Origin of the sequence: Synechococcus sp. UW140 (assembly GCF_900474295.1) — a bacterium.
In the GTDB taxonomy this organism is placed as follows: Bacteria; Cyanobacteriota; Cyanobacteriia; order PCC-6307; family Cyanobiaceae; genus Synechococcus_C.
Window position 1 is genome coordinate 1 of sequence record NZ_UCOB01000012.1, and the last position, 114,730, is coordinate 114,730.

98 protein-coding genes, 1 tRNA gene, 1 other RNA gene, 2 pseudogenes and 1 riboswitch (1 of these 103 cut by a window edge) are annotated in these 114,730 nt (G+C 58.8%); of the genes and pseudogenes, 58 read left to right on the forward strand and 44 right to left on the reverse strand.

All coding sequences use genetic code 11. The features are described from left to right. Positions 1-217: sigma factor-like helix-turn-helix DNA-binding protein (locus tag DXY10_RS04200; RefSeq protein ID WP_305791061.1), on the forward strand; the 217-nt coding region annotated here is incomplete at its 5' end. A 49-nt stretch (positions 218-266) separates the two neighbouring features. Here the strand turns inward: DXY10_RS04200 and DXY10_RS04205 are convergent. The 4 genes from DXY10_RS04205 to bioA all read right to left on the reverse strand — a co-directional run bounded on the left by DXY10_RS04205 (position 267) and on the right by bioA (position 6,971). Next, on the reverse strand, positions 267-1,214 hold the full coding sequence (locus DXY10_RS04205; RefSeq protein ID WP_115016538.1) for an alpha/beta fold hydrolase: 948 nt from the start codon (positions 1,212-1,214) through the stop codon (positions 267-269). Continuing rightward, the gene (locus DXY10_RS04210) at positions 1,204-4,482 is read right to left on the reverse strand and encodes an efflux RND transporter permease subunit (protein ID WP_115016539.1); all 3,279 of its coding nucleotides are present in this window, start codon (positions 4,480-4,482) and stop codon (positions 1,204-1,206) included. Before DXY10_RS04210 ends, DXY10_RS04205 begins: the two co-directional genes overlap by 11 nt. A 6-nt stretch (positions 4,483-4,488) precedes the next feature. After that, a complete protein-coding gene (locus DXY10_RS04215; protein WP_115016698.1) occupies positions 4,489-5,619 on the reverse strand; it encodes an efflux RND transporter periplasmic adaptor subunit in 1,131 nt (376 codons plus the stop codon). 74 nt (positions 5,620-5,693) lie between these two features. Beyond that, complete coding sequence (gene bioA / locus DXY10_RS04220; RefSeq protein ID WP_115016541.1) at positions 5,694-6,971, reverse strand: adenosylmethionine--8-amino-7-oxononanoate transaminase; 1,278 nt, start codon at positions 6,969-6,971, stop codon at positions 5,694-5,696. Between the two features lie 501 nt (positions 6,972-7,472). Here bioA and DXY10_RS04225 point away from each other — a divergent pair. The 5 genes and pseudogenes from DXY10_RS04225 to DXY10_RS04245 form a co-directional block, all read left to right on the forward strand. Then, on the forward strand, positions 7,473-9,014 hold the full coding sequence (locus tag DXY10_RS04225) for a TolC family protein (RefSeq protein ID WP_136989044.1): 1,542 nt from the start codon (positions 7,473-7,475) through the stop codon (positions 9,012-9,014). A gap of 3 nt (positions 9,015-9,017) precedes the next feature. Continuing rightward, positions 9,018-10,382: a hypothetical protein gene (locus DXY10_RS04230; protein ID WP_136989046.1), complete on the forward strand. Its 1,365-nt coding sequence runs from the start codon at positions 9,018-9,020 to the stop codon at positions 10,380-10,382. A 5-nt stretch (positions 10,383-10,387) separates the two neighbouring features. Further along, positions 10,388-12,484, forward strand: coding sequence for an ATP-binding cassette domain-containing protein (locus DXY10_RS04235; protein WP_206749690.1), 2,097 nt, complete (start codon positions 10,388-10,390; stop codon positions 12,482-12,484). Beyond that, entirely contained in the window at positions 12,481-14,619 is a 2,139-nt protein-coding gene (locus tag DXY10_RS04240) for an ATP-binding cassette domain-containing protein (protein WP_115016549.1), read from the forward strand. The genes DXY10_RS04235 and DXY10_RS04240 overlap by 4 nt, the downstream gene beginning before the upstream one ends. Before the next feature lie 458 nt (positions 14,620-15,077). Continuing rightward, positions 15,078-15,307: pseudogene (locus DXY10_RS04245) on the forward strand (lipoyl synthase); the annotation flags it as partial. On the opposite strand, the gene DXY10_RS04250 reads toward DXY10_RS04245, so the two are convergent. The 3 genes from DXY10_RS04250 to DXY10_RS15070 are packed head-to-tail and all read right to left on the reverse strand — an operon-like array spanning position 15,308 to position 17,869. Beyond that, on the reverse strand, positions 15,308-16,417 hold the full coding sequence (locus DXY10_RS04250; RefSeq protein ID WP_115016551.1) for an FUSC family protein: 1,110 nt from the start codon (positions 16,415-16,417) through the stop codon (positions 15,308-15,310). Further along, positions 16,407-16,610: a hypothetical protein gene (locus DXY10_RS04255; RefSeq protein ID WP_115016553.1), complete on the reverse strand. Its 204-nt coding sequence runs from the start codon at positions 16,608-16,610 to the stop codon at positions 16,407-16,409. Before DXY10_RS04255 ends, DXY10_RS04250 begins: the two co-directional genes overlap by 11 nt. 23 nt (positions 16,611-16,633) lie before the next feature. Next, complete coding sequence (locus DXY10_RS15070; protein WP_115016555.1) at positions 16,634-17,869, reverse strand: hypothetical protein; 1,236 nt, start codon at positions 17,867-17,869, stop codon at positions 16,634-16,636. 75 nt (positions 17,870-17,944) lie between these two features. On the opposite strand from DXY10_RS15070, the gene DXY10_RS04265 reads away from it, so the two are divergent. From DXY10_RS04265 to DXY10_RS04280, 3 genes are all read left to right on the forward strand, one after another. Continuing rightward, positions 17,945-19,363, forward strand: a complete 1,419-nt coding sequence (locus DXY10_RS04265) for a TolC family protein (protein WP_115016700.1) — start codon at positions 17,945-17,947, stop codon at positions 19,361-19,363. A gap of 172 nt (positions 19,364-19,535) precedes the next feature. Further along, entirely contained in the window at positions 19,536-20,744 is a 1,209-nt protein-coding gene (mutT, locus tag DXY10_RS04275) for an 8-oxo-dGTP diphosphatase MutT (protein WP_115016557.1), read from the forward strand. Positions 20,745-20,808: 64 nt separating this feature from the next. Then, on the forward strand, positions 20,809-21,870 hold the full coding sequence (locus tag DXY10_RS04280; RefSeq protein ID WP_115016702.1) for a carbohydrate kinase: 1,062 nt from the start codon (positions 20,809-20,811) through the stop codon (positions 21,868-21,870). An 18-nt stretch (positions 21,871-21,888) separates the two neighbouring features. Here DXY10_RS04280 and tsaE read toward each other — a convergent pair whose 3' ends face one another. Beyond that, entirely contained in the window at positions 21,889-22,407 is a 519-nt protein-coding gene (gene tsaE / locus DXY10_RS04285; protein ID WP_115016559.1) for a tRNA (adenosine(37)-N6)-threonylcarbamoyltransferase complex ATPase subunit type 1 TsaE, read from the reverse strand. On the opposite strand from tsaE, the gene ahcY reads away from it, so the two are divergent. Both ahcY and DXY10_RS04300 read left to right on the forward strand, forming a co-directional pair. Further along, positions 22,406-23,836 carry an adenosylhomocysteinase gene (gene ahcY / locus DXY10_RS04290; protein ID WP_115016561.1) on the forward strand — a complete coding sequence of 477 codons (1,431 nt, stop codon included), beginning with the start codon at positions 22,406-22,408 and terminating at the stop codon, positions 23,834-23,836. The genes tsaE and ahcY overlap by 2 nt on opposite strands. A 280-nt stretch (positions 23,837-24,116) precedes the next feature. Beyond that, positions 24,117-24,776 (forward strand): DedA family protein, encoded by a 660-nt coding sequence (locus DXY10_RS04300; RefSeq protein WP_115016565.1) that lies wholly within the window; start codon positions 24,117-24,119, stop codon positions 24,774-24,776. A gap of 62 nt (positions 24,777-24,838) precedes the next feature. Here the strand turns inward: DXY10_RS04300 and DXY10_RS04305 are convergent, their stop codons facing one another. After that, a complete protein-coding gene (locus DXY10_RS04305; protein ID WP_115016567.1) occupies positions 24,839-25,231 on the reverse strand; it encodes a single-stranded DNA-binding protein in 393 nt (130 codons plus the stop codon). Positions 25,232-25,377: 146 nt separating this feature from the next. Here DXY10_RS04305 and DXY10_RS04310 point away from each other — a divergent pair, with 146 nt between their 5' ends. From DXY10_RS04310 to DXY10_RS04340, 7 genes are all read left to right on the forward strand, one after another. Next, positions 25,378-26,430 carry a rod shape-determining protein gene (locus DXY10_RS04310; protein ID WP_115016569.1) on the forward strand — a complete coding sequence of 351 codons (1,053 nt, stop codon included), beginning with the start codon at positions 25,378-25,380 and terminating at the stop codon, positions 26,428-26,430. Between the two features lie 4 nt (positions 26,431-26,434). Continuing rightward, on the forward strand, positions 26,435-27,178 hold the full coding sequence (gene mreC / locus DXY10_RS04315) for a rod shape-determining protein MreC (protein ID WP_115016571.1): 744 nt from the start codon (positions 26,435-26,437) through the stop codon (positions 27,176-27,178). Further along, a complete protein-coding gene (locus DXY10_RS04320; protein ID WP_115016573.1) occupies positions 27,178-27,684 on the forward strand; it encodes a rod shape-determining protein MreD in 507 nt (168 codons plus the stop codon). Before mreC ends, DXY10_RS04320 begins: the two co-directional genes overlap by 1 nt. Before the next feature lie 59 nt (positions 27,685-27,743). Next, positions 27,744-29,033: an ABC transporter substrate-binding protein gene (locus DXY10_RS04325; RefSeq protein ID WP_371411118.1), complete on the forward strand. Its 1,290-nt coding sequence runs from the start codon at positions 27,744-27,746 to the stop codon at positions 29,031-29,033. Positions 29,034-29,124: 91 nt separating this feature from the next. Beyond that, positions 29,125-29,937, forward strand: a complete 813-nt coding sequence (rpaB, locus tag DXY10_RS04330; RefSeq protein ID WP_170955696.1) for a response regulator transcription factor RpaB — start codon at positions 29,125-29,127, stop codon at positions 29,935-29,937. A gap of 59 nt (positions 29,938-29,996) precedes the next feature. Then, on the forward strand, positions 29,997-31,496 hold the full coding sequence (lysS, locus tag DXY10_RS04335; protein WP_115016575.1) for a lysine--tRNA ligase: 1,500 nt from the start codon (positions 29,997-29,999) through the stop codon (positions 31,494-31,496). Between the two features lie 29 nt (positions 31,497-31,525). Beyond that, positions 31,526-31,789: a hypothetical protein gene (locus DXY10_RS04340; protein WP_006042532.1), complete on the forward strand. Its 264-nt coding sequence runs from the start codon at positions 31,526-31,528 to the stop codon at positions 31,787-31,789. Positions 31,790-31,795: 6 nt separating this feature from the next. Here the strand turns inward: DXY10_RS04340 and DXY10_RS04345 are convergent, their stop codons facing one another. The 4 genes from DXY10_RS04345 to egtB form a co-directional block, all read right to left on the reverse strand. Beyond that, positions 31,796-32,281, reverse strand: a complete 486-nt coding sequence (locus DXY10_RS04345) for a hercynine metabolism protein (RefSeq protein ID WP_115016577.1) — start codon at positions 32,279-32,281, stop codon at positions 31,796-31,798. Continuing rightward, positions 32,281-32,526, reverse strand: a complete 246-nt coding sequence (locus tag DXY10_RS04350; RefSeq protein ID WP_115016579.1) for a hercynine metabolism small protein — start codon at positions 32,524-32,526, stop codon at positions 32,281-32,283. The genes DXY10_RS04345 and DXY10_RS04350 overlap by 1 nt, the downstream gene beginning before the upstream one ends. A 4-nt stretch (positions 32,527-32,530) precedes the next feature. Then, a complete protein-coding gene (egtD, locus tag DXY10_RS04355) occupies positions 32,531-33,442 on the reverse strand; it encodes an L-histidine N(alpha)-methyltransferase (protein WP_115016708.1) in 912 nt (303 codons plus the stop codon). 98 nt (positions 33,443-33,540) lie between these two features. Then, the gene (egtB, locus tag DXY10_RS04360) at positions 33,541-34,743 is read right to left on the reverse strand and encodes an ergothioneine biosynthesis protein EgtB (protein ID WP_170955697.1); all 1,203 of its coding nucleotides are present in this window, start codon (positions 34,741-34,743) and stop codon (positions 33,541-33,543) included. Positions 34,744-34,858: 115 nt separating this feature from the next. Between egtB and DXY10_RS04365 the strand changes: the two genes are divergently transcribed. Then, positions 34,859-36,925 (forward strand): protein kinase, encoded by a 2,067-nt coding sequence (locus DXY10_RS04365; RefSeq protein WP_115016581.1) that lies wholly within the window; start codon positions 34,859-34,861, stop codon positions 36,923-36,925. 43 nt (positions 36,926-36,968) lie between these two features. Here the strand turns inward: DXY10_RS04365 and smpB are convergent, their stop codons facing one another. After that, the gene (smpB, locus tag DXY10_RS04370; protein WP_115016583.1) at positions 36,969-37,469 is read right to left on the reverse strand and encodes an SsrA-binding protein SmpB; all 501 of its coding nucleotides are present in this window, start codon (positions 37,467-37,469) and stop codon (positions 36,969-36,971) included. Positions 37,470-37,553: 84 nt separating this feature from the next. On the opposite strand from smpB, the gene ruvB reads away from it, so the two are divergent. The 6 genes from ruvB to thiC all read left to right on the forward strand — a co-directional run bounded on the left by ruvB (position 37,554) and on the right by thiC (position 43,125). Then, positions 37,554-38,705: a Holliday junction branch migration DNA helicase RuvB gene (ruvB, locus tag DXY10_RS04375; protein WP_244281926.1), complete on the forward strand. Its 1,152-nt coding sequence runs from the start codon at positions 37,554-37,556 to the stop codon at positions 38,703-38,705. Next, on the forward strand, positions 38,702-39,496 hold the full coding sequence (locus DXY10_RS04380) for a tetratricopeptide repeat protein (protein WP_115016585.1): 795 nt from the start codon (positions 38,702-38,704) through the stop codon (positions 39,494-39,496). The genes ruvB and DXY10_RS04380 overlap by 4 nt, the downstream gene beginning before the upstream one ends. Beyond that, positions 39,493-40,686 carry an amidohydrolase gene (locus tag DXY10_RS04385; RefSeq protein WP_115016587.1) on the forward strand — a complete coding sequence of 398 codons (1,194 nt, stop codon included), beginning with the start codon at positions 39,493-39,495 and terminating at the stop codon, positions 40,684-40,686. The genes DXY10_RS04380 and DXY10_RS04385 overlap by 4 nt, the downstream gene beginning before the upstream one ends. Then, positions 40,683-40,931, forward strand: a complete 249-nt coding sequence (locus DXY10_RS04390; protein ID WP_115016589.1) for a DUF3188 domain-containing protein — start codon at positions 40,683-40,685, stop codon at positions 40,929-40,931. Before DXY10_RS04385 ends, DXY10_RS04390 begins: the two co-directional genes overlap by 4 nt. Then, positions 40,928-41,554, forward strand: a complete 627-nt coding sequence (locus tag DXY10_RS04395) for a HEAT repeat domain-containing protein (protein ID WP_115016591.1) — start codon at positions 40,928-40,930, stop codon at positions 41,552-41,554. Before DXY10_RS04390 ends, DXY10_RS04395 begins: the two co-directional genes overlap by 4 nt. A gap of 23 nt (positions 41,555-41,577) precedes the next feature. After that, a riboswitch (TPP riboswitch) is annotated at positions 41,578-41,686 on the forward strand. Continuing rightward, complete coding sequence (thiC, locus tag DXY10_RS04400; RefSeq protein ID WP_170955698.1) at positions 41,671-43,125, forward strand: phosphomethylpyrimidine synthase ThiC; 1,455 nt, start codon at positions 41,671-41,673, stop codon at positions 43,123-43,125. (Overlaps the previous riboswitch by 16 nt.) A 241-nt stretch (positions 43,126-43,366) precedes the next feature. Here the strand turns inward: thiC and tkt are convergent, their stop codons facing one another. The 3 genes from tkt to acpP form a co-directional block, all read right to left on the reverse strand. Then, positions 43,367-45,376 carry a transketolase gene (gene tkt / locus DXY10_RS04405; RefSeq protein ID WP_115016593.1) on the reverse strand — a complete coding sequence of 670 codons (2,010 nt, stop codon included), beginning with the start codon at positions 45,374-45,376 and terminating at the stop codon, positions 43,367-43,369. 86 nt (positions 45,377-45,462) lie between these two features. After that, positions 45,463-46,710 (reverse strand): beta-ketoacyl-ACP synthase II, encoded by a 1,248-nt coding sequence (gene fabF, locus DXY10_RS04410; protein WP_115016595.1) that lies wholly within the window; start codon positions 46,708-46,710, stop codon positions 45,463-45,465. 8 nt (positions 46,711-46,718) lie between these two features. Beyond that, a complete protein-coding gene (gene acpP, locus DXY10_RS04415; protein WP_007099572.1) occupies positions 46,719-46,961 on the reverse strand; it encodes an acyl carrier protein in 243 nt (80 codons plus the stop codon). Positions 46,962-47,135: 174 nt separating this feature from the next. Between acpP and psaC the strand changes: the two genes are divergently transcribed. Continuing rightward, the gene (gene psaC, locus DXY10_RS04420; protein ID WP_007099573.1) at positions 47,136-47,381 is read left to right on the forward strand and encodes a photosystem I iron-sulfur center protein PsaC; all 246 of its coding nucleotides are present in this window, start codon (positions 47,136-47,138) and stop codon (positions 47,379-47,381) included. A 53-nt stretch (positions 47,382-47,434) separates the two neighbouring features. Then, a complete protein-coding gene (gene glmS, locus DXY10_RS04425) occupies positions 47,435-49,321 on the forward strand; it encodes a glutamine--fructose-6-phosphate transaminase (isomerizing) (protein WP_115016596.1) in 1,887 nt (628 codons plus the stop codon). 12 nt (positions 49,322-49,333) lie between these two features. Here the strand turns inward: glmS and DXY10_RS04430 are convergent, their stop codons facing one another. Together DXY10_RS04430 and rimM are read right to left on the reverse strand one after the other, a co-directional pair. Continuing rightward, on the reverse strand, positions 49,334-50,800 hold the full coding sequence (locus DXY10_RS04430) for a mannose-1-phosphate guanylyltransferase/mannose-6-phosphate isomerase (RefSeq protein ID WP_115016715.1): 1,467 nt from the start codon (positions 50,798-50,800) through the stop codon (positions 49,334-49,336). A 63-nt stretch (positions 50,801-50,863) separates the two neighbouring features. Then, positions 50,864-51,418: a ribosome maturation factor RimM gene (rimM, locus tag DXY10_RS04435; protein ID WP_115016598.1), complete on the reverse strand. Its 555-nt coding sequence runs from the start codon at positions 51,416-51,418 to the stop codon at positions 50,864-50,866. A 68-nt stretch (positions 51,419-51,486) separates the two neighbouring features. Here rimM and DXY10_RS04440 point away from each other — a divergent pair, with 68 nt between their 5' ends. Further along, positions 51,487-51,669, forward strand: a complete 183-nt coding sequence (locus tag DXY10_RS04440; protein WP_115016600.1) for an NAD(P)H dehydrogenase subunit NdhS — start codon at positions 51,487-51,489, stop codon at positions 51,667-51,669. After that, positions 51,669-52,541: an ion transporter gene (locus DXY10_RS04445; protein ID WP_115016602.1), complete on the forward strand. Its 873-nt coding sequence runs from the start codon at positions 51,669-51,671 to the stop codon at positions 52,539-52,541. Before DXY10_RS04440 ends, DXY10_RS04445 begins: the two co-directional genes overlap by 1 nt. On the opposite strand, the gene rnc is transcribed toward DXY10_RS04445, so the two are convergent. The 4 genes from rnc to rnpB all read right to left on the reverse strand — a co-directional run bounded on the left by rnc (position 52,508) and on the right by rnpB (position 55,702). Beyond that, positions 52,508-53,260: a ribonuclease III gene (rnc, locus tag DXY10_RS04450; RefSeq protein WP_244281927.1), complete on the reverse strand. Its 753-nt coding sequence runs from the start codon at positions 53,258-53,260 to the stop codon at positions 52,508-52,510. The genes DXY10_RS04445 and rnc overlap by 34 nt on opposite strands. Before the next feature lie 39 nt (positions 53,261-53,299). After that, positions 53,300-53,953: a hypothetical protein gene (locus DXY10_RS04455; RefSeq protein WP_115016603.1), complete on the reverse strand. Its 654-nt coding sequence runs from the start codon at positions 53,951-53,953 to the stop codon at positions 53,300-53,302. 175 nt (positions 53,954-54,128) lie between these two features. Continuing rightward, entirely contained in the window at positions 54,129-55,181 is a 1,053-nt protein-coding gene (locus DXY10_RS14215) for a hypothetical protein (protein WP_136989048.1), read from the reverse strand. A gap of 127 nt (positions 55,182-55,308) precedes the next feature. Further along, positions 55,309-55,702: RNase P RNA component class A (gene rnpB, locus DXY10_RS04465), an RNA gene on the reverse strand. Positions 55,703-55,724: 22 nt separating this feature from the next. Between rnpB and DXY10_RS04470 the strand changes: the two genes are divergently transcribed. The 3 genes from DXY10_RS04470 to DXY10_RS04480 all read left to right on the forward strand — a co-directional run bounded on the left by DXY10_RS04470 (position 55,725) and on the right by DXY10_RS04480 (position 56,753). Then, positions 55,725-55,798 (forward strand) — tRNA-Arg (locus tag DXY10_RS04470). A gap of 95 nt (positions 55,799-55,893) precedes the next feature. Then, on the forward strand, positions 55,894-56,259 hold the full coding sequence (locus DXY10_RS04475; protein WP_115016608.1) for a hypothetical protein: 366 nt from the start codon (positions 55,894-55,896) through the stop codon (positions 56,257-56,259). Positions 56,260-56,297: 38 nt separating this feature from the next. Then, complete coding sequence (locus DXY10_RS04480) at positions 56,298-56,753, forward strand: hypothetical protein (protein ID WP_115016610.1); 456 nt, start codon at positions 56,298-56,300, stop codon at positions 56,751-56,753. Positions 56,754-56,938: 185 nt separating this feature from the next. Here DXY10_RS04480 and DXY10_RS04485 read toward each other — a convergent pair whose 3' ends face one another. Beyond that, entirely contained in the window at positions 56,939-59,461 is a 2,523-nt protein-coding gene (locus tag DXY10_RS04485) for a glycogen/starch/alpha-glucan phosphorylase (protein ID WP_115016612.1), read from the reverse strand. A gap of 228 nt (positions 59,462-59,689) precedes the next feature. Here DXY10_RS04485 and DXY10_RS04490 point away from each other — a divergent pair, with 228 nt between their 5' ends. Further along, positions 59,690-61,084, forward strand: coding sequence for a cation:proton antiporter (locus tag DXY10_RS04490; protein ID WP_115016614.1), 1,395 nt, complete (start codon positions 59,690-59,692; stop codon positions 61,082-61,084). A 3-nt stretch (positions 61,085-61,087) separates the two neighbouring features. Here DXY10_RS04490 and DXY10_RS04495 read toward each other — a convergent pair whose 3' ends face one another. Next, positions 61,088-61,417 carry a hypothetical protein gene (locus DXY10_RS04495; protein WP_115016616.1) on the reverse strand — a complete coding sequence of 110 codons (330 nt, stop codon included), beginning with the start codon at positions 61,415-61,417 and terminating at the stop codon, positions 61,088-61,090. 41 nt (positions 61,418-61,458) lie between these two features. On the opposite strand from DXY10_RS04495, the gene DXY10_RS04500 reads away from it, so the two are divergent. Both DXY10_RS04500 and DXY10_RS04505 read left to right on the forward strand, forming a co-directional pair. Then, entirely contained in the window at positions 61,459-62,490 is a 1,032-nt protein-coding gene (locus DXY10_RS04500; RefSeq protein ID WP_244281928.1) for an alpha/beta fold hydrolase, read from the forward strand. Further along, positions 62,490-63,398 carry a galactose mutarotase gene (locus DXY10_RS04505; RefSeq protein ID WP_115016618.1) on the forward strand — a complete coding sequence of 303 codons (909 nt, stop codon included), beginning with the start codon at positions 62,490-62,492 and terminating at the stop codon, positions 63,396-63,398. Before DXY10_RS04500 ends, DXY10_RS04505 begins: the two co-directional genes overlap by 1 nt. On the opposite strand, the gene DXY10_RS04510 is transcribed toward DXY10_RS04505, so the two are convergent. Further along, entirely contained in the window at positions 63,363-64,571 is a 1,209-nt protein-coding gene (locus tag DXY10_RS04510; protein ID WP_256359470.1) for an FAD-binding oxidoreductase, read from the reverse strand. The two genes, DXY10_RS04505 and DXY10_RS04510, sit on opposite strands and share 36 nt — an antisense overlap. A 68-nt stretch (positions 64,572-64,639) precedes the next feature. On the opposite strand from DXY10_RS04510, the gene DXY10_RS04515 reads away from it, so the two are divergent. Beyond that, entirely contained in the window at positions 64,640-66,112 is a 1,473-nt protein-coding gene (locus DXY10_RS04515) for a four-carbon acid sugar kinase family protein (RefSeq protein ID WP_244281929.1), read from the forward strand. Positions 66,113-66,148: 36 nt separating this feature from the next. On the opposite strand, the gene DXY10_RS04520 is transcribed toward DXY10_RS04515, so the two are convergent. From DXY10_RS04520 to DXY10_RS04540, 5 genes are read right to left on the reverse strand one after another with little or no spacing between them, the layout of a single operon-like run. Beyond that, a complete protein-coding gene (locus tag DXY10_RS04520; protein ID WP_115016619.1) occupies positions 66,149-67,459 on the reverse strand; it encodes a (Fe-S)-binding protein in 1,311 nt (436 codons plus the stop codon). After that, a complete protein-coding gene (locus DXY10_RS04525; protein WP_115016620.1) occupies positions 67,452-68,213 on the reverse strand; it encodes a phytanoyl-CoA dioxygenase family protein in 762 nt (253 codons plus the stop codon). Before DXY10_RS04525 ends, DXY10_RS04520 begins: the two co-directional genes overlap by 8 nt. Beyond that, a complete protein-coding gene (locus DXY10_RS04530) occupies positions 68,200-69,015 on the reverse strand; it encodes a hypothetical protein (protein WP_136989051.1) in 816 nt (271 codons plus the stop codon). Before DXY10_RS04530 ends, DXY10_RS04525 begins: the two co-directional genes overlap by 14 nt. After that, on the reverse strand, positions 69,003-69,704 hold the full coding sequence (locus tag DXY10_RS04535; RefSeq protein WP_244281930.1) for a 2OG-Fe(II) oxygenase: 702 nt from the start codon (positions 69,702-69,704) through the stop codon (positions 69,003-69,005). Before DXY10_RS04535 ends, DXY10_RS04530 begins: the two co-directional genes overlap by 13 nt. Before the next feature lie 28 nt (positions 69,705-69,732). Next, positions 69,733-71,157, reverse strand: coding sequence for an NADP-dependent isocitrate dehydrogenase (locus tag DXY10_RS04540; protein ID WP_115016622.1), 1,425 nt, complete (start codon positions 71,155-71,157; stop codon positions 69,733-69,735). 94 nt (positions 71,158-71,251) lie between these two features. Here DXY10_RS04540 and DXY10_RS04545 point away from each other — a divergent pair, with 94 nt between their 5' ends. Next, positions 71,252-72,205 (forward strand): glycosyltransferase family 2 protein, encoded by a 954-nt coding sequence (locus DXY10_RS04545; protein ID WP_115016624.1) that lies wholly within the window; start codon positions 71,252-71,254, stop codon positions 72,203-72,205. A gap of 18 nt (positions 72,206-72,223) precedes the next feature. Here DXY10_RS04545 and DXY10_RS04550 read toward each other — a convergent pair whose 3' ends face one another. Continuing rightward, positions 72,224-73,612: a ChbG/HpnK family deacetylase gene (locus tag DXY10_RS04550; RefSeq protein WP_371411116.1), complete on the reverse strand. Its 1,389-nt coding sequence runs from the start codon at positions 73,610-73,612 to the stop codon at positions 72,224-72,226. A 32-nt stretch (positions 73,613-73,644) separates the two neighbouring features. On the opposite strand from DXY10_RS04550, the gene DXY10_RS04555 reads away from it, so the two are divergent. The 7 genes from DXY10_RS04555 (at position 73,645) to DXY10_RS04585 (ending at position 82,305) form a co-directional block, all read left to right on the forward strand. Then, a complete protein-coding gene (locus tag DXY10_RS04555) occupies positions 73,645-74,070 on the forward strand; it encodes a hypothetical protein (protein ID WP_115016626.1) in 426 nt (141 codons plus the stop codon). A 75-nt stretch (positions 74,071-74,145) separates the two neighbouring features. Beyond that, a complete protein-coding gene (locus tag DXY10_RS04560; protein ID WP_115016729.1) occupies positions 74,146-74,859 on the forward strand; it encodes a heme oxygenase (biliverdin-producing) in 714 nt (237 codons plus the stop codon). 95 nt (positions 74,860-74,954) lie between these two features. Continuing rightward, positions 74,955-75,983 carry a glycosyltransferase gene (locus DXY10_RS04565; protein WP_115016731.1) on the forward strand — a complete coding sequence of 343 codons (1,029 nt, stop codon included), beginning with the start codon at positions 74,955-74,957 and terminating at the stop codon, positions 75,981-75,983. 78 nt (positions 75,984-76,061) lie between these two features. Then, the gene (locus DXY10_RS04570) at positions 76,062-77,879 is read left to right on the forward strand and encodes an ABC transporter ATP-binding protein (RefSeq protein ID WP_115016628.1); all 1,818 of its coding nucleotides are present in this window, start codon (positions 76,062-76,064) and stop codon (positions 77,877-77,879) included. Between the two features lie 7 nt (positions 77,880-77,886). Continuing rightward, on the forward strand, positions 77,887-80,307 hold the full coding sequence (locus tag DXY10_RS15115) for a glycosyltransferase (RefSeq protein WP_371411117.1): 2,421 nt from the start codon (positions 77,887-77,889) through the stop codon (positions 80,305-80,307). Then, complete coding sequence (locus DXY10_RS04580) at positions 80,300-81,439, forward strand: glycosyltransferase (RefSeq protein ID WP_115016630.1); 1,140 nt, start codon at positions 80,300-80,302, stop codon at positions 81,437-81,439. The genes DXY10_RS15115 and DXY10_RS04580 overlap by 8 nt, the downstream gene beginning before the upstream one ends. Next, positions 81,436-82,305: a sulfotransferase gene (locus DXY10_RS04585; RefSeq protein WP_115016632.1), complete on the forward strand. Its 870-nt coding sequence runs from the start codon at positions 81,436-81,438 to the stop codon at positions 82,303-82,305. Before DXY10_RS04580 ends, DXY10_RS04585 begins: the two co-directional genes overlap by 4 nt. On the opposite strand, the gene DXY10_RS04590 is transcribed toward DXY10_RS04585, so the two are convergent. From DXY10_RS04590 to kdsA, 3 genes are read right to left on the reverse strand one after another with little or no spacing between them, the layout of a single operon-like run. Beyond that, positions 82,296-84,125, reverse strand: a complete 1,830-nt coding sequence (locus DXY10_RS04590) for a hypothetical protein (RefSeq protein ID WP_115016634.1) — start codon at positions 84,123-84,125, stop codon at positions 82,296-82,298. The genes DXY10_RS04585 and DXY10_RS04590 overlap by 10 nt on opposite strands. Before the next feature lie 4 nt (positions 84,126-84,129). After that, a complete protein-coding gene (locus DXY10_RS04595; protein WP_115016636.1) occupies positions 84,130-85,980 on the reverse strand; it encodes a hypothetical protein in 1,851 nt (616 codons plus the stop codon). Positions 85,981-85,990: 10 nt separating this feature from the next. Next, positions 85,991-86,842, reverse strand: a complete 852-nt coding sequence (gene kdsA / locus DXY10_RS04600) for a 3-deoxy-8-phosphooctulonate synthase (protein WP_115016638.1) — start codon at positions 86,840-86,842, stop codon at positions 85,991-85,993. A gap of 80 nt (positions 86,843-86,922) precedes the next feature. Here kdsA and DXY10_RS04605 point away from each other — a divergent pair, with 80 nt between their 5' ends. From DXY10_RS04605 to DXY10_RS14835, 4 genes and pseudogenes are all read left to right on the forward strand, one after another. After that, positions 86,923-87,627 (forward strand): hypothetical protein, encoded by a 705-nt coding sequence (locus DXY10_RS04605; protein ID WP_115016640.1) that lies wholly within the window; start codon positions 86,923-86,925, stop codon positions 87,625-87,627. Continuing rightward, positions 87,627-88,433 carry a manno-octulosonate cytidylyltransferase gene (locus DXY10_RS04610; RefSeq protein ID WP_115016642.1) on the forward strand — a complete coding sequence of 269 codons (807 nt, stop codon included), beginning with the start codon at positions 87,627-87,629 and terminating at the stop codon, positions 88,431-88,433. The genes DXY10_RS04605 and DXY10_RS04610 overlap by 1 nt, the downstream gene beginning before the upstream one ends. Positions 88,434-88,505: 72 nt before the next feature. Further along, complete coding sequence (gene katG / locus DXY10_RS04615) at positions 88,506-90,695, forward strand: catalase/peroxidase HPI (RefSeq protein ID WP_115016644.1); 2,190 nt, start codon at positions 88,506-88,508, stop codon at positions 90,693-90,695. A 58-nt stretch (positions 90,696-90,753) separates the two neighbouring features. Beyond that, positions 90,754-90,855: pseudogene (locus tag DXY10_RS14835) on the forward strand (3-deoxy-manno-octulosonate cytidylyltransferase); the annotation flags it as partial. On the opposite strand, the gene DXY10_RS04625 reads toward DXY10_RS14835, so the two are convergent. From DXY10_RS04625 to DXY10_RS04635, 3 genes are read right to left on the reverse strand one after another with little or no spacing between them, the layout of a single operon-like run. Continuing rightward, a complete protein-coding gene (locus DXY10_RS04625; protein WP_115016646.1) occupies positions 90,852-91,736 on the reverse strand; it encodes a sulfotransferase in 885 nt (294 codons plus the stop codon). The pseudogene DXY10_RS14835 and the gene DXY10_RS04625 overlap by 4 nt on opposite strands. Further along, positions 91,729-92,292 (reverse strand): HAD family hydrolase, encoded by a 564-nt coding sequence (locus DXY10_RS04630; RefSeq protein ID WP_115016647.1) that lies wholly within the window; start codon positions 92,290-92,292, stop codon positions 91,729-91,731. The genes DXY10_RS04625 and DXY10_RS04630 overlap by 8 nt, the downstream gene beginning before the upstream one ends. Next, a complete protein-coding gene (locus DXY10_RS04635; protein WP_115016735.1) occupies positions 92,292-93,278 on the reverse strand; it encodes an SIS domain-containing protein in 987 nt (328 codons plus the stop codon). The genes DXY10_RS04630 and DXY10_RS04635 overlap by 1 nt, the downstream gene beginning before the upstream one ends. Positions 93,279-93,427: 149 nt before the next feature. Here DXY10_RS04635 and DXY10_RS04640 point away from each other — a divergent pair, with 149 nt between their 5' ends. From DXY10_RS04640 to DXY10_RS04680, 10 genes are all read left to right on the forward strand, one after another. Further along, positions 93,428-94,384 (forward strand): ATP-grasp fold amidoligase family protein, encoded by a 957-nt coding sequence (locus tag DXY10_RS04640; RefSeq protein WP_170955699.1) that lies wholly within the window; start codon positions 93,428-93,430, stop codon positions 94,382-94,384. Between the two features lie 11 nt (positions 94,385-94,395). Beyond that, positions 94,396-95,442: a hypothetical protein gene (locus DXY10_RS04645; protein ID WP_136989053.1), complete on the forward strand. Its 1,047-nt coding sequence runs from the start codon at positions 94,396-94,398 to the stop codon at positions 95,440-95,442. After that, positions 95,442-96,710, forward strand: coding sequence for a glycosyltransferase (locus DXY10_RS04650; RefSeq protein ID WP_115016737.1), 1,269 nt, complete (start codon positions 95,442-95,444; stop codon positions 96,708-96,710). The genes DXY10_RS04645 and DXY10_RS04650 overlap by 1 nt, the downstream gene beginning before the upstream one ends. A gap of 66 nt (positions 96,711-96,776) precedes the next feature. Further along, on the forward strand, positions 96,777-98,054 hold the full coding sequence (locus DXY10_RS04655) for a hypothetical protein (protein ID WP_136989055.1): 1,278 nt from the start codon (positions 96,777-96,779) through the stop codon (positions 98,052-98,054). A 243-nt stretch (positions 98,055-98,297) separates the two neighbouring features. After that, a complete protein-coding gene (locus DXY10_RS14220) occupies positions 98,298-99,350 on the forward strand; it encodes a glycosyltransferase family 4 protein (RefSeq protein WP_136989057.1) in 1,053 nt (350 codons plus the stop codon). Positions 99,351-99,519: 169 nt separating this feature from the next. Continuing rightward, positions 99,520-100,752 (forward strand): CCA tRNA nucleotidyltransferase, encoded by a 1,233-nt coding sequence (locus tag DXY10_RS04660; protein ID WP_244281931.1) that lies wholly within the window; start codon positions 99,520-99,522, stop codon positions 100,750-100,752. Next, complete coding sequence (locus DXY10_RS04665; protein WP_115016654.1) at positions 100,749-102,203, forward strand: hypothetical protein; 1,455 nt, start codon at positions 100,749-100,751, stop codon at positions 102,201-102,203. Before DXY10_RS04660 ends, DXY10_RS04665 begins: the two co-directional genes overlap by 4 nt. Further along, positions 102,200-103,090, forward strand: a complete 891-nt coding sequence (locus DXY10_RS04670; RefSeq protein ID WP_115016656.1) for a sulfotransferase — start codon at positions 102,200-102,202, stop codon at positions 103,088-103,090. Before DXY10_RS04665 ends, DXY10_RS04670 begins: the two co-directional genes overlap by 4 nt. Beyond that, a complete protein-coding gene (locus DXY10_RS04675; RefSeq protein WP_115016658.1) occupies positions 103,087-105,474 on the forward strand; it encodes a UvrD-helicase domain-containing protein in 2,388 nt (795 codons plus the stop codon). Before DXY10_RS04670 ends, DXY10_RS04675 begins: the two co-directional genes overlap by 4 nt. Before the next feature lies 1 nt (position 105,475). Next, the gene (locus tag DXY10_RS04680; RefSeq protein ID WP_136989059.1) at positions 105,476-106,606 is read left to right on the forward strand and encodes a hypothetical protein; all 1,131 of its coding nucleotides are present in this window, start codon (positions 105,476-105,478) and stop codon (positions 106,604-106,606) included. On the opposite strand, the gene DXY10_RS04685 is transcribed toward DXY10_RS04680, so the two are convergent. The 6 genes in view from DXY10_RS04685 to DXY10_RS04710 are tightly spaced (at most 10 nt apart) and all read right to left on the reverse strand, a layout consistent with a single transcriptional unit that may run on beyond the window. Further along, complete coding sequence (locus DXY10_RS04685; RefSeq protein WP_115016662.1) at positions 106,607-107,473, reverse strand: sulfotransferase; 867 nt, start codon at positions 107,471-107,473, stop codon at positions 106,607-106,609. It abuts the gene before it with no gap. Beyond that, positions 107,470-109,608 (reverse strand): selenide, water dikinase SelD, encoded by a 2,139-nt coding sequence (selD, locus tag DXY10_RS04690; protein ID WP_115016664.1) that lies wholly within the window; start codon positions 109,606-109,608, stop codon positions 107,470-107,472. Before selD ends, DXY10_RS04685 begins: the two co-directional genes overlap by 4 nt. Beyond that, a complete protein-coding gene (locus DXY10_RS04695; RefSeq protein ID WP_115016666.1) occupies positions 109,589-110,980 on the reverse strand; it encodes a hypothetical protein in 1,392 nt (463 codons plus the stop codon). The genes selD and DXY10_RS04695 overlap by 20 nt, the downstream gene beginning before the upstream one ends. Beyond that, a complete protein-coding gene (gene galE / locus DXY10_RS04700; protein WP_115016668.1) occupies positions 110,977-112,017 on the reverse strand; it encodes a UDP-glucose 4-epimerase GalE in 1,041 nt (346 codons plus the stop codon). Before galE ends, DXY10_RS04695 begins: the two co-directional genes overlap by 4 nt. 10 nt (positions 112,018-112,027) lie before the next feature. Then, positions 112,028-113,800, reverse strand: coding sequence for a Wzz/FepE/Etk N-terminal domain-containing protein (locus DXY10_RS04705; RefSeq protein ID WP_244281932.1), 1,773 nt, complete (start codon positions 113,798-113,800; stop codon positions 112,028-112,030). Continuing rightward, positions 113,800-114,730: the 3' portion of a polysaccharide biosynthesis/export family protein gene (locus tag DXY10_RS04710; protein WP_244281933.1), read on the reverse strand. It continues 299 nt past the right edge of the window; 931 of the gene's 1,230 nt are visible here — the last part of the coding sequence; the start codon falls outside the window, past its right edge — the gene reads right to left on this strand; its stop codon occupies positions 113,800-113,802. The genes DXY10_RS04705 and DXY10_RS04710 overlap by 1 nt, the downstream gene beginning before the upstream one ends.

Consider the following 114,730-nt stretch of genomic DNA (forward strand, 5'->3'; position numbering starts at 1 on the left):
GAAGGGAGATCTGCGCGATCTGTTGGAGCAACTGCCGGAACTGCAGCGGAAGGTGCTGCGGATGCGCTATGGGATGACGGGTGAGGATCCGATGAGCCTCACCGGCATCGGCCGCATCATCGGCATTAGCCGAGACAGGGTTCGCAATCTTGAACGCGATGGTTTGGCCTGTCTACGTCGGCTCAGCCACCAAGTAGAGGCCTACGTGGCTTGTTGAAGCAGGGTTGTTTGCTGATTGTTGGCTGATCAGTGCGGTTCTGCGCTGATCAGTCTGAAGACTTGTGGAGGCACTCCAGTAGCAGAGTATTGACTTGATCAGGGCACTCGTCATGGGGGCAATGTCCTGCTGTGGCGATCACATGCAGGCTGCGTACCACCGAGAATCGCTCTGCCCAGCTCTGGGCTTCACTGAGGGGCTCCCAGGGATCATGTTCTCCCCAGATCAGATCCACCGGTACGGTCAGTGTCTTGAGCAAATCGGGAGCCAGGTGATCGTCGAAGAGGTTGATGAAACCTCGGAAGGCTTCGGCAGCACCTGGTCGTTGCGTTGGTCTGTAGAGCAGTTCCACAAGGGCGTCGTCCCGATTGCCGCCGCTTGGGTACGCCTGACGAAGCACCCGTTGAATCACTCCAGGACGGGCGGCATTGCGGAACAGGGCTGAGCTCAACCATCGCTGCGCCACGAGGGTTTTCAGCAGCGGTCTGATCCACGCCATCCAGGCCGGCTGGGTGGCGAGTTGTTTGTCATCCATCAGCCGTTGAGCACAGTCGATGAGCACCACGCTCCGGCAGGGACTATTGCCGGGGGTCGCCTTCAGCAGTTGGCTGGCACGAAGTGCCACCACGCCCCCGATCGAATTGCCCACGAGTACCACTGGTTGCTGCACCACCTCACGGCAGAAGTCTGCGACTTGTTCGCCCCAGAGATCGAAGCAGTAGCGCAAAGCTCCGTCTTGATGGACCTCCTGATCATCGTTCTGGAGCAGGGCTCGCGGCTGGCTACTGCTGCCGAATCCAATCAGGTCGAGGGCGTAGATGGTGGCATGGCGGCTGAGAGCCGGGATGGTGTGACGCCAGTGGTTGGTATTGGCCCCGAAGCCATGGATCAGAACCAAGGCCGGACGACTTTGCTGACCGGACTCCTGGCAGCACCAACCCACTTCAAGCAGTTGGTGCTGGGCTCCTTGCCAGTGCCAGATCTGATCAGCTTGCATCGTGCATGCTGTTGCTCGGTTTGTGGCCGAACCAGCGAGCTTCCAGGTCCTTGACCGTCACATAGAAAGGTGGCACCACCCCAAGAGAGAGGACCGTCGCCACCACGAGGCCGCCGAAGATCACTGTGCCCAGCGACTGCTGGCTGTTCGCACCTGCACCGTTGGCCACCACCAGGGGTAGGAAGCCTGCCAGTGCAGCGATGGCGGTCATCAGGATTGGTCGCAACCTGGATTCGGCTGATTCAACGGCGGCTTCGGTAATGCTTTTGCCCTGTGCCAGCTTCTGCTCGGCTACCTCCACGATCAGGATGCCGTTCTTGGCGGCCAGACCGATCAGGGTCACGAGACCGACCTGGGCGTAGATGTTCAGATCAATGGAACGAACAGCAAGGAAAGCAAGTGCCCCGAGCATGGCCAAAGGCACGGTGGCCAGGATGATTACCGGTGTGATGTAGCTCTCGTACTGGGCGGAAAGAACGAGGTAGACGATGAGCACACCGAGCCCGAACACCAGCACACTTGCATTACCGGCAGAGAGTTGAAGTGCGGCAAGGCCTGTGAAGGCCGAACCGATGTTCGTGTAGTTCTGAGCCTTGAACAATTGTTGGATCTTGCTGAGAGCCTGACCGCTGCTCTTGCCAATAGCCTGTACACCCTGGATTAGAACAGTGCGGTTCAGGTTGTAATGACTGATCACCGGTGGGGCGCTGCTCAGGTTTGCTTCGGCGAATTGGGAGACCTGTACCAGTTCGCCAACGCGATTCCGCACATAGAAGCTGAGAATGTCTTCGATGTTTTGGCGCTGGTCCGGAGTGCCTTGGAGATAGATGTTGCGAACCTGACCGCTCTCATATGTCAAGCCGGAGTAATTGCTTCCTGCCAGTGCCGCAATATTGTTCATCGCCTCTTGGTAGTCGATGTTGAGAGCTCCCATCACGTCCCGATTTACCTTGAGGCCGATGGCCGGTGAACTGGGGTTGAACTGGCTGTAGATGCTGGAGAAATCGCCGCTTGCAGTTGCTTCTTTAATCAGTTGGCCTGCTAGATCAGACAGATCGTTGAAGCTGTAAGTACCATTGCTGAGATCATTAAATTGGAAATAGAAGCCACCCTGGGAGGAGAAACCTGGAACTGCAGGAGGTCCTGATGCGGCAGCAAGTCCATCGCTGAGCTCGATCAATTTTGCATTGAGCCGAGTCACAATTGCCTTTGAACTATGCGCGGCTCCTTTACGTTCCTCCAAAGGCTTGAGGCCGAAGAAGAAGATGCCTTGATCGGGGCTGGAGCCATTGAAGCCGGAACCGTTGATGATTGAGGCGTTGTCTACGTCCTCCTCTTCGCTTAGGACCTTGGCGATCTGAGCGCCGAGCTTCTTGGTTTCAACCAAGGAGGCACCATTTTGCAGTTGGAAGATGCCGAGTCCATAGCCTTGGTCTTCATCAGGAATGAAGGCTTTTGGTAGAGCGGCAAACGAGAAGCAGGTGAGAACGATGCCTGCTGCCAGACCAATGAGGATGAATCTGCGCAGGGCAATTAGCTTGTTCAGCAAGCTTCCATAGGCTTGTTGCAGCCAGTCGAAGCCTTGATTGAAGGTACGGAAGATCTGAGGCAGATTGGCACCAGCGATAGCGCCCACAGCGACACCGGCGAGATAGGTCCAACTGCCAAAAGCGGCGGCACTGAATTGTCCAAAGGCGAGGCCCACAATCACTCCAACCACGATCCAGTTGCGACCTCTGGGTTCGGGTGGTTTCTGTTTTTCGAGAATCAGGCCTGAGAGCATTGGCGAGAAGGTGAGGGCATTGAACGCTGAGATCGCAATCGAGAAGGCAATCGTGAGCGCAAACTGCTTGTAGATAATTCCGATGCCGCCGGGATAGAAGGCCACTGGCACGAAAACTGCCATTAGGACAAGGGCTGTGGCCACCAGGGCGCCGAACAATTCACCCATGCAGGCCAAGGCTGCCTCGCGAGGTTTCATGCCTTTCTCGATATTGCTTGATACGGCTTCAATCACCACGATCGCGTCATCAACCACAAGGCCTGTGGCCAGCACCAGGCCTAGGAGCGTGAGTTGGTTGATTGAAAATCCGAAGACCTTCAGGAATGCAAAGCTTCCCACTAAAGAGATCGGGATCGCCAGACTGGGAACGACAGTGGCGCGCCAATTTTGGAGGAAGAGAAACAGAATCACTAGCACCAAAACGATCGCCAGACCGAGGGCGTCGATCACCCCATCAACGGAGGCTTCGATGAATTGACCGATGTCATAAATCTGATCGACACTCACCCCGGGAGGGACAATGGCATTGAACTGGTTGAGTTGTTCCACCACCGCATTGGAGACATCAAGGGCATTGCTGGATGGTGTTTGATAAACCGCGAGGGTTAGTGCTTCGTGGCCGTTTTTGTCAATTCCTTGAACTGAGAACGAGTTGGTCCCGTAGCGCACCTCGCCTACGTCCTGGAGTTTGAGCAGATTCCCTGAAGGAGAGCGATTGACGATCAGATTATTGAAGTCTTCGATTGAGATGAGATTGCCATTATTTTCAACTAAAATTGGGTAGGTATATGCCTGATTGCCTGATGCTGGCGGACCGCCAACAAGCCCTCCAATGGCGACGCTATTTTGGGATTGGACTGCGTTGATGACATCCTCGGCAGTGAGCTGGTTGGCTGCAAGCTTTTCGGGATCGACAAAGAGCCAGTACGCAGGATTGGCTCCCCCGAAAACGGTGACCGTGGCGACCCCCTCAATCCGTGAGAGGGGGTAGTAAAGCTGTTCATACACCAGTCCGTTTAAGTAAGCAGAATCAAATTGCCCCTCAGTTGAGCTGATCTCATAGGCAAGCAAAATGGAAGGGTTGCTCTGTTTGACCGAAACTCCGGTGGCTGCAACCTGCCTAGGTAGCTGTGGCTGGGCCAGGGAAACCCTGTTCTGCACATTCACCTGGTCAATGTCGATATCAGTTGTCTGGTCGAAATAGACATTGATCGTGCTGCTGCCGGTCATGTCGCTGTTCGACGAGATGTAATTGATTCCAGGAACGCCGTTGATCTGCTGCTCTAGAGGATTGGTGACGGCTTGTTCGGTAACCTCGGCATTCGCTCCGCCATACACCGCAGTGACTTGGATTAGCGGATTGGCGATATTCGGCAGGTTGGCGATTGGCAGGGTGGGAATCGCGATCACGCCGAGCAGCACAATCAAAATGCTGCAAACCGTTGTCAGGACGGGGCGCTTGATGAAGTTGTCAGAGAAGGACATTTGTACTCAGTTCGTTCTCTTGTTGACCTTCACCGGCATGCCATTGCGAAGTCGGCTGGTGTTGCTAACTGCCACTTGATCCCCGGACTGAAGACCCGACTTCACGGGGTAGTGGTTGTTTTGTAGACCCCCTAGTTCAACCTTGGTCTGGATCACGATTGGTGTGTCTCCAGGTAGCTGCTCCAGCATTGTTAGTGCTTGCTTGGAGGCATGCGCTGACGCTTTGATCGCCGGCAACGCTTGCTTGACTGGAACCAGTCGATACACAAAAGGCTGCTGGGCCTGCATCATCACGGCCTGCACCGGCACCGCCAGTTGTTCCTGTTCGCCAGTAATGATTTCGCTCTTGACGTACTGGCCTGTTTTCAGCTGTCCGGTGAGGTTGGGAAAGGTGGCTTTCACCATCACCGTGTTAGGTGCGTTCTTGCTGCCGGGAAGACCGAAGTAGGGGGAGATGAAGGTGACCTCACCCCTACCTGTCACGGGGGGATCGGTTTGGGACGCCACTTTTACGGTCTGGCCAGCTTTGACAGCATCGGCCTGTGATGCTGGAATTTGCATCAGCGTCCAGAGCGTGGTGTTTTCGACGATTCCTGTGATGGACTGGCCAGTTTTGACGTAATCCCCAAGCTTCACGGTGTCGAGATCGCCGACGATTCCATCGATGGGTGATCGCACATATTTGTATCCAAGTGTGGCCGCATCGGCGAGGGCCTTATCCCGCGAGGCGATTGCCTGGGTGACATAGCGATCCCGTTGTTTTGCGGAGGCGGCTCCTTGTTGGTAGAGGAACTCGTAGCGCTCTGCATTTAGCCGGTCAGTGCGGGCTTGAGCCTTGGAGGCGTTGAGGGATGCACTTTGCTGCACGTTATCGAGCACCAAGATCGTTTCGCCCGCTTTGACGCGCTGGCCTTCGCGGGCCATGATCTTCACTACGCGGCCTTCGCTTTCCGGTTTAAGTACCACGTTGCTAGTGGATTCCAGCAGGCTGATGGCCTGAAGTCTTGGTTGGAAGTTGGCCGTTTTGATCCGGGCGGTATTGACAGACAGGAACGTTGATTCGTGCTGGTGATGACTGCAGCTCGCAAGCAGGATCACGGATGGCAGCAGGGCCAAGACCGGGATTTGGCGATGCATCATCACTTGTTTTTTCTGACCCTAGCTGGGGTTTGGGCTTCCAGTCTTTTTGGTTAAGGTCACCTTACCCAGCCTCACCGGTCTGAGTAGAGCTTGGTAATGCCATTGTCGATGGCGGAATAGCACTTCTGCAGCTGCATGTCGCTGATGCAGAGCGGTGGCAGAAGGTACACCACGTTGCCAAGGGGCCGGATGTAGACGCCATCCGCAAGGCAGAGACTCTGCAGTTGGCGCCCTACTGGGTTGAGATAGCTCGTGCTGCCGCAGTCGAGCTCGAATGCGGCCATGGTGCCGAGGCAGCGGACTTGTTTCACCATGCTTTGGGCCGCGAGTGCTTGTAGGTGAGGTCTGTGTCGGCTTTCAAAGTCGCTGAAGCGCTCGGGGTGTTGTTCCAGCAGATCGAGGCTGGCGAGCGCAGCCGCACAGCCCAGCGGGTTGGCGGTGAAGCTGTGGCCATGGAAAAAGGTTTTTAGGGGTTCTTCGCTGATAAACCCGGCAAAGACCCGTTCGCTCGCCAGGGTGCCTCCCATGGGTAGGAAGCCGCCGGTGAGTCCTTTGGAGAGGGCCATCAGATCCGGCTGAATTCCCGCGAGTTGGGATGCGAACAGGTCGCCTGTACGGCCGAAGCCCGTCATCACTTCATCAGCGATTAGCAGAGTGCCTCGGTCGCGCACGCGAGCTTCCACTGCCCTTAAAAATTCAGGCCGAACCATTCGCATCCCTGAGGCGCCTTGGATCAGCGGCTCAAGAATCACGCCGGCAGTGGGAACGGCCAGGGCTTCCTCTAGCTCGTTGAGAGCTTGTGCCTCACGCGTTTCAATATCGGTGTCTCCCCAGTGGGTATGGGGCCAGCTAATGCGGGCCACATCAAACAGCAGTTCGTCGTATGCCTTGGTGAAGACGGAGCGCTCCCCTACGGCCATAGCTCCGAAGGTGTCACCGTGATAAGCCCCTTCGAAGGCCACCAGACGACGTCGGTCACTGCCTTGATTTCGCCACCATTGCCAGGCCATTTTCAGCGCCACTTCCACTGCAGTGGATCCGTTGTCTGAAAAGAAGAGACGGTCCAGGCCGCTGAGGGCTGCCAATCGGGTGGCGAGTTGCTCGGCAGGTTCGTGGCTGAAGTTGGCGAAGATCACTTGCTCCATCATCTGGGCCTGACGCCCGATGGCCGATGCGATCGATGGCTCGCTGTGGCCGTGCAAGGTCACCCACCAGCTGCTGATCGCGTCAATCAGTTTGCGTCCATCATCGAGTTGCAGCTCACAGCCGGCGGCGCCATTCACCCGAAGCGGCTCCGGATGCAGGGCGACTTGGGTCGTGGGGTGCCAGAGGTGCGGGTGCCAGGGCATCCAGGTTAATTAGATTGTAGATATATAGAATCTATGGTGGCATGTTGCTTAGAGCATGCGTTTGCATGGCTGCAATTAATTCAGATAGCCTTTGCCGTCATTGCAAGTTGATATCGATGAAAACCAATAATATTTAGAATGAGTTGATTTGCCTTCAAGGGCCGCTAGTCTACCTGGCCGCCATCAATTGGTTTGCTGCCAAATATCAATTTTTTTGGAGTTCCTAATTGGTTGTCTGGTAGGTCAATGTTGTGGGATGATATAAAGTTTGATGAGGATTAATCAAGCGACGTTTGTAGGCATCTATGGACTGGTGCTTTGCGCGCGTCTGGCTCATCCACATAATACGCGCTTGAGCGTATGCTTGCTCATTTTGCCAATTCTGGCGTCCAGGCTAATTATATTGTTCAAGACCTACTCTCGAGCGATAGTTGCACTCTGCTGTCTGGGCTTGGTTTGTTGGCTGCTTGATTCATGGCTTAAAGCTTATTCGCTGACGCCTTGTCGGATCTTCTTCTTCTATTAGGATGTTTATCGTATATGGGAATTTGCTTGTCTCCGGTTAGCGGCACTTCTGTAGTTAGACTTCTGGTCTGCATCTCCACTGCTTTGGCCAGCTTTGGTGGAGTTGTTCATGCCTTTTCTAGTGACCAATCGCTGCTGCCGGATCAGCTGCAGGAGGCCCGTGACCTTCTTGAGTTGTCTCAGCGTGCCGATTTGGATGGAGTGATTGAGGCCGCCCTTCTTCGCAATCCGAGGCTCCTCTCTGCATCCCAAAGGATCGAAGCACGACGTTCTCAGCTTTCCTCTTCTGAGCGTCGATGGCTCCCTAAGGCTCTATTTAATACTTCTGGCGATCAACCTTTGCTTGGCCAATATTTTGAGACTGATATTGCAAGGGATCCAAAAAATGATCTCGCATCCTCTCACACATTTGATAACTATGGTATTGGCTCACTGAATTTGCAAGTCTCCTGGAATTTCTGGGAGCCTAGTCGTCAGCCTGCTATTAACGTTTCTTCTTTTCAGCTTGATGCAGAGAAGTTGACCTTTGATGTGATCGCACGCAGTATCGTTCTTGATGCTCAATTGGCCTACTATGAGCTGCAGGAGAACCAGCATCTAATAGATATTTATGAGGGTATTTACCATCGCAATCGCCAGCTTTTGGAGATTGTCGAGTCCCAGTTCAAAGGTGGTCTAGTTCATATCGGTGATGTGAGTCAGCAGAAGACTCTTTTGCTAAGTCAATTGATCACCCTGGATGGGTTGTATAGAGTGCAGCTTCAGGTTGCTTCAGACTTGGCTCGCATTATGGGGCTACCGTCAGGGTCTGCTGTGCTTCCTATTGGATTAGGGACTGACCGCCTGACGACTTGGGACCTGGATTTGAATCAATCCATACAAGATGGTCTCGCTTTGCGTGAAGAAATTCGTATTGCTTTGGCTGATGCAAATGCTCAAGATTGGGAGGCTCAGCGCTTGGTAAACCTTTATTTGCCAGTCATGGGCCTGAGCGCTAATGGCTACAAGAGTTATTCTCGGGGAGTTTTTGATGGAGACATCAATGGCAATAATAATTCTTACCGAGCAACTAATTCTTATGCCGAATTGACTTTAGGACTCGGTTTTAATTGGAATTTTTATGATGGTGGCGTTCGCGCTGCCCAGGCTGCTGCAAGCCGTAATCTTGCTGCTGCTCAGCGACACGATGCAGATGGAGAGCGGAATAGGGTGGGTAATCAGATTCGTAGTAGTTATGCCGCTTACCTGACAGCAAAACATGCTTTGCCTGATTCGGAAGAAGCCATCCGAACCGCAAAATTAGCAGTGGATGTGGCCTCGCAACGTTATGGCGCTGGCATTGGTGATATCACAACTGTTGTTCAAGCGACACAGCTACTCGGCGAAGCATCTAGGCAACGTAAGGCTGTAAGGCTGACTTATCGAAATGCAGTTGCAGAGCTTTATCGCTACTCTGGACTATGGCCGAAACCCTACCGAAGCCAAATTCGTACGTTGCTTAAACTAGACAATCCTTGACTAATGAATCATTCTAAACATCAAATAAATTCGTCGGTTCGCTTGATTTCTTCCCCGCTTAGGGCCGCTATCGCTATTACGATTTTCATTAGTGTAGGTGGCCTTCTTTGGGCATGCTTTGCAAAGATACCTATTTATGTTGATGGCTTTGCAATATTATTACGTAGTGGAAATAATCGCCGCTTGCATAGTCATGCAGAGGGTGAGTTGAATCATAATTTTAATGCTGATGGTGTTACCCCTAGTCAGCTCGATAAGGATCTGTATGCGATTAGCCATCTTGGTCAAAAGATGGATTCCAGTAAGAGTGCTCGCCTTGCCGAACAAGTCTTAGTCATGACTTCACAGCGGGAGCGATCGCAAGCTGGAACGGATACGGACAAGTTGCTACCCCGTGGAACATTGCTGAGCTGGATCGACTCTCCTTCTGAACGAGCAAATTTAAGTGACAGTCTTAATTACTATAGGCTGACAGAAAAGGCAAGAATCTCGACAGCTAAAGAGTTAAGTACAATTGATCTTAGGCTTCAGCAAAAAATTACTTTGCTTGGTCGAGAACTACAAACTCAGACGGATTTTCTTGAGACAATTAAGACACTTGGTTCTCGTGGTTATGCGAGCAAGGTCAAGGTTCTAGATCAGCAAACTAAAGTCGACGCTATTCTTAGTGAGATCCTCTCCCATCAAGAGAGACTTGCTGCAAACAAAGCACAGCTTCTGCAAGCTGAGATTGCGGCCGAGACGGCCAGTACTGACCTTGTTAAGGAGCTTAGAACGTATGCAGGTCATAATTTAATATTTGCGGAGCATGATCTTTATATATCAGGTATTTTGGCTCCCAACCTTACTCAGGTGAGGTCAAAGGACCCTGTTCTTCGTGTTTCTCGTGAGTCTGCTCTACGTCTTCCTGAGGTTATTCCTGGTTTTCTTACTCAGCAGGCGGCTCAACAGGTGCGTCCTGGCATGAAGGTGCTTGCTACTCCAATAGGTATGAGCCGTGCTCAATATGGTGGCATGCTTGCAGAAGTGGTCCATGTGAAAAGGCTACCTTCATCGATCACTCAAATTCGTGAGAATGTGGGCAGTGAAGGAGTTGCTAATGAATTGACAACATTGATTCCTCAGCCCACTCATATAGTTATTGAGTTAGAGGCTGATTCTTCTACTCAAGATTCTACGAAGGAAGGAATTAAGTGGTCTTCCTCTGGCCAAATTCCTTACCCTATCCGTCAAGGTGATTTGTTGAGTATTCAGATTACAACACAAAGAGTTCGCCCTATTAGCTTATTGATACCTTGGCTTAGGAAGTTCTCTGGCACTAGTGCTCCAATGCTCACTCCAGAGAGTAGTGGTGCTGTAAGTAGATGAGCCAGATGTCATTTCAGCCAGAAACAAAACTACCTCAGCTTCTACAAAGTGTGCAGGCTGAGTCTGGTGCTGTAGCTTTGGGTATTGTTTTAGCGTTATATGGGAAGTCATGTTGTTTGAGTGAATTATGTATTGCTAGTGGCGTCACACGAGATGGCACTAATCCTAAGAAATTGTTGCATGCGGCCGAGCACTTTGGCCTGACTGGCGATTGGAAGATATCCAACAACAGGTTGGACATCAAGAATATGATTGAAGATCAATGTATGCCATTAATCTGTGTCGATGAATCTAATTGCTATTTTGTAGTCCTTAATATTAAGGCCACTACGGTTGAAATCTATGACACACGTCTTGGTCGCCTTCAGAAAAGTCTCGATCAGATAGTCGCCAACCAGATATTGGTACTGAGTCCTTCAAGGGACTTTCATACATCTGATGCACTGCCTTATTGGCGGAGTTGTTTGCAATTAGCTTTGCCTCTGAAGTGGGAGTTTATTGCTTTAGTGCTATTGGCCACAGTATCTGTTATACCAATTTTGATGATTGCAGCATGTTCGTCGCAGTTCATAGATCAGTTTCTCGAGCAGAGACGCCTATCCTTCGGAGTACCTATTGTTTGGCTAGCACTCATCGCTCTTTCTCTGAAAGTAGCGATGAGCTTAACCAGTGATGTTCTACTTAGGCGCATGAGCTATGTCCTGGAGAGACGGATGGCAGATGATGTTTTCGAAACATTATTTACACGCTCATCTTCTTTTTTGGAAAGGCGAGATTCTGGAGATATGGCATCTCGTTTAATGTATCCATATCTTGTACCTGGGAGTGCAATCTTTGCATTTCTTTCTCCCGCTCTTGGTCTGTGGACAAGCACTCTAATTGTCATATTTTCAGCCTTCATTTCGATCCCACTATTTCTGTTTGTTTTGACAGGCTTTATTGCAATCTTGATCGCTTCTTACCGGGTAACAGTCAGCACAAGTGATAATTTAACAATTCTCCAAAAAAGCAATAGCTCTCGTTTTTCAATCGCTTTTCAGATGATTAATAACCTGGAATCCCTCAAGTCAGACGGAATAGAGTTTAATATTCTGAACAAGTGGCACTCTTTTTTCGCTGAGGGTGTTCAACAGAATCTATCTATTGGAAAGCAAAAAGTAATTCGCAATGTGAGCATTGATGGGTCTATATTTGTTACCCAAGCCCTTCTTTTGGGTGTTGGGGGGATACTGATTATCCAAGGCAGTGTATCGCTAGGAAGTTTGTTGGCTTTTTTATTCATTCAGGATCAGATTGCAGAGTCCCTTTTTTCTATTCCTGCTATTAGTAATGGATGGCAGTCTCTGCAGGGAAAATTGTTGTTGCATGATGACCTCAAGCAAGCTGAGGTTGATGTTTGGCATAAGCCCTTTGAGCGTACTCGCTCTGACGAATCTGATGAATATTCGGATTCATTTGAGATTGAGCTTGTTGATGTTGCTTACCGCTTTAGTCACCTAGATCAACCTGTTCTTTCTGACATTAACTGCACGATAAAAAATGGAATGCATGTTTTACTTCGTGGTGAGAGTGGATCAGGTAAAACACTTTTCATGCAGTTGCTTTCCGGACTACGCCATCCTTCTGAAGGCACGCAAATGTTGAATGGCACGTCAATTAGCGAAATCGATAGTAATTATTGGCATCGAAATGTTGTTTACTTGGGAGAAGATATACCTTTGTTTGATGGCACTATACTAGAAAATATTACTTGTTGGCGCAGCAATTGTAGCACTGTAGATGTAATCAAGGTGTCTTCTGTTGTTGGCCTAACACATTGGATCCGTCGTTTTGAACGTGGTTTTGAGCATCATCTAGTCAATCCTAATCAGATATTATGTAATAGTCAAAAAATTCAGTTGGGTATTGCTCGGATCTTGTGTGGTAAACCTCGGATTGCGCTGATAGATGTTAATACAGCCGAGCTTCGAAGTGAGGATGAGAAGCGAATTTACAACTTTTGTCGCGATGAGGGCATCTCGCTCGTCAGTCTTTCTGAACGAAGTGCTCATCATGCTCTATATGATCAAATATTATTTCTTCAGAGAGGCAAGCTGTTGTGAATAGCCGAGACGCTGAATATCTCTCTAGTCTGGATAAAGATATTTACTCTCTTAGGCCAGGTCGCAGTGAGATTGGCCCTGCTGATCCATCATTATTGTTAATTAGTACGGCTCTGAGGCTTCTAGATATTAAAAGTAAACGTCTTGATCCTGTTGGTGCCAAGGGTGATATCTTTTCCAATCTCGAGTTCAATCATATCTATCATCGGCGTGTTTCACTTCCTTGTGATCTTGAGAATGGAGAATATCCTCTTCTATTGCTTTTGAATGCGTCCAACGCAACTCCCTATTTGCTTAAACGCAATGGCCGACTGAATCAGCTCTTGGCGATTCGTAATGGTCAAGTTTGCATCTTGCCGAAGAGTCAATGGCCTGACTTTGCTGATAATGCTTACGAGCTGCATGCTTGCTTTCGTGACAGCATTGCTGGGATCGGTGAGCTGTTGCGGCTTGCCTATAAGCCAGAGCTCAGGGCGATCGGCTTGCTGCTGTTGATATCTGCTCTTGTCCTTGCAGTTAGTCTTTGTATACCTATTCTCACGAATACGCTGGTCACAACTGTTCTCCCAGAGACCAATTTGAGATTTCTTGCTGAGTGCCTGTTTGTTGTTGCACTCATTGTGGTTGCTTCTATCACCAGTCAGTACTTACAACAGATAATGATTCTGCGATTGGAAACGATTGGCAACCAACGTTTGCAGCTTGGCATGTGGCAGCATTTTCTTAAATTGCCGATTTCTTTCGTCGCCAATAGAAATAGTGGTGATATATATGCTGGTGTTAGTGCAATATCAAAGATACGAAGCTACGTGGGTGCTGGTGCACTTACCTCTGGGCTTTCGGCTTTGTTTTCATTTGCTTTTCTCGCTTTGATGATTAAATATAGCCCAAGCCTTGCCATTTGGATGATAATGGTTGTTGCCCTTGTTTTATTAGTTGTTTTCTTGATTGCACGCAGGGCCATCTCCCTGAATGAACAGGCGTTTAATATAAAAAGTCGTCTTAATGGCATCAGTGATGAACTGAGTTCAAGTGTTCTCCCTATTCGTGCTCTGGGTGCAGAGATCCCTTTTCTGCGTCGTTGGATGCATGATTACACAAACATGGCCAAGATCTCGATGCAACTTGATTTGCATGAGCAGTGCATTGATGTAATTCTCAGCTCCCTTAGTCCACTCGGGTCGGTACTGCTATTTGCTGTTGCTGTTTGGCAAGTCCTTGATGAGCCAGAAACTATCGGTGATCCTCGGCTTGTTGGCAGCTTTATTGCTTTCTACTCGGCTTTCATAGCATTTAGTTCATCAATTGCTGATGCCGCTGCCAATCTTACAGACGTTTTCGCCAATGTATCTGTTCTCTGGCGTAAGGCAAAAGTCATTCTAGAGGCTCGTATTGAGCCTGGCTGGAAGGCTACTGTTGCTAATCATTTTTTTCTTGGCCACATCACTTTAAATGAGGTTGTTATTCGGCCAGATGGCCTAAGAGAGCCGCTGCTTCAAGACATTTCTATTGATATTTCTCCTGGCAGTATTGTCGCAATCCTTGGAAAGAAGGCTTCGGGAAAGTCTCTGCTGCTCAAGACTGTTCTGGGTTTGGTTGTTCCTGAGAGTGGGGATGCTTTGGTAGATGGTATCCCAGTGGCCAAAGTGTCTTCTCGTGGCCTACGTGGACAAGTTGGATATGTTCAACAGCGAGTAGTTCTTGAAGAGGTTTCAATTCGTACTTTATTGTCTGGTCAATATCAGTACCCAGATTCTCTTATTTGGCACACTCTTGAGTTGCTTGGCTTGGAGGAGCGTGTTCGTTCCATTCCGAAGCAATTAGATGCAGAGCTGGTCGATGGTGGTGTTCCATTCTCTCGAGGGGAGAGGAAGCTTCTAGCGCTTGCCCGCGCCCTACTTAGGAAGCCTGCAGCTCTTTTGCTTGACGAAGTATTGGTTGGATTGCCACACAGGGATCACGCTCGGTTGATTGATATTATTCGCTCTCAGGATTCCACCATTTTAATGATTCCGAGTCATTGGTCAGAGCTTGAAATAGTTGACCATGTTGTTGTGCTTGATGAAGGGCGGATCTGTTTCTCTGGTCGAATTGGTGACTCTAGTTTTGACCAGTCCTTGATTGATCTTGCCTGAGGACTCTGGTGTTCTTGCAATTCTAATTTGGAGTACACTCTTTCCCCGTAAATGTGGATTGTTCATGTGCTTTCTTTCGCTGCATTAATTAGATATTTGTTGTGTGTCCAGTTGGAGGTGTTCTCGTTGGTATGTTTGTTCTTTCGGCTTGATTTGTATTGTGAAGTCTGGTCTTACAGCGCTATTGAATTGATTGCTTCGTATTCTTTCTCGATTTTGCCCGTCGTGTCGAATCAGGATTTGAATAGTTTGCAGCTCTGCGCAATGCCAACGAAGTATTCACGCTTCAGCGGTCGCGAACTGTTGGAGAACGTGTCGGCAGGTGCTGGACTGCGTTGACCGCAGCTCTAGCTACCAACTTGCGAAGCTGTCACAGCACTTCAGATTTGTGAGTGTCCATTTGGGATGGCCCAGGGCTGTAAGGCCTTAGAGGGCGAGAAGCTGAAGGGTTGGAGACCCTGGCCGACCTGCGCCGCTACTGGGTCGACATCTTCACGATCGGCCAGTCACTGTCTCCTGGCCCCAACCACCTGGCGGCTGTTCTTTTCGTGCCACCCAGTCAGTTCGACACCTACAGCCGCATCGGCGAGGAGGAGCTCCGCTTTTTGCAGGTGGTGAGCACTCCCCTCACCCGCAGCAGCTACCCCGCTGGCGAGTGCAGCGACTAATGGCGATCCATCCGCGCTGATCAGGGCGGAGTAGGCAACCGCTGGCCCAGCCAGGAGGCCTCCTCCCTGGCCGCGGGATAGAGCCTGGCGAGTTCCTCGCGGGCACTGGGATCCGAGCGCTCCAAGAGCTGCCGATAGCGACTTAGGGCGGAATCTGGAAACAGCAACAGTCCCGATAGCAGCGCCAGCGCACAGCCGAGCAGGTAATCAATCCAGCGGTTGGGGATGTACCAGGACACCAGCGGTCCATAACCGGCAAAGGCGACACCGCTTGAGATCAGGGCGGTGCGCAGATAAGGACCGAGATTGAGGGCGGCCACAAAGGCGGCGGTGCCACCCATGGCCAGGGCGACAGCGACACTATTGAGACCGATGGTGTTGAACACGAGCAGGGGCATCAGCACCCCCAGGCTCATGCCCACCATCCGATCCCGCACCCGGGCGAGGGTGGCTCCGATGCTGTCGTTGAGCAACAGCACCACGCCGAAATAGAGGTATTTGGGTGTCTGGGTTCCCAGCCCCACCCCGATCGTCAAAGCGAAGGCCGTCAACACCAGCTTGCGCCAGAAACTCCAGCTGCTCAGCGCAAGCCGGTAGCGCTGCGGCATGGGCAGATCGTCACCCTCCGGCCCACTCGGTGGTGCTGGCGCGCCATAGCCAGATGGCGTGAGGCCCCATTGCAGGGCGGTGCCGATGGCGAGGCCGATGGCCACGGCCTCCAGCTGATGCCCCCAATCCGTCCAGGTGGCGGCGGGATCGAGCAGGGGCAGCACCCCGGCTGCCGCCACCACATTGGTCAGCAGGGCCAACTTCGCTGGCAAGGCCACCGCCAGCAGCTGCATCAACACGCCCACCACCCCAAACCACCACACCTCGGGACCGGCGGGGAACATCAGGCGCACGCTGAGGCCGATGACCATCGACAGACCGGCGATCACCATCAACACCGGATAGATCAACACTGGCCAGCGGCAGAAATCGGGTCGCACCACGAGCACTCCCACCACAACGCCATAGGCGGCGGGAATGTCACCCAGTCCCAGGGTGAGGCAGACCTGATGGGTGAGGCTGGCAGCCAGACCGATCGCCAGGGCTGCTCGCAATCCCAGCCACTGCTGTTCAGTCGCCATGGGGCTTAGACGGCTCCTGCTTGAGGGCTTGGACCAAGCCCACCAGCAGCACGATCAGCAGAAGCGCAAACCAGAACCAGAGCCTTGGTGCCGTGCTCGACACGGTGATCGCCAGCAGCACTAGGGCAATCCAGGGGGCTGGCTGGCGAAGGGCAGCCAACCAGCTGGAAGAAGCGAGGCGATGGCGCGGCATGAGGTCAGAGCGGTACAGGAGGGTCAGCGGGTGATTCCGGCGATCCAGCGCAGGAACGGCAGGGCATAGCTGAGCAGCGAGCGCCGTTCCACCACTGCCTTGGCTTCGGCGGGCTGGCCGGACTCAAAGCGAAGGCTTGGTCCGCGGCCAGCGCTCCAACGCAGACCGGAGGGAGTCTCGGCGGATTCCAGTGTCACGCGCACCAGCATGACCGGCGCCGTCGCCTTGGCGGGGAGGATCGCGAGGGGGTCGCCGCCCTCTCCAAAAGCCTCCTGACGGGCACGGGCCACGAGCGACGCGGCAAGATCCACCTCACCTACTGCGCTCGCAAGGGAGGCTGCATCCAGCGAGGTGGGGGAAATGGCAGCGATCGTGCCCTCCACACCGCCGTAACGCTGGGCCGTGCCGCCGTATTGGTTTCGGCTCTGAAGAATCGGTTCGATCTCGATCGCAGATCCCACCCTCAAGCGCGTGGAATCCGCCTCCGTGAACAGCGCCATCGCCTGACGCGACGACGTTTTAGGCCGCTCCAGCGCCAGGGTGCCCAGCCGTGCTCCCGGGAGAACGGGCTGACCGGCCTCCACAGCCCAACTCACCAGGCGGCCCGGCTCCGGAGCCCGCACCTCCAGGGAACGGGTCTGGGCCTCCAGTTCCGCCCGAGTGGCCCGCAGCTGGGCCTGCTCGGCCTGCAATAGGCCCCGGTTGGCCTGCAGCTGGGCGATCTTCGCCTCCAGGGAGCGGATGGCGGCCTTGTTGCCGAGATACAGATTCTGGGCCGCGACCCAAAGGGGGCTGTAGGTGGGAATTACCTTCTCCTGGCGCAGTTGCTCCAGGGCCGTGAGCTGCTGGCCAACAGGCTGGTTGCTGACCTCCAGGGTGCTGATCTGCTGGCGTAGAGCGCCAACCTCGGCACTGTTGGCCTGCAGTTGCTCCGCCAGTCCCCGCTGCTTGGCGGCATTCGCCTCCAATTGACGGGCGAGCGCCTGGGGCTGGCCAGCGGGAGCGCTGCCACCGGCGGCCGCCTGATCGATGCGGTCGAGGCTGGCCACCACCTGATCACGGCTGACCCGCGCTCCCACGGGAATGCTGAGATCCAGAACCTGGCCGGCGGAGCGGCTGTAAAGCCCGCGTCGATCGCCCGGCGCCAGCAGAACAGCCGCGCCAAACACCTCAACCTCGATCAAGGGGAGCACGGACCAGACGGCCGTGGCTCCTGTGACCAGAGCGATTGGCCAACACCTCTTCAGCAGGGCGCTCATCACACTCAGGAACCGCGCGTAGGGTAACGCCGTTTTTGGGTGGCTCCGCCCCATCTCCCTGACAGCTGCAACGGCATGCTCCGACGACGGTTTCTGGTTTCCCTGCTACTAGCTGCAGTCGCCGCGCTGCCGGCCCGGGCGGAACCACTCGCCCTCAGCCTGGAGCAAGCGCTCGAGCGCGGCATGGAAGCCTCCCTGGCTCTGAAGCAGACAGATGCCCACAAAGCCGGCACCGCTGCAGACGTGGGGATCAGCCGCAGCCTCTTTCTGCCCAAGCTCGATGTGGTGGGGCTGGGCAGCTGGGCCCAGGTGGGCAGCTCGATCGGGTTCATCTCCAACCTGCCCACCATTGGTGATCTCAACGTCAATCTCCGCGGCGACGGCTATGCCGTGATCCAGAACAGCTTCGGCAACATCGGCCTGGCCCTTAGCTATCCGCTGATTAATTTCGAGCGTGGACCTCTGTTGGCGGCCGCCCAGGCCCTGGATCAGGCCGCGGACGTGCGGGTGCAGGAACAGCGGCGACAAAGCCGTTTCGCAATCACAAACGCCTATCTCAATCTGCAGCTCACAGAAGCGCTGATCCCCGTGTGGCAGCGCTCGATCGCCCTGTCGACAACCCTGCTCAAGGATGCAGAGGCCCTGCTTGACGGCGGTCTTGGCGCGCGCATCGATGTGTTCAGGGCCCAGGCGCTGCTCGCCTCGGATCAGAGCGGCCTGAGCGCTGCCCGCTCGGAGCAGGCGATCGCCGCCAGTGCCCTGGCCAGGCTGCTGGATCTTCCCGCCGAACAGACGCTGGAAGCCAGCGCTCCCCTGCTGGCCGCAGCCCCCTGGCCGCTCGACCTGCAGGCCTCGGTGGAGGCTGCCACCAGCAACCGCCCCGCCCTGGATGTGATCCGCCAGGAGAGGGCGGCTGCGGAAGCGAAGGTGCGCGCCGCTCGCGGCACCATGCTGCCGCGCGTTGGGCTGCTCGTTGGTGGAGGCATCAATGGCGACAACCTCAGCCTGCCGGTACTTAACGGCAGCAACAGCATCGGCAACGTGCCCGTGGCCGGTGAGGTGTCGCTGCCTGGGGTGAGCAGCAGCGGCAGTGCTAGCGGCAGCTTTTACGACTACGGCGTGCTGCTCACCCTGCGCCAACCGCTCTTCGACGGTGGCCTGTCGGCCCAGAGTGCAGCCCTGGCCGAGAGCCAGGTGCAGGAGCAGCGTCTGCTGTTGAAGCAACGTGAGCAGGTCATCATTCTGGCCGTGGAAAGCTTCTGGCACACCCATCGCAGTGCCGCTGAAACGATGCAGGCCTCGCGCAAAGCCGTGGTCGCCAGCGAGGAAGCAGTCCGCGATGCCCAGCTGCGCTACCGGGCCGGCATCGCTCCGGTCACGGAGCTGCTGCTGGCGCAGCGGGATCTGCAGGCCGCCCGCAGCGCTGAAGCAACCGCCATTCAGCAGTGGAATCTCAGCCGGGCTGGCCTGGAGCTGGAGACGGGGCAACGCTGAACAGCCTGGTCGTCACGACAAAGTGGCTTTGAAGCTTTAGGCCGATCGTGCAGTCAGAGCAGCCACAACATCAACACCCCCGACTACCGCCGGCACAGATTGGTCGGATCCTCCAGAGCTTGGGTTTGTCGGCCAAGCTTCTGGGCAGTGACCGGGCTTGGGTTGCTGCCTGATGGGTCAACGAAGCAGCGCCGAGCATCGCGACCTCAGCGCGCTAGCGCCTGAGCTCAGTCAATCCCTATTGGCCTGGTGGGAGCTTCACGGCCGGAAGGACCCTGCGCTGAAGCCTTGGATGTTCACAAAGGACGGCAGGTGGCCCGAACCCCATGAACACCTCAATGTCCTGGAGTGCTGGATCGCCGAGGTGATGCTGCAGCAGACCCAGCTACAGGTGGTGCTTCCTTACTGGACGGCCTGGATGGAGGCCTTCCCGAGGCTCGAGGTCTTGGCTGGAGCGGATGAACAGGCGGTGCTGTTGCGCTGGCAGGGGCTGGGCTATTACTCCAGGGCTCGTCGTTTGCTTGCAGCAGCTCGGCAGTTGCTCACAGAGTTGAGGCCTGTTGGTGAGGCAGACCCTCAGAGTTGGCCTCAGGAGCTGGATCGCTGGCTTCTCCTGCCTGGGATCGGTCGAAGCACTGCCGGTGGCATCCTCTCCTCCGCGTTTAATAGTCCCCTGGCGATTCTGGATGGCAATGTGCGCCGGGTGCTGGCCAGGGTGATGGCCTATCCACATCCACCGATGTGGCATCAAGGGCTGTTCTGGAGTTGGAGCCAGTCCCTGATCGCTGCCGCGCCGGAGCGGGCCAGGGATCTCAATCAGGCTTTCATGGATTTGGGTGCGACTCTTTGCACGCCTCGCAATCCGGCCTGTGCTTCATGTCCGTGGCAATCGGCTTGCGCTGCGTACGCTTCGGGCAGCCCTGATCGTTACCCCGTGAAAGAAGCTCCCCGCGATGTGCCCTTTCAGGTGATCGGTGTGGGTGTGGTGCTCAATCAAGCTGGCCAGGTGCTGATCGATCAGCGTCTTAACGAGGGCTTGCTGGGCGGGATGTGGGAATTTCCCGGCGGCAAACAGGAGCCAGGTGAGCTGATTGAGGCCACGATTGCTCGCGAGTTGAGGGAGGAGCTGGCGATCGAGGTCACGGTGGATCAGGCGCTCATTTGCGTTGATCATGCCTACAGCCATAAAAAGCTGCGTTTTGAGGTGTACCTCTGCACTTGGTGCTCTGGTGAGCCGCAGCCCTTGGCTAGTCAACAGGTGCGATGGGTGCAGCCCCAAGAGCTCGGGGCCTATCCCTTCCCTGCTGCCAATGCCCGCATCATCGCGGCGCTGATGACCCATCTGGGTCTGCCTGCGTTGGATCAGTCCGTCTCGGGTTGAGTGGTTTGCGCAGTTGGCAGTTGCCAGCCTGCTAGCCAGGCTGCGGGAAGTTAGATGCCAGCTGATGGCCAATCGTGCGGTGTGTGCCCCATGGGTGCTGTGTTTGGGGGAAGCACTGGTTGATCGTCTGGGGCCTTTGGGCGGTGATCCGGCGACCGCTTCACTATCTGACTGCGATGATCGCCTCGGCGGTGCCCCGGCCAATGTGGCCTGTGCTCTGGCCCGTCTCGGCACCCCTGTGGGCTTCCTTGGCCGGCTTGGCGAGGACGACATCGGTGCCAGTTTTAACGAGTTGCTGCGGGATCGTGGCGTTGATCTGAGGGGTGTTCAGGTCGATACCGTGCGCCCCAGTCGGGTGGTGCTGGTGCGCCGGGATGCGACCGGGGAGAGGGTGTTTCAGGGCTTTGCCGGTGACCAGGGCGAGGGTTTCGCTGATCAGGGTCTTGATTGCCAGCAGCTGTCTTTGTCCTGGCCTGCGTTGGCGTCAGCTGCTCGCTGGTTATTGGTCGGCACGATTCCGCTGGCGACGCCCGAGTCAGCGGAAACCCTCCAGTGGGCCATTGAGCAAGTTGATCAGTCGGATCTGCGTTTGGCCTTGGACGTCAACTGGCGGCCCACGTTCTGGGATCCAGCCGCCGATCCCTCTGCAGGACCTTCACCTCAGGCGTTGGCCTCAATGGCGCCTTTGCTCGATCGGGCTTCGTTGATCAAGCTGGCACGGGAGGAAGCGATCTGGGTCTTCAACAGCGACAACCCTGAGGCGATCAGCAAGTGCTTGCCTACCCACCCCGATGTGGTGGTCACTGATGGCGGTCATCCCGTGCAGTGGTGCATCGCTGGCCATGTTGGTGCGATGGATGTTCTGGCCCCGCCAAGGGTGGTGGATACCACCGGTGCTGGGGATGCATTCACGGCAGGGCTGCTGCATCAGCTTCTCGCTCTAACACCCTCGGGCGGTGCCCCTCTGGTTCTTTCTGCAGCTGTGGTGGAGGAAGTGATTCGCTATGCCGCTGCCTGTGGTGCTTTGGTCTGCGCTGGTGCCGGTGGTATTGATCCTCAGCCGTCCGCGGCTGACGTGGAGCATTTCCTCCTGCAAAGTGCAGCGATGGTCTCTGGACTGCGCTGAATCAATCCATCAAGGACTTCATGTCGTGGGCGGGTGAAGGACGGCAGTCCTTCCTTCCCCTGGCCCATGCTCCAATTGGAGCGTCCAAGCGTCCTGACAGTTCAGCTTGAGACGCTCTGGCCACTCCACGACAAGTAAGGCTCCCATCGCTAGAGCTTCCTCTTCTTCCTGCAGAAATAGATCATCGGCCGATTCAGGGCGTTCAAGCCTGTAGAGGTCGAGATGCACCAGGGGGGGCTGACCTTGGGGGTAGTGCTGGGCCAGGGCGAAGGTGGGGCTTGTGATCGGTTCGTTGATGCCAAGAGCGAGAGCGATGCCTTGCACCAGTGAGGTCTTGCCGGCACCGAGTTGGCCCTGAAGCAGCAGCACCGTTCCTGCCGAAAGCTGGCCGGCAAGATCCCGCCCCAGGCGGTGGGTGGCCTCTAGGTCGTCGAGGATCCAGCGGTTGTCTGTAGATTGGTGATCTGGCGAGCCCGAAGCCTCGGCGACTCTGCAGAGATTTCCGTTCACGTTCTCCCCAGGGAGCTTTATAACCATGGTGGCAACACCCACGGCAACGACCGGCCTACAGGTCGCTGATGACTATGTCGTTGCAGATCTGAATCAGGCCGATTTTGGTCGTAAGGAGCTTGACATCGCCGAGACCGAGATGCCCGGTCTGATGGCGCTGCGCACCAAATACGGCACTGAGAAACCTCTCAAGGGTGCTCGCATCGCCGGCTCTTTGCACATGACCATTCAGACGGCTTGTCTGATGGAAACCTTGGTGGAACTGGGCGCTGAGGTGCGCTGGGCTTCCTGCAATATCTTTTCGACGCAGGATCACGCTGCTGCTGCGATGGCAGCCCGCGGCATTCCAGTGTTTGCGGTCAAGGGCGAGACCCTTGAGGAGTATTGGGCTTATACCCACCGCATCCTCGAGTGGGGTGATGGTGGCAGTCCCAACATGATCCTCGACGACGGTGGCGACGCCACCGGTCTTGTGATGCTGGGCAGCAAGGCTGAGCAGGACCTCAGCGTGCTCGACAACCCTTCCAATGAGGAGGAGACCTTCCTGTTTGCCTCGATTAAAAAGAAGCTGGCTGAGGATTCAAGCTTCTATTCACGAACCAAGGCCCAGATTCAGGGGGTGACTGAGGAAACCACCACAGGTGTGGCTCGGCTTTACAAGATGCAGAAGAGCGGTGAGCTTCCCTTCCCGGCGATCAACGTCAACGACTCGGTCACCAAGAGCAAGTTCGACAACCTCTACGGCTGTCGCGAGTCGCTGGTTGACAGCATCAAGCGTGCCACCGACGTAATGGTTGCTGGCAAACAGGCTCTTGTGGTCGGCTATGGCGACGTGGGCAAGGGCTCAGCCCAGTCTCTGCGCGGACTCGGTGCCACGGTTTGTATTGCTGAGGTCGATCCGATCTGTGCCCTGCAGGCTGCGATGGAGGGCTATCGCGTTGTCCGTTTGGACGATGTGGTCGATCAGATGGACATCTTCGTGACCGCCACCGGCAACTTCCAGGTGATCCGCAATGAGCACTTGGTGCGCATGAAGGACGAGGCGATCGTGTGCAACATCGGTCACTTCGACAATGAGATCGATGTCGCCTCCCTCAAGGAATACCAGTGGGACAACATCAAGCCGCAGGTGGATCACATCACCCTGCCCAATGGCAATCGCATCATCCTGCTTGCCGAGGGTCGTCTGGTGAACTTGGGCTGCGCAACCGGCCACCCCAGTTTCGTGATGAGCAACTCCTTCACCAATCAGGTGCTGGCCCAAATCGAGCTATTCACGAAGGGCAGTGAGTACGGAAAGGAGGTCTACGTTCTGCCCAAGCACCTTGATGAAAAGGTGGCTCGTCTTCACCTGGATCGCATCGGCGCCAAGCTCAGCGAGCTGAGCAAAGAACAAGCTGACTACATCAATGTGCCTGTGGAGGGACCCTTCAAGCCCGATCACTATCGCTATTGATCACTGCAGCCCAAAGCGGTTTGCTTTGGGCTTTTTGTTTGGCCAGGTCGCTTGAGCGGCCTGGCTTTTTTGATCTCTCAGGGTCACATCCATCGCCCATGTGCTGATCTGGCGGGAATCGATTGGGCCAGCAGGCTTTGAGCCCTCGCTGGATGCGATCTGCTCGTCGGAGTTTTCGCTCCAGCGGGTCGCTGATGACACTTTTGTGCTCCAAATTGCCCCGGAGCGGTCGGCTCTCTAGGCCAGCTGTGAAACACTGACGACGCCTTCACACCTCTTCATGGGACTGTCGGAACTGATCACCCAGCTGCCTGAGCTGATTAAGCAGGCGGTGGCGGTCAACCCCTTGGCTGGATATGGGGCGATTTTCGCGGCGATGTTTCTCGAGAATCTGTTTCCGCCGATTCCTTCTGAGCTGATCATGCCCCTAGGGGGATTTCTGGTGCAGCAAGGCCAGCTGCAGTTTGTACCAGTGGTGTTCGCCGGTCTGCTGGGAACGGTGCTTGGTGCCCTCCCCTGGTACGGCATCGGCCGAGTGATCAATGAAGAGCGGATTGAGCACTGGTTGGAGCGGCATGGTCGCTGGATCGGCATCAGTCCTGCTGAGCTGGCCCGCAGTCGCCGCTGGTTCAATCGCTTTGGTACCGCCCTTGTGTTTTGGGGTCGCCTGGTGCCTGGCATCCGCACTCTGATTTCAGTGCCGGCAGGGATCGAGATGATGCCGATGGCGCCATTCCTGATCTGGACGACTGCCGGCAGCTTGATCTGGACCTTGCTGCTCACCCTCGCTGGATTCTTGCTGGGAGAGAGCTATAGCAACGTCGAGCTTTGGATCGAGCCTGTCTCCAAGCTGATCAAGGTTGGCCTGGTGATCGTTGTTGTGGCTGGAGGCATCTGGCTGGGTCTGCGCATCTGGCGCCGTCGTCGCTCTGCCGATTGACCCAAGGGGACAATCCCCCTTGGGTCAATCCAGAAGCGCCGGCAGCTGGATCGCGGTGCTGGTCAGAACGGAACTTCTTCGTCGCTGGGGCTGCCACCACCGAAGCCGCCGCCGCCGTAGTTTCCCCCACCTTCATTTTCGCGTTTCGATCCCAGCAGCTCAAGCCTGTCGACCCGCACCACGGGCTTGCTGCGCTCCTCTCCGCTGGTGCGATCGGTCCAGCGGTCAAGTTTGACGCTGCCGATGATGCCAAGCAGAGAACCTTTCCTGACATAGTCGGCGGCTACCTGGGCTTGCTTCCCCCAAATCTCGAGGTTGAACCAGTCCGGTTCGTCGTCGCGACTGCGGCGGTTGACGGCCATGGTCAGGTTGGCAACCATGCTTCCCGACTCGAAGTAACGCACTTCGGGGTCGCGGCCTGCACGGCCCACAAGGGTGACTGAATTGACGCCCATGGATTCCTCCTCTTCGTTGGTTCATGATGCGCCACGGTTTTCGTGGCTGCCTTCAAGGAGTTCCACCCTCCTGTCCGGATGTCTCAAAACGTCCCAGAAAGGTTGGGGAAACGCCCCTATGATTCGCCGAACCTGAGCCTTGTTCCGTGCTTTTTCGTCGCTTCCAGCTGTCCCGCGACATCGGCATCGACCTTGGCACCGCCAATACTCTTATTTACGTTTCCGGCCGCGGCATTGTGCTGCAGGAACCCTCTGTGGTGGCCCTGGATCTGGAACGGGGAGTGCCGCTGGCCGTGGGCGATGAGGCCAAGCTGATGCTCGGCCGCACCCCAGGCAATATCAAGGCCGTCCGGCCCCTGCGCGACGGGGTGATCGCTGATTTCGATGCGGCTGAGCAGATGCTCAAGACCTTTATCCACAAAGGCAATGAAGGCCGAGGCATTGTGGCCCCCCGTTTGGTGGTTGGTATCCCTAGTGGGGTGACCGGTGTGGAGCGCCGCGCTGTCCGGGAGGCGGGCCTGGCCGGTGCGAGGGAAGTGCATCTGATCGATGAGCCTGTGGCCGCTGCCATTGGAGCCGGGCTGCCCGTGACTGAGCCGGTGGGCACGATGATTGTGGACATCGGTGGCGGCACCACCGAGGTGGCCGTGCTCAGCCTCGGCGGCACCGTGCTGAGTGAGTCAGTCCGCGTCGCGGGTGATGAGATCAGCGATTCGATCGGTGTTTACCTGAAGAAGGTGCACAACCTGGTCGTTGGCGAACGCACGGCGGAGGAGATCAAGATCCGAATTGGTTCTGCCTTCCCTGACAACGAGTTCGACCAGACGGTGATGGACGTGCGCGGCTTGCACCTGCTCTCGGGCTTGCCCCGCACAATTCAGCTTCAGGCTGGTGACCTGCGCGAAGCAATCGCTGAGCCCCTCAACGTGATCGTTGAGGCCGTGAAGCGCACCCTGGAGCGCACGCCACCCGAGCTGGCTGCTGACATCGTTGACCGCGGCATCATGCTGGCCGGTGGAGGTGCGCTTGTGCGTGGCATCAGTGATCTCATCAGCCATGAGACCGGGATTTTCACGCACATCGCTGAAGACCCCTTGCTGTGTGTGGTGAACGGATGCGGCCAGGTGCTTGAGGACTACAAGCGTCTTCAGCGGGTGCTCGATACTCCCGAATACGTGCGCAATACCGTGACGGCCTGATCGGATGGCGGCCTCTCAGTGGCCAGCCGGTCCCCGTTGGCGTGGAGGGCGTCGGCTCTGGCCATGGCTAGCCCTCCTGGTTGTTTTGGCACTTGTTCGCTGGAGCAAGGGTGCTGGTTTTGTTGATGCTTATGCCTTGCTGAGTCGGCCGTTCTGGCCGGGTTCAGCTCAGAAGGAGTGGTTGCAGTCAGCGGGAACACTGGAGCAGAAGGCCCAGCTTGAGTTACTTCGTCAGGACAACGCCCGCTTGCGCGATTTGCTTGAGCTCAACCGTGGTTCGGGGGCTGGTCAGGTGGCGGCGCCGGTGATCTCCCGCAACGCAGCCGCTTGGTGGCAGCAGCTGGAACTGGGGCAAGGCGCTAGCGCTGGCCTCGCGACTGGTGATGCGGTCATTGGCCCCGGAGGTTTGATTGGCCGCGTTCAGAGCGTCACCCCCACCACCGCCAGGGTCAAGTTGTTGACAGCACCTGGCAGCAAAGTGGGTGTTTGGGTACCTCGCACGCGCCAGCACGCCTTGTTGGTAGGGGTTGGTACCGCCCGGCCGCAGCTGCGTTTCATCGACAAGGACATCAAGGCGCGTCCCGGTGATCTGGTCAGCACGTCTCCAGCGAGCACCCTGCTTCCCCCCAACCTTCCTGTCGCTGTGATCCAGTCGCTCAACAGCCGCGCCGTGCCAGCACCGAAAGGGGTGGTGCAGCTAATCGCTGCTCCTGAGGCAGTGGACTGGGTGCAGGTGCAGACCCGCTGATGGCTCGTTTGCATGCCCAGCCGATCTGTGTGGCCTCGGCTTTGGCTATCCCCATGCTTGTCCTCGCCCAGCCGGCTTGGCTCACTCTGTCTGGAGTGGGGCCGAGTTGGGCGGTGTTGTGGTTGCTGCCTTGGGCCCTGGTGGATGGACCCGTTTCAGGATCGATTGCCGGTGCCGCCATCGCCCTGGTGCTTGATGGCCTTGGGGTTGATGGCCTGACCCAACTGCCGGCTCTGGTCTTATTGGGGTGGTGGTGGGGCCGATTGGGGCGTCGGGGACGACCGATTCAACGCAGCCTCAATCTTGGCCTGCTGGCCTGGATCGGGGCCATGGTGGTTGGCGTCAGTCTCTGGCTGCAGTTGCGTTTAGTTCAGGGACTTGATGCGCCACTGCTGCAGCACTGGGCCTGGCATCTCTGTCTCACCCAGGCGGTGATCACTGGCTTGCTCGCACCGATGCTCTCCTCGTGGCAGCTGCTGGTTTGGCGGCGGCGTTCTCGGGCATGAGCGGTCACCATGACGGCATGCAAACGCTGAGGACGATGCACTGGGATCGGCGACTTCGGATGACGTTGATCGCCGCTGCTCTGGCCGGATCCTCGCTGCTGGCAATCGGTTGTCGACCCCAGCCGCGAGCAGACCAACCACTCCAGCTGTGGACATTGCAACTGGCGCCGAAATTCAATGCCTATATGGATGGCGTGATCAAGGCCTGGACGTCCGATCACCCCGATGCGCCGGTGCGTTGGACTGATCTGCCGTGGGGTTCGGTGGAGCGCAAGCTGCTGGCGGCTGTATTTGCTCGGACAGCGCCTGATGTCGTGAATCTCAATCCTCCTTTCGCGGCCAATCTCGCCAGCAAAGGGGGACTCACTGACCTCACCCCGTTGTTACCGGAGGGTGCTGCAGATCGCTATCTGCCATCTGTGTGGAGAGCGGCTCGCGATCCCCAGGCAGGACAGATCGCGGTGCCTTGGTATCTCACAGTGCGGCTGAATCTCGTCAACCAGGGTTTGTTGCAGCAGGCGGGGCTCAAGCAACCGCCGCAGCGTTGGCAGGATGTGCCCGCTTTCGCCCGCGCGATTCGAGAGACAACCGGGCGCTATGCCCTGTTTGTCACCGTGGTTCCGGATGACTCTGCCGAGTTACTCGAATCGCTTGTGCAGATGGGAGTGACCTTGCTGGATGATCGGCAACGCGCCGCCTTTGCAACGCCGGAGGGGAGGCAGGCCTTTGCCTTCTGGGTGGATCTCTACCGCCAGGGGCTGCTACCCCGTGAAGTCGTCAGTCAGGGCCAAAGCCGCGCTGTTGAGCTTTATCAAAGTGGCGCATTGGCGTTGTTGGCCAAGGGTCCGGAGTTCTTGCGCAGCATTCAGACCAACGCACCCCAGGTGGCCGCTGCGACGAGAGCTCATCCACCCCTTACCGGAGCTGATGGCACTGCCAATGTGGCCCTGATGACTCTGGCGGTTCCCCGCCAGAGTGCCCGGCCCCGTGAGGCCCTGGCCCTGGCGCTTTTCCTTACCAATGGGCCCAATCAGGCCCGTTTTGTGCAGGAGGCTCCAGTGTTGCCGTCGTCGCTGGAGGCCCTTGCTCAGGTGCGCGCTCAGTTGGAGGCGGCCCGTCCGGAGGGTTCTCAGCAGGCCCAGTTGCGTGAAGCTCGCCTGTTATCTCTCGCCACTCTGGAGCGGGCTCGGGTGCTGGTGCCGTCTTCGCCAGGGATCAAGCGCCTGCAGAGCATCATCTACACCCAGTTGCAGCGGGCGATGTTGGGCCAGATTAGTAGTGATCAGGCCGTGGAACAGGCTGCGCTGGAATGGAATCGCTACGCCGAAGCCCGCTGGCCAGAACATTAAGAGAACCGAAAGTCTGACGGTCTCTCGGCGATTACTCCCGGTTTTGTCTTCGCGGAAGGGTAGGGTTGCGATTCTTCATGGCGGCGGTCGCATGGCCGAGAGCGGGTCCTCCAACCCGAAAAGCAGCGAAGCAGCGAAATCCCACGCTCCTGAATCGCCGCAAGCCACGATCCTTGTGGTCGACGACGAGCCCGCGGTTCGTCGCGTCCTGGTGATGCGTCTCCAGTTAGCGGGTTATCGAGTGATCTGCGCCGAAGACGGCGAGCAGGCCCTGGAGATGTTCCACAACGAGTCGCCAGATTTGGTGGTGCTCGACGTGATGCTGCCCAAGATGGATGGCTTTGCGGTTTGCCGGCGTCTGCGAGCCGAGTCTTGTGTGCCGATCATCTTTCTCTCAGCTCTTGAAGCGATATCTGAGCGCGTAGCTGGTCTTGACCTTGGCGCCGACGACTATCTGCCCAAACCTTTCAGTCCCAAGGAGCTCGAAGCTCGAATTGCCTGCATCCTGCGCCGGGTCGGACGCGGTTCGGCCACAGCAGAGCCCCGGGAAATTCCTGTGGGCCAGGGCGTGCTCCGGGTGGGTGATCTGGTTGTTGACACCAATCGCCGCCAGGTCAGTCGCGGCAGTGATCGCATCTCGCTCACCTATACAGAATTCAGCCTGTTGGAGCTGCTGTTTCGCGAGCCTGGCAGGGTTGTTCCCAGGGCTGAGATTCTGGAGCAGCTCTGGGGTTATCCGCCTCGTCGGGCGGCAGATCTCCGCGTTGTTGACGTCTACGTCGCCCGTTTGCGCGGCAAGCTTGAGCCTGATCCGCGCAATCCCGAACTGATTCTCACGGTTCGAGGCATTGGCTATGCCTCCCAACGCATGGGTGAACTGCCTCAGGTTGCCGTCAACGCCTAGCGATTGTCTTCGCTTGGGCCCCTGCTCGGGCAGGATGGCGCCCGACTGACTGCTTCGTTGTGTCCGATCTGCGCGAGACCCGTCTTGAGAAGGCGAATGCCCTACGCGAGATGGGTCAGGGGCCCTATGCCCTGCGCTTTGCACCCAGCCATCGCACCATTCAGTTGCAGAAGGATCACGCGGATCTCCCCAAAGGAGAAGAGCGTGCGGTTGAGGTGGCTGTCGCCGGTCGGGTGATGACCCGAAGGGTGATGGGCAAGTTGGCCTTTTTCACCCTCGCCGATGAAACCGGAACGATCCAGCTTTTCCTAGAGAAATCATCCCTTGGCGATGCTTTTGCTCAGATCACCAGCTTGGTGGATGCTGGTGATCTGATCGGTGTGGAGGGCATCTTGCGCCGCACTGATCGGGGTGAGCTTTCGGTGAAGGTGAGCGGCTGGCAGATGCTCACCAAGGCGCTGCAGCCCCTGCCGGACAAGTGGCATGGCCTGGCGGATGTGGAGAAGCGTTACCGCCAGCGTTATCTCGATTTGATCGTCAGCCCCCAGTCGCGTGAAACCTTTCGGCGACGTGCCCTGCTGGTGAGCGGCATCCGGCGTTGGCTGGATGAGCGATCGTTTCTGGAGATCGAAACGCCGGTGTTGCAGTCGGAGGCGGGTGGTGCGGATGCACGCCCCTTCATCACTCACCACAACACGCTTGATCTTCCCCTTTACCTCCGCATCGCCACTGAGCTGCATCTCAAGCGACTGGTCGTGGGTGGCTTCGAGCGCGTTTACGAACTCGGGCGCATCTTTCGCAATGAGGGAGTTAGCACGCGTCACAACCCTGAATTCACCACGGTGGAGGTGTATCAGGCCTATGCCGATTACAACGACATGATCGAGCTCACCGAGGCGATGATCGCCTCGGTGTGTGAGCAGGTGTGCGGAGACACCAAGATCAACTACCAGGGCACGGAAATCGACCTCACTCCGCCTTGGCGCCGCGCCACCATGCATGAGTTGGTGCAGCAGGCCACGGGGCTCGATTTCAACACCTTTTCCGACCGGGCTGCGGCCGCAGCGGCAATGGAATCGATCGGCTTGGTTGTGCCTGAGCAGGCCGACACTGTCGGAAGGCTGCTGAATGAGGCATTTGAGCAGAAGGTGGAAGCGACGCTGATCCAACCCACCTTTGTGACGGACTATCCGATCGAGATCTCTCCGCTTGCGCGCAAGCACCGCAGCAAGCCTGGTTTGGTGGAGCGTTTTGAGCTTTTCATTGTTGGTCGTGAAACGGCCAATGCATTCAGTGAGTTGACCGATCCACTGGATCAGCGTGAACGTTTGGAGGCCCAGCAAGCGCGCAAGGCGGCTGGAGATCTGGAAGCCCAGGGCCTGGATGAGGACTTTGTGAATGCGCTTGAGATCGGCATGCCCCCCACCGGAGGCCTGGGGATCGGGATTGATCGCCTCGTGATGTTGCTCACGGATAGCCCCTCGATTCGGGATGTGATCGCCTTCCCTCTGCTTCGTCCGGAGAGCCGTACTGACGTTTCATCCCCTCAGCATGGATAATTAAGGTTCAGTGGCAGGGTCCTCTTCCAATGAGTGGTGAGCGCGTAGGTTTCCGCTTCAAGCACGCCGATGCGGTGGTCAAGCGCAATCCCCAGGGGCGGTCGCGCCGGGGTTGGGTGATGGAGCCGGTTGAGCAGACCACCAGTCGTGGCACCAAGATGCCCGCCTATCGCATCCGCTGGCGCGATAGCGAGCGCCCTGAGATCGTGCTTCAGCACATGCTGATTGCCGATCCGGATCCCACTCCGCCGCCCGAGAATGTGAGCCTCGAGCCCCCCGCTCCCAAGGCCTGAGCACGGTCAGGTGAGGCCGTTCTTACGCCTCAGCTCCGCGAGTTCTTGTTCCGCTTCAAACAATGCCCAGTCCTCATTGAGTGATCGATCAGGGCTGGCTTTTTGATCGTCGGCCCTCAGTTGGCTGAGTTGGTGTTCCACCGTTCGGAAGTTGGCTCCAAGCGTATCCAGTTCACCCCAGAGCTCACGGCCCTGTGCCATCAGGGTCTGAACGTGTTGATCGGCTCGCTCTGCTAGGGGCTGGGCTCCGGCATCACGGGCTCTTTGGCTGCGTGCGTTCCAGTCACGAACGTCGCTGGCCAGGGCTAAAAGTTGGCGGCGCAGGTCTCTTGCTTGATCCTGAAGTTGTTTGAGGCGGGTCTGCAGGCCACGCTGGCGGTCCTGCAGATGTTGCTGCTGCAGTAAGACGTTCTGGTGAGGATTGGCGCGCAGAAAGGCATCCAATCGTTGCTCGAGGCTGCGCTCGAGTTCATCAAGCCAGGAGGGTGCCATCAGTCGACGGAGTCGGGGCTGGCGTCGGGGGCTCGTGTGATCAGCGGTGCTTCGATCTCCTGCCGCAGTGGGGTGATTGCTGCATCACGGGAGCGCAGCAGCAACTGGGTCAGTCGGGCGACAGAGCCTTCACCCAGTTCCAGTCCGCCCAGGCGTTCAAACGCCTGGGCATAAAGGAGCTCAAGGTCTTCGATCAGCGTCTCGCGTTGGCTCCGGATCGTTTGGCGCTGTTCTTCTCTGCTCATAACGTCATTCTGCTGCTGTCAGCAGATACAAGGACAGGCTTTCGTCCGGATCATGCCAGCGATCCAGCATGCGCCAACCTGCTGCAGCCGTCAGCGTCTTGGTCATGGCGGGGTTGTACTTCAGGCTGTATTCGGTCACCAAGGGTTCCCTGGCCCTGAACGACCAGGATTGGTTGGCAATGGTCACACTCTGTTCACAGCGGCTCACCAAGGCCATTTCGACCCGATTGTGTTCCGGTTGCCATTGAGCTCGGTAGATGAACTGGTCGGGTTGGAAGTCTGCGTTGAGGTCGCGATTGAGGCGATGCAGGAGGTTGCGGGCGAAGGCGGCGGATACTCCCGCTGCATCGTCGTACGCCGCTTCCACGATCGAGGCTGGTTTGGGGTGATCGAGGCCCAGCAGCAGTGGACCGCCGTCCAGGATGTGGCGAAAGCGGGTGAGCAGTTGCACAGCCTCTGTGCGGTTGAAATTGCCGAGGGAACTGCCCGGGAAAAAGCCGAGTCTGCGTTGGTTGTTGAGGAGCGGATCGGGGGGAAGCGCCTTGAGTTGGCTGTGGTCGCAGCAGATCCCGAGCATTGGAACCTGGGGGTGGAGCTGCTGCAGGGCCTGAGTCGCCTGGCTGAGATGGTTGGCGCTGATGTCGAGGGCGACATAGGCCGCTGGTTGAAGGGCCGTGAGCAGGGGGCCCACCTTGCGGGCGCTGCCCGCACCGAATTCCACAATCACGCCGGGTCCAAGGGCTGCGGCAATCGCATCCGCGTGCTGTTCAAGCAGAGCGATTTCCGTCCGAGTGAGTCGGTATTCGGGCTGTTCACAGATCTGGTCAAACAGCCGGGATCCTTCCGCGTCGTAAAGGAGCCAGGCCGGTAGTTGCTTGGGGTGGCAGCCCAATCCCGCCTGCACCAGCTTCAGCATGTCGGTGGCGGGGGGATGCAGGTCGATCAGCGTGATCGGTGCTGTTGTGAGGGCGTTCGTCGCCTTCGTGCTGCCACAAGTAGCGGAGCTGGTCATGGTTATCGGGCGAGGCGAATGCCAGCTGCCATCCAGCGGCTCGCCGGGGCAAAGAAATTGCGATAGGTCAGACGGGCATGGCTCGCTGGGGTGAGCTGGCTACTGCCGCGAAGCACGAATTGGGAGGTCATGAATTTGCCGTTGTATTCCCCCACTGCACCTGCTGCTGGTTGAAAGCCGGGATAGGGACGATATGGGCTGGATGTCCATTGCCAGAGCGTGTCGTGGCTTTCTTCCAGGGCATCTCCATGACTGTGGGCCGCTATTTCCCATTCCGCTTCGCTGGCAAGCCGCAAGCCAGCCCAGCGGGCGAAGGCATCCGCTTCAAACCAGCTGAGATGGCGGACCGGTTGGTGGGGATCCAGCGGTCGGCGACCAGCGAGGGTGAATTCTGAGCTCCAGGCTGTGTCGGGGTGGTCCTGGCGCCAGTAGCGGGGCGCTTGCCAGCCACGCTGCTGGCAGACCGCCCAGCCCTCACTCATCCAGAGTTCAGGTCGTCTATAGCCGTCATCGGCAATGAAGTGTTGGTAGGCCTCGTTGCGCACCAGCTGGCTGGAGATCGCGAACGGTTCCAGCCAGACACGATGACGGGGGGCCTCATTGTCGAAATGGAAGCCCTTAGGTTCGATTGCGTCGCAGCTGGCACCGATTTCGACTAGTCCACCTGGATGCTCGAGCCAGCGGCACGGCCTTGAGCTGGTGGCTGATGCAGGTGCCCAGCAGGGGTTGTAGCTGGGTTCCAGGGGCTGACGGCTGAAGCCGTCGAGCAGATCCATCAGCAGCAGTTCTTGATGTTGTTGTTCGTGCTGCAACCCGAGTTCGATCAGCTCGCAGTAACGAGGATCGTCTCCCTGGTTGAGAAGTGCTTCAAGGGACGCATTCACCCGCTGGCGCCAGCGGCTGATGTCCTTCATCGGTGGTCGGCTGAGTAAACCGCGATCAGGCCGGGGTTGACGCGGTCCGACGGTCTCGTAATAGGAATTGAACAGATACCCCCAGCGCGGATCCGCACTGCGGTGCTCCGGCTGGAACGGTTTCAGGACGAAGGTCTCGAAGAACCATGTTGTGTGCGCCAAGTGCCATTTGGGTGGACTGGCATCTGCCATTCCTTGCAGGCAGAGATCCTCTGGCTCCAAGGGGGCGATCAGTGCTTCGCTCTGATGGCGCACCGTCAGCAACCGTTGCAGCAGGGTGCTGGAGGGCATGGACTGAGGTGTGTTGGGGCAGACCCTAGGGAGATCTAGCCAGCCCTGCAGACACCCACAGATGGCGGTGAACCCATGACACTGCCCCTAGCATCGGCCCACTGCTTGGGAGGCGATGGTGATCGGGTCTGTGCTCGCGGAGCGCTACCGCATCGATCAGCAGCTCACGTCGGTTGATGCGGCCGATCACCCCACACCACAGGGTCTGCTTTGGCGAGGTGCCGATCTCTTGGCTGCAGAAGCACCTGTGGCCTTGCGGCAGTTGTTGTCGCTCTCCTCCCAGCAGCGATTCCGCCAGCTCTGGCCAGCGATGCAACAAGTTCTGCATCCCCAGATCCCTCGTTTCGGTGGCTTGCTCGAAGAGGGAGGTTCCCTCTGGCTCGTGCGTGAGTGGCAGCAGGGAACTACCTTCGATCACATTCAGAAGCAACGCGCAGACCGTCAACTGGTGTTCGGTCCTGGTGAAGTGCTGCTGTTGCTGAGGCAGCTACTTCCAGCTCTTGCGGTCCTCCATGCCACGGATCTGGTGCATGGTGATATCAATCCCAGCAACCTGCTGCGTCGGGATCAGGACGGCATGCCAGTGCTGCTCGATTTTGGTCTGCTGCAGAGCCAGCGAGACCAGCCAATGTCTGGAGCAACGGCTGCTTTTGCACCCCAGGCCCAGGGCCGCGGCGAGCCTGCAGCGGCCTGGATGGATTTGCACGCCCTTGGGGTCACGGCCTTGGCTTTGCTCACTGGTCGTAGGCCTGAGGAGCTGCTGGATCCCGTTGGTCAGGCCTGGAGCATTCCCGATGGTCTCGCTTTGGATTCGAACTTTCGCGAGGTTTTACATCGCCTGTTGAGCGAGCGTTCGGGTGAGCGCTTCGAGCAAGCGACAGAAGCTCTGCGGGCTCTGCAGGCGGTCGTGATGCCCGAGTCCACCGGGCCAATCGCGCGGGCTGAGCGCACCTTGGTGTTGGCTCCAGCCACTGTGCCGGAGCGCGATAGGCCTGTCACATCACCTGATCTGCCGCGGTTGGATCGAGGCACGCCTGAGGAAGACCGTGATTCGTCAGTTGCAGCAGCCCCTGATGGGGGCCGGCGTGCCCGCCCCCGTGAGCATGAACGTCAGCAGGCGGCCGAAGGTCGGCTCTGGCCTGTGGTGGCGGCTTTGCTTCTGTCGGCAGTGGTGGGAACGGCGATCGGCTGGTTTCTGCTGACCCGGGGCACGACACCTGGTGCCGCTCCCTCCACCGATCGGGATCTGATCGGTCGGGCACCGCAGGCCAGTCTTCCGCCTGCGGAAGTGGATCAGCGCCAGCAGCTGCTCAGTCGTCTTCGGGCTTTGCAGGTGGATCGCAGTTGGTTCTTGAAGTTGGTGGATGACAGCCTGCTGGCTCGCTATCCCGAGCGCAACGGTCGTCTGCCTGGGGATGCCCTTGAGGATGCGCCGCTGCGTCGCGTCTGGAATGAGTTGGCGGAGGAATGGCTGGCCAGAGTCGAGCAGTTGCCCCCTGTTCTGCGGGCTCGCCTTGGACGCCTTAAGGCGGTTGACTGGCGCAAGCAGCGAGATCTGCTCACTGAGCAGGGGGTGGATGCCCAGGTGGTGGAGCAGTTGGTGACGGCTTCGGCACAGAATCTCCTGCCCGGGGTGGCGATCGGAACCAAGCCCCCAGAGCCCTATCGCCAGTTGTGGTTTGCCGCGGCGATGCGCAGTCTCGATAATGTGCGCATCGAAACCCTCACGGCCCGGCCACGGCAGCCCACTGTGCTCTCCAGCCGAGTGAAGGCCGGGGGAGCTCGGTTGATCTCGATCAAGGTGCCGAAGGGCCGACGGTTAGTGCTGGGCATTAACGGCACGCCGCTGATGCAGATGACTGTGTATGGAGCCAATGGTGATGTGGCAGCGCAACGGGGCCCGCTTCGGGTGGTGACGCTCCCGCCGGATGCGGGATCGCCCGTTCAGGTGCTGGTGACCAATGAAGGGGTGTCATCCGGTGTGCTCACCCTTTCTTGTCGTGCGGATTGGCCTGCGCCCAAACCCTTGCCGGCTGTCGATCCTGATCCCATTCCTGATTCAGCTACCGGTGTTAGCGGCAGCATCGATGCGGCGCCTCAAGCTCCGGGCCCGCGTCCTGCCGTAGCTCCACCGGTTGATCCCGTTGAGCCTGCTCCTCCCGTCGACACGACTCAGCCTTGAGAAAGGGCGGGGGAGCACTATTTCGTGTGATGAATGGGTTGAATTAGTAACGCGATAGTGCTGCTTTTGTTTCTTTCTTGGTCTGTTTCTCTTTCTCAAAGGCCCGCTTGTCGTGCAGTTTGCGTCCTTTGCCGAGGCCGATGGTGAGCTTGATCCAGGACCCTTTCAAATGCAGGTTGAGTGGGATCAGGGTGAGGCCCTTTTGGTCCAGTTGAATGCGTAGTTTGTCGATCTCACGCCGATGGGCGAGAAGTCGGCGCACGCGCAGGGGGTCGTGGTTGAAATAGCTGCTTGCGTGGGTGTGCGGAGAGATGTGCACGTTGTGCAGTTGCATCTGGCCATTGCGGATCAGACAGAAGCCATCTCGCAGGTTGCTCTGTCCGGCCCGTACCGATTTCACTTCGGTGCCCAGTAGTTCGATCCCGGTTTCCAGAGTTTCAAGGATCTCGTACTGATGCCGTGCAAAGCGGTTGTCCGCCAGGATCCTTGGCTTGTCGTTGGCATCCTTCCCGCTGTTTCCCCTGCGGCCCGGGCCTTTTGCCATAACGCTGCGCTGCTGCCGCTCCTAATCACGAGCCTAGAGGGATCCTGACTCCCATCCAACCTCTGGGCTCGGTACGCTCGTGCCATGGCGATCGAGTCTTCAGCTGCCAGATCCAAGCGACCGCGACGGGAGTTGAAGGATCCGTCGCCGCTTCTGTCACCGGAACGCTCTGCCCAGGAGAGTGCTCCTGGCAGGGAAGACAGCCTGCGGCCCCGCCGCCTGAACGACTACATCGGCCAAGCGGAGCTCAAGCAGGTGCTTGGCATCGCTGTGCAGGCGGCGAGTGCCCGCGGCGATGCCCTCGACCATGTGCTGCTCTACGGCCCCCCTGGCCTGGGCAAGACCACCATGGCTCTTGTGCTGGCTGAAGAGCTTGGCGTCCCCTGTCGGATCACCAGCGCCCCGGCTTTGGAGCGACCTCGCGACATTGTGGGTCTGCTGGTCAATCTGCAACCAAGGGAGTTGCTGTTTATTGACGAGATCCACCGGCTCACCCGAGTGGCGGAGGAGCTGCTCTATCCGGCGATGGAGGATCGCCGCCTCGATCTCACGGTTGGAAAGGGCAGTACTGCCCGCACGCGAACCCTCGATTTGCCTCCCTTCACCCTTGTCGGGGCGACCACCAAGGCGGGTTCTCTCAGTTCCCCCTTGCGGGATCGCTTTGGGCTGTTGCAGCGGCTTGAGTTTTATGGGCAGGAGGATCTGGAGGCGATCGTTGACCGGGCTGCCGGGCTGCTTGGCCTGAGCTTGTCGGCCCATGGCTGCACCGAAATCGCCCGCCGCTGCCGGGGAACGCCGCGGATTGCGAACCGTCTGCTGCGACGTGTGCGCGACGTGGCCAGTGTGCGAGCAGCATCTGTCAACGGTGGCTCAACCCCGCTCGATGGCTCTGTGTTGATCGACGCCGATCTGGTGGACGAAGCCCTGAGCTTGCACCGGGTTGATGGTCGAGGCCTTGATGCTAGTGATCGTCGCCTGTTGGAGCTGTTGCTGCAGTCCCATGGCGGAGGTCCGGTGGGGCTCGATACCCTTGCGGCTGCTCTGGGGGAAGACGCCACCACCTTGGAAACGGTTGTGGAGCCCTATCTGCTCCAACTCGGATTTTTGCAGCGCACCCCTCGTGGCAGGGTCGTGACGATGGCCGGTCGGCGCCATCTCGGCTGGCCAGCGGTGGGGGAGCCCACTGTGAATGATCCCGCTGTGAAGGAGCCCGCTGTGGAGGATCCCGCTGCATGAGCCGGCTTCCCTTCGTGCTGTTGGTGCTGATGGCTTGTTGGTTTTCCCCGATGGCCTTGCCAGTGGCCGCTTTATCGGCCACCTCAACAGATCAGGCCCTGTTCAATCAGGCGTTGGTTGCGAGTCGCAATGGGGACGCATCGCAGGCCTTGTCGCTTTGGGACCGCTTTCTCACAGACCATCCGGAGGATGCGGCGGCTCTGAGCAATCGCGGCAACGTCCGCCTTTTGCTGGGCGATGCCGAGGGTGCGATTGCGGACCAGACCCGGTCTATGCAGCTATCCCCCGAGGCGATGGATCCCCATCTCAACCGCGGCACTGCAGAAGAAGCGCTTCGGCAGTGGGACGCCGCGGCAGCTGACTATCGCTGGATCCTTGCGCGAGATCCTGCTGAAGCATCCGCCCTCTACAACCTTGGCAATGTGCTCGGCTCCCAGGCGGTTTGGGACGATGCGGCCGAGCTGTACAGCCAAGCATCCTTGGCGAGACCAGGTTTTGCCATGGCCCGGTCCAGTGAGGCGCTGGCTCGGTACCAATTGGAGCAGTTCGATTCGGCTGAGCGGGAGTTGCGCAATCTGATCCGCCGTTACCCACTGTTTGCGGATGCTCGTGCCGGCCTCAGCGCTTTGCTCTGGCGACGCGGCCAGCGAGGTGAGGCTGAGAGCCACTGGGCAGCCGCGGCAGGTCTGGATCCCCGCTACCGCCAGGCGGACTGGCTGCTTGAGATTCGGCGCTGGCCGCCACAACCGACTGCTGATCTGATGGCCTTTCTCAGATTGGAGGTCCCATGAGCGAACTGGCCAGCACGGCCTGGAGCCAGGCCCTCGCCCAGCATCTTCCCGACTTGCTGGAGTTGCGTCGCCACTTGCATGCCCATCCTGAGCTCAGTGGTGAGGAGCATCAGACCGCTGCCCTTGTGGCAGGTGATCTGCGCGATCATGGCTGGAACGTGCGTGAAGGTGTGGGCCGCACCGGTGTTGTGGCGGAACTCGGACCCTCCGATGGGCCAAGGATTGGCTTGCGGGTGGATATGGACGCGTTGCCAGTGGAGGAACGCACCGAACTCCCCTACGCCTCCCTCCGCCAGGGCGTGATGCATGCCTGCGGCCATGACCTGCACACTTGCATCGGTCTTGGGGTGGCTCGCCTGCTTGCGGCTTGTCAGGAGGATCAGCCCCTTCCTCGCGGGGTGCGTCTTTTGTTTCAGCCAGCGGAAGAGCTAGCCGAGGGTGCTCGATGGATGCGTGATGACGGGGCCCTTGAGGGGCTTTCAGCCCTCTATGGCGTGCATGTGTTCCCCACCCTTGCCGTTGGTTCGATTGGTGTTCGCAGTGGGAGTCTCACCGCCGCCGCCGGTGAGCTGGAGATCACGGTGTTGGGCGAGGGTGGTCATGGTGCCAGGCCTCACCAGTCCGTGGATGCGATTTGGATTGCCTCGCGGGTGGTGACTGGCTTGCAGGAGGCCATCAGCCGTCGTCTTGATGCCTTGCATCCTGTGGTGGTCAGCTTTGGCAAGATCGAGGGCGGTAAAGCCTTCAACGTGATTGCCGATCGGGTCCGATTGCTCGGTACCGTGCGTTGTCTCGATGTTGATCTCCATAACCGCCTGCCCGCTTGGATTCAAGAGACGGTGCAGGCGATCTGTTCCAGTTTCGGCGCCTCAGCCGAGGTCACCTATCGCTGCATTGCTCCGCCAGTGCACAACGATCCCGGCCTCACCGATTTGCTGGAACGTTGTGCCATTGATCAGCTTGGTCGGGCCCAGGTGATGCGTCTGGATCAACCATCCCTTGGTGCGGAGGATTTTGCGGAACTGTTGAAAGATCTTCCCGGCAGCATGTTCCGGCTTGGAGTGGCGGGTCCTGATGGCTGCGCCCCGCTGCATCACGGCCGCTTCCGCCCAGAGGAGGGCAGTTTGGAAGTTGGTATTCGTGTGCTCACTGCCACGCTGTTGGCCTGGATGACGGACCTGAACCCATGACCCTTCGTCAGGCCAATCCCGCACATATCTGGCTATCTCTGGCAGCCCCGTTGTTGGTGTTGCTTGGCATCGTGGCTCTGATCCAGCGTCAAGGTACCGACCGTCTGCAGGCGCTTCCTGCCATCCTGGTGGGTATCGGTCTTGTCATCAGCGCAGTGGTCGGACGGCGTCGCCGGCGCTATCGCCTGTTGATGGCCCTGCGCAGCACGCGAACCGATCGCCTTGATTCAGACGATGCGCAATGACCTCCACACCGGATGAGCCCCAGCCTCTCCCCGATCCGCAGGCTCTGCGCCAAGCGATCGCTTCTGGGGATCCGATGCGAGCGCTGCCTGCGCTGGCTCGATTGAGGGCGATGCCTGATGAAGCAACGGAGTCGGTGGTGGTTCCCCTGTTGGTGTTGGGTTCGGAGCAAGCGGCGTTTGTGGTGCGATCGCTGAGTTGCAGCGGGCTTGGTCTTCGACGCAGTGAGCAGGGCTGGCAGGTGCTCTCTCGCCTGGTTCGAGATGACGAGGATGCCAACGTGCGCGCAGAGGCTGCGAATTCACTGGTCAGTTATGGCGTCGAACGGTCCTGGCCACTGCTGCGCGACAGGTTTGTCGCCGATGATGCCTGGTTGGTGCGTTGCAGCATCCTGTCGGCCTTTGCTGAGCAGCCGCAGATTGATCCCGCCTGGTTGCTGGAGCTGGCTCAGCTTGCGATTGAGGATGCCGACGGCACTGTTCGCGTCGGCGGCGCCGAAATCCTTGGCCGGCTTGTCCATGACGGAGTTGCCCAGGCGTCCACGGCCCGTCCGTGGCTTCAGTCGCTCCAGCAGGACGGCGATCATCGCGTGGTGGCTGCTGCGCTGAATGGGCTGCAGCCCTGAATCGAATGTCCTTGCTAGCTTTCGAGTAACACTAGGGGTGCCTGCTCTGTTGTCTCAACAGAATGGGCTGAGATCACACCCTCCGAACCTGATCCGGGTCATGCCGGCGCAGGGAAGTGACCAAGCGTGATCACCGGTTTGCCGACCCCTGGGCGTCCCATCGCTCTTCAATCATGCGTGCTTCCTGGGTGTCCTCCCGCAGGGGTCAGGCCAACGTGTCCCAGTTGCATTACGCCCGCCAGGGGGTGGTGACCGAGGAAATGGCCTACGTGGCTCAGCGGGAGAACCTGCCTGAGTCGCTGGTGATGGAGGAGGTGGCCCGTGGGCGGATGATCATTCCCGCCAACATCAACCACGAAAATCTTGAGCCGATGGCGATTGGGATCGCCAGCAAGTGCAAGGTGAATGCAAATATCGGCGCCTCTCCTAATGCCTCGGATGCCGAGGAAGAGGTCAAGAAACTGAACCTGGCGGTGAAATACGGCGCCGACACGGTGATGGACCTGTCAACCGGTGGCGTCAACCTGGATGAGGTGCGCACGGCGATCATTAAGGCCTCCCCAGTGCCGATCGGCACCGTGCCGGTGTATCAGGCGCTGGAGAGCGTGCATGGCTCGATTGAGAAGCTTTCGGAAGATGACTTCCTGCACATCATTGAGAAGCACTGTCAGCAGGGCGTCGATTACCAGACGATCCACGCCGGTTTGCTGATCGAGCATCTGCCCAAGGTGAAGGGTCGTATCACGGGGATCGTCAGCCGCGGTGGCGGAATCCTGGCCCAGTGGATGCTGTATCACCACAAACAAAACCCGCTCTACACGCGCTTCGACGACATCTGCGAGATCTTCAAGCGCTACGACTGCACCTTTTCGCTCGGTGATTCTCTACGTCCTGGCTGTCAGCACGACGCCTCCGATGCGGCCCAGCTGGCTGAGCTGAAGACGCTGGGTGACCTCACCCGTCGCGCCTGGGCGCATGACGTGCAGGTGATGGTGGAAGGTCCGGGCCACGTGCCCCTCGACCAGATCGAGTTCAACGTCAAGAAACAGATGGAGGAGTGCAATGAAGCCCCCTTCTATGTGCTCGGTCCTTTGGTGACCGACATTGCTCCCGGTTATGACCACATCACCTCCGCGATCGGTGCTGCCATGGCGGGTTGGCATGGCACGGCGATGCTCTGCTACGTGACCCCCAAGGAGCACTTGGGTCTTCCTAATGCAGACGATGTAAGAGAGGGGTTGATCGCCTACAAGATCGCCGCCCATGCCGCTGATATTGCTCGGCATCGCCCCGGTGCCCGTGATCGTGACGATGAGCTCAGCCGGGCTCGCTATGCCTTCGATTGGAACAAGCAGTTCGAACTTTCTCTCGACCCTGAGCGGGCCAAGGAATATCACGATGAAACCCTGCCCGCCGACATTTACAAACAGGCGGAGTTCTGCTCAATGTGTGGGCCCAAGCACTGCCCGATGCAGACCAAGATCACCGATGCAGACCTCGAAGGTTTGGAAGACGTGCTCAAGGCCAAGGGGGCTGCAGAGCTGGTGGCTGTGAAGCAGGACAAAGCTTGACCGGACTGGTGCCTTAGGACGGACGACTGCTTTGCGCTGATGGTCTTTCTGCCCCGGTGGTGACACCGGGGTTTTTTGTGTTGTGGACTGCTTCTTTTGGGTGTGCTGGCTGACCAGTTCAGCCTTGCTGCGCATGCGATGCGTCGTGCTCCAGGGGCAATGCCATGAAAAAGCCCCCCGTTCGGAGGGCTCGGATGCTTGGTTGAATGGACCCGAAGGTCATTCCTTTCTCAGTCGAGGATCAGCCCAGCAGAGCTTTCGACTTGGTCACCACGTTGTCCACGGTGAAACCGAATTCCTTCATGCAGGTTCCGCCGGGTGCCGAAGCACCGAAGCGGTGCATGGTGACGCTGTCGCCATCGAGACCGATGAAGCGATGCCAGCCGAAGGTTTCGGCGGCTTCCACCACGATCCGTTTGCGCACGGCAGAGGGAAGCACCTGCTCCTTATAGGCGTCGCTCTGTTCGTCGAACAGTTCCACACAGGGCATGGAAACCACGCGTACTTTGCGGCCCTCGCTGCTGAGCTGTTTGGCGGCCTGAACGCAGAGGTCCAGTTCGGAGCCTGTGCCGATCAGGATCAGCTCGGGGGTGCCGTCACAGTCCTCGAGGATGTAGCCACCGAAGGCCACTTTGTCGATCGAGGAGTTGGCCTGGTTGGCCATGTTCTGGCGGCTGAGGCACAGGGCGCTGGGGCGTTTGCGGTTTTCGATCGCCAGCTTGTAGGCACCGCTGGTCTCGTTGCCGTCGCCTGGACGGAACACCAGCATGTTCGGAATCGCTCGCAGCGAGGGGATGGTCTCAATCGGTTGGTGGGTAGGACCGTCTTCGCCCACACCGATGGAATCGTGGGTGAGCACGTAGATCACACCCAGCTCACTCAGGGCTGACAGGCGCATGGAGCCGCGCATGTAGTCGGCAAACACCAGGAATGTGCCGCCGTAGGGGATCAGGCCACTGTTGTGGTACGCAATGCCGTTCAGGATCGCGGCCATGGCGTGCTCGCGCACACCGAAGTGGAGGTAGCGCTTCTCGGGGCTCTCGGGTTGGAAGGAGCCGGTTTCGCCCTTGATGTCGGTGTAGTTGGAGTGGGTGAGGTCGGCCGAGCCACCAATCAGCTCAGGCAGGTTGGGGCCGAGGGCACCAAGGCAGATCTGAGAGTGCTTGCGGGTTGCCAGTCCACCGTCCTCAGGGGTGTAGGTGGGCAGATCCTTATCCCAACCCTCGGGGAGTTCGCCCCGGAGCATCCGCTCGAAGACAGCGGCCTCAGCTGGATATTGGCTGCGGTAGGTGGCCAGGGTTTGGTTCCATTCGGCTTCGAGGCTGGCGCCGCGCTCGATGGCCTGGCGGAACTGGTCATAGGCCTCTTGGGGGACTTCAAAGGCGCCGTAGTCCCAGTTCAGCTGCTGACGGGTGAGGGCTGTTTCGTCTTCTCCCAGAGGGGCACCGTGCACACCCGCGGTGTCGCTTTTGTTGGGTGAGCCGTAGCCAATGGTGGTGGTGACCTTGATGATCGAAGGCTTGTCGGTGACCGCCTTAGCGGCTTCGATCGCCTTGGTGATGGCATCCACATCGGTATTGCCTTCGGCCACATGCTGCACATGCCAGCCGTAGGCCTCGTAGCGCTTGAGAACGTCTTCGGTGAAGGACACGTCGGTGCGTCCGTCGATCGTGATGCTGTTGTCGTCGTAAAGAGCGATCAGCTTGCCCAGTTTCAAATGTCCGGCCAAGGACGCGGCTTCCGATGCGACGCCTTCCTGGTTGCAGCCGTCACCCATCACCACATAGGTGTAATGGTCGACAAGGGTTGAACCGGGTTTGTTGAATTTGGCAGCGAGATGGGTTTCGGCGATCGCCAGGCCCACAGCGTTGGAGATGCCCGCACCAAGAGGCCCGGTGGTGACTTCTACACCCGGGGTTTCGAAGGTTTCCGGGTGTCCTGGGGTCTTGGATCCCCACTGGCGGAAGTTTTTGATGTCTTCAATCGACACCGAGTCGTAGCCGGTGAGGTGCAGCAGCGCATAGAGCAACATGCAGCCGTGACCCGCGGAGAGCACGAAGCGGTCGCGGTTGAACCATTTGGGGTTCTTGGGGTTGTGCTTCAGGAACTTGTCCCACAGCGCATAGCCCATCGGAGCGCAGCCCATGGGAAGGCCGGGGTGACCGCTCTTGGATTTGTTGATGGCGTCAACGGCCAGCATGCGGATGCTGTTGACGCAGAGCGTGTCGATAGAAGCGGGCGCGGCGACCATGGCGTACGAGTGGAGAAGCGGTAAAGAATGCCGTCAGTCTGAAACAACGGGTCGGTGGCTCGAAAGTGTGCCACCTATCGGCTGGTTCAGCGCATGCGACGGAAGGCAAGGCAGACGTTGTGGCCGCCGAAGCCGAAGGAGTTGGAGAGCACGGTTCCCAGTGTGTGCTCACGGGCCGTGTTGGGCACGACATCCAGATCACAGTCGGGATCGGGATTGGCGTAGTTGATGGTGGGAGGCACCACGCCGTTGCGGATTGCCAGCACGCTGGCCACCGCTTCGATGCCGCCCGATCCTCCTAGGAGGTGGCCTGTCATCGACTTAGTGGAGCTCACTGGAATTGCGAGAGCACGAGAGCCAAGGGCGCTCTTGATCGCAGCGGTCTCGTTGCTGTCGTTGGCTGGGGTGCTGGTGCCGTGGGCATTGATGTAATCCACGGATTCCGCACTGATCTCTCCGTCCTCAAGGGCGAGGCGGATTGCTGCTGCACCACCAACGCCACCGGGGGTGGGCGCGGTGATGTGATGGGCATCGCATGTGGTGCCATAACCCACCACTTCGGCCAGTACCGTGGCGCCTCGAGCCTCCGCGTGGGCCAGGGTCTCAAGGACAAGCACGCCGGCTCCCTCGCCAATCACGAAGCCGTCGCGTTCTTTGTCGAAGGGTCGGCTTGCTGTGGCTGGGTCATCGTTGCGGAAGGACAATGCCTTGGCGCTGGCGAAACCGGCCACTCCCAGTGGGGTGATGGCGGATTCAGCACCACCGCAGATCATGGCGTCGGCCTTACCCAGCTGGAGCAGCCGGAAGGCATCGCCAACTGAGTTGGAGCCAGCTGCACAGGCGGTAGCTACAGCCGAACTGGGACCTTTGGCGCCAAGGGCGATCGCCGCCAGGCCAGTGGCCATGTTCGGAATCATCATCGGCACTGTGAACGGACTGACCCGTCCAGGGCCCTTGCCGTCAAGCACATGGGCCTGGGTCTCCATCGTGAGTAGGCCACCCACGCCCGATCCGATGCTGACACCGATTCGATCAGCATTGGCCTCGGTGATCTCGAGGCCGGCATCGGCAACAGCTTGTTTGGCTGCCACCACACCGAACTTGCAGAATCGATCCCAGCGCTTCGCTTCCTTGGCTTCAAGGAATCCAGTGGGGTCGAAGTCCTTGACCTCTGCAGCGAACCGACAGGCATGAGCTGAGGCATCGAACAGGGTGATGCCTGCGACGCCATTGCAGCCCGAAGAGAGACCGTTCCAATAGTCGGAAACGGTATTGCCAATCGGTGTCACCGCGCCGAGGCCGGTGACCACAACGCGTTGAAGACCCTTCACCATGCCGATCCTCAGGCCTGCTTGTCTTCGATGTACTTGACGGCGTCACCGACGGTGGTGATGCCCTCAGCTGCTTCATCGGGGATTTCGATGTCGAAGGCCTCTTCCAGGGCCATCACCAGTTCAACGGTGTCGAGGGAGTCGGCGCCCAGATCGTTCTGGAAATTCGACTCCGGCTTGACCTCGCCGGCATCGACGCTGAGCTGCTCCGCCACGATCGAACGGACTTTTTCGAGGATCGCTTCCTGGGACATAGCCGTGAAGACGGGACGACGCATCTTACGGGCTGGCCTTAGTGCCCCCTACTTTTGGCCCCCTCTTCAAGCCCCCACTGTCGTTAACAACGGTGAAGGCCCCAGCGTGAGTGTGGTTCACCTGCGTTGATGGCGGGTACGTTGGCGCCAAGCCATTTGTTCAGGACCGGACGCATGTCCCACGCCGTCAAGATCTACGACACCTGCATCGGCTGCACACAATGTGTGCGTGCCTGCCCTCTCGATGTTCTTGAGATGGTGCCCTGGGACGGTTGCAAGGCCGGTCAGATCGCTTCGTCTCCTCGCACTGAAGATTGCGTCGGTTGCAAGCGTTGCGAAACCGCCTGTCCCACAGACTTCCTCAGCATCCGTGTCTATCTCGGTGATGAGACCAGCCGAAGCATGGGCTTGGCCTACTGATCACCTCTTAAAAGCAATAAGCTCAGCCCGGCTTCAGCCGGGCTTTTTTTTGTATGTGCGGAATCGTTGCGGTCATCGGTTCTAGGGACGCTTCTCCTTTGCTGTTGGAGGGTCTGCGTCAGCTGGAATACCGCGGGTATGACTCCGCCGGTGTGGCCACCGTTGAGAACGGTCAGCTGCACTGCGTTCGGGCCAAGGGAAAGCTGGTGAATCTCACTGCCCGTGTCGACAAAGAGGGAGCGCCGGGGCTGTGCGGTATCGGTCATACCCGCTGGGCTACGCACGGCAAGCCGGAGGAACACAACGCCCATCCCCATCGCAACGGTTCCGGACGGGTGGCAGTGGTGCAGAACGGCATCATTGAGAACCACCGAAGCCTGCGGGACGAGCTGACAGCGGCTGGGGTGGTTTTTCAGTCCGAGACTGACACCGAGGTGATTCCCCATTTGGTGGGAGCCGAGTTGGACCGTCTGGTTGCTGCTGGTGAACAGCCCAGCGGTGCCCTGTTACTCAAGGCAGTTCAAGCGGTATTGCCCGCACTGCAAGGGGCCTATGCGCTGGCAGTGGTTTGGGTAGAGGTGCCTGGGGCTCTGGTGGTGGCGCGCCGCGCTGCCCCGTTGCTCATCGGTCTGGGAGAGGGGGAATTCATCTGCGCCAGCGATACGCCTGCGCTAGCCGGTTTCACCCGCACGATTTTGGCGATGGAAGACGGGGAGGTGGCTTTGCTCAGTCCTCTCGGCATCGAGCTTTACAACGCGCAGGGAGAGCGCCAGCAGCGCACTCCCACTGTGCTCAGTAACCAGGAGGGAGTTGCCGATAAGCGTGATTTCCGCCACTTCATGCTCAAGGAGATTCATGAGCAACCAGAAACAGCTGAGCTGTGGGTGGCACGTCATCTACCTGCAGGCTTAACGGCCGGCAATCCTGTTGCTTTGCCCTTTGATGAAGACTTCTATGCGGGGGTCGAGCGCATCCAGATCCTGGCCTGTGGCACCAGTCGCCATGCAGCCCAGGTGGGGGGCTATCTGCTGGAGCAGTTCGCTGGTCTCCCCACCAGCGTTTTTTACGCCAGTGAATTCCGCTATGCCCCGCCTCCGTTGGCACCGAACACCCTCACCATCGGCGTCACCCAGTCGGGTGAAACCGCCGACACCCTGGCTGCTCTGGCTATGGAGTCGGACCGCCGTGCTGGCCATGACGATCCTGCCTATGCCAGCCGCCAGTTGGGGATCACCAATCGCCCGGAAAGTTCCCTGGCGCGCCAGGTCGACGCCATCCTCGACATCGGCGCCGGTATTGAGGTTGGTGTGGCTGCCACCAAGACTTTCCTCGGCCAGTTGCTCGCTTTTTACGCTCTGGCGTTGGCCTTCGCAGCCCGTCGGGGCAGTCGCAGCGATGCGGAGATCCATGAATTGGTGCAGGAGTTGCGCCAGCTTCCGACCCAGTTGCGTCAGCTGGTGGATGCACACGACAAGCAATCAGAGGCGCTTGCCCACCGTTTTGCAGAAACGCAGGATGTGATTTTCCTGGGCAGGGGCATCAACTATCCGATCGCCCTGGAAGGTGCTCTGAAGCTCAAGGAGATCAGCTATATCCACGCCGAGGGGTATCCCGCCGGAGAGATGAAGCATGGTCCGATTGCCTTGCTCGATGCCCATGTGCCCGTGGTGTCGATCGCAGTACCTGGGACTGTTTTCGAGAAAGTGCTCAGCAATGCCCAGGAAGCGAAGGCCAGGGATGCGCGTTTGATCGGAGTGGCTCCTGACGGGCCGGATACTGATTTGTTCGATGATCTGCTGGCAGTTCCCCAGGTGAGCGAATGGGTTAGCCCCCTGCTCACCGTGGTGCCGATGCAGCTGCTCAGCTATCACATCGCAGCCCACCGCGGTCTGGATGTGGATCAGCCCCGCAACCTGGCAAAGAGCGTCACGGTGGAGTGATCCAAAGCGGGTTCAGGCGGCCTTCTCGCTTGGATCACGCTGTTGATCACTGCGCCCGTACACGTCGTCGAAGCGCACGATGTCGTCTTCGCCGAGGTATTCGCCGCTCTGCACCTCGATCATCTCCACAGGAATGCGTCCGGGGTTGCTGAGGCGATGGTGGCAGCCCATCGGGATATAGGTGCTCTGGTTTTCGCCTACAAGTTGCTCATCGCCGTCGCGCTCCACCAAAGCGGTACCGCGTACCACAACCCAGTGCTCCGCCCGATGATGGTGCATTTGCAGTGACAGGCTCTCGCCTGGCTTGACGGAGATGCGTTTGACTTGCCAGCGGCTGCCCTCCATCACGCCGGTGTAATGGCCCCAGGGGCGGTAGATCTTGCGGTGGGCCTTGCCCTCGGGGCTGCCGTCAGCCTCCAGTTGGCTGACGACCTTCTTGACGTTCTGGGCCTGATCACGGTCGGCGATCAGCACGGCGTCATCGGTTTCGACCACCACCAGGTTCTCGACCCCTAGGCCCACTACCAGGCGGTGTTCGCTGCGCAGGTAGCAGTTGCGGCTGTTTTCACTGATGACGCGGCCGCGAAGCACGTTGCCATCAGCGTCCTTCTCGGAGGTGTCCCAGAGGGCACTCCAACTCCCCACATCACTCCATCCAGCATCGAGGGGGAGCACGCTGCCCATTTGGGTCTGCTCCATCACTGCCACATCGATGGCCACTTCGGGGCAACGGGCGAAGGCATGGTGGTCGAGGCGACGGAAGTCAAGGTCGGGGTGATCTTGTTCCAGTGCTGCCCTGCAGCAGCTCACCACCTCGGGGGCGAGTCGCTCCAGTTCCGCCAGCATGGCGCTGGCCCGGAATAGGAACATGCCGCTGTTCCAGGTGAAGCGGCCAGTGGTGAGAAACTGCTCAGCGGTGGCTAGATCTGGCTTTTCTACGAAGCGTGCGATCGGAGCTGGGCTCAGTGTTCCTGCCTGAAGGGGTTCAGTGGCTTCGATATAGCCGTAGCCGGTTTCAGGTGCCGTGGGCACGATCCCAAAGGTCACCAATCGGCCGGCCTCCGCTGCGCTTCGACCGGCTTGAACTGTGGCGCGAAAGCGCTCGCCATCACGGATGACGTGGTCGGCAGCGAGCACCAGCAGCAGTGGGTCCTCTCCCTTCACCGTCGCCTGCAGGGCGGCGATGGCGACGGCGGGTGCTGTGTTGCGACCCATCGGTTCCAGCAGGATCGCGCCAGGTTTGACACCGATTTGGCGCATCTGCTCGGCCACAATGAAGCGGTGGTCTTCATTGCAGATCAGCAGGGGATCCTGTAGAGCATCTAGCCCCTCCAGGCGTTGCTGGGTCTGTTGCAGCAGGGTCTCCTCACCGCTGCCCCCCAGCGGCCAGTATTGCTTTGGGTAGCTGGCGCGTGAGAGAGGCCAGAGACGGGTTCCTGTGCCTCCACAGAGAATCACAGGGATTAAGGGGGTGCTCACCGAAGCTGGACGCGTGATGGCTCGATCCTGCCCCACGTCCCTGGCGCTGTCAGCCCTTGAAGGTCACAGCTCCAGCAGTCCCGGTGGCGGTGTGAGCAGCAGCCAGCCCTCCTTGAGGTGCACCTCCGGCACAATCGCTTCCACGAAAGGGATCAGGAGGCGTCGTCCATCGTCCCGTTCAATTTCGAGCAGGTCGTTCCCGGCGCTGGTGAGGTCGGTGACGGTGCCGATCACTGTGCCTTCGGTGCCAAGACGGGCTTCCAGGCCCACCAGGTCGAGCAGGTGGAACTCACCCTCGGCCAGTTCGGGTCGGTCATCGGCTGGTACGACAAGGCTTTGCCCCACAAGGGCTTCGGCAGCGCTGCGGTCATTGATGCCTTCAAAACGCACCACGAACACGCTCTTTCCAGGCAGCTGACGGCCGCTTTTGAGCTCCACTGGCTTGGGCAGGTTGCCTTTGGCTTGCAGCCATCGAGCACCTGGTTCCGTGAAACGCTCCGGGAAATCGCTGGCGGGGTTGATGCGCAGCTCCCCTCGCAGACCTTGAACGCCTACCACCTTGCCAACTGTGAGCCATTCAGCCGGATCGCTTGGGGTGGTCGTGTCGTGGCCGGCCATGGCCGCTTGTGCAGAAGTCTGTTGATCATGGCGTCACGCGATACTGATGCTCTGATCGTTTTCCTGTCATGGCCACCAGTGCTCCGATCCTCCCCGGCGCCACGGTGAAGGTGGTGGATGTCACCTCGATCTACAACGGTTACACCGGGTTCGTGCAGCGAATTAGTGGAGATCGCGCTGCGGTGTTGTTTGAGGGCGGCAACTGGGACAAGCTCGTCACTCTTCGTCTGCGCGATCTCCAGGCCGGCTGATGGACAAGACCACCATCCGCGGGCGCCTGGCGCGGGTGGTGCTCGACTCCGACACAACGGCAGGTCGTCTTTACAACCTTGTGGTGTTCGGGGCCATCCTGCTCAGTGTTGTTGGCTTGATGTTCGAGCCCGCACCGCTCCTGCCTGGGTCTGTTCAGGTTGCTGTTCCCGCCTGGGTCGACCTGATCGATCGCATGGCCTTGGCGGTGTTTACGGCTGACTTAGTCCTGCATCTGATGGCCAGTCCTAGGCCACTGGCCTACTTGCGAAGTTTCTACGGCCTGATCGATCTCTGCGCCGTGCTCTTCTTTGCGGTGCCCCAGATCAGCAGCGGTCTGCTGTTGTGGGTGTTCAAGTTCGGTCGCATTCTGCGGGTGTTCAAATTGCTGCGCTTCATGGATGAAGCGCGCGCTCTGGGCGCGGCACTTCGGGCCAGCGCCCGCCGTATCACTGTCTTCATCCTGTTCGTGTTGATCCTGCAGGTTGTTTTGGGTTACGTGATGGTCGTGGTGGAGAGTTTCCACCCCGAAAGTCAGTTCCGCAGCGTCGCCCAGGGGGTCTACTGGGCGATTGTGACCATGACCACAGTTGGTTATGGCGACATCGTGCCCCAGACGGCACTGGGCCGAATACTTGCGGCGGTGGTGATGCTGCTTGGCTTTGGGATCATCGCCATTCCCACGGGCATCATCACTGTGGAGGGTCTGCGCCGGTCCGGAGCTCGGGCAAGCTTGAGGTCCATACGCTGCATTGACTGCGGTCAGGTCAGTCATCGCAACCGTGCCCGCTTCTGCGATCGCTGTGGAACAGAGTTGCCGGCGTGTGAACGAGCAGAGGATCAACGCTCTACTCCGTCCCCCTCAACGTCCTGAAGTGCCGCCTGGGCCGCCCTCTGCTCTGCGTCCCTGCGGGATCCCCCCCATCCTTCAGCCAGCGTCTTTTCCTTAAGCTTGACCTGGCAGTGGAAGCGGCGTGGGTCGCCATGGCGGCGACTGGTTTCAAGGCTGTTGTAGACGGGTAGCCCCAGTTTGCGGGCCTGGCTCCACTCCTGCAGGGCGGATTTGGCATTGCCCTTGTGAGGGTCAGCCAGAACCGCAGCACTGGTGCGCTGCCAGTGCGGGGTGAGCCAGGTATGCACCGGTGCTAGAGACCCCCAGGCTTGATAGATCGCGCCGATCAGGGCTTCACTGGCCTCCGCTTGGAGGGTGGCGCGTCCGGCTGTATCTCCGCGTGCTTTGGCTCCGATCTCAAGCACGCGTTCGATTCCGATCGTTTCCCCTAGAGAGGCAAGCCAGCGGTCGCTCACCAACTGTGCGCGTAAGGCGGAGCGCTCTCCGACGGGCAGTTGTGGATGGTGCTGCTCAATGAACTCACTAGCAGCAAGCCGCAGCACAGCATCGCCAAGAAATTCAAGCCGCTCGTGGTTCAGCGGTCGACCGGCTGAGGTGTGAGTCAGTGCTTCATTCACCAGTGCCAATGTCGCCTCTTCTTTTGGGCTGTGGCCGGTGTCGAGGCCTAGCTCACCGCAGAATTGCTGCAACTGTTCGGCCCGGTGGCGCTGCGCATCGGGGATCGGCTGATCGTTGGTCACAGTTTGACCATGGGTGAATGGGGGGCCAAGTCAGGCACGTTATTGGCAGATCCAAGCACCATTCGAAAATTTGATGCCCGAACCTTGTTGTGAACATCCAGCTTTGATGGCGGCAGGATCAAATGGAGTGGATTGATCCACTTTTTTGTTATCGCTGCAATACCAACCTGCACCTAAAGAGCCATTGCTCGCGAAACCAGGGGTCTTAGAGCAACCCTTGTGAATGAACGCTTTTTCAAGGCATATCCAGCCTTCATTGTTGGCTAGAAAGCCAACGTAATGGATGTCACTTGTGCAGCCTTTCTGGATTTTGCATGGATCGAAATTTGTATTCTTATTGACTAGTTTTCCGTCTTTGCAATACCAGCCTGGCCCCATAGTGTTACTTCTGTCATTGCTGTAGGCAACGCCTGCTTTGCAGTCAGGATGAATGAAGCATGGGTCATAACCATCGTCATTCAAAGTGGGACTCTGAGTTTTATCGCTGTTTCTCCCGGTTTTTTTGGTGTCAATCGTGCTGTCTGAGTCCCCTTCGTGAAGATCGATTCCGATTCCGGAGGAGTCTCCCCCTTTGATTTCCAGGTCAACCCCAAGCTCCGCTAAAGCCTGAGGTGGCGCCAAAAGGCTAAGGGCGGCAAGGGTGCAGCCGCCTGCCAGTGCTATCGGTTGAATTGCATTATTCAGATTTAGCATTGCTAGGGCTTTGACTATTACAAATATAGCTAGTCGTTATGGTAATGGATCAAGAGATCTGGAGGTCATGTATCGACTCCAAAGGCTGATTGGCTTTAGTTTGAGCCCCGACTGGCCATTGATTTTGTATTTTGCCTGAGGGTAAAATGAAAAGTAAGTTTTGCATTTTGATGGGCTACCATGGGCATTTGTCATTAGAATTGCATGGGTAAATTTTGTATCCTCCCTTGCCCATTTTTGCTGGAGTATCGCTGTCGTTTACCATCCATTTATCAAGACGAATTGTATAAGTATTACCCTCTTTGTATAGGCCTGCTAACCATATCTCAATATAAGGCGGCCAGCCTTTGTACGGCGTCCCGGGTTCGTTGTCGGCATAACATTTCCAACCAGTTGTGGTGTTCCATTTTGACATCGTGGGCCATGTGAAATTGTTGCCTACCATGTTTGAATCAGCTTCACAAACCCATGGAAAAAGCATAAAGCTAAAGGCTTTGACAACATTTTTATCGTTTTTATATGGATTCTCGATTGCCGCAATTTTCTGGCATACATTTCCCCCCCAAGGTCCAGATGCTTGTGAGCCGCACTGTTTTTCATTTATTTCACCATTTACGCCATACCATCCTGCCCAGTATTTGAATTGTCCGAATGTTGTGCCTGAATCTGGATGGGTGAATGTGCAGTGATTTCTGCCGTGGCTGCCTTTTGTGCAACTTGGCTCGGTATTGGTGCCTTCGAATCGCTCGATGTATTTAATATCACCTGCGCAGTCAGGTTGGATGCCTGCCCCGTCACAATTGTGAAAGACCCAATAATCTTTAACGATGTTATTGCCATTTCCATCAAATGCGCCCCAGGCTCTTGCTCCCTGGCCGTTTTGGGCGCCAGCGACAATTTCCTCATAGGGGGAGCCCCCGCAAGGATCTTGAGTCCGGTTCAAAATGTTGAACAGAAAGGGTCGATAGTTGAAGGGGGAGCAGCTGATGTCGTGACTGCCGGTCTTTGGATTACCCCCGCAAAAGTTTGTTAGTTTTTCACTGCTACTGGCCCAGCAGAACCCGCCATTTAGATTCCGATTATCCGCGATTTCAAAGGGCCTTGGAGTGGCTGCTTGGAACATCCGTGTGCTTTGTGTGTGGTGGAGTTCTGCCGCATGGCTCTCCGGAGTTGAGAAGGGGGTATGGGCTGCAAAGATGAGTCCGATTGATGCAAGCCACCAGCTCATCGCCACATAAAACAATTCAAACTAAATCTGGGTAACTTTTGTTGTTGAGGCTTAGTTTTTCCGTTTTGCTTTACGTTTGGCGCAGTGACTATGGACTTTGAAGATTGATTTGTTTGATCGCTCAATGAGGTGAAAGCAGGGCATAAGCCGGGTTCTGTTCTCCTTCCTTGGGAAGGGGGCGGTCATCTATCTGGGATCGCCGTTGCCGACGACCTCTAGCGGCGCACTAAAGCGGAACGGGGTAGATGGCCATCCGTCGTTCCTCGGCCTTGCTCCCAGCCGGGGTTTACCGAGCCAGCACCTCTCGATGCTGCTGGTGCGCTCTTACCGCACCTTTGCACCCTTACCTGTGCCGGCGAACCGGCCATCGGCGGTGTGTTTCTGTGGCACTCTCCTCACGGTCACCCGCACTGGGCGTTACCCAGCAAGCCTGGCCATCGGGGAGCCCGGACTTTCCTCAACCAGGCCCATCTCTGCCCGAAGGCAGGCATGCCCTGATCGCGACCACCTCGCCTGCTTTCAAACCCCATAATGGCTGTTGATGGGGCTGTAGCTCAGCTGGATAGAGCGACGGTTTCCTAAACCGTAGGTCGTGGGTTCGAGTCCCGCCAGCCCCGTGATGATTGTCTTGTGATCCCGTAGCCGCCACTACATCTGGCGGGGTGGCGTTCCCTCACTCTGTCGCTAGCGTTGTTGCAGTGAATCCGGTTCCATGACCCAGCTTCACGATCTGCGGCTCCGACTTTTGGTGCAGCAGGAAAGCGAGCGCATTGCTGATTCCCAGCCCACAGACCTCGATCTCTCAGTCGTTCAGGCCCGCTGCCTTTGTTGGTTGGCGCTTTTGGCCGAAGCCCATGAAGATCAGGCCAGTGATGCTGAACGGCGTGGTGATACCGAGCAGGCCATGGGATGGTTTGCCGATTCGATGCGCCTGCGTGACGTGATCCAGGTGGTGTCTTCGATTGAGATCCCTCTTCCGGCCATGTCTGATCTCAGAGATGAAGATGGTGGCGATGGTTTGACTGATTTCCCCTCTGATTCCGACGGATTTTCCGGAGAGCCACCTCTGGCTGCTTAACCAGATGTCATGATGGGGATTGATCTTGAGGGTCTGACGTGCCTGAAGAGCCCTGTCAATGCCCTGACTGCCAGCGCTTCTACCGCGAGCACGATCGCCTGATTCGGGAGTCACCGACTCTGCGGCAGCAGCAGGAACTCAGTTGGGCTGCTCTTCAGGCCTTCCGCACGCTCTCCGGTCGTGTGCTTGAGGATCTTCAAAAACAGCATGGAGCTCGTCCTGCCGAAGCTCAGACCCATGCAACCCCTGTAGGCCCCACCGAGGAGCCAGCCGACGCCCTGCATCAAGCAATGGCTGATCTCGAGAACATCAACGCTCACCTGTTTTCGATCGAAGCGTTGATGGAACGCATTTTTGATGTGCGCGTTCCTGAAACGATCGAACAGAAGTTCCGGGAACTCGCTGGCGAGCTCGCCCCGGATCCTCTCAATGCTGATCGTCTTCGCTTGAATCGTTTGCTGCACCAGACCCCGGATCTTCCTGATCGCAGCTGATCTGATCCCATCTGATCTGCGCAGTTCGAATTACAGAACGCTCTCAATCAACGCAGTGCTGAAGCTGTGATCGATCGTTTCAGCTGAGCTAGATCTCTCGGAAGTCTTGAGCCTGGAACTGACGATGATGATCACCTTGCTGAGGTGCTCCCATCGCCAGCATTCCAGTTCGTTGAGGTGCTAGATCAGCGAACGTCGCAGGTGATATCCACTTTCAGTGGCTTCACGTTCCAGATGTGATCACAGTATTCCTGGATCGAACGATCGGAGGAAAAGAAGCCGCTCCGAGCAGCATTCAGTACTGACATGCGATTCCACTTGCTGCGATCACTCCATGCCTTGCTAACAGCATCTTGGGCCCGTAGATAGTCAGCGAAGTCGGCCATCACGAAGAAGGGGTCGCTGTGGCTGAGGTTGTCGATCAGAGGCCGGAACAAGTCAGCGTCGCCGTTGCTGAAGTGGCCGGTCTGGATCAGATGAATCGCTTCTGAAAGCTCGGGGCTTGAGTCGATCACCTCCCACGGGCGATAGCCACTGCGTTTGAGTGCAGCGATGTCCTCCACCGTCTTACCGAACAGGAAGAAGTTGTCCTCACCGACTTGGTCGCGGATCTCGACGTTGGCGCCATCGAGGGTGCCGATGGTGAGTGCTCCATTCATTGCGAATTTCATATTGCCGGTGCCTGAAGCCTCCTTGCCGGCGGTTGAGATCTGCTCGGAAAGATCGGATCCTGGGTACACCTGCTCGCCCAGTTTCACGGTGTAGTTGGGAAGGAAAACCACGCGTAAACGACCATCCATGTCTGGATCAGCGTTGACCGTTTCGGCGATGCCGTTAATGAAGCGGATGATCAGCTTGGCCATGTAATAGCCCGGAGCGGCTTTGCCTCCGAAGATCACGGTGCGAGGTGCCATGCCGTCGGCCTGGCCGTTCTTGATCCGCAGGTACTGGGTGATGATCTGAAGCGCATTGAGATGCTGGCGCTTGTATTCGTGGATGCGCTTCACTTGCACGTCGAACAGGCTGGCGGGATCCACCAGGACGCCTGTATGGCGATGGATGTAGCTCGAGAGTTTGCGTTTCACCGTCAGCTTGGTGTTGCCCCACTGCTCGAGGAAGCCACTGTCGTGTTGATGGGCTTCCAGCTTGCGCAGGTTCTCCATGTTGGAGATCCAGTCGCTGCCCACGTGTTGCTCGAGTAGGGAGGACAGGGGGGGATTGGCCAATGCCACCCAGCGCCGTGGTGTGACGCCGTTGGTGACGTTGGTGAACTTCTCGGGCCAGAGGGCGGCGAACTCTGGCAACAGTTGGGTGCGCACCAGTTCGGAATGGAGCGCGGCCACCCCGTTCACATGGTGAGCACCAATCGTGGCCAGGTGGGCCATACGCACGGCCTTGCCGCCGTCCTCATCAATGATGGACAGCTTGCGGATGATGGCGTCATTGCCTGGGAAGCGCAGGCGCACTTGTTGCAAGAAGCGTCGGTTGATCTCGTAGATCAGCTCCAAGTGGCGAGGTAGGAGATTGGAGAACAGGCCCAGATCCCACTTCTCAAGCGCTTCGGGCAGCAGAGTGTGATTGGTATAGGCCACTGAGCGGGTGGTGATCTCCCAGGCTTTTTCCCAGGTCAGGTGGCGATCGTCGATCAGCAGCCGCATGAGCTCGGCCACGGCGATAGCGGGGTGGGTGTCATTGAGCTGCACCGTCCAGTAGTCGGCGAAGTTCTCGACGGCCAGCCCGCGCTGATCGAGGCTGCGCAGCATGTCCTGAAGGGAACAGCTCACGAAGAAGTGCTGCTGTTTCAGCCGCAGCCGGCGGCCTTCATCAGTTCCATCGTTCGGGTAGAGCACCTTGGAGAGGGTTTCGCTACCAACCTTCTCTTCCACGGCGCCGTAATAATCGCCGATGTTGAAGGCATAGAAGTCAAAGCTTTCCGTGGCATCAGCACGCCAGAGACGGAGGCGGTCGCAGGTGTTGACCCGGTAGCCCAGCACTGGCACATCGTGGGGCACTCCAATCGCGTGCTCTGCCGGAATCCAGCGGGAGCGGTAGTTGCCCTTGTCGTCGGTGTAACTCTCGGTGCGGCCACCGAAGCCCACAAAGCAGGCCTCGTCCGGCTGGGGCAGTTCCCAGGGCCATCCGCCTTTCAGCCATTTGTCGGTGACTTCGACTTGCCAGCCATCGCGGATCAGTTGATCGAAGATCCCGAATTCGTAGCGAATCCCATAGCCCGTGGCGGGCACCTCGAGGCTGGCGAGGGACTCCATGTAACAGGCCGCCAGTCTGCCCAGCCCGCCATTGCCCAGTCCGGGCTCCTCCTCCACGTCCAGAATCTGCTGCAACGACTCAACCCCGAAGCGGCGCACGGCTTCCTCGGCTTCCTGCTGGATGCCCAAATTGAGCAGGTTGTTGTTGAGTTGTGGGCCGATGAGGAATTCCGCAGAGAGGTACGCCACCGTTTTTTGCGGTCTGGCCCTGATGGCCTCCTGGCTTGCCAGGTACCGCGTCATCAGTCGGTCGCGTACTGCGTAGCTCAGTGCCATGTAGAGGTCATGGCGGCTAGCGGTCGGCGCCAATTTCCCGAGCGTGAAGAACAGGTGCTCGGTCATGCCAGCGAAGACGGCATCGGCATCCAGGCCGGCACGTTCAGGGTCGGCGTAGCAACTTGGGGTCGGTAGGCGCAGATCGAGGGGCTCGGAGATCGTCATGGTGGGGGATATCACTTGGTCGAGAGTTGCCCCAAGTGTGAAGGCCCTGGGCGTTGGCTGCTTCAGACGGTGCAGGAACTGTGACCGAGTCGTGAGCATCCGGCCCAGGCAACTTGTCCACTGTGCGGAACGGAGCCATGGTTGATCCGTCTCCCAGGGCTGCCCATCGAGAGCAGTTGGCGGCCTGGACTTCCCTTAATCTCCCAATCATTCAGGAGTCTTTCATTGATGTTGATCCCGCTTGAGCTGGCCCAGCTCTCGGCGCAGCTGAGCGATCTCAGCAGCCACGACCTCGAGGTCGCGGAGACATTGATCGGGGTGATCCGCTTTCTGCTCATCTTCGTGGCGGCCCGCACCCTGGCAGAGATCCTGGTGCGGTTTCAGTTGCCCACGATCCTGGGGGAACTAGTCGCAGGCGTGATTATTGGAGCTTCCGGACTCCATTTGGTTGTGCCTCCGGAAACCCAGGTTCATCTCAGTGAGAGTTTCAATACTCTCATCGCTGGGTTGGCTTCGATCCCACCGGAAACGATCCCGGAGATCTACAACGAAACATTCCCATCGCTGGAGGCGGTGGCCACTCTCGGCCTCTATGCCTTGCTCTTCCTCACGGGCCTTGAAAGCGAGTTGGATGAATTGGTGGCAGTTGGAGGTCAGGCTTTCACTGTGGCTGTGGCCGGTGTGGTGTTGCCCTTCGCCTTAGGTACCGCCGGTCTGATGCTCTTCTTCGATGTCGATCTGATCCCGGCAGTGTTTGCCGGTGCGTCGATGACTGCCACCAGCATCGGGATCACGGCCAGTGTTTTCGGTGAGCTGGGCTACCTCAAGACGCGAGAGGGCCAGATCGTGATCGGTGCTGCTGTGCTCGATGACATCCTCGGCATCGTCATCCTGGCGGTGGTGGTATCGCTGGCGGCTGGTGGTTCCTTTTCAATTGCACCGATCCTGAAGTTGGTGGCGGCGGCGATCATTTTTGTGGTGGCGGCCATCGGTCTCAGTCGCACCGCAGCTCCAGCCTTTGACTGGTTGATCGACAAGCTCAAAGCCCCAGGTGAGGTTCTGGTGGCTTCTTTTGTGATTCTCTCCTTCAGCTGCTTCGCCGCCACGGCGATTGGTTTGGAAGCGGCATTGGGAGCCTTCGCAGCCGGTCTGATCCTCAGTGGTTCGAAGCACAATCACGCGATTCAGCAGGCAGTGCTGCCGATCGTCACCCTGTTCGCCACCATTTTCTTCGTGTTGGTTGGTGCCGGAATGGATCTCTCAGTGATCAATCCGCTCGATCCCGCAAGTCGTTCGGCACTGGTCGTTGCAGGTTTCCTCCTCGTGATTGCCATCGTTGGCAAGATTGCGGCCGGCTGGGCCTTTGTGAGTGATCAGCCCACGAAGCGACTGGTGGTCGGCCTCGGGATGATGCCCCGGGGCGAGGTGGGCTTGATTTTCCTTGGCTTAGGCACCAGCGCTGGTCTGCTCTCCCCTTCGCTGGAGGCAGCCATCCTGTTGATGGTGATCGGCACCACCTTTTTGGCTCCGGTATTGCTGCGGCTGGTACTCGGTGGTGACAAGCCCGACGATGGCGACAAAGTCGATGACACGGTCGCCGTTGATCCCGTTGGCCTGGTCTAATCCTCAGCTCTCATCCTGCTGCTGGCTGCTCGCCACCAGCAGAAAAAGGCTCCAACCCACCGTGATCAGTGCCAGGCTGGAGCCCCACCCAGGACCCAGGGTCCAGCTGAGCAACAGCTGCACGCCCAGCCCGACAGCGAAAGCCAGCAGCAGGCTGCTTGCCACAAGTGCCACCTGCTGCCAGCGATTGCTGAGTGGACCATCAATCAGGCTGGCTTCAAAGCGACCGAGTGGCTTGCTTAGAGGGAGATAGAGAGATAAGGCCCAGAACAGCGAGCCTCGCAGGATGTCCGGATCCTCAAGGGGGCCATAGCCAAGGGTGAACGCGTCCATGGCACAAGTGCTGGAGAGGCTCTATAGCATCACTGCCCCAGATGGGATCTGTCGTGACCATGGCTCCAGAAAGGGTTCCGGATCGAGATCACGATGGTGCTGTCGATGGTCACCTTGAGGATTTGGTCAGCCTGCGCCTCCCGGATGTTCGCCGCGATCACTGGACTCACCTCGGCCATGCAGTGCATTGCCTGTGTTGTGGACCGAGGGATTCAGATCCTGCAACAGCGGCGGCACAGAATCCTGCTGTGCTGTTGGTGCATGGCTTCGGTGCCTCCACCGACCATTGGCGCCATAACGTTCCCGTCCTTGCATGCAGCTATGAGGTGCATGCCCTTGATCTCCTTGGCTTTGGTCGCAGTGCCAAGCCGGCAGGTCTCACCTACGGCGGTGCGCTGTGGCGTGATCAGCTGATGGCCTACATCCGCGAGCGGATTGGTCGCCCCACCGTGATTGTGGGTAATTCTCTGGGGGGTTTTGCGGCTCTTGCCGCCGGTGCTGCTCTTGGTGACGACTGCGCTGGTGTGGTGCTGCTGAATGCCGCCGGCCCCTTCAGCGATGAACAGAGGCAGCCCGAGGGGTGGGGAGCGATTGCCCGTAAGACCATTGGCATGGCCTTACTGCGAAGTGCCTTGCTTCAGAGGGTGTTGTTTGAAAACATGCGTCGTCCAGCCACGATCCGGCGCACCCTGAATCAGGTGTATCTCGACCCCACCAATGTCGATGATGAGTTGGTCGAGGCGATCCGGGTGCCCTCCTGTGACCCTGGAGCGTTTGGGGTCTTCCGCACCGTCTTTGACATCCCTAAGGGTCAGCCGCTGGATGAATTGTTCTCCCAGCTGCAAGCACCGCTCTTGCTGCTTTGGGGCATTCGCGACCCCTGGATCAACGCCGCCGGGCGGCGAGCCAGTTTTCAACGCCATGCGCCCGCGGCCACCACTGAAGTGGTGCTGGAGGCTGGCCACTGCCCCCATGACGAGGTGCCAGAGCAGGTGAATCGGGCAATGCTGGATTGGTTGCAGGGTCTTTCGTTCGAACGAACGGCAGCGCCAAACTTGGATGTCCCAAGCTGATGGCCATGACGCTCATCCAGCAGTCCGCTCCCTATCCCCATTGGGAGTTTGTTCATCCCAGTAGCGGAGATTGCCTGCGGATCGTGCCTGAACGGGGCGGGTTGGTGACCGCGTGGAGCTGCGACGGTCGGGAGATGCTCTATTTCGATCAGACCCGCTTCGCTGATCCTGCCAAGAGCATTCGGGGTGGCATTCCGGTGTTGTTTCCGATTTGCGGCAATCTCCCCGGGGATGTGCTTCCGGTGGATGGTGTGAATCACATCCTGAAACAGCATGGCTTTGCCCGGGATTTGCCTTGGAAGCTCCAGTTGCTTGAGGATCAGAGCGGTCTTCAGCTCACGCTCACAGATACCGAGCAAACGCGAACGGCGTTTCCATTCCCGTTTCAGTTGGTGATGGCGCTTCGGCCGCTAGCTCAGGCCCTGGAGATCACGACCACGGTGACCCATATGGGCCATGGCTCGGGGGCCATGCCTTTTAGTTTCGGTCTTCATCCTTATTTCAAGGTGAGTGATCTCGGCCGCACCCGCCTTGAGGGCCTGCCTGCTCGCTGTCTGAATCATCTGGAGATGGCGGAGGCGGACACGGCCCCGCAGTTGGCCCGCCTGCCTGAGGGTGTGGATTTCCTCTGTCGTGAGGCAGAGGGCCCGGTGACCCTCATCGATCAACGGGCCGGCATCAAGGTGCAGCTCGATCAGCCTGCACCGATGGATCTCACCGTGATCTGGACTGAGCCACCTCGACCCATGGTCTGTCTGGAGCCTTGGACTGGACCGCGGCAGGCGCTGATTAGCGGTGACCACAAACTGCAGCTTGCAGTAGGCGAGAGCATCGAGCTTCGCTGCACATACAGGGTTAGTGAAGTTGGAGGCTCAAGCAATGGGGACAGGCTTGGCCACGCCGGGTAGGCGGCCGCGGCTGAGTTGCTGCAGCGGATCGAACTGGCGCTTCACCGCTTCGATCAGGGGTCGTGATGGGGCGTCTGTCCAGGCCGGCAGAGTCTCTTCTGAAGGTTGGCTGATGGGCTGGATCAAAACGCTGAGTCGGCCCCCCAGAGCTGTCACGCGACTGCGCAGGGCCTGCACCTGCGCCCTTGTGCTGGCTTGATCACTCCAGGCATCGCCGCAACCAGCCCCTGCAGCTAGGTTCCAATGCCAATCTCTCAGGGCTTGGGCCTCTTGGCTGCTGAATAGGGCTTGCGCTTGGCTGGGAGGCAGGCTGATTCTCAGCAGCCACTGCTGAGAATCTTCGTCGTCTGGGTTCGTTGGTCGTGCTGCAGGCGGTGGCAGGGGTCCATCCCAGGGGTGTCGTTCCGCCTTCAATCCGTGGGTCTCTGCGAGCGACTCAAGGCGATTGAGCTGGTCTCTCACCGCCGCGTCGCTGACGCTCGCAATTCCCGCCTGGATGCCCAGCTCCTGCTTGGGATCTTGCTGCCAGTTGAGCAGTTCGAGGGTGAGAGTGCTCGCGACCACCTCCGCTCGCCAGGCTTCGAGGGCATCCAGGGCTCCCTTGAGGTTGAGGAGGGCCCGCGCTGGTCGAATCGGCTGCACCCTCAGGGTGAGTTCGCTGATCAGAGCCAGGCTGCCCCAGCTGCCGCAGAGCAGGCGCATCAGGTCGTAGCCAGCAACATTCTTCACCACCCTGCCGCCGGCATGCGCTTCGAGACCGTCACTGCGGATCAGGCCGATGCCGATGATTTGATCACGCACACCAAGATGCCGATGGCGCAGGCCCCCTGTCAGGCCCCTGGCCACCAGCCCTCCCACTGTGCCGGCGGTCTTGGCCTGGTGGTGACTGCCCCAGGGCCAGTCGATGGGCAGCCACTGGTTTTGTTCCGCCAGCGCTGCTTGCAGATCCGTCAGGCTCAGGCCTGCCTGCACACTGATCGTGAGGTCATCAACGGCATGCTCCAAGACTGTGTTGCACTGGCGCAGGCTGATCAGAGGAGACGGCTGCAGGGCTGCTCCCCAGTGCATACGGGTGCCCAGCCCGGAGGGGATCCAGGGGCTGCTGGTGGCATGGAGCTCTCGCACCATCGTCTGCAAGTCCGCCAGGCTTTCTGGTGTCAGCGTTGTGGGCAAAGCGGTGGATTCGTGGTGAGCGGCGGAACGGCTGATGGTGCTGGGGTGGTGCGGAGGATGATCGTGCCATGGGCGCTGTCATGACCACGCCTGTGCCACCGCGGAGAGCTGGAACGATCGTTGTCATTGATGATGATCCCACCGGATCCCAGACGGTGCATAGCTGTCCGTTGCTGCTGCGTTGGGATGTGGAGACGCTGCGGCGTGGTTTGCGCCACCCTTCGCCGTTGTTGTTTGTCCTGGCGAACACCCGGGCTCTGACGGCCCCAGAGGCAGAGGCTCGCAATCGGGAGATTGTGGTGGCTTTGGCGGAGGCGATGCAGTTGGAAAACCTGGCGGCCCAGGAGGTGTTGCTGGTGAGCCGCGGTGACTCCACGCTGCGGGGCCATGGGGTGCTGGAGCCACAGGTGCTGGCGGAGGAATGGCAAGCCCGCTTTGAGCCTGTGGATGCCACCCTTCATGTCCCTGCTTTCCTGCCGGGGGGACGCACCACCATCAATGGTGTGCATTTGCTCAATGGTGAGCCTGTGCATACGACCGCCTTCGCTCAGGATCGGCTGTTTGGTTACAGCACCAGCGATTTGGCGGCTTGGTTGGATGAGAAGAGCGCCGGACGGATTTCGGCGGCCTCCGTGGTCCGCTTGGATTTGGAGCTTTTGGATGGCGCCGCTGCTTCCGTCTGTGGTGAAGGGGATCCCGCCGGCTTACAGGCCTTGTTGGCTCGGCTCATTGGGATGGAGAACAACTGTGCGGTTGTTGTGGATGCGCTTCGGTCGGAACAGTTGCAGGCACTGGGTGTGGCGGTGCACCAGTTGAAAGGCCGCAAACGCTTTCTGTTCCGCTCTGCTGCCAGTCTCCTCAATGGTTTGCTTGATGGTGGCCCTGAGCCGTTAGGGCCGCAACCGATGGATCCAGTCGGGCTGGCCAGACTGCGACGGGTCGCGTCAAGTTCCGATGGTGGCGCACTTCCAGGCTTGGTCCTGCTGGGTTCCCATGTCCCTTTGGCTGATCGGCAACTTCGGCGATTGCTGCAGGCGTCGGCCTGCCGTGGTGTGGAGCTTCCTGTGGCCAGGATTGCCCGTGTGTTGGAGGGAGGGCATGCCGAATGGCTGCTGGCTGACCTGGAGGCTGAATGGCGAGATCAGCTACAGCAGATCTTGATCTCGGGGTGCACGCCTGTGCTCTACACCAGTCGCGGTGAGTTGCCCTTTGGCTCAGGAGAGGCCGCCGCTGCTCGCAGATTGCACTTTGGGATGGCCCTTGCCCGTTTAATGGCTCGCCTGGTGGCCGCCGTGGCAGACCAGCTCGGGTACGTCATCAGCAAGGGGGGCATCACGACCGGCACCTTGCTGGCGGAGGGGTTGCAGTTGCCTGCCATGCAGCTCGAGGGCCAGCTCTTGCCAGGGTTGTCGCTCGTGCGGCCGATGGAGGACGGGGCCTCTGAGACTGTTGCAGGTTTGCCGATCGTGACCTTCCCTGGGAATCTTGGTGATGACAACACCCTTCTCGAGGCCTGGCGACTGATGCAGGGTGATGCCTGAACCTTCCGTTGCCTGAACCATGCGTTCAGCCTTGGCTCAGATCAGGGAGGCGGAGCGGGCCAGCAGTTCCATCGGATGGTTGACCACCACTGGCTCACTTGTGGCAGGTAGATGACGCCGCAGCTGCAGGCTGCAACCGATGTTCGCGCTGGCGATCACACTGGCGCCGGTGCCGCTGAGGTCAGCTGCCTTAATCCTGCCTAGTTCGGCGGCTTCGTTCGGCTGAACCAGGTTGTAGATGCCGGCGCTGCCGCAGCAGACGCCTGCCTCGGTGGCCTCGCGCAGTTGGAGGTGGGGAATGGTTTCTAAGAGCTGGCGAGGCTGATGGCTGATGCCTTGGCCGTGAATCATGTGGCAGGCATCGTGATACGCCACCACGAGCGGTTGATCGGCACTGGCCCTTTGCCCGTTGGCATGGGACAGAGGTTGCAGAGATTGCTGGAATGGCTTGGAGAGTCCTTTTTTGAACAGGAACTCGTGAACATCTTGAACTGGGCAGTGAAAGCCATTGGCTTCAGATCCACCGTCCAAGATCTCTGAATAGGCCTTCATGGTGTGGCCACAGCCGGAGGCGGCAACCAGCACGGCATCGAGCGGTGGATCGATCTGGTCGCTCGTGAAGCTCTCCACCAAGGCGCTTGCCAGATCTCTGGTCTGTTCCATCTGGCCTTGGTGATGGCTCACCGCACCGCAACAGCCTTGATTGGCGGGGATCACGACTTCGTAGCCATTGGCCTGCAGCACAGCCACGGTGGCCGCATTGACTGCCGGGTCAAAACAGCGTTGAACGCAGCCAAGCACCAGGCCGACACGACCGCGCTGCTCTCCCTGGGCGGGGTTGATGTGAGGGAACTGATCGCGGAAGCCTTCCTCTGCCAACTTGGGTAGGAGCGACTCCATCGCTTCCAGCTGCGGCCCAAGCAGGCGCACGAAACCGCTGCGGCGCATGAGGTCTTGGATGGGGGTGCCGGCGTAGGCCCGTAGGGGCGTGAGCAGGGCCCGCAGGCGTTTCGGATAGGGCAGCACCTGCAGCAGCAGCTGGCGAAAACGGGTCTGCCAGCAGCTGCGCAGTTCGGGTTTGTTGAGCTGGGGTCGGGTGGCTTCGATCAGTTGGTCGTAGCGCACTCCAGACGGGCAGGCGCTCACACAGGCGAAACAGCCGAGGCAACTATCGAAATGGGATGCCACTGTGGCATCCAGCTCCAGTTCCCCGGCGTCAATCGCTTTGAGGGTATGGATGCGGCCACGGGGAGAGTCCATCTCCGTTCCCATCACCCGGTAACTGGCGCATGTCGGCAGGCAGAAGCCGCAATGCACGCAGGGGTCGGTGGGATCAGAGCTAGCCATGGCGCCATTCTGATGGGCTGGGCTGGATCTCTGGGCGTTGGAGGCGCTGCGAGAGGATCTGGTGGTGGGTCTCCCTCAGTTGGTTCACGACCTCTGGATGGCACTCTCCTTGCAGTCTTGCCTGGCGATTCAGTCGCAGTGGGGCGCTGAGATAATTGACGATCAGGGCGCGGCGAGGGCCAGCGGAGCGATTGCTGCTGGAGCCGTGAAGGGTCCAGGGCGTGTGCACGGTGCCATCCCCGAAGGCCATCGGTGCTGCCACGCTGGGATTGGTCTGGGGCAGTCCGGTCGGAGCTGTTCTGGCGAGTTGCGGTTGTGATAACAGGCAGTGGTTTTGACTTCCCGGCACGAATTGGATCGGCCCGTTGCTGGCGTCGATCGCCTGCAGCGGCAGCCAGAGGGTGAGGGCGGCGAGCTGATCCGCAGGGATGAAACGGGCGTCCTGATGCCAGGCGGTGCCAGGGTCTCCGGGTCGTTTGTTGTAGAGCGTCACCGCCAGCAGCTGCAGGGGGGTGTCATCGAGACCGCAGCAGTTCTGAAGCCGAGTGGTCAGAGTGGGTTGCTGGAGCAGGGTCGTCAGTTCGGGCAGGTCATCCTGGAGAAACCAGAGCGGCACACCCGCGTTCTGCCATCGTTCGGCCGCCTTCAAGATTTTCGGGATGAGCGCACGCAAGTGGGTGCATGCTGCGCCATCGAGTACCTGGGGCAATAGCGCGAAACCATCGCGTTCAAATGTGGCGTCAGCCAGTTGCATGGCTCAGCAGATAGAGCTTCATCGACCAGGTGCCATCGCGATTTGGGCTCAGTTTGATGTGGCTGAACCCTTCGGCATGGCCCGGTGCCTCCTCTTGATGCCAGTTGTGATGGCGGCGTCGGCAGTGCTCGATTGCAGCTGCAGGGCACCAGGGGGCCAGGGTGTCGAGGAGGGCCTGTACTTCAGGTGCATCAGCGGCGCTGCCCCGTTGCAGTCGACCAGTAGGGAACAGTTCAAACCCGAGTCGATCCAGGCCACCTCTCCCCCAATCGAGGGTGGCTGACCAGCAGAGGCTGGGCTGATTGAGCAAGCGTTCCAGAACTGGCGTGCACAGATCAGGGGCCTGTTGCTGCAGCCAAGACCATTGGTGGGGTCCTGTGAGGTTGAGGCGGATCCGGCCTTTCTGATGACTGGGGCGCCCTGGGAAAAGACCGCAATGACTGATGCCGAGATCGCCTTCGCCTGGCTCCGGTATGAGCCAGGCGGTCGTCAGGCTGGGGAGCAACTCTCGGCGCGCCTCCAGCACCCCTTGCTGGCGTGGTCCGCGCCGGTGATCCAAACGGAAAAACACGCCAGGGGCATCCTGGAAGGGATGGTCGAATTCCAGCCAGGGTTCGCGCAGCACCCCCCTTGCCCCTCGCAGGGCACGGTCGATCGATTTGCAGACTTTGTCCCATCGCTCCCAGTGCTGGCGCTGGCGAGGAGGGGGAAGAGGGACTGAGAGATCCACACCTCCCTCGGGATCGTTGAGGCGGTATTCGCATAGAGCGACCGTGCCGATTGGTGGCGTCAGACGTAGCAATGCAGGTGCGTGTGACTGCGATGGAGGCGTAGGAATCCTCCCAGGACCACCCGTTGGCTCGGGCCGCCGGTCGGACACACCCGATGTCGGTGGTAGCCGGCGTTGAACAGCAGCAGTTCTCCAGGGTTCAGGCTGATGCGATCGCCACTGGTGCTGATCTGCAACTCGCCGCCTCTAGTCGCTGAATCCACGCCATAGAGAAAGCTCATTTGAAAGCGTGGTTCGAAGGCTGCCGGCAGCAGGGTTCCGTTTTCAATCAGGTTGACAGGATTCCAGTCCCGTTCGCAGTGTTCGGGGATGCCGCCACCGTGAGCCATCTCCCGTAGAGCCCAGCCCGGAAGACGCGTGCCATCTTCAAGCTCGAGCCCCTTGAGCGGTGTGTCGAAGTGATCGCTGAAGAGAGCCGCGATCGGTTGAAAGAACAGCTCCTCCATCTGTTGCAGCAAAGGCATGGGCTGCAGCGCCAGAGTGCCGCGGTAGCGATCTGGGGTCGTACCCACGCAGCTGCGTGGCAGGGTGCGGCCCCAGGGTGTGGTGGCCCATGCTTTGTGGTGACTCGGTTCTCTCAGTTGTCGGCAGAGCTGGGAGATGGCGGCATGGTCGAGCTTGGGATGCCAGCGGGTCAGTGCCAGATCTCCCGCCAGCACGGCCTCAAGGGCTGCTGGGGGGGCTGGGATCGAGGCTGACATGACTGCTTAAACGGCGAGGACGCCTCGTTCAGAATCGTTCGATAATGGCGTCGGCGAAACCGCTGCAGCTCACCGGATCCACTTGGGGTTCCATCAGTCTGGCCAAGTCGTAGGTGACCTGCTTGTCGGCGATGGCGGCACTCAGCCCCTTCGTCACCAGATCGGCAGCCTCTTGCCAGCCAAGGAATTCCAGCATCATCACGCCGCTGAGGATCACTGAGCCCGGGTTGATGCGGTCGAGGCCGGCGTGTTTTGGAGCGGTGCCATGGGTGGCTTCGAAGATGGCAGCCTTCTCGCCGATGTTGGCGCCGGGGGCCATGCCCAGACCACCCACCATCGCGGCCGCGGCATCGGAGATGTAGTCGCCGTTGAGATTGAGGGTGGCGAGGATCGAATACTCCTGGGGGCGGGTCTGGATCTGCTGGAAGATGCTGTCGGCGATGCGGTCATCGACCAGCACCATTTCTTTCCACTTGCCGTTGCCGTGGCTGCTGCCGATGGCGTTGATGACTGCCTGCACTTCAGCGTCGATGTCAGCCTTCTTCTCGGGAGTGAGGCTGTCGTAGCCAGGCTCGATCATGCGGGCGTTGGCTTGCACGCTGAGGTTGGCCTCCGTCTCCAGGTTGCCGAGGATCCAGCTCTCCCGCTCGGTGATGCACACGTCGCGGAATTCGCTGGTGGCCAGCTCATAGCCCCAGTCGCGGAAGGCCCCTTCCGTGAACTTCATGATGTTGCCCTTGTGCACCAGGGTGACGTGGCGCTTGTCGCCCTCCAGGCGCAGGGCGTGCTGGATCGCCTTGCGGATGTGGCGTTGGCTGCCCGCTTTGCTTACCGGCTTGATGCCGATGCCAGAACCCTCGGGGATCTGGCGCTTGCCCAGTTTGCCGTTGGCGGGGATCACCACCTCGTTGAGGTGCTTGCGCAGCTCTTGGCCGACGGCGTCATCGGCTTCCCATTCCACCCCCATATAAATGTCTTCGGTGTTCTCCCGGTAGACAATGACGTCCAGATCCTGGGGACGCTTATGGGGGCTTGGGGTGCCTTCGTAGTAGCGGCAAGGACGCACGCAGGAGTAAAGGTCAAAGATTTGGCGCAGGGCCACGTTGAGGGAACGGATGCCGCCGCCCACCGGTGTGGTGAGGGGGCCTTTGATCGCCACGCCGTAGCTGCGGATCGCTTCGAGGGTGTCTTCTGGCAGGTACTGGTAGGTGCCGTAGAGGTCGCAGGCTTCATCGCCGGCGTACACCTTGAACCATTCGATCGTTTTCTTGCCTCCATAGGCCTTGGCTACGGCCGCATCCAGCACCTTCTGGGTGGCGGGCCAGATGTCCACGCCGGTGCCATCACCCCGGATGAAAGGGATGATCGGGTTGTCGGCCACCACGGGCTGACCGTTCTCGAAGCGGATCGGTGTGCCCTGAGTGGGGGCGGTGAGCTTCTCGAACTGGGCCATGGATGTGGTGTGCCGCCTGGCGACGTTGTGGTGGGGCGAGCCTATGACTCGGGGCGGGATCCCTAAAGTTCGATCTGATCCGCCCCCACGACCCATGGCCAAACCTGCAGGTGTGTGGGTGGTGGCTGCCTGTTTCAACGAACAGGCCGTGATCACCCATTTCATTGAACGGGTGTTGGCGGTTGCGGGGGTGGAGCGTTTGGTGCTGATCGATGACGGCTCCCGCGATGGCACCGTCGATCAGATTCGTGCGTTTCAGCGGCAAGAGCGACAGCGCGAGAGTGAGGGTTCAGTGACCCTGTTGGAACTCACCCGGAACTTCGGCAAGGAGGCGGCGATGCTCGCGGGTCTCGACTATGCCTGCGGTCAGTGCTCTGCAGCGGTGTTGATCGATTCTGATCTTCAGCATCCCCCCGAGTTGATCGGGGGGATGATCGACGCGTGGCATCAAGGGGCGGAGGTTGTCACCGCCGTGCGTGATGACCGGGATCAAGAGTCGCGCTTGAAGGTGGCCAGTGCCTCATGGTTCTACCGGGTGTTCAACAACCTGGTGGATTCGATCCAATTGAAGGAAGGGGCCGGTGATTTCCGCTTGCTGGATGCACCGGTGGTCGAGGCGCTTACCAGTTTGCGTGAGTCGAGCCGCTTCTCCAAGGGGTTGTTGCCTTGGACCGGATTCCGCAGTGTGGAACTGCCGTATCAGCGGGTGAGTCGCAGCGGTGGCACCACCTCCTGGAGTCCTCTAAAGCTTTGGAGTTATGCCCTTGACGGCATTTTCTCCTTCTCGGTGCTGCCGTTGAAGGTTTGGAGCGGCATCGGAATTGTTGTCTCCCTTTTGAGCTTGATCTATGCCCTTGTGATTGTTCTCGACACCCTGTTCACGGGAGTAGACGCCCCAGGTTTCGCCACGCTGATCGTTGCGATCCTCTTCCTCGGCGGTGTTCAGCTCATCGGCATTGGTGTGCTCGGTGAATACATCGGCCGGATCTATGTCGAGGCGAAGGCTCGTCCCCATTACTTCATCCGCACCATCCACCGGGATGGCTGAGTGGGGTTGGTGATGGCTTCAGTTGGCTGTGCCTGTGGTCTGAATCAACTGCTGAATGGCTCTCCACTCCCGCTGTCGCCAGGGGGAGCTGGCGAAAGGAGCTGAGACAGCAAAACCGGACTCTTCCAGGTCACACTCAAGCGGGCCGCCCGGGTGCACGAGCAGTTGCGCTGGTGTCTGCAACCTGTCATCAGGCAGCTTGCGGCTGCAGAGCTCCAGCCAGCAGGCTTGCAGCGCTGCTCCACTCATTTGGCCTGTGAAGAGCACGCCAGCAAAGCCGCTGTTGCTGGCAATGCCATGCCGGCGCTGTCGTCTGCTGGCCTTTGCGTTGAGCAGTTGCAGCACGCTCCATTTGAGTAGTCCTGCGCCGCGGAGCGCTTCCCACCAGCAGCGCAGAGGCAGCCCTGTGGGTAGGGGTTCGGCGGTGCTGCGTATCCAGCTGATCCGCTGATCAGCGGCGAGGCTGATCAGCGTGTCGTGAACCAGGGGGACTAGATGGATGTGTTGGTGGCCGTCCAGGGCGATGGGACCGGGTCCACAGAGTTGGCGGAAGCGTTGGATCTGGGCTGCGATTTCAAGGCGGAGTTGTCTTGTCACTCGGCGCCGGCGGCGATGGCGCCGCGGCAGGAGCGATAGAAGCAGCCATTGGCCGAATGAGAGATGGAAGTGGCCGTGGCTGTTGACCAGGTCTGGAACGACATCGCATGGCGCACTCGATGGGCCTTCAGTGAGGCAGAGATGGAGGCAGAGCTGCTGGTTTGGATTCAGGGTTGCCAGTTGATGCCAGCGCTCTAGAGCTGGCCTTGTTTTCGGACCGTTGACCAGCAGGCTGGCACCATCCAGCTGCCCGGCTTCGATCAGGCCCAGGATGGCTTCGTTGGTGGCCTGACTCAGGCCGAGGTCATCGGCATGCAGGCGTGGGCGCTGGCCATGACTGCGCCGTCGTTGACTGAAGCGTGCTGCCCGTGACCAGATCAGAGCATTGAGCACCGTGGGAGTGAAGACAAAAATGGTGTCCAGCACTGCCGTCGAGGCGTTGGTGCCGATCAGGGTTGCCAAGGTTGCTGAGGGCAGTGCAAGCGGTAGCAGTCCGCATACGCTGAGATTGATGGCGTACTGCATCACCAACCAACGGCGGGCAAACCGAGCCCCGCCTGTTTCAGGCCGAAAGGTAAAGCGGGCGTGGCCTAAATATCCCGTCAACGAGGCCGCCAAGAACGCCAGAGGATTGGCCAGCCAGGTGGGCATGACCCACCGCAGCCCAATCAGTACGCCGTAATGCACCGCCGCGGCGACAATGCCCACCAGTCCGTAGAGGCTGAGGCGGGTGCTGATCGAGCGGAAAGCCATGGTCTGAACGCCTCGCTCGCAACCGTAACGGCCGCTGGCAGATAGACCACGAAGCATTCATCCTTACCGGTAGGTGATTAGACGGTGGTGTGAACGCAGCTGAAGCCATTCACAGCGTGCCTCAGGCCCAGGCCCTGGCTTCATCGGTGACCTTGGTGCGTCAGCACTTTCCTGCTGCCAAACCCAACCTTCGGCCTTGGCGGGATGACCCTCAGACCCGTGCATGGACCGAGCAGGAAACCTTGGATTTCTCCTTTCATTTCCCCGGTTGGAGTCCCCGTCTGGAGTGCCGCAGTCTGCTGTTGCAATTGCGGCTCCAGGCGGATCCGCGTGAGCAGAGCTCACCCCTTCTTGGTGTGCTGATCAGAGGGATGACCTACGACGGCGAACGCTGGCGCCTGGCCACCGTCGGTGACTGGCAGCCCAGTGGACGCCATCTTCCTCAGCCTGATCAGGTGCTGCATCTACAGCAGATTTGTCGTGATTTGCATGCTCTGTTCAGCACCGTCTCGTAACCCTTCGCAACCCCTGAGGCCCTCAGACCGGAGAGGGCTTTTATGGTTCTCGTCTGTGCTACGCCTTTCTTACCCATGTCTGTCGCTCTTGCTGCCCAGCTCCGTGAAGGCACCAAGAAGTCGCACACCATGGCCGAAAACACCGGCTTTGTGAGCTGCTTCCTCAAAGGTGTTGTTGACAAGGGCAGCTACCGCAAGTTGGTGACTGACCTCTACTTCGTGTACACCGCCATGGAGGAGGAGATCGGCAAGCTGGAGGACCATCCCGTGGTTGGTCCAGTGGCGATGGAGCAGCTCAACCGCCGTGAATCTCTTGAGCAGGATCTGACTTACTACTTCGGCGAGGGCTGGAAGGAACAGATTCAGCCTTCACCCTCTGCGGCCGCTTACGTCGAGCGCATTCACGCTGTTGCCAAGGAGTCCCCCGAACTGCTGGTGGGACATCACTACACCCGCTATTTGGGTGATCTCTCAGGTGGTCAGATCCTGAAGAACATCGCCCAGAAAGCAATGAATATGGAGGGTGATGATGGCCTGCGCTTCTACGTCTTTGATGACATCGCCGATGAGAAGGCCTTCAAGACCACCTATCGGGCCACCATGGACGAGCTGCCGATCGACCAGGCCACGGCCGATCGCATTGTTGAGGAAGCCAACCATGCCTTCCACCTGAATATGAACATGTTCAAGGAACTGGAGGGCAATCTTGTGGCTGCGATTGGCAAGGTTCTGTTCGGCTTCCTCACCCGTCGTCAGCGCACAGGGAGTACTGAGGCCGCTGCGGCTTGATTCCTCTGGATTGAATCCATCCCTTCTGTGATGCAGTGCTGATTGCTAACGGCTCTGAGCCCTCAGGCGTTGGCCTTTCTCCGATCAGGGTTCTGGTGCCTGGCACCGGAACCCGTTTTCGTTGTGGTGGTTTGAGTGTGGCTATGCAGACAGCCCGTCTGCTTTCCACATTGCGTCCCACTGAAGTGGTCACCTATCGCCAGCGGCAGGATGATCATCCTTTTCTGGATGACCTGCTTCGTGAGGAGAAGGCTCCAGGTGCCTGCCTGTGGCTGGTGAGCTGGGGTTTTGATGTGCCGGCGCTGTTGCGGCGGCTGCGGGGGCGTTCAGTGATCTATCAAGCCCATAGCAGTGGCTATGGCTTTGATCTGCCGCCAGGGGTACCGGTGCTCGCGGTTAGTCGCAACACTCTCGGCTACTGGGGGGATCGCGCCCCAAGAAACCCGTTGTTTCTGTTGCCTAATGCGCTGGAACCTCAGTGGCTGGAGCGAGGAGATCGCTACGGGGCCGGGGGCCCAAGGGTGATTGATGTGCTGGTCCAGCAGCGCAAGAGCAGCGATTACGTGTTGAAGGAATTAGTCCCGGCTCTGCGTGCTCGCGGCTTGCGGGTGGAGGTCCAGAACGGCTGGGTTGACGATCTGGTGGGCTTATTCAACAGTGCCAGCGTTTATCTCTATGACTCTGCAGAGCACTGGCGTGCTGCTGGTGTGAGTGAGGGGTTCGGCCTGCCGCCGTTGGAGGCGATGGCCTGCGGTTGTGTGGTGTTCAGCAGTCTCAATCACGCCCTTGCCGACACCCTCACCCCTGGTGAGCTAGGTCATCAGATTGGTTGCGGCAGCCTTGAACATGATCTGGAAAGCATCACGGCGGCTGTCGCAGACCAGGCTGTCTGGCGCTGCTCCGGGCCTGCACTCGATCATTTCCTCGTCGCTTATTCGGAATCGGCCTTGAAGCAACGTTGGCAGGCGTTGTTGATGAAACTCGATCAATTGATGCCGGCCCTGCAGCGGCAGTCGGTGTTGCACTCCCGTCCGCTTTGGCGTCTGCGCCTTCACCGTTATTGGCGGGGGCTGAGGCGGGTGGTCAATCGGTTGCCTGGCTGGCCTGTGGGTCGGAAACGCTAAGGGTGCGGCCGGTCTAAGGTCATTTCATCCGAAATTTGACTGCCTTGTGAGCTGCAAGGCAGTTCTCTGACTTCTTTCATGCCCTTGCAAAGTCAGACCTGGAGCAATCTCAGTCAGCTGCTTCGTGAGTTGCCCAGACGACGGGTTCGTCTGCTGATTGTTGTCCTGATCGCATCCCTGTTTCAGGGATTGCTGGATGTGTTTCTTGTGGCCTTGTTGGCCAGGCTGGTGGGTTTATTGGCGGGGGCCAAGGTTGAGGATTACTTGCCGGGAATCCGTGTTTTCGGTGGTGATTTTCTAGATCAGTCGGGTTGGCTAGTGGCCTTGCTGATTGGATCATTTTGGTTTTCCTCTGCCATTCGCTTTGGTGTGGCTCTGATGCAGAGCCTTCTCAGCGCTGAGGTCTGGAACGATTTGGTCAACAAGGTGTATGACAATCTCATGCGCCAAAAATACGAATTTTTTATTCGTCAACGTACGGCAAATCTATCTGAAAAATTCAACCGGATTATCAATAGTGTCTCCACAGGTGTGATCAGCCCGATCATCCTGATCGCTGGAAATGTGGTTTCTGTTGCTTCCCTTTTAGTCGGAGTTGTGCTCGTTTTAGGTGTGAAGGCTTTAGCCGTTTTTGGCCTGATGCTGTTGGCCTATGTCCTGGCGTCCAAGTTGATTACGCCCTATTTGCGGTTGTCGACCAAGCAACGTATCCGTTATGGACGGCGAATCAACCTTCTCTTGATGGAGTCGCTCCGATCAATGCGAGAGGTGCAGTTGTATTCGGCGGAAAATTACTTCGTCTCACGCTTTGCCCGCGATGGCGTGATTGCCAAGCGTTATGACCGTGTTGGTCGTCTTCTCCCGGATGTTCCTCGTTTGGTGATTGAGCCTGCCGGCATCACCATTCTGTTTGCCGTCGGTATCGGTCCGGCTTTGCTAAGTCGTGATCCTGAACAAATCAAGAATGCGATCCCATCCCTGTCTGCGGTTCTTGTCGCTCTCCTGCGCATTTCCGGTCCGCTGCAGTCGATGTTCCGCAGCATCAACCGCCTTCGTGGTGGATTGCCTGAAATTGCAGATGCTCTGGAGTTGCTTAGCTTGAGGCCCGAGCGTTATTTGCTGACCTCTGAGGGTGTACCCACGGCTGAAGGGGTGATGCCGCGGAGATTCATCCAGCTCAAGGATGTGTGTTTTGCCTACACGCGTGATGGAAAGCCGGTGATCAACAATATCAATCTTTCAATTCCGATTGGATCGCGTATTGCTTTGGTGGGCCGCACGGGTAGTGGCAAAACCACGCTGGCCCATCTCTTGCTGGGGTTGTTCCAGCCCACATCTGGCGAGCTCATGCTCGACGGCATTGAGGTAAGTGATCAGGAGGTGCCTGCCTGGCAGGCCAATTGTGCCTTTGTGCCACAGACCATTCGTTTGATGGATGGCAGCATCCGCGACAACGTGGCCTTTGGTTGTGATTCGGATCTCATCGACGATGACCAGGTTTGGGCAGCGCTCGAGGCGGCTCAATTTGATGAGTATGTGGCAGGCATGACCTATGGCCTCTACACCATGATTGGAGAGAACGGAATCAAGCTTTCAGGAGGCCAGCGTCAGCGTCTTTCTCTTGCAAGGGCCTTCTTCCGAGGTGCCAAGGTGCTCGTGCTCGACGAAGCTACGAGTGCTCTCGATAACAAAACAGAGCACGATGTGATGCAGGCGCTCGACATTGTTGGTCGTCGCTGCACCACGATTGTGATCGCTCATCGTCTTTCAACGGTCAAGAAGTGTGATCTGATTTATGAAATGGCTCGTGGTGAAATCATCGCTAGCGGGAACTTTCAGCAGTTGCAGGAGATTTCACCAACATTTCGCGAAATGGCTTTGATCGAGGGGGAGTAAAACCGCGATGGCGGACTTTGTCGTTCTCGCTACGGCCGACTGGGACCACCCCCTTTGGACCAACAAGCAACACACGGCCCAGACCCTCGTGGCTGCGGGGCATCGTGTGCTGTATGTCGAATCTCTTGGCATTCGTCCTCCCCGGGTGGGTGCTGCTGATCGCACCCGCATCCTTCGTCGTCTGAGGCGCATGCTGCAGCTACCGCGTCAGCGGCGGGAGCGGTTGTGGGTGTGGTCGCCTCCCGTCTTGCCTGGAGGTCATGGCGGATTCGGTCTGCGGTTGAACCGGTCCCTCCTGCGACTGGGCCTCGCTGTCTCCTGCCGTTGGCTGGGGTTCGATCAACCCATTCTCTGGACCTACAACCCCCTCACGACTCTTTATCTCGACCCCGAGAGCTTCGCGGGCAGCGTCTATCACTGTGTGGATCGCATTCAGGATCAGCCGGGCATGCCGGTGGCGCGGATCGAAGCCAATGAGCGCCGGCTTTCTGAAGCGGTGGACGTGGTGTTTGCAACGTCTCCCGAGTTGCAAATCACTCATCAGCATTGGAATCCCCACACGCTGCTGTTTGGCAATGTGGCCGATCACGAGCACTTCAGCCGGGCGCGCCGTGGCGATGGTGATGCTCCTTTGTCGTGCCCAACGAAGTTGCAGTTGATGCAGCCACCGCGCTTGCTGTTTATGGGGGCGATCGATGCCTACAAGCTCGATCTCGACCTCTTACTGCAATTGGCTCAGACGCATCCGCAGTGGAGTTTTGTGCTGATCGGTCCTGTGGGGGAATGTGACCCCTCCACCGATGTCGGGGCCCTGGCTGCGTGTCCGAATGTGCAGCTGATCGGTCCTGTGGCCTATGCCGATCTGCCCGCTTGGCTCGCCCACGCCAATGTCGCCCTGCTGCCGTTGCAGCTCAATGGCTACACCCGGCACATGTTCCCGATGAAGTTCTTCGAGTACCTCTCGGCTGGGTTGCCAGTGGTGGCTACCGCCATCCCTTCGTTGGAGGCCCACGCTGATGTGGCTTGGCTGTGTCCGCCTGAGGCGGGGGCGTTTGATCGGGCCATTCGTGCTGCATTGAACGGCCAGGGTCCGCCACTCCAGAAGCGTTTGGAGAGGGCAGCCACGCAGACCTATACGGCAAGAACCGAGGCCATGCTCACTGTGCTGGAGGAGCGGGGGGTGTTAGCCCCAACAGGTTTGTCGTCAACGCTCGCTGCACGACCCCCAAAGCATCCTCGGGTGGCGCTTTATATCGATAGCTTGAAGTTGGGAGGTGCCGAACGGGTCACGCTGACCTGGGCCACATGGTTGCAGCAGGTGGGCTGGAAGCCCATCGTGCTGACCCGCAAGCACGCTGGCTGGGATTTTTATCCCATTCCTGCTGGAGTGGGTCGGGCTGTGGAGCCTGTCGATCCTGCCTGGATGCGTTGGTGCGGCCCTTTGGCCTTTCCTTTGCGGGTGCTTCGGCTGCAGCGTTGGATTCATCGGCAGAACGTGGCGCTCACGATCGGCGTGACCTCCTTGCCAGCGATCAAGATGGTGTTGGCATCGCGTCTGGCCGGAGTCCCATGCGTGGTCTCAGAGCGCAATGATCCTGGCTTAAAGCGCATCGGCCCAATCTGGAGTGTTTTACGCAAGCTCAGTTATCCATGGGCTGCCTTGCATTTGGTGCAGACCCAGGCCGTAGGTGCATGGTTATCCCAACATCTTGCGGTGAAACGTCAGTTGTTGCTGCCCAATCCCGTGCAGTGGCCTCTGGAACGGTTCCCGCCCTGTCTTGATCCTCAGCAGTGGTTGGCGAAGGCGGGTGTGAGCGCTGCCGATCCGGTGCTCTTGGCTGTGGGCACGAAAGCGCATCAGAAGGGCTTTGATCGTCTCCTGCGTTGGTGGGTCCCGCTGGCCTTGCGTCATCCCGATTTGCAGCTTGTGATCCTGGGTTTGGAGCAGCAGCCGTATCACGGTTGTGATCAACAGGCCGATCTGCAGGCGCTTTTGGCACACCAACCTGAGTTGCAGGCCAGGCTGCACTTTCCCGGTCGTGTCGGCAACGTGGCCGATTGGTATGACCGGACCGAGATCTTTGTGCTCTCGTCGCGCTACGAGGGCTTCCCCAATGTGTTGCTCGAAGCGATGGCTGCGGGTTGCTGCTGTGTCGCTGCCGATTGCCCGCATGGCCCTGCCGATTTGATCACGGATGGGGACAACGGTCGTTTGATCGCAGACGATGCCACCGATGCCGACTGGGTGCGATGCCTGGATGGTTTGCTCACGCATCCAACTGAGCGGTCACGTTTGGCGGGGCAAGCACTTGCGGTGAGGGAACGCTATGCACCTGAGCGGCTTCGAAACAGCCTGATCACGGCGCTGCGTGAGGTCGGCACTCCAGCGCTGATCCAAGCCTCTGCGGAGTGGTGTCGCGATGGCTGATTCTCGTGGCTCTCAGCGGCGTCTGCTCGTGTTTGCACCCACCCGGCGTGCCGCTTCTGAAACCTTTGTGCGCGCCAATCTGGCGGGGTTGCCCTTTGCGGTGCAGGCCTATTTCGGTGACGAGTGCCCTTGGCGTCAGCCAGATCGCTGCGCCTACGGCATGTCTGTTTGGCTTAGCAAGGTGTTCACGCGACTGGGCTGGTTGCGAGTGGCCGGATGGCCTGCAGCTCGTGTCGCTGAGGTGCTGATTCGTCGGCATCAGCCTGATCTCATGATGGCGGAATTCGGATTCCATGCGGTGCGGGTGATGGATGCCGCCAAAGCCACTGGTGTTCCCCTTGTGGTGCATTTCCGTGGCTCGGATCTGTCTGCCCAGTGCAAAGTCGGGGTGTTGAAATCGCGGTATCGCCATTTGCTCCGATTCGCTGATGGCGTGATCTGCAAGTCGGAGCCGATGGCGCAAACGCTGCGGCAGTTGGGAGCTAACCCATCTCGCCTGCTTATTAGTGCCTCAGGTGCCAATACAGCTCTCTTTTATGGCAGCAATCCGTCTCAGGCTGCACCAGTGTTTTTGGCGGTTGGCCGTTTTGTCCCGAAGAAAGGTCCCCTCCACACGATTAGGGCCTTTCAGCAGCAGCCGTTAGGTCAGTTGTGGATGGTGGGGGAAGGGCCACTGCTTTTGCAGGCAGAGGCTCTTGTGCAAGACCTTGGCCTTCAGGATCGCGTTCGCTTTTTTGGTGCGTTGCCGCAGGTCAAGGTGGCTGCCTTGATGCGGGAGGCACGGGTGTTCGTGCAGCATTCTTTGGTCGCTGCGGATGGCGACAGTGAGGGCAATCCTGTGTCAGTGATGGAAGCGCAGCTGAGTGGTTTACCTGTGGTGGCCACCCGTCATGGTGGAATCCCTGAGGTGGTGCTCGATCAGCAGACGGGCTGTCTTGTGGAGGAAGGAGATGTGTCGGGCATGGCAGCGGCGATGCAGCATTTGATGGCAGATCCTCTGCTAGCGGAGTGCTACGGCGCCGCTGGTCGGCGCCAAATCCTGGCGGGTTTCACACTTGAACACCACCTTCAGGACGTCACCAAGTTTCTGGAGATGGTGATGGATTCCCATCGTTTGAGGTTGCGCGCATGAGTGCTCCCAAGTTCCGTCTGCTGCTGATTCGAGGCCTTGGTCACAGCGGTACCACCATCCTGGATCTTGCACTTGGCGCCCACCCTCAGATCACCGGCCTTGGCGAAGCCGTGCGCCTGTTGCAAAAGCCTGCCCCAGGCGAGACACATCGGGGGCCCGCCCAATTGCGAGGTGAATTGCGTCATGAACGTCTTTGCACCTGTGGTCAGGTGGCGGCGCAATGTCCTGTGTGGGGACCAATGTTGGATTGGCTCCCTGCCCATGATGATGAGCCCTTGCCTGTGAAGTTGGCCTATCTGCTGGAGACCTTGCGTTGCAGCAGTCCTGAGGGCTCGTGGTCGTCCCAGTGGGTGGTGGAGTCATTTCAGGATGATTTCATTCTGCCGATGCTTGAGGATCCCTCGGTTGAGGTGAGGGTCATTCATCTCACCCGAGATGTGCGCAGTTGGGTGCATTCCAGGTCTCGGGATGGTCAGAAAAAAGGTGTTTGGTTGCCGGGCCTCCGCCCGTTATTGCGCTGGTGGCGCCTTAGTTCCCGCCATGAGCGGCTACTTCAAGGGTCTGGTAAGCCCGTGTTTCGACTCGGTTACGAGGAGTTGGCCTTGGATCCTGAGCACGCTCTTCAGCGTCTTTGTCATTGGTTGGGGTTGGAGTTCCGGCAAGAGATGTTGCAGCCACTGGTGTATTCCCGCAGTCATATCTTGTCCGGTAATCGGATGCGGTTTGATTCCAGTAAGGGTCGGGCGATTCGCTACGACGGTGCCTGGATGTCTGCCCCAGCTGGGGTGGCGCAACTGGCCTTGTCGCTTCCGTGGTTGTCGAAGCTGAATCAGAGACTTGTGTATTCAACTGTGCGTCAACGGTGACGATAGATTTTGCCCTGACTGAGCGAGGGGTCAAAGTCATAAATCAGTTCGTAGTCGCTGAGATCTATCTTGTATTTTCTTAGCTTCTTTCCAGAGTCGATGTTCAGAAAGAAATCTCCACGCTGTGGTTGGTATGTTGAGCCTTTGTTGATGCCTGCGATGATGCGTATCTCTCGGGTGTCTGGATCCATGTAAATCAAGCGGTCAAACTGCAGAGACCGTAGGTATTCCGAGTGCTTGAACCAGGATTTGGAGAAAATTAGATTAACTGGGCGCCCTGCTTCTTTAGTTGTTTGTGCTAAGCGAATCGTTTCTTGAAGTGTGGCCTGCCAGGAGCGCTGGGTCGCGCGTATGTCGCTGACCTGGTTGTGAAAGGAGGTAGGTGACGTGTGTTCAATGCCAATCACGACAGCGCTCAACGCGGTGCCCGCGAGGGCGAGTTTGCTGGTGGGCCATCTCTTGTGCAGGCGGGTTGCGATCCAGGCAGACCAGGCCATGAGGATGTCGAGCGTGGCGACCAGTTGGATCGGCAGGGCCATGTAGCTGCTGCTTTTGAAGCCCACTAGAGCGAAGAGTGCTGCTCCGTAGGCCATGGCACCTGCGTTCAGGCTGTCGAGCAGGTTGGCTTTGGATTGCCCGCGAAGCACATGAATCAGCCTGATCAGGCTGTAGCTGATCAGTGCAACAGTGCGCACGTCTGGCACGAAGAGGGAGAAGCGCAGATTGGCGTCGTAGCGCTCAACTCCAGCGGCTATCCCTGGCAAATAACTCAACCAGATGAAAGCCGCCAGAAAGAAGAGCAGCAGGCAGAGCAGGGCGATTTCTAGTCTGTAGGCATGCAGCCATTGTTGACGTGAGGTTTGCTTCCAGCTTGGATACAAGCTGTGCATACCAAGAGAACCCAGGACGATGGTCGCCATCGCCGGAACGACAAAAAGAAGAATGCCGATGTCTTTGGTGAAACAGCCGATGAGCGCGAAAACTAAGGCAATTAGTGCGTATTTATCTTGTTTGGAGCGTTGATAGATTAGATAGATTAGGCCAAAGAGTGCTAAGCAAAGGGTGAGGATCCGCTCGCTATAAATGAACTGAAAATAGTTGTATGCGGCGGATGGTGTGAAGAGGTAAATGAGGCAACCGATCAGGCTGACCCCGGCTGTTGTTTGATGCGGCCGCAAGGCCTGAATCAGTTTGATACCTGCCAGAAGAGTGATGATCAGCTCCAGGGCATTGGCCAAGGCCCAGACCTTCGGAAAGGGTGTGAACCAGCTCAGAAGATGGATGTCTTGGTGAGAGAGAGGGAAGAAGCGGAAGTCATTGCGTCCTCTCACTTCCGAGATCAATGACCAGCGGATCGAGAAATTATTAGTGAGTTGGTTCGCCTGAATGTCGTCATACCAGGTGACAATTTCTTTGTAGAACCAGCTCGCATCGGCAACCATGATTGCGGCGTAGGCGATCAGGATGGTTGTGGTGACCGGATGGCGTCGCATCCATCGGCTGATTCGGGCTGCCAGCGCAATAGCATCGAGCTGAGGTTTTGGTTTGCTGCTCTTCCACGCAGCGATGAGCAGAAGTGACGCAGTTGCCACAAGCGTGGTGATCAAGATGCCATGGCTCACCTCGTTGTAGGTGTGCACATCAATCAGTAGCTCTGAGGCGGTCTTGTTGAAGGAGCGGAGCCACTGCCCTAGCAGTAAGCCGATGGCGACCAGGATGGATCCTGTCAGGGCAATTCGCCCTGACCAGGCGCTCCATGTGGATGGATCGCGACGGTCTGCCGTTGCTGGTTGCTTGTTCAGGTTGTCTGCTCCGCCCATGCTGTCAGCGGCGTTTGATATAGATATGGCCGTTGCTCACATCTGGGCTGAATTTGTAGATAGCTTCGAAGTGTTTGATATTGATGCCGAATTCCTTGATGCGGCGTTTTCCGGTGTCGAGGTCAAGAAAGAAATCGCCTGGTTGTGGTGTGTAAGAGTTTCCTTTATTTTTTCCATCGATGATCAGATAGTTGTGAGTATCTTCGTTGAGATAAATTAGCCGGTCGTAGTGCAGTCTTTTGAGGTGGTTGAATCTGCGAAACCATGATTTAGAGATGATCACATTCACTTCGTTGCCTTTCTCCTTTGCTTCTCTCAGCACCAGGGCCGACTGATTGAACGTAGCTCTCCAGGAGCGATGGGTGCGCATGATGTCTTTGACGCGTGAATAGGCATTACCTGGAAACTGAAGCTCGGTATAGATCAACGCCGCAGTTGTAAATAAACCTGCTGCAGTGAGAGCTTGATTGCTGAGGTTGTGTTCGAGCCAGGGTCTTGGCCCGATGCACCAGAGCACCAGGATGTCGGTCACGGCGACCAGGTGCATGGGTAGGGCCATGTAGTTCGATGAGCTATAGCCAACCAGCCAGTACAGTCCGCCCACGTAGCTCAGGGCTGCCACATTGGCTGCGTCGAGAGGGGTGAAGTTGCTGCCTTTGAGCCAGATTTGAGCTGCTCTGAAGCAGATGTATGCGGTGAGAATCGCAAGGCGCCCATCTGGTTCGAACTGCACCATGGTTAAGTCGGCGTCGTAGCGCTGCTCGCCGACGAAGATGCTGGGCAGGTAGGTGAGATAGAGGAAGGATGTGACGAAAAATAGTGAGAGCAGCAAAAGCTGCAATTCGAACTGATAGTGGTTTACCCAGAGTTTCAAGTTTTGGGCTGAGAGTTTTGGCGTTTCTGCTTTGCGATCGAGTTGACCACTAATCAGCATCGCTGCCGCTGGAACGACAAACAGAATGATTGCTGTGTCTTTGCAGAACGCGCCCAGGAGTGCAGCTCCAAGTGCTGTATTTGCGGCTCGAGTCGATCGGCTGGTTTGATAGTCAATGTAGTTCCATAGGAAAATGGCAAACAACAGGGTGAGCATTCGCTCGCTGTAGATGAACTGCATGTAGCTGAAGGCGCTCGGTGCAGTGGCGATGAACAGCAGGCTGAACATCAGCAGTATTTCTTTGGCCTGTGGTGATTGGGTCGTTCGCTTGATGATTCGCACGCCGAGAGCAATGGTGGCGATCAGTTCAATCGCATTGAAAATCATCCAGACCTTCACGTATGGCGTGAACCAGCTGAAAATCTGAAGGTCTGCAAAGGCAAGGGGATAAAAGCGAAAATCATTCCGCGTCAGCGTTTCGCTGATCAAGTTGGCTTTGAGCGAAAAATTGTTGAGCAGATTGTTGGCATAGATGTCGTCGTACCAGCCAATGATTTCCTTGTAAAACCAGCTCGCTTCGTGGATGAGAAATGCTGATGTCGCGGCAAGCACAAGGCATGCCAGAGGCTGCATCTTGATTTGTGCCCACAGCTGAGCGATCAGTCCGGATCTGGATGCCGACTGTTGGCTTGGCTCCACGCTCTTGGTCTGTTCAGGACTGTCCTGTTTCAGGCAGCTTTCTCGCCACAGCCAGACCAACAGCGCCATCACGATGCCAAGCCAAAGGCCATGGCTGGCCAGGTTGTAATGCAGCAGCGTTGCTGCAGCTTCCGATGATTCTGTCGACGGCCACTGCTCACGATGGAGCCGCAACCAGTGCCCAAGGCCTAGGGCCACGGCGATGAGGCTGAGCAAGCTGGCGACAGCCCAGGCCATCGCCTGAGCTCGAACGGCTGAGGTGGAAGGTTGCGCCTGTTTCAAGGTCAGCGGCTCAGTGAATGGTGATCGCCGGGAGCGTTTTCACCACGGCATCGATGGCTTTGACCTGCGTGAGAAAGGCTTCCAGTTGGTCGAGGGGCAGGGCGCTTGGACCGTCGCAGCGGGCTTGGTCGGGGTTGGGATGGGCTTCGAGAAATAGTCCTGCCAGGCCCACGGCGATGCCGGCCCGGGCCAGATCCACCACCTGGCTGCGCCGCCCCCCGGAAGCGGCACCACTGGGGTCGCGGCATTGCAGGGCATGGGTGACATCAAAGATCAGGGGCAGGTTGCTGCAGCAACGCTTCATCACCCCGAAGCCGAGCATGTCAACCACCAGGTTGTCGTAACCGAAGTTGCTGCCCCGCTCGCAGATCAGCAGCTGTTCGTTGCCGCATTCCCGGAACTTCTCCACCAGGTTGGCCATCTGCGATGGACTCAGAAATTGGGGCTTTTTGATATTGATCACGGCGCCCGTGCGGGCCATTGCTTCGACGAGATCGGTCTGACGCGCCAAGAATGCCGGCAGCTGGATGATGTCGCACACCGATGCGGCAGGGGCAGCTTCCTCCGGGCTATGCACATCGGTGATCACGGCAATGCCATGGGTCTCCTTGACGGCTCGGAGGATTGCAAGGCCTTCCTTCAGGCCCGGGCCCCGGTAGGAATGGATGGAGGAGCGGTTGGCCTTGTCGTAGGAGGCCTTAAACACCAGCGGGATTCCCAGGGATTGGCAGACGGCCTTGTAGTGACCTGCCACCTCTAGGGCGAACTCGCGTGACTCCAGCACGTTGATGCCTCCGATCAGCACGAAGGGCGCGTCGTTGGCGAAATGGATGTCGCCCAGCGCGACGCAGCGTGCGGCCATGGGGTGTGCTGTAGATGGAGCGAAGCCTAGGGCTGGCCCTGGGGGCGCCCTAATCTCAGTCCAAAGCCGCACTGCACTGGATGGTGACCGCTCCGATCCCGATTTTCATCGGCTACGACCCGAGGGAGCGGGCGGCAACGAATGTGTTGATCGACAGCCTGTACCAACACAGCTCCACTCCCTTGGCGATCACGCCGTTGGTGACGCCTCAATTGGAGGCCCAGGGGTTGTATCGGCGCGAGCGGGATCCCAAACAGAGCACAGCATTTTCCTTCACGCGCTTTCTGGTTCCCCATCTGATGGGCTATCAGGGCTGGGCTCTGTTTATGGACTGCGACATGCTCTGCCGCGCTGACATCACGGCGCTCTGGGAACAACGCGATGAGCGCTATGGGGCCATGTGCGTGCAGCACGAGCATGTGCCGGGGGAGACGGTGAAATTCCTTGGGGAGGTGCAGAGCGCCTATCCCAAGAAAAATTGGAGCTCGCTGATGCTGCTGAACTGCAGCCGTTGCAGGCGGCTCACGGTGGATTACGTGAATAGTGCCACCGGCTTAGAACTGCATCGCTTCCACTGGCTGGAGGGCGACCACGAGATCGGTGCGATCCATGGGGGCTGGAACCACCTGGTGGATGTTCAGGTCCCGCCAGTGACGCAGGAGGCGTCACCGATGCTCCATTGGACGCTCGGAGGGCCTTGGTTTCGGGAGCAGCGCACCATGGGTGGCCCCTTGGCGGCGGAATGGTTCTCTGCACGCGATGACGCCATGAAGCTGTGGGACTGATGACGATTCAGCGTTCCGTTGTGGCAGTGCCGGCGCGGTTGGCCTCCTCCCGCTTGCCCGACAAGGTGCTGGCAGACATCGGCGGCAAGCCGATGCTCCAGCGGGTGCTCGAGCAATGCGCCAAGGCCACGGGGCCTGCGGCGGTGGTGCTCTGCACCGATAGCCAGCGTTTGCAGGCTCTGGCAGAAGGCTGGGGGTTCCCGGTGCTGATGACGTCTGAGGCCTGTAGCTCTGGCAGCGAAAGGATTGCCTCGGTCGCCGATCAGTTGGTGGCGATGGCTTGGGGTCAGGTGGCTGATCGCTGGGATGTCCCAACCCGTGCTGAGCGTCTGGTCAGCACGGCGGTGATCAATGTGCAGGGGGATCAGCCGTTTCTGGAGCCAGATGTGGTCACCGCGATGGTGGAGGAATTCGGCCGGCGTGATCCGGTGCCTGCTGTGGTGACACCGGTGTATCGGCTCAAACCCGACACCATCCACAACCCAGCTGTGGTGAAGACGTTGCTGGCCCATGACGGTCGGGCGCTCTATTTCTGTCGCTCCGCGATTCCCCATGTCCGCGATGTGGACCCGTCTGAGTGGCATCAGCACACCGACTACTGGGGCCATGTGGGCATGTATGGCTTCCGCGGCGATGTTCTGGCCGCCTGGAATCAGTTGCCTGCCTCGCCTCTTGAGGATTTAGAGCGGCTCGAGCAGCTGCGGCTGATTGAGGCCGGCCTCACGATCGCGACCTTCCCGGTGAAGGGCACGTCACTGTCGGTGGACACCGCCGAACAGCTCGAGGAGGCCCGGGCTCTGGTCTGACTGACGGCCGAAACCACAAACCATCAATAGCTTGAGGCTTGTGCCCATAGCCCCCGCGGGGGGCGATGTGTCGTGTCTGAGCTCAAATGTCCCTTCGCTGGCCATACCGGTGCCGTCACCCCAGCGGCCCACACGGGCCATCGGCAGTGGTGGCCCAATCAGATTGATCTCGGCCTGCTGCATCAGCACCATCCAGCCTCCAATCCCTTGGGGGATGCCTTCGACTACCCCGCCGCCTTCGCTGGCCTGGACCTGGCGGCCTTGAAGGCGGATCTGGCGGTGCTGATGACCGATTCCCAGGATTGGTGGCCAGCGGATTGGGGCCATTACGGCGGTCTGTTCATCCGCCTGGCTTGGCACAGCGCCGGCACCTACCGCAGCGCCGACGGGCGCGGTGGTGCCGGTCACGGTAATCAGCGTTTTGCCCCTCTCAACAGCTGGCCGGACAACACCAATCTCGACAAGGCCAGGCGGCTGCTCTGGCCGCTGAAACGCAAGTACGGCAATGCCATTTCCTGGGCGGATCTGATCATCCTCAGCGGCAATGTGGCCCTGGAATCGATGGGGTTCCGCACCTTCGGTTTTTCCGGGGGCCGTACCGACATCTGGCAGCCCGAAGAGGATGTGTTCTGGGGCAAGGAAACCGATTGGCTGGCGGATGAGCGCCACAACACTGATGGCGGGCTGGATCAGCCGCTGGCGGCTGTCGAGATGGGTCTGATCTACGTCAACCCTGAGGGTCCCCACGGTCATCCGGATCCCGTGGCCTCCGGTCTGGAAGTGCGCGACACGTTCGCTCGGATGGGGATGACGGTGGACGAGACCGTTGCCCTGGTGGCGGGTGGCCACACCTTCGGCAAATGCCACGGCGCGGCTCCGGCATCCCACCTTGAGGCGGAACCCGAGGGGGCTGAATTACATCAGCAGGGCCTGGGCTGGCACAACCGCTTCGAGAGCGGCAAGGGGGAATACACCATCACCAGCGGCATTGAAGGGGCCTGGAAACCCCACCCCACCCGCTGGGACCAGGGCTACTTCGAGATGATGTTTACCTACGACTGGGAGCTCACCAAGAGTCCGGCCGGGGCCTGGCAGTGGGTGGCGAAGGATGTGAAGCCGGAGCACAGGGTTCCCGATGCCCATGTTCCTGGCCGGTCGTCCGCGCCGATCATGACCACGGCGGATCTGTCGTTGCGGCACGATCCGGTGATGGAGCCTGTGGCGCGCCGCTTTTACCAGGATCAGGACGCCTTCGCCAATGCCTTCGCCCGGGCTTGGTTCAAGCTCACCCATCGGGATCTGGGCCCCCGTGCTCTCTATCTCGGTCCGGATGTTCCCCAGGAGGTGCAGATCTGGCAGGACCCAGTGCCAGCTCTGGATCATCCGCTGATCGGTGAGCCCGAGATCCAGGCCCTGAAGCAGCGGGTTCTGGCCAGCGGCTGCAGCATCGGGGCCCTGGTGGGCACGGCTTGGGGTTCGGCATCAACGTTCCGTGGCTCCGATCGCCGTGGTGGTGCCAATGGTGGCCGGATCCGCCTTCAGCCCCAGAACACCTGGGAGGTCAATGACCCAGAGCAGCTGCGCACGGTGCTGCAGGCGCTCGAGACGGTGCAGCAGCAGTTCAACGCTGAGGCCCCCGGTGGTCAGCAGGTCTCGATGGCTGATCTGATCATTCTGGCTGGGTGTGCCGCCGTGGAACAGGCTGGTGGTGGTGGTGGTCACAGCCTGACGGTGCCGTTCATCCCCGGACGGACGGATGCATCCGCGGATCAGACCGACACCGCATCGTTCAATGTGCTGAAGCCGATCGCCGATGGCTTCCGCAACTGGCAGCGCAGTGGTCTGCCGGTGCGTGCGGAGGAGTGTCTGGTGGACCGCTCCCAGTTGCTGGGGCTTAGTGCTCCGGAGATGACGGTGCTGCTCGCTGGTTTACGGGTCTTGGGTGCCAACACTGGCGGCAACCGCCAGGGGGTCTTCACCGACCGCGTCGGCGTATTGAGCAATGACTTCTGTGTGAATCTGCTCGACATGTCGACCCGCTGGTCTCCCACCAGTGAGGCGATGGAGGCTTACATCGGCCGAGATTCCCATGGTGCTCAACGCTGGACAGCGAGCCGAGCCGATCTCGTGTTCGGCTCCAACAGCCAGCTGCGGGCCATTGTGGAGGTCTATGCCCAGGACGATGGCGCCAGTCGTTTTGTCGCCGATTTCGTTCAGGCCTGGGTGAAGGTGATGAACCTCGATCGCTTTGATCTGCGCTGACTCATCGCTTCCCTCAATTGGTGCCGCTCCGCGATCCCCCACGTTCGTGATCTTGATCTCGCCGCTTGAGGATTTAGAGCGCCTAGGGCAGTTGCGCTTGATCGAAGCAGGTCAAACGATCGCCACCTTCTTGGTGGGAAGCACATCGTTGTCGGTTTAGCGTTTGCACCAGCGGCTGGCGGTGGGCCATAGGTGATTGAAATCGAGAGCGGGAAGCACTTTGGTGGCCGTTTGCAGATCCTTGGCCTGTAGCTGGCCTATCTGGGCAAGCAGGTCATCGGGGATCACCGTGGCCGTGGCACTCACGTTCACCTTCTCAGTCCACGCCGGTTCCTGGTACGGGATTGTCAGATAGCGGCAGAGGTCTGCGTAGGTCTTTGGGGTGAACAGGGTTTCGAACAGACCGATGAAGCAGTGCTCTAACCCAAAGGCTTGATCGAGTGCATCGAGGGTCTGGCCGTAGTTGCTGCGTAGACCTCGCCCTTTGGCCACTCTCTTCCGCAGGGTCTCCACTTCCAAGCCGGCATCCCGGAAGCCTTGCTTGCGCAGTTTCATGCGCTGACTGGAGATGATGCGCTCGATTGGATCGCGCATCAGGAACACCGGTTTGACAGGAATGCCACGCTGCTCAAAGCTGGCTTTGATCTCTTGCAGGGTCTCTGCGCTGAGCAGGGCATAGGAGGGGGTGATGTCGCCAGTGAGGCGGATCTGAGCTCCCCTGAGGTGTGGGCGCTGCAGCAGCCAGGCGAAATAGTCGGCATAGCGCTCCGGGTTGTGAATGAACCACTGGCGCAGCCAGGTGCGGGGTTGAATCCAGCTGCTGGGTTTGTTCAGCTGGATGTTGACCTGGCGGAAGCGGGAGAGTTCCGGCACTGTGCGCGCGTCGTGCACGTGGTACTCCTTCAGGCAGCCGAAGTCGGCGTCAGGGCGGCTGTGCAGTTGCTGATGCAGCCAGGAGGTGCCGGCTTTCTGTGCACCGACCCCAAGCAGAAAGCCCCCTGGTGTTCCAGCGGTTGTCAAGGGACTGGTTGGGTCAGTCATTGTGGTCTCTCCAGCCATGGCGCTCGAGCCCGCTCCATTGATCCCGGGCTTTGAGGATGTGTTCGGCCAGTTCGCGAACGGCACCATGGCCGCCGCGACGGCTGAGCACAGCATCGGCTTGACGCCGCACCGCGAGGCAGGCATCCGCTGGTGTCACCAGCAGTCCCACGTGATCACGAACGGCTAGATCATTGAGGTCATCGCCGATGAAAGCCGTGGTGGCGACAGTCACTCCGAGTTGGTGTTGGAGTCGCTCCAGGGCTGCAGGTTTGTCTTTGATGCCCACCAGGCAGTGGTCGATTCCGAGCTGCCGTGCTCTCACCTCCGTGGCACCTCCTTTGCCGCCGCTTAGGAAGGCCAATCGCAATCCAGCTTCTTGTAACAAGCGGATGCCAAGGCCATCGCGCACGTCAAACCGTTTCTGCAGCAAACCGTTGGGGTCGAACCAGAGGCCCCCATCGGTGAGCACACCATCTACATCGAGCACGAGTAGCTCGATCTGGCACAGGCTCCTGCGCTGTCGATGCCATTGAAGAGAGCGCAGCAGGCCCAACATCAAGCCAGCCCCGCCTGCACCAAATCGTGCAAGCGCAGCAAACCTTCCAGCTGGCCATCAGCATTCACCACAGGCAGCACCGAGATCGGTTTGCGCCGGTTGTGTTCCATGCGCTGAATCGCTTCTACCGCCATCAGTTCGGATGAAACGGTGATGGGGTCGGCGGTCATCAGGTCCGTGGCCTTGAGGGTTGACCAGGTGTCACTGCTGTGGTCTCGCAAGGCCCGGCGAAGATCACCGTCGGTGATCAGGCCCACGAGGCGGCCTTGGGAGTGGGGGTCCTCCACCCAGCCGCTGCCAATCGCCCCTTGCGTGAGCTGGCTGATCACCTCCGGTAGGGGCGTGTCGGGTTGAAGGGCGGGCAATTGACCGGCTGGCACCATCAGATCTGCCACGGTCATCGTGAGCTGTTTGCCGAGGGAACCGGCGGGGTGATTGATGGCGAAATCGGCCGGCGAGATGCCGCGCCGTTCCATCCAAACGGCCGCCAGGGCATCGCCAATGGCCATGGCCACCGCGGTACTGGCCGTGGGGGCGAGATTGAGCGGGCAGACCTCCCGATCCACGGACGCCTCCAGCACCACATCACTGCCTCGAGCGAGCGAAGACTCGGCCTTGCCGACGAGCGCGATCCGGGCTGTGCCACGCCGTTTGAGATGGGGAAGCACCTCCAGCAATTCCGATGTTTCGCCACTGTTGGAGAGCAGCAGGCAGACGTCATCGGGTGCGACGACCCCCAGATCGCCATGGAGAGCATCGAGGGGATTGAGATACAAGGCCATCAGGCCAATGGAGGAGAAGGTGGCGGCAATCTTGCGGGCGACGATGCCGCTTTTGCCCACCCCGGTGATCACCAGCTTGGCCTTGCGATCGGCGCAACGCTCAAGCAGTGCCAGGGCACCTTCCACCTGATCGCGACTGAGGCGATCGGCCGCGGCGGCGATGGCGGCTGCTTCCTCCTGCAGGCAGCGGGTGAGAGCAGACAACGACACAAGCACCAACTGTGATGATTCTGAGGCCTGAGCGGTCGTAGCCGATTCAGCGTCGTGCCCCTTCATGGCCTGGGTCAGCGGTGCAGAATGCTGGAGGTGTCGTCAGCTGACCTGTTGCCTGCGTCTCGATGCCTGCGCGTGTGATGACCGTTTTATGGCAACGGTTCATTGGTGCCCTCAAGGCGATCAATCGCTTTCGCTTGTGGCTTTGGGAAACACCACCTTTCTATGAACTGCGTGGGCGGACGTTTCAGCTCAAGGAGCGGTTACGGGGCTATCCCGCTCTTCATCAAGCTTTCTTGAGGCGAACTGGGTATGCGCTTGATCTGCAGAATCCCTGCACATTTCACCACAAAATCACAGCGCTTAAGATACGCAAACCGCCCCGAATCTTTGTGCGAGCGGTTGATAAGGTTTGGGCCAAGGATCTTGCCAAGGATTGGGCTGACCGGCACGGTTTTGATCTTGGCGTTGCCCGTACCCTCGCTGTCGTGAACGATGTGGATGAGATCCGTTGGGATCAGCTGCCGGAGCGCTTCCTGATCAAGGCTACCCATCGATCTGGAGCCAATCACTTCGTTGATCAGCGCGAGGGTGTTGATCGTGTTGCTTTGCGTTTGAAGTGCAGGCAATGGCTTGATTACCCCTACGGAGTTTATAAGCATGAGTGGGCGTATTGGGATGTGCCAAGACGCTTGCTGATCGAGGAATTAATTGAGACGGATCAGGGCTCAGAACTGCTCGACTACAAGTTTCATATGAGTCGAGGAGAATGCCTGATGATTCAGGTGAATCAGGGCTTTCGTTCTGGTGAGCGCAAGCGCACCATGCTGTTGCCTCCATGGGAGCCCCAGCCTGTGACTTGGCTCTATCCCCAGCCATCTCAGATGCCTGCCAAGCCAGACAATCTTGATGCCATGTTGGAGATGGCTGAAGCTTTTTCCAGGGATTTCCCCTATCTGCGGGTGGATCTTTACAGCGTGAAGCAGTCAGCCTTGCGGGTGCTTTTTGGCGAATTCACTTTTTTCCCTGGGAGCGGGAGTGAACCTGTCGATCCCTTTAGCTTTGATCTTGCGATGGGTGAGAGGCTGAAGCTCTGATGGTCAGTGTGTTGGCAAGTAAGTCACAACGCCTGCGTTATGAGGTTCAGTTCTGGGCCTGCCGTCTTTCTTTGGGTTGGTGTTGCCGTCAAAGATGGTTCTATCGCCTGTTCGAGACCAGTCTCCGGTTGCATTCTTATCCGCGCGCCACAGTGCTGGCGGGTCTGGCGGCGAGACGGTGTCCTGACAGCGCTGATGTGCAATCGATGCAGTGCACGCTGGCGTTTCGGTCAGGCGACCTTGATCAGGCTTTTGCGTTGTTGTCGCAACGCTTGCGAGTCGGTGATTACCGCGCCGTGGAACGGTTGTTGTTCCGGACTGGATCGCGACCGCAGGACGAGCGGGATCGCCTTCAAGTGTTGGCACAACTGTCTCAGCTCCCTGAGCTGCTTCAGAGCCATCGCTGTTATGCCCTGATTGCGCAGAGCTATCTCGTGCTGAAACTGGCCGACTGTTCCATGGCAGTTTCACTGCTGCAGGGGCTACGTCCGCTCGTGCTCGAGCTTGCTGCTGACGCTGAGGTCTTTGGCTGCACGGAGTCGAATCGGCGCAACCGCGCCAAATTGTTGATCTCCCTCTGCACCACTTCGTATCACTTGGCCTTGTTAGTTGGTGATGATTCGGAACTTGCCTGGGTCTGGTCCGAGGTGATGGCGGTTTCCTCCAGGCTGCGTTACTCCCAGCTCAATGCCGATGCCTGTCTTCGCATGTCGAGCAACCTGTCTCGCTGTCTTGCGCTCGGTGCGCTCATGCATGATGCCCGCGCTTCGGGGTCTGATCCACTGATGCGCAGCCTGGCGGCCGTGAAGACCGTTGAGGCTGCCGTCCGTCGTTATTGCCTCACGCCGTCAGGTGAAGGTGTGTCCAAAACCCAAGAGAATCACCTAGCGCTGATGGTGCAGCTTCAGAAGAACCTCCTGAAACTCAGCAGTGAGGTGCCGAGCGAGCGGGAGAGTGGGATGCGTCGGCTGTCTCAGTTGTTGAATCACTCGTCGGCTCGCGATCTGAATGGGGTCATCGCTCATCGCCTCCAGCTGCTTTACGGGTCAGGGTGCTGATGCAGTCGTCGCTCCCAAGACACTGTGATCTAGTGATCGTGTTGCCCCATCTCGGGCCAGGGGGAGCGCAAAAAGTGGCGCTGATGGCAGCTGAGCACTATGTGCGGGATGGGTTGCGGGTGGCTTTGATCACGTTGTTGCCCGATAAGTCCTTGGCCCATGCCCTGCCCGATGGGTTGCTCTGGATTGATCTGGGACCAGAGGTCGCCGCTACTTGGAGCAATCGGGCTATGGCAGCCCGGGCCAAGAGGTTCTTGGTGGCATGGAGTCGGCGTCTTTTGGCGTGGTTTGCATTTTCGGTCTGCTGGGGAGTCCTTCAGCCCTTGCGTCGTGGCCAGAATCCTGCGCTGGTGCACTGGTTGCTGACCAGCATCTCCGGGCAACAGGCCACTCTCTTGCGGGACCTGCTGCGGAGGGGGCAACCCGTGCGGGTGCTGTCTCTACTGACCCGCACCAATCTTTTGTGTTGTCAGGCGTTGTGGGCGTTACCCGGCCACTTGGTGGTGTCGGAGCGCAATGACCCGTGTCTGCAGATGCAGCCTTTCCCTTGGCCTCGGCTACAGCCTTGGTTGTGGCAACGGGCTGATGTGATCACTGCCAATACAGCCGGTGTGCTCGAAGGTCTTCAGCGTTGCTATCCGGATCAGGCAGCAGACATGCACTTGCTCCCAAATCCTCTCGAGCTCAGTGCAGTGACCGTTGACTCCTGCAGCGCCGCCTCTCCGGCAACCACCCCTTGTTTCCTGGCGGTGTGTCGCCTAGTGCCGCAGAAGGGCATGGATCTGTTGGTGCGGGCCTATGCGCAGTTACCCGAAGAGATCCGAACCGGTTGGCCGCTACTGATCGCTGGTGACGGTCCGGAACGGCAGGCCCTTGAAGCACTTGCCGCCACTCTGCTCGCGCCCGGGCAGGTGCGTTTTCTCGGCTTTCAGTCTCAGCCTCACACCCTCTATTGCCGCGAGTCGATCTTCGTGCTGTCGTCCCGTTTTGAGGGGATGCCCAATGCCTTGCTGGAAGCGATGGGTGCTGGCCTGGCTGTGATCGTCAGCGATGCTTCCCCGGGGCCGCTTGAGGTGGTGACCCATGCAACGAGTGGCTGGGTGGTTCCGACTGAACGGGTAAGCCTCTTGGCTGAGGCGATGCAGCGACTGGCAGAAGACCCAGCACTACGCCGCCAGTTGGGAACGGCTGCTGCTGGCTTGATGCAAGCCCACTCCTGGGATGCTCTCGATCCCACCTGGTCGGAGGCGCTACGTCTCGACCCTTGAGCTCTGCGCTGGCCAGACACTTTCAAGCTCTGCTTCTAAGGTTCTTTTCGTCTGAGGTTTGACTCCTTGAGAAAAGCGCTTACGGCTCTCGTCAAGGTGGCAACCGTTTGTGGTGGTGAGGGTTTTGCCCAAAGGCTCCTGATCAGCTTGGTGGGCGCAACACCAGGCTGGTCTGGTCTGCACCGCGAAGTGGCCCGTCTTTGTGCCAAGCGGAGATGGTTTGATGCCGTGATCAGGATCGGCAAACAAACTCTGCCAGAACGCTCTAGTGATCATCAGTTGCGCTTGATTGTGGCCGATTCGTGTTACGCCAGTCGCCGCTATGTCGAGGCTCTGCAGCACGCCAAGGTGTTGATCGAGGTGGTACCTACATCCTTTGATGGCTATCACATTGCCTGTGAAAGTCTGCAGTTGCTTGGCCGCCCGACCGAGGCCATCGCCACGTTGGAAGAGGGATGCCGCCACTGCCTTGATGGTGAACAGTTGCTGGGCACTGTGCGATCCCGTCATGTGCATCGCCATCTGCAGGCCTATCTCAAGCGTGATCAAGTGCCTCTGTATGGGCTCTGGAGTGAAGCGATTGTCCATGGCGATGCCACCGCTGGTGTTGACGAGGCCGTTGATCAGCCTCGTCAACCGTTGTTTCGACCACAGCCCTTTCAATACTGGAGCCAGGGCACGCCACCGCAGGATGTCATCGCCATCACAGAGCAATGGAACGGCCTGTTTGAGCATCTAGGCCTCAAATCCATCATGGTGTTTGGCCGTGATCAGGCTCTGGAGTGGATTACACGTCACAATCCTGATTTCAGGATTGCGTTCGAAACTGCTCCCCATTATGCGGCTGAATCGGATGTCTTCCGTTTGGCCTATGCATCTTGTGGAGATACGATTTGGCTGGATAGTGATGTTATGCCTGTGGCAACATCGTGGCGGGTGCTTGATCTTTCACTTCAGTGCCACTCGAGTCTTCTTTATCTCAAAAAAAGGGTGCCCTATTTGCAGAGCAGCTTTTTCCTTTCCAGGCAGGGTTGTCCATTTTTTGCTGAGCTGGCTAATGGGTTGCGGGGGTTTGATTACTCTGACCCGCGTTTTCAGTCTGTTGGCAAGCTGCAGTTGATTCATGATTGCTCGTTTGGACCCGCTTCCTACACTGCTGCCCTAGAGCGTTTGTGCGCCAATGTGCCATTCACTGGCTTTGACCATGCCTCACTCCCTTTGATGCAACGGGTACTCTTCCCAGCATTCTCCCTATCGTTCTTTCGCGGAAACTGGATGGTGAGGGGCGGCCCGCTGTCCTACAAGCAGTCTGCGGATAACTGGAAAGTGTGGGCAAGGTCTTGAAAAGAGCGCCAGTCCGTTGAGGTTTCGTCTGGTCGATGTGGTTGCATCAGATGGTTTTTCCTCGGATGCATTTCTAAATTGGGATGTTATTGCCGTTGCTTTGTTGATGAGTTTTTGCTCCTAGTCCTGCTGGGGTCGATCTTGCTGCGAGTTCCTGTTTTGGGAGTTGTGGCTGCTCTGTGTGGGTGAGCTTGTGGCCTGTGTGGTGAATCCTTATGATGCAGGTCTTCTTCGACTCGCGCTGTGCTGAAGTTGATTCTGCGCAAGATCTCATCGGTTCGGTCTGGTCATGCAGCACTGTTTTCTTTGTCTCCCCTTGCTAATGGGGAGAAAAAGATTATTTATTATTCTACGGGGCGCTGGAGCTTGGGTTTCGTTTGGCGAGGGCTGGCTTCGTCGCAGGCGTTGAGTTCTTCGCGTCGAGGTGTTGAGGTGGAAACTTGTAATTCAATTGAGGATTTAAAGCGGCTCTTTCGTGCTTCAAATTCGTATGTCTTGGTGATGTCTGGTCGACGTATTGCCGAGATTTTGCGTGCAGGGATTCCTCCTCGTAGAATTGTTTATTATGCCCCCCATGTTGAAATCAATAAGACCGTACCTCGAGTGAAAGAGCTCTATGCAATTTTAGCTCAAAGTTTATTCGAATTTAATCTATTTTTAACCAAGGGCGTTGACCCTCGCAGGGTGCAGCATTTTCCTGCTGGAGTGAATCGCTCCCTGTTTTATCCCCCACAATCTATATCCGATGCATCCTGTGACGTGGATGTTTTGTTTGTGGGATCGAGCTATTCTTCACGTCAAGTTGGTGAGCGTTTTAGAAAGGGATATGCCCTCCAGATTGAGCTTTTTCGTCGTCTATCTGAATGTGGTTTAAGAGTTGCTGTCGTTGGCCCGGGTTGGGGCGAGTCTGCAGATTTATTGGGTTCGCAAGTTCGGGTTCTTGATCCTCCTTACGCTGAGTTCCCGAATCTGATGCGTTCGACGCGATTGCTTTGCTCGGTTGCGGTACAAGAAGGTGGACCGCTTTCATTCCCGGAGGCGTTGGCTTGTGGTTGCTCGACGCTGTCCATGATGACGGGGTTCCCGTTGGGGTTTGCTTCGGGCTCAGAGGGTGTTTGGCATATGCCAATGGGGGCGACTGCGGATGAATGGCTGAATCAAATTCGTTTGATTCTCTCGCAGCACCGCCCTTCGCATTGGCCCTCTTCAGGCGTGCGCGAAAAGTTTTTGCAGTCTGCCGACTATGAGTGCCTTGGTGAGAAGTTGGCTTCGCTTTGTTTCCCTGCAGAGTGTTAATGGTGTTTTATAAGAGCTTGCCTCTTGGTCTGGTTGTGCACCGTCAGTGAATGACTTGCGCGACTGACTCCCTTTGCCATCTCTGTTTGTGTTGTGCAACGTCAACGTTTGACGCTTAAATTCGTGTGCTTCGGTCTGTCATTGGTGCGGCCGGCTGGTCGTTGAGCAGGTGGAACTTCCTGGTATTCCTGCTGATTTGCTTGGCACGCTGCAAGAAGCGGTTCGAGTGTTAGGCATGCAGCGGTTGGCCCTCGTGGGTGGAGCCGTTCGTGATGGATTGCTCCACCACGTTCACCATGACGCCTGGCGTGGCCTTCCTGACCTCGATTTTGTGGTGGAGGGGTCGAGTGAAGCGTTGGCCACGCACCTTCGGGACTGCCTTGGTGCAGGACGCATTCCTGAGCTGCGGGTGCATGGCAGCTTTGGCACGGTTGAGATGGTGCTTGATGGTGTTTGGCTTGACTTGGCGCAGTCCCGCACGGAGCGCTATCCCGAGCCTGGCGAGAATCCGCTTGTCCAGCCCGGACGCCTTCAGGACGATCTGCTTCGCCGCGACTTCACCATCAATGCGATGGCCTTGGTGCTCAACCAGGAGGGAGCTGATCCCGAACTGCTCGATCTCCATGGTGGACAGCAAGATCTGGCGGCCCGTCAGCTCAACTTCCTGCATGAGAGAAGCGTGGAAGACGATCCCACTCGTGTGATTCGGGGAGCGCGTTATGCCGCCCGCCTCAATTTTTCATTGGCTCCGCAGGCTCTTGATCAGGTACAGCGCACTGTGGACGCTTGGCCGTGGTCTTGGTGCCCTGGAGATTGCCTTTCAGCTGTGCCACCTGCTCTTGGCACTCGGCTGCGTATGGAGTTGGAGTTGCTCTTCAGGCGTGAACCTTGGCGATTGGCTTTGACCCATCTGCAGGATTGGAGGGCGATGCCTCTTCTGGATCAACAGTTGCAGGTGGATGGCCGATTGCAGCGCCGTCTCCATCGGGCTGAACGGATGAATGTCCCTCTGCTGTGTGCGTTAGTGGCGGCTTCCGCAACGCCGCAAGCGCTCTCGAAGCGTTTGCAGATGCCACTTCAGCAACAACGTCGGATTGATCAATGGCTTGCATTTCAGGGGTGGATGGCCGAGCACGTGCTGCCCTACTCCTGGCAGAACTGGTCTGCAGCGCACTGGACCGAAACTCTTGAAGCTCAGTCGTGGGATGCAGACGTGGTCGCCCTCGAGGTGGCGCTGATCGGTCCGTGTTGGCGTCCCCTGCTGCGCTGGTGGGGGCGTTGGCGGCATGTGACCTCTCCTTTCACGGCAAGAGATCTGTTGGAACAAGGGATGCAACCGGGGCCTGAGCTTGGGAAGCTGCTCCGCGAAGCACGACTTCGGGTGTTGGAGGGGGCCCGATGAAGTGGCTGCGTTGGCTGGCGATGGTGTGTTGCGCAGCCTTTGCGTTGCGGGCCCTTTCCCTGATCGATGCGACCGGTTTATGGAGTGATGAGCTCTATACGGTCGGGAAGAGCTTTCAGCCCAGCTTCTCGGCGTTGCTGGCCATGCTCCGCCAGGACACCCATCCCCCCCTGTATTACGGCTTGGTCTGGCTTTGGGGGCAATGGGCCGCACCGACAGCCCTGAACCTGCGTCTGCTGTCTTGGCTGTTTTATCTGGCGGGTGGCGTGGTCATCACACTCCAGGCAGGCGCTTTAGCCCTGGACAGGCCAAGACGGGCCATGACCCTGGCGGCTCTGCTGGCGTTCTGTTCGCCGTATCCCGTGCGTTTTGCGATTGAGGGCAAGGGGTATGCCCTGCTGGTGTTGCTGGTGGCTTTGGCCTGGTGGTTCCGGCAGCGGCAGCAGCGCTGGGCTTACGGGGGCGTCGTCGCCCTAGCCGCTCTAACTCATTATTACGGCCTGTTTTTGTTCGCATCTGCACTGGTCTGGGATGCCTGGCGTGGGCGACGGGGCTTGGCGTTGTCAGCGGCCGTCGGCTTGATTCCGGCTGTGTTGTGGATGGTGTTGGCATCGGCTTATCTGCTGCGTAGCGGTACAGGTGCTTGGATCGGCCCGCCTGATTTCGCCCTCCTCGAAGACAGCCTGGCTCGGGCGCTGGGGCTCTGGCCCTTGCCCAAGCTGGTTCTGTTGCTGCTGAGCGTTTGGGCGATCCTGCAATGGGGAACAGCGTCCTCAGCCTTGGAGGCCAAGCCAGCCCTGAAGTCGGAGCTGCAGGCGACTGCAGCCGATCGCAGCGGTTTGCTGCCGTCGCTCGGGATGGTGGCTGCTGTGGTGCTGATTTCGTACTGGAAGCCCTTGGCCTTCAGCCGTTATTTCGTGGTGCTGTTGCCTGCCCTGATTCCATGGCTCGCCGCGCAAGCAGCGTCATGGTCATTGACGCGCGTTGGGCAGCGTTTTGCCGCTCTCGTGCTGGCCCTGCTGGTGCTCAGCTGGTGGTGGCATGCCTTTGCGGAACTTGATCCTGGCGGGCGGGATTGGGGCGTTCGTGAAGGGGATCAGTTCCAGCTGGTCAGTCGTTCTTTGGCCTCAGAGCCCCATCGTTTTTCACGCCGTGAGCGGTTGTTCAACCTCAGCGATCGCACTGAGGTGGCGGCAGGGCGGATGGATTCACCTGTCTCGGCTTGGGGGGATGCCGGTGCGCTGGCGCGATTGCTTAGCAGGCCAGCTCCACCACCTGTGTTGTGGCTGGCCGATAGCGGCGATGTGGATGGCGTGCGGCCGCGTCTCAAGCCGATGCTGCGCCAGGTCGATGCTGCTGGTTATCGCTGTGCTCCATGGTTGGAGCAGGAACCCTATGCCCAGGTCTGGCGTTGTGAGCGCCTCCAGTTTCAGGCAGAGGGTCAACCTTGAATCCCATCAAGTTGGTGTACATCACAGGTCGTGGTCATAGCGGCTCGACCCTGCTGGCTCTGCTGATCAGTGGTCACAGTCAGGTGATCAGCGCTGGCGAAGTGAAGATGCTGAACAATCCCGATCCTCGCCATCGCTTGTGCAGTTGCCACCGTCTCGCGCCGGAGCAGTGTCCGTTCTGGAGTCAGGTGGAAGAGCAAGTGCAGGCGCAATTGGGTTTGCCGCTGCGTGGCCTCGCCCTGATGGATCAGGGCGATCTCGCCACATTCGCGCGTCACAACAGCGTGTTGTTTGCTGCCATTGCGGCGGTGAGTGGCTGTGCGGTGATTGTGGATTCCTCCAAGTCGTTGCCACGTCTGTCGCGTTTGCTTGCGGCGGTAGATGCAGAGGCCATCTCGGCGGTGCAGGTGTGGCCGATTCATCTGCATCGGGGCCCTCTGGGCCTGATGAACAGTGTGCGCAAACTTGGCTATTCCCTGCGGGACTCTTCAGACAACTACGGACGTCTTTTTTTTCGCACCCGAGACTGTCTTGCATCCGTGCCGTCTCTCGAGGTGTTGTACGAGCGGTTGGCTCGTCACCCCCGCAGGGAAGTGGTTCGGGTGATGGCCTGGCTTGGTCTCCCCTTCGAACAGCAGCAGCTGCGCTGGCGATTAGGGGTTCGTCGGGATGTGCACGGCAACGCCATGCGCTTCGGAGGCTCCGAACGGATTGAGCCCGATGACAGCTGGCGTTGGCAGTTGACGTTGGCACAACAATGCGCCGTGGCGGTGTGGACGTTGCCCGTGCGCTTGCGTTCCCCGTGCTTGTTCCGTTGGATGCGGTGGTTGATGAAGCCCTCAGGCTTCGCCAAGGCTTCGCGCACGAGCGATAACCTCGTGCCATGAGCTTTCTGGCCGGCCTTAACGACGCCCAGCGACGGGCGGTGGATCACCACGAGGGTCCGCTGCTGGTGGTGGCCGGGGCTGGCAGTGGTAAGACGCGGGCACTCACCCACCGCATCGCCCACCTGATCGGGGAACACGGTGCCGATCCGGCCCAGATCCTGGCGGTGACCTTCACCAATAAGGCCGCCCGGGAGATGAAGGAGCGTTTGGAACTGTTGCTGGCTCAGCGGCTGGCCCAGAGTCAGTTTGGGCAGCCTTGGAGCACCTTGCCGCCAGTCGAGCAGCGCCAGCTGCGCTCCCGTATCTACCGGGAGGTGACCAAGGAGCTTTGGATCGGTACCTTCCATGCGCTGTTCGCGCGCATGCTCCGCTTCGACATTGACAAATTCAAGGATTCCGAAGGCCTCACCTGGACCAAGCAGTTCTCGATCTACGACGAGACCGATGCTCAGAGCTTGGTGAAGGAGATTGTCACCCAAGAGCTGCAACTCGATCCCAAGCGGTTTGACCCCAAGAAAACGCGCTGGGCGATCAGCAATGCCAAAAACCAGGCTTGGCTGCCGGATCAGCTCGAGGCCAATGCTGAGGGTCAACGCGGCAAGCTCACCGCTGATGTCTACCGCCGTTACCGCAAGGCACTAGCGGCCAACAACGCTCTCGATTTCGACGATCTGCTGTTGTTGCCGGTGCAGCTCTTGCAGCAGAACGAGCAGGTGCGCGGCTATTGGCATCGCCGCTTTGCCCATGTGCTGGTCGACGAATACCAAGACACCAACCGAACTCAGTACGAGTTGATCAAGCTGTTGGTCACCGATGGGGTGGACCCAGAGCGTTACGACAACTGGCAGGGTCGCTCAGTGTTTGTGGTGGGGGACGCCGACCAGAGCATTTACAGCTTCCGAGCGGCTGATTTCACGATCTTGATGGGGTTCCAGGACGATTTCGGTGACCAGGCACCGGATGACACCACTCGCACGATGGTGAAGCTGGAGGAGAACTATCGCTCCACGGCCACGATCCTCGAGGCAGCTAATGCCCTAATTGCCAACAACAGCGAGCGGATCGACAAGGTGTTGCGGCCCACGCGTGGTGAGGGCGAGTTGATCTCTCTGACCCGCTGCGACGACGAAATCGCCGAAGCGGAAGCGGTGGTGCACCGGTTGCGGATGATGGAAGCGGCCAACCCCGAGCTCACCTGGGGGGATATGGCTGTGCTCTATCGCACCAATGCTCAGTCGCGGGCGATTGAAGAATCCTTGGTGCGTTGGCGTATTCCCTACGTGGTGGTGGGCGGCATGCGTTTCTACGACCGCCGCGAGATCAAGGATCTGCTCGCCTACCTGCGCCTGTTGATCAACCCTGCCGATACGGTCAGCCTGCTTCGGGTGATCAACGTGCCCAAGCGGGGCATTGGTAAGACCACCATCCAGCGCCTTACGGATGCGGCGACTCAACTGGGGATTCCCCTGTGGGATGTGGTCAGTGATCCAGAGGCTGTGCGTTCCCTTGGCGGTCGCTCCGCTAAGGGACTGCTGCAGTTCTGCGATCTGCTCAACGCGATGCAGACCCGTCTGCAGGATGCGGCCCCCTCCGAGTTGATTCAGGAGGTGATGGAGAAGAGCGGCTATGTGAGCGAGTTGATTGCCGATGGTTCCGATGAGGCGGAGGAACGGCGCCGCAACTTGCAGGAATTGGTGAATGCGGCTCTCCAATACCAGGAGGAAAACGAGGAAGGCGACCTGGAGGGCTTTTTGGCCTCGGCGGCACTGGCCAGCGATGCCGACAGCAAAGACACGGCGGCTGATCGCGTCACCTTGATGACGTTGCACAGCAGCAAGGGGTTGGAGTTCCCTGTGGTGTGCCTGGTGGGCATGGAGCAGGGTCTCTTCCCCAGCTATCGCTCCCTCGATGATCCGGCGTCGCTGGAGGAAGAACGGCGCCTTTGTTATGTGGGGATCACACGGGCCAAGGAGCGGCTGTTCCTCTCCCATGCCAGTGAGCGGCGGCTCTGGGGTGGCATGCGTGAGCCGGCGGTACCAAGTGTGTTCCTCTCGGAGTTGCCGGAAGCCTTGGTGCAGGGGGACATCCCCCGCAGTGGCGGGGCGGCGATCCGGCGGGAGCAGAGGTTAGAGCGGTTGACCCGGGTGGATCGGGACACACCCAGTCGTGCTCCAGCCAATGCGGTGCGTCGCCGCCAGGCCGGCCCTGCTCCTGGCACGAGCTGGAGTGTTGGAGATCAGGTCAGCCATGCCAGCTTTGGTATCGGCGAGGTCACCCACACCTTTGGCAGTGGCCAAAAGGTGTCTATCGCGGTGAAGTTTCCGGGCATGGGGCCCAAAATTCTTGATCCGCGCTTGGCGCCGATTGAAGCTGTTGAAGGCTGAAGTGAGACGTCTCCGCCGTTTGGTGCAGAGGGTGCTGGCGCGGTTGATTCGGTTGTTGCTTCCCACGGATCCTCAGCCCATCGATCCCAGCATTGGTGCCGACGGAGGCAACGGTTTCGGCGCTCGCAAACTGTTGCGCTCCAATCTGGCGGCTGGATCTGGGCCCGAGACGCCATCTGCCTCTGCCTGTCTGGCCGGGGTGCAGCTGTTGACCCGGTTTTGCGCTGTCGAGCAGCCCTACTGGCCCAGTTTTCTCGAGCACTATCACCAGTTGGGGGTAGGACGCGTGCATGTTTGCGTGCAAAACGCCACGGATGAAGCGTTGCTGCAGGTGTTGCCGACGCCAACGGGTCTTGCGTTGCACGTGCATCGCTTGGACTCCCAACTCACTCCAGGTCATGCCTGGAAGCACTTGGATCTGGCACCTCTGGCCGCCTTAGCCCCGTTCACGATGCTTGTGGACTGTGATGAATATGTGCAGCAGATGCGTGCTGGGGTGTCGGTGGCGCAGCTCTTCAGTGTGTTTCCTCAGGCTGCACAGCTTTATCTCCCCTGGATGATGCGGCCTGTGCTTCAGCCTGATGACCATCAGTGCGGTGGCTATTGGGGCCACGTCGGTAAGCCGATTGTGCGCTCGGAGCTGATGACGGCGATTGCGTCTGACCACAGCTTCAAGGTTGGTCATGCCGATCCTCGTTTTGCTTCCATGCCCGTGGGCCTATTTGGCTTGGTGCTGGTGCATTACTGGAGCCGTAGCTTCCGCGATTGTCTGCTCAAAACTTTCCAGAATCGCTTTGATGATGCCAAGAGTGCCGACCGGGCGCTGGCTTTGCCATTGATTCGTGCGGGTGAGCTGCCAATTCGGCTGCGCCTGCTGGCTTATTTGATGTTGCAACAGGGGTATCTGCCCACACCTGCTTCACCGTTGATGTCGATGGATCATGCTGCAGAAGAGCGGTTGCTTCGCGCGCAATTGTCTGACGGGGAGGAAGAGCAATGCCGGCAGTTGTTTGAGGACTATTGCTCTTTATTGCGTGCCAGGTTGGATGACTATCCTCTCTATCCAGCGGTGACGTTGCTTCAGATGGCGCGTCTGTTGCCTCCTCTTGCGGTATTGCGTTCTGCTCGTTGATTAGGTGTTGAAGATGAAGCGACTGCTGGGCCATCGTTCAAGGATCTCCTCTCCGAAGTGGCGTAAACATCCCGTGTAAACGTCTCGATAATGTGATGCGATTTCGGCCTGGAGAGCTTCGCTGATGAGCTTGGTTTTTGGTGAGGCGTTAATCCGTTCGTTGGTCTTGGCGCTGTGGAGATCGAGATCAAGGAACGTGCTGAGCTTGATCAGGCTGGCCTGCTCAAAGAGGGATTCATAGAAGCCGCAATGGAGGGCATCTGCAGGAAATGCAGACCGCAGTGCTTGCAGAGTGAGGTGGTATTGGCCTTTGGTGGAGAAGCGCGGGTGGCGGTAATGCAGTGCGAGGGCTTCTTCTTCTGAGCTGCACTGGTTGACGCTGGCCATCTTTCCGTTGGTACGCAGCATCCGTACCTGTGACCACACTCTTTCAACAGGATCCCGCATGAGAAATATCACCTTCACGGTAAATCCTTGCTTGTTGAGGTGTCGTTTGGCTCGCTTGAAGGTCTGTCGGCTGAGATTGGAGTAGTGGGGGGACATATCTCCTGTGGCCTTGATTTGTGGATGGTGATTCATCAGCCACTGGAAATAGCGGTAGTAGGCTCTTTCGTTGTGAAGAATCAGCCGGTGCTTGGCGGCATCATCCAGGTGGCCAAACTGCTCAGAGGCTGATGGTCGATCAAGTGATCGATGCTGAAGCTGCTGTTGCAGCTGCTCCCGCCAGCGTCGATCGCGTAGGGCGCGGTATTCCTTGCAGAAGCCCATGTCAACCAGGGGGTGCTGCTGCAGTTGATGGTGCAACCAGGAGGTGCCGCACTTTTGGGCGCCCACCCCAAGAATGAATGTCTTGCCGTTGCCCGTCATCTCTGCATGGCTGTGCCAATGGCTGTCCAGCCTTGGTTGATCAGCAGATTGGCCGCAGCTGGTGAACAGCTCACGAGGAGAGGGCCGCAGGTTTGAGGGTCGATCAGAAGTTCCAGGTTGGTGAGGTCGGCGCTGGTGTCTGACGACTGGCTCCCGGTGGTGAGGGTGACCGTTTGCTCCAGGCTTGACCAGGCCTGCCGGTTGGACGGTGCGGTGGTGCTGTTGATGCCCTGTGCCAGCAACTCTCGGACCCCATCAAAAGCCGGAATCTTGCTGATGGCCAGTTCCACCTGGATGGCGTCACTGGCGTCAACCATTTCGTTGAGATGGCCCAGCAGGCCAAAGCCAGTGACGTCGGTGCAGGCGTGGATGCTGCCAGGTTCTTCTGCATTCGCCTGCCGCAGCTGAATCAGTCGATGATGCTGGCTTTGGCTGAGTTGTGCCAAGGCTTGATCCAGCCATGGCCCTGGGCAGCGTCCTTGCATGGCCGCGGCAAACAACACGCCTGTGCCGAGGGGGCGGCTGAGCAACAGTTGGTCACCGCTGCGAATGGGACCCTTGCGCCAGGTTGGTTGATGCGGGGCTGTGGCTCCGATCACGCTCAGGCTCACCTGCAGGTCGAGGCCCACAGGTTGGTTGCTGGCTTGCCGCGACTCCATGGTGTGGCCCCCAAGCAACACTGCGTCTTGCTCGTCGAGGGCAGAACGAATGCCAGCCAGGGTCTGACTCATCAGCTGAATCTGGCTGGCCTGGTCGGTGACCGGAAGTGTGAGAAGCGCCAGGGCGCCAGACACTTCAGCGCCACTAGCCCAGAGGTCGGAGCAGGCATGCAGCGTTGTCAGCCGGCCATTCAGCCATGGGTCGGAGAGGAGCGCTGGAAAGCCATCCACGGAGGTGAGCAGTGTCGCCTTTTCGCTGTTACTGCCGATGACTTGAGCATCAGCCGGCTCACTGCCAAGGCCTGCGACTCCCGCTAGTTGCAGCGCTTGCTTGAGGGGGGAGGCTCCAAGCTTGGCGGCGCAGCCGCGGCACGCCATGCCGCTTGCCGCCTCGCCTTGGCTATCCATCCCACTGGCGGGAGTGGTGAGCTGTTGAAAGTTTTGGATGAAGCGGCGATCGAGATGTTGCTTCCATCGCCAGAGCCAAGGATGGGGGCCTATCAGGGTGGTGCCGACCTTGGCCCAGGCGATGTCTTGCTGATTCGAAGTGTGGGTGCCCAGCAATTGCAGGGCTCGCTTCTGGGGTGTCCAGGTTCTGAGCTTTTTGTCTTCGATGAAGCGCTTCAGATTGGAGGCAAGGACGGGTGCGGCTCGCACGGCATACACCCCTGAAGCCTGTCTGGGCTGGTTATGAATGGAGGCGCAGTCACCCGAGGCAAAGAGCCAGGGATGATCGAGGTCTTGCAGGGTGGAGTGGGTGAGCACGCGCCCGCGTGAATCGCAGCGCAGACCAATGGCTTGAAGCCAGCCTGGGGCTGCGGCACCTGTGCAAAGCAAGGTGTTGGTGTCATCGGGCGCTGGTGCCTCAGTGAGGGTGACGCCAATGGCCGTGAGGGCGTTGGCCATGCGCACGTCGAGTTGGTGATCGCCGCGGTGCAAGGAAAGAGGCCGGCTTGGCCACCGACGCCGCAGCGCAAACATCACCTCAATTGCGGCCAGTCCTGCGCCGACAACGTGAAAGGTTGTCTGGTCGCGGTTGAGAGATTGATCCTGTTGATTGAGCGCTCTGAGTAGTGGCCCGAGGGGTTTGATGGGGATGGCTGTTTTGAAGTGTTGCCTTGGTGAAATAGCGCCTAAGTTGAGGCTGAGGATGTCAAAGGCAATCGCGGGTCGATTGCTGAGTTGGAGCACTTTGCTGCTCAGATCGATGGATTCAGCATCCGCCTGGATGAAATGAACGCCGGCTCGATCGGCAAGGCTGCGCACATTGATGGAGGTGTCTGCTAGGGGGAGTTGCCCTGAGAGGTGTGATGGAATCAAGCCTGAATAGAGCGTGCTGCTGCCTGAACTCACCAAAGTGATCAATATTTTGGGTCGCGACTGCGGCCGCATCAGCCATTGCTTGAGCAGCAGGGCGTGGGTGTGGCCTCCGCCAACTAAGACAAGGTGAGGTTGGCTAGAAACCGATGCTGGCACCAAAGGTCCACCTGTATTGATCAAAGTCTTCTCTGAGTTCCTGGCTGCCAGCAAAGCTGAAGCCCCAAGTCAGGCGTATTGGAATGCCCCCTGTGAGATTGAGAGACGCAGATAATGTGGTTGCTGTGCCGTTGTATTCGGTGAAAATACCAAAATATTCATTGAAAACTAAGGCTGCAGTTCCGATCGGCCCCCAGCAAAGATCGGTGTCTCGTTGGAAGTTGGGTTCAGGTCTGTTTTGGACGTTGTTGATGCAAGCGAAGCGCAGGGGATTGTCGTATTGAAAAGCTCCTGTGCCTAGGCCTCCATTCGCAATCACCAGTGGATAGTCCTTGCCTTGGTTGCCGAGCCACCAGCCTTTGGTGGCCATGAGATAGATGTTTCGGCCGGTGTCAGTGTTGTCATCCCATTGAATCAGCTGTTCGGCGCCGAAGGCGATGCCACCGGTGTCGCCGATCGCGCGAGCAACGCGGAAACCTGTCGAAATACCGTCTGTGATGCCGGTGCTGCCACCGGCGATGTTGGGATTGCTTTGCAAACTACGAAAGGAGGTGTTGAGCCCCACACTCCAATTTTCGGTTTGTAAGAGGTTCGCGTGCACGATGCCTTCGCCATCGCCTTGGCCGAAGTCGAAGAAGTTGTCGTCTCCTTTTTGGCGCCGGTTAATCGCTTGCACTGTTGCATCGCCAAACCAGCGCCGGCTCCACCTCAATCCGTTGGGGACACGCCAACCAATATCAGGCCCCACCAATCCATCACCAAAGGCAATCGAGCGATTGAGCGCTTGAAGAGGCGGTGGCGGTGGCGGACCGGGAATCACACGTGGCGGCATGGCCTCTTCCTGGGCGATCACCTCAGCTGGTGGCTCTTCGCTTGAGCTAACAGTGGAATTGCCTGATGACTGAACGTCTTCGATCCCAGCGAAGGTGTCAGTGTTTTCAGGCGCGAGCGGAGCAATGGTGTTTAGTAGCACTTCCCAGACGATGGCGGTTGCTGGGCCGTTGTGGGATCCATCAGCCGCGACGGATGGGGTACTGGGCAGTGGCTCCCACACCACTTCGGTTGATCGTGATGGATTGGTAGTCGGGGAATCTGAAGCCTCTGGATCGGGTACCACCTCCCACACGATCGGTTGGGGTGCAGCTGGCTGTGCTGTTGCGTTCGATTCAAAAGGACTGGTTGGGACGTTTGTCGCTCCACCATCGACGGCGGGCACCAGGATCTGCAGCTGATCCGCTTGCTCTTCGGTGACGGGCTCCCAGATCACTTGTGCCTGTGCCTGCCCTTGCAATGGCGCTGCAAAGGCAAGGGGAGCCAAGCCGCCTAGCAGCCACAGGCGCTTGGACTGTGAAGGGAGTTCTGACGCAGTCATGGCGCCTCCCGGTAGCCCTGGGGATTGGCGGATTGCCAGGCCCAGCCGTCGCGGCACATGTCGGCGAGGGAGCGTTTGGCACTCCAACCAAGAACGTTGGCCGCTTGCTTTGGGCAGGCTTCCAGTTTGGGCACATCGCCGGGGCGGCGCTCCACCACTTCGTAGGGGATGGTGATGCCTGTGGCGGCTTCAAAGCCATGCACCACATCCAGCACGCTGAGGCCTTGGCCGGTGCCGAGGTTTAGCGTCAGGCTGAGGGGGGCGTCTGACTGCAGCAGGTGATCGACGGCAGCGGCGTGAGCTTCCGCCAGATCCATCACGTGCAGGTAATCGCGGATGCCAGTGCCATCGGGGGTGGGGTAGTCGTCGCCAAAGACCCTCAGCTTCTCCAGCCGGCCTGCAGCGATCTGGGTGATGAAGGGGAAAAGGTTGTTGGGGATGCCGAGGGGGTCTTCGCCGATGCGTCCGGAGGGATGGGCGCCTACGGGATTGAAGTAGCGCAGGGATGCCACACGCCAGTCGCCTGTGCTTGCAAGGGCCGACAGCATTTGCTCCACCGCCAGCTTGGTTTGGGCGTAGGGGTGAATCGGATCGGTGGGGGTGGTTTCAGTGAGAGGAAAACTGTCGGGTTCGCCGTAGACGGTGCTGGTGCTGCTGAACACCAACGACCGGCAACCGTGGGTCTCCATGGCGGAGAGCAAAGCGCGTGTGCCGCTTACATTCACGTCCCAGTAGTGCAGCGGATCGACGACCGATTCGACCACGGCCTTGAGGCCCGCGAAGTGAATCACCGCCTCGATCGGTGCGCCGGCGCTTGCCGCATTGGCAAACAGTTGCTCTAGCACAGCCGCATCGCGCACATCGCCTTCAATGCCCTGCAGCGAACGCCCGCTCAGCTCCTGCACTCGATCGAGCGCAACGGGTGAGCTGTTGGAAAAGTCGTCGAGTACGAGCAGTTCGTGGCCAGCCTCGAGCAGCACCACACAGGTGTGACTGCCGATGAAGCCGGCACCGCCGGTGATGAGCAGACGAGCCATCGCGCGTTCCTCAGGCTGCGTCGGGTGCTGCGAGCGCGGTGTCGAGCAACACCCAGCCGGCGACGGGGCTGCCTTGGAGGGCCAGCTGTTCGCGCAATTGACGCAGCTGTTCGCGCTTGGCGGCACCAGGGGCGGTGATCAGCAGTTGGGTGGAGGCGCTGCGGGTGGCGAGCAGATCACGGCTGACCACGAGCTCGCGGGCACTGCCCAGGGCGCGACGCAGTTCAGCGGTAAAGCCCTCCAAAGCCGCTGCATCGAGCTCACCTACGGGGATCAGCGCGACGGAGCCGTTGCTGCGCAAAGGACCATCAGCCAGCAGTTGGATCGGCGATCTCCAGGCGTCGGTCGTCGGCATCTCGTCTTGGCAGGGCAGCCGCTCCAGCAGAGGGCCGGGGAGGTCACGGCCGAGTTCATCGCTGCTGAACACGCGGCCGCTGCGGCGATCGCTCACCAGGGCACCGCCGCTGCCGAGCACCAATCCGGCGAGCAAGCCCAGAGCAAGGGTGCGGCCCTTGCGGGGGCTGACGGGTTTGTCGAGCAATGTGGGGGTGGAGATCAACTCCCAGGGGCTGGTGGCGCGGGCCTGCTCCAGTTCGAATTGCTTGAGCTGGTTCTGCAGGGTCACCAACGTGGCTTCATCGCGCAGGGCCTTCTGAGTGAGCTCGCGGTGGCGCGCCACCACCTCTTTGGGGCGGTTGAGGGCCTGGAGGTTGGCCTGGGCCAGATCGAGCTCGCCCTTGAGCAGAGCAATCGTTTGTTGGTTGATGTAGCGCACCAGGGTGTTGCGCTCCCGTTCCAGCTTCTGCACCAGCGGGTCGTTGTCTTTGAAGCGGGAGCGGAGCTCCGCCAGTCGGGTCTCCACCGACGTGAGTTGGTCGAAGGTCGACGACTTGTCGGTGAGGGAGGCGAGTTGGGAGGCGAAATAGAGAGAGCCGGCTCCGGCTTTGCTGGCTTCTTCAATTTGGATCTGCAGCGCCTTCACCTTCTGCTGCGCGCCTGTGCGAGCCGCTTCAACGCTGCCGCCGCTGCCCCCCACCGTGGCACCTTTAGTGGATCCATCTTTGGAGACACCAGCACCAGACACATTGCCGGCGAGGGGCAGGCCATCGAGCAAGCCGAGACCGTTGGCGTAGCCGTAGTCCAGGGCGACGCGGGCGCTGGCCTCCGCCTGGGGCTTGATCGTGTTGATCTGCTCGTTGAGGTAGGCGATCAAATTGCTGAGCTCGCGGGCTCGGCCGCGGTTGGAATAGCCCTGGTAGGCCTGGGAGATCATTTTGGTGATCGGCAGTACCAGTTGCTCGTTGGTGTCGCGGAATTCCACGTTGAGCACCGAAGTGCCTTTTTCTTCTTCAGCGGTGATCGCTGACTTGGCCCAGTCTTGAAAGCGCATGCCTTTTGCCGCTTCAGGCGGCTTGCGTGCCTTTACGGCATCGAAGACGGGGCGCAGCACCGAGGGGCTGTTGAGGATCTGCACCTCGGTGGCGATCGAATCATTGGCACCGCCGCCACCTAAACCCGCAAGGGCCGACAGAGCAGGGTTCTGGCTGAGAAGGGCAGCCGCGCCTGACTGGTTGTTCTGCTGGTTGAGAACGATTTGGAACTCACCTTGATAGACAGGCTTGGCCGTGAGCAGGTAGAGCCCGGAGAGAACGAGGCCGAGGGCACCACCACCAGCAATCCATTGCCAGCGGCGCCCCAGGGCACCAGCCACTTGGCGTAGATCGATTTCGTCGTCTCTAGCTGGGGAGGCGGCCAGGGGCTGCTCGGCGGGGGCGGTGGTCATCACTGGAAGTCGCGGAACAGGCTGTACACCGAATAAACGCCAACGGCAGGGCCCGTGAGTTCGTTGAGCACGGTGACGGTGGCGGAGAGGGGCGAATCGTTGACGCGCACCACATCACCGGCCATCAAAATTGGATTTTTGTAGGACCCGGCAGGGTTAGCACCACCCACGAAGAATTTGCGTTGGTCGGTTGTTCCATCGCGGTTGAACCGGATGAACTCCACCTGCCCACGGATCAGCTTCTGACCGCCAGCGGACGCGAGGGCTTGATCGAGAGAGGCCCCCTGGGGAAGAACTTTGGAACCGGGGGCGCGAACTCGACCGGTCACGAACACCTGGACGAAATCAGGGCTGAGATTGGTTTGACCAGCCTTGATGATTTGCTCACGCAATTCCACAGGAGATCGTGCGACCACCACCGTGTCGCCATCAAAGAGGCGGATGTTTTGCGACTCGTTGCCCTCTGTGATTAAGGTCAGAAAATTGAGCTTTGTGCGCATCTTGCCGCCGCCGCTGCTTAGGGGGCGCTTGCGAGTGACCGACACCTCACTGAGCTTGGAGAAGGGGGTGACGCCACCGGCGGTGCGCAGGGCATCGAAGACGGTGGGCAGGCGCAGGGCTTCATTCACCTGCACGCCAAGAATGCGCGGCCCAATTTGGTTGGCCGGGTTGCTGGTGATGCCCGCAGTGGTTGCCCGCCCAGCAACTCCCACTTGCCCTGTGGCGAGATTGGTGGCGCCAGGGTTGGTGGAAGTTGTGGCTTCTTCCAGACCCACGACCCCCTGTTTCCCCGAGAGGTAGTAATACCCAGGCCGGGCCACTTCACCACCGATGTAGACGCGGATCGGCCGGTAGGCGGCCGGGCTCACGAACACCTGGGGGTCGCGCACGTAGGCGCTGAATTGCCGGGTGAGGAAGTAACGCAGCTCT

Bases quoted from the DNA above. Each gene is read 5' to 3' on its own strand.
- DXY10_RS04205 (WP_115016538.1), bottom strand. From the start codon at position 1,214: ATGCAAGCTGATCAGATCTGGCACTGGCAAGGAGCCCAGCACCAACTG.
- DXY10_RS04210 (WP_115016539.1), bottom strand. From the start codon at position 4,482: ATGTCCTTCTCTGACAACTTCATCAAGCGCCCCGTCCTGACAACGGTT.
- DXY10_RS04215 (WP_115016698.1), bottom strand. From the start codon at position 5,619: ATGCATCGCCAAATCCCGGTCTTGGCCCTGCTGCCATCCGTGATCCTG.
- bioA (WP_115016541.1), bottom strand. From the start codon at position 6,971: ATGCCCTGGCACCCGCACCTCTGGCACCCCACGACCCAAGTCGCCCTG.
- DXY10_RS04230 (WP_136989046.1), top strand. From the start codon at position 9,018: ATGAATCATTCTAAACATCAAATAAATTCGTCGGTTCGCTTGATTTCT.
- DXY10_RS04235 (WP_206749690.1), top strand. From the start codon at position 10,388: ATGTCATTTCAGCCAGAAACAAAACTACCTCAGCTTCTACAAAGTGTG.
- DXY10_RS04250 (WP_115016551.1), bottom strand. From the start codon at position 16,417: ATGGCGACTGAACAGCAGTGGCTGGGATTGCGAGCAGCCCTGGCGATC.
- DXY10_RS04255 (WP_115016553.1), bottom strand. From the start codon at position 16,610: ATGCCGCGCCATCGCCTCGCTTCTTCCAGCTGGTTGGCTGCCCTTCGC.
- DXY10_RS15070 (WP_115016555.1), bottom strand. From the start codon at position 17,869: ATGAGCGCCCTGCTGAAGAGGTGTTGGCCAATCGCTCTGGTCACAGGA.
- DXY10_RS04265 (WP_115016700.1), top strand. From the start codon at position 17,945: ATGCTCCGACGACGGTTTCTGGTTTCCCTGCTACTAGCTGCAGTCGCC.
- mutT (WP_115016557.1), top strand. From the start codon at position 19,536: ATGGGTCAACGAAGCAGCGCCGAGCATCGCGACCTCAGCGCGCTAGCG.
- DXY10_RS04280 (WP_115016702.1), top strand. From the start codon at position 20,809: ATGGCCAATCGTGCGGTGTGTGCCCCATGGGTGCTGTGTTTGGGGGAA.
- ahcY (WP_115016561.1), top strand. From the start codon at position 22,406: ATGGTGGCAACACCCACGGCAACGACCGGCCTACAGGTCGCTGATGAC.
- tsaE (WP_115016559.1), bottom strand. From the start codon at position 22,407: ATGGTTATAAAGCTCCCTGGGGAGAACGTGAACGGAAATCTCTGCAGA.
- DXY10_RS04300 (WP_115016565.1), top strand. From the start codon at position 24,117: ATGGGACTGTCGGAACTGATCACCCAGCTGCCTGAGCTGATTAAGCAG.
- DXY10_RS04305 (WP_115016567.1), bottom strand. From the start codon at position 25,231: ATGGGCGTCAATTCAGTCACCCTTGTGGGCCGTGCAGGCCGCGACCCC.
- mreC (WP_115016571.1), top strand. From the start codon at position 26,435: ATGGCGGCCTCTCAGTGGCCAGCCGGTCCCCGTTGGCGTGGAGGGCGT.
- DXY10_RS04320 (WP_115016573.1), top strand. From the start codon at position 27,178: ATGGCTCGTTTGCATGCCCAGCCGATCTGTGTGGCCTCGGCTTTGGCT.
- DXY10_RS04325 (WP_371411118.1), top strand. From the start codon at position 27,744: ATGACGTTGATCGCCGCTGCTCTGGCCGGATCCTCGCTGCTGGCAATC.
- rpaB (WP_170955696.1), top strand. From the start codon at position 29,125: ATGGCCGAGAGCGGGTCCTCCAACCCGAAAAGCAGCGAAGCAGCGAAA.
- DXY10_RS04340 (WP_006042532.1), top strand. From the start codon at position 31,526: ATGAGTGGTGAGCGCGTAGGTTTCCGCTTCAAGCACGCCGATGCGGTG.
- DXY10_RS04345 (WP_115016577.1), bottom strand. From the start codon at position 32,281: ATGGCACCCTCCTGGCTTGATGAACTCGAGCGCAGCCTCGAGCAACGA.
- DXY10_RS04350 (WP_115016579.1), bottom strand. From the start codon at position 32,526: ATGAGCAGAGAAGAACAGCGCCAAACGATCCGGAGCCAACGCGAGACG.
- egtD (WP_115016708.1), bottom strand. From the start codon at position 33,442: ATGCTGAAGCTGGTGCAGGCGGGATTGGGCTGCCACCCCAAGCAACTA.
- egtB (WP_170955697.1), bottom strand. From the start codon at position 34,743: ATGCCCTCCAGCACCCTGCTGCAACGGTTGCTGACGGTGCGCCATCAG.
- DXY10_RS04365 (WP_115016581.1), top strand. From the start codon at position 34,859: ATGGTGATCGGGTCTGTGCTCGCGGAGCGCTACCGCATCGATCAGCAG.
- smpB (WP_115016583.1), bottom strand. From the start codon at position 37,469: ATGGCAAAAGGCCCGGGCCGCAGGGGAAACAGCGGGAAGGATGCCAAC.
- ruvB (WP_244281926.1), top strand. From the start codon at position 37,554: ATGGCGATCGAGTCTTCAGCTGCCAGATCCAAGCGACCGCGACGGGAG.
- DXY10_RS04380 (WP_115016585.1), top strand. From the start codon at position 38,702: ATGAGCCGGCTTCCCTTCGTGCTGTTGGTGCTGATGGCTTGTTGGTTT.
- DXY10_RS04385 (WP_115016587.1), top strand. From the start codon at position 39,493: ATGAGCGAACTGGCCAGCACGGCCTGGAGCCAGGCCCTCGCCCAGCAT.
- DXY10_RS04390 (WP_115016589.1), top strand. From the start codon at position 40,683: ATGACCCTTCGTCAGGCCAATCCCGCACATATCTGGCTATCTCTGGCA.
- DXY10_RS04395 (WP_115016591.1), top strand. From the start codon at position 40,928: ATGACCTCCACACCGGATGAGCCCCAGCCTCTCCCCGATCCGCAGGCT.
- tkt (WP_115016593.1), bottom strand. From the start codon at position 45,376: ATGGTCGCCGCGCCCGCTTCTATCGACACGCTCTGCGTCAACAGCATC.
- fabF (WP_115016595.1), bottom strand. From the start codon at position 46,710: ATGGTGAAGGGTCTTCAACGCGTTGTGGTCACCGGCCTCGGCGCGGTG.
- acpP (WP_007099572.1), bottom strand. From the start codon at position 46,961: ATGTCCCAGGAAGCGATCCTCGAAAAAGTCCGTTCGATCGTGGCGGAG.
- psaC (WP_007099573.1), top strand. From the start codon at position 47,136: ATGTCCCACGCCGTCAAGATCTACGACACCTGCATCGGCTGCACACAA.
- glmS (WP_115016596.1), top strand. From the start codon at position 47,435: ATGTGCGGAATCGTTGCGGTCATCGGTTCTAGGGACGCTTCTCCTTTG.
- rimM (WP_115016598.1), bottom strand. From the start codon at position 51,418: ATGGCCGGCCACGACACGACCACCCCAAGCGATCCGGCTGAATGGCTC.
- DXY10_RS04440 (WP_115016600.1), top strand. From the start codon at position 51,487: ATGGCCACCAGTGCTCCGATCCTCCCCGGCGCCACGGTGAAGGTGGTG.
- DXY10_RS04445 (WP_115016602.1), top strand. From the start codon at position 51,669: ATGGACAAGACCACCATCCGCGGGCGCCTGGCGCGGGTGGTGCTCGAC.
- DXY10_RS04455 (WP_115016603.1), bottom strand. From the start codon at position 53,953: ATGCTAAATCTGAATAATGCAATTCAACCGATAGCACTGGCAGGCGGC.
- DXY10_RS14215 (WP_136989048.1), bottom strand. From the start codon at position 55,181: ATGAGCTGGTGGCTTGCATCAATCGGACTCATCTTTGCAGCCCATACC.
- DXY10_RS04475 (WP_115016608.1), top strand. From the start codon at position 55,894: ATGACCCAGCTTCACGATCTGCGGCTCCGACTTTTGGTGCAGCAGGAA.
- DXY10_RS04485 (WP_115016612.1), bottom strand. From the start codon at position 59,461: ATGACGATCTCCGAGCCCCTCGATCTGCGCCTACCGACCCCAAGTTGC.
- DXY10_RS04490 (WP_115016614.1), top strand. From the start codon at position 59,690: ATGTTGATCCCGCTTGAGCTGGCCCAGCTCTCGGCGCAGCTGAGCGAT.
- DXY10_RS04495 (WP_115016616.1), bottom strand. From the start codon at position 61,417: ATGGACGCGTTCACCCTTGGCTATGGCCCCCTTGAGGATCCGGACATC.
- DXY10_RS04500 (WP_244281928.1), top strand. From the start codon at position 61,459: ATGGGATCTGTCGTGACCATGGCTCCAGAAAGGGTTCCGGATCGAGAT.
- DXY10_RS04505 (WP_115016618.1), top strand. From the start codon at position 62,490: ATGGCCATGACGCTCATCCAGCAGTCCGCTCCCTATCCCCATTGGGAG.
- DXY10_RS04515 (WP_244281929.1), top strand. From the start codon at position 64,640: ATGGGCGCTGTCATGACCACGCCTGTGCCACCGCGGAGAGCTGGAACG.
- DXY10_RS04520 (WP_115016619.1), bottom strand. From the start codon at position 67,459: ATGGCTAGCTCTGATCCCACCGACCCCTGCGTGCATTGCGGCTTCTGC.
- DXY10_RS04525 (WP_115016620.1), bottom strand. From the start codon at position 68,213: ATGCAACTGGCTGACGCCACATTTGAACGCGATGGTTTCGCGCTATTG.
- DXY10_RS04535 (WP_244281930.1), bottom strand. From the start codon at position 69,704: ATGTCAGCCTCGATCCCAGCCCCCCCAGCAGCCCTTGAGGCCGTGCTG.
- DXY10_RS04540 (WP_115016622.1), bottom strand. From the start codon at position 71,157: ATGGCCCAGTTCGAGAAGCTCACCGCCCCCACTCAGGGCACACCGATC.
- DXY10_RS04545 (WP_115016624.1), top strand. From the start codon at position 71,252: ATGGCCAAACCTGCAGGTGTGTGGGTGGTGGCTGCCTGTTTCAACGAA.
- DXY10_RS04550 (WP_371411116.1), bottom strand. From the start codon at position 73,612: ATGCTTCGTGGTCTATCTGCCAGCGGCCGTTACGGTTGCGAGCGAGGC.
- DXY10_RS04560 (WP_115016729.1), top strand. From the start codon at position 74,146: ATGTCTGTCGCTCTTGCTGCCCAGCTCCGTGAAGGCACCAAGAAGTCG.
- DXY10_RS04570 (WP_115016628.1), top strand. From the start codon at position 76,062: ATGCCCTTGCAAAGTCAGACCTGGAGCAATCTCAGTCAGCTGCTTCGT.
- DXY10_RS15115 (WP_371411117.1), top strand. From the start codon at position 77,887: ATGGCGGACTTTGTCGTTCTCGCTACGGCCGACTGGGACCACCCCCTT.
- DXY10_RS04580 (WP_115016630.1), top strand. From the start codon at position 80,300: ATGGCTGATTCTCGTGGCTCTCAGCGGCGTCTGCTCGTGTTTGCACCC.
- DXY10_RS04585 (WP_115016632.1), top strand. From the start codon at position 81,436: ATGAGTGCTCCCAAGTTCCGTCTGCTGCTGATTCGAGGCCTTGGTCAC.
- DXY10_RS04590 (WP_115016634.1), bottom strand. From the start codon at position 84,125: ATGGGCGGAGCAGACAACCTGAACAAGCAACCAGCAACGGCAGACCGT.
- kdsA (WP_115016638.1), bottom strand. From the start codon at position 86,842: ATGGCCGCACGCTGCGTCGCGCTGGGCGACATCCATTTCGCCAACGAC.
- DXY10_RS04605 (WP_115016640.1), top strand. From the start codon at position 86,923: ATGGTGACCGCTCCGATCCCGATTTTCATCGGCTACGACCCGAGGGAG.
- DXY10_RS04610 (WP_115016642.1), top strand. From the start codon at position 87,627: ATGACGATTCAGCGTTCCGTTGTGGCAGTGCCGGCGCGGTTGGCCTCC.
- DXY10_RS04625 (WP_115016646.1), bottom strand. From the start codon at position 91,736: ATGACTGACCCAACCAGTCCCTTGACAACCGCTGGAACACCAGGGGGC.
- DXY10_RS04630 (WP_115016647.1), bottom strand. From the start codon at position 92,292: ATGTTGGGCCTGCTGCGCTCTCTTCAATGGCATCGACAGCGCAGGAGC.
- DXY10_RS04640 (WP_170955699.1), top strand. From the start codon at position 93,428: ATGACCGTTTTATGGCAACGGTTCATTGGTGCCCTCAAGGCGATCAAT.
- DXY10_RS04650 (WP_115016737.1), top strand. From the start codon at position 95,442: ATGCAGTCGTCGCTCCCAAGACACTGTGATCTAGTGATCGTGTTGCCC.
- DXY10_RS04665 (WP_115016654.1), top strand. From the start codon at position 100,749: ATGAAGTGGCTGCGTTGGCTGGCGATGGTGTGTTGCGCAGCCTTTGCG.
- DXY10_RS04675 (WP_115016658.1), top strand. From the start codon at position 103,087: ATGAGCTTTCTGGCCGGCCTTAACGACGCCCAGCGACGGGCGGTGGAT.
- DXY10_RS04685 (WP_115016662.1), bottom strand. From the start codon at position 107,473: ATGACGGGCAACGGCAAGACATTCATTCTTGGGGTGGGCGCCCAAAAG.
- DXY10_RS04695 (WP_115016666.1), bottom strand. From the start codon at position 110,980: ATGACTGCGTCAGAACTCCCTTCACAGTCCAAGCGCCTGTGGCTGCTA.
- galE (WP_115016668.1), bottom strand. From the start codon at position 112,017: ATGGCTCGTCTGCTCATCACCGGCGGTGCCGGCTTCATCGGCAGTCAC.
- DXY10_RS04705 (WP_244281932.1), bottom strand. From the start codon at position 113,800: ATGACCACCGCCCCCGCCGAGCAGCCCCTGGCCGCCTCCCCAGCTAGA.